Origin of the sequence: Tumebacillus amylolyticus, from assembly GCF_016722965.1 — a bacterium.
Taxonomy (GTDB): Bacteria; Bacillota; Bacilli; order Tumebacillales; family Tumebacillaceae; genus Tumebacillus; species Tumebacillus amylolyticus.
In genome coordinates, this window is sequence record NZ_JAEQNB010000001.1 from 723929 (window position 1) to 839271 (window position 115343).

At 55.0% G+C, this 115343-nt stretch carries 103 protein-coding genes, 3 tRNA genes and 1 riboswitch (1 of these 107 cut by a window edge); of the genes, 74 read left to right on the plus strand and 32 right to left on the minus strand.

Annotated elements, in window-relative coordinates; translation table 11 throughout:
• The 11 genes from JJB07_RS03365 to helD all read left to right on the plus strand — a co-directional run.
• Window positions 1–1605, plus strand: a 1605-nt coding sequence (locus JJB07_RS03365; RefSeq protein ID WP_430727202.1) for an OmpL47-type beta-barrel domain-containing protein, incomplete at its 5' end; no start/stop codon positions are given.
• Between the two features lie 206 nt (window positions 1606–1811).
• The gene (locus JJB07_RS03370) at window positions 1812–3137 is read left to right on the plus strand and encodes an McrB family protein (protein WP_201631105.1); all 1326 of its coding nucleotides are present in this window, start codon (window positions 1812–1814) and stop codon (window positions 3135–3137) included.
• The gene (locus tag JJB07_RS03375) at window positions 3134–4408 is read left to right on the plus strand and encodes an McrC family protein (protein ID WP_201631107.1); all 1275 of its coding nucleotides are present in this window, start codon (window positions 3134–3136) and stop codon (window positions 4406–4408) included. Before JJB07_RS03370 ends, JJB07_RS03375 begins: the two co-directional genes overlap by 4 nt.
• A gap of 157 nt (window positions 4409–4565) precedes the next feature.
• Complete coding sequence (locus JJB07_RS03380; protein ID WP_201631109.1) at window positions 4566–5054, plus strand: hypothetical protein; 489 nt, start codon at window positions 4566–4568, stop codon at window positions 5052–5054.
• A 135-nt stretch (window positions 5055–5189) separates the two neighbouring features.
• Entirely contained in the window at window positions 5190–6053 is an 864-nt protein-coding gene (locus tag JJB07_RS03385; protein WP_201631111.1) for a polysaccharide deacetylase family protein, read from the plus strand.
• A gap of 48 nt (window positions 6054–6101) precedes the next feature.
• The gene (locus JJB07_RS03390; protein WP_201631113.1) at window positions 6102–6392 is read left to right on the plus strand and encodes a hypothetical protein; all 291 of its coding nucleotides are present in this window, start codon (window positions 6102–6104) and stop codon (window positions 6390–6392) included.
• Window positions 6393–6504: 112 nt separating this feature from the next.
• Window positions 6505–7587: a GerAB/ArcD/ProY family transporter gene (locus tag JJB07_RS03395; protein WP_201631115.1), complete on the plus strand. Its 1083-nt coding sequence runs from the start codon at window positions 6505–6507 to the stop codon at window positions 7585–7587.
• Window positions 7588–7592: 5 nt separating this feature from the next.
• Entirely contained in the window at window positions 7593–9041 is a 1449-nt protein-coding gene (locus tag JJB07_RS03400; protein WP_201631117.1) for a spore germination protein, read from the plus strand.
• The gene (locus tag JJB07_RS03405; RefSeq protein ID WP_201631119.1) at window positions 9038–10180 is read left to right on the plus strand and encodes a Ger(x)C family spore germination protein; all 1143 of its coding nucleotides are present in this window, start codon (window positions 9038–9040) and stop codon (window positions 10178–10180) included. Before JJB07_RS03400 ends, JJB07_RS03405 begins: the two co-directional genes overlap by 4 nt.
• A gap of 103 nt (window positions 10181–10283) precedes the next feature.
• Window positions 10284–10853 (plus strand): phosphatase PAP2 family protein, encoded by a 570-nt coding sequence (locus tag JJB07_RS03410; RefSeq protein WP_201631121.1) that lies wholly within the window; start codon window positions 10284–10286, stop codon window positions 10851–10853.
• 128 nt (window positions 10854–10981) lie between these two features.
• A complete protein-coding gene (helD, locus tag JJB07_RS03415) occupies window positions 10982–13228 on the plus strand; it encodes an RNA polymerase recycling motor HelD (protein WP_201631123.1) in 2247 nt (748 codons plus the stop codon).
• Window positions 13229–13341: 113 nt separating this feature from the next.
• Here the strand turns inward: helD and JJB07_RS03420 are convergent, their stop codons facing one another.
• Entirely contained in the window at window positions 13342–14175 is an 834-nt protein-coding gene (locus JJB07_RS03420; RefSeq protein ID WP_201631125.1) for a M15 family metallopeptidase, read from the minus strand.
• Window positions 14176–14274: 99 nt separating this feature from the next.
• Between JJB07_RS03420 and JJB07_RS03425 the strand changes: the two genes are divergently transcribed.
• Both JJB07_RS03425 and JJB07_RS03430 read left to right on the plus strand, forming a co-directional pair.
• Window positions 14275–14703, plus strand: coding sequence for a DUF2935 domain-containing protein (locus JJB07_RS03425; RefSeq protein WP_201631127.1), 429 nt, complete (start codon window positions 14275–14277; stop codon window positions 14701–14703).
• Window positions 14704–14850: 147 nt separating this feature from the next.
• Window positions 14851–15384: a DUF2062 domain-containing protein gene (locus tag JJB07_RS03430; protein ID WP_201631129.1), complete on the plus strand. Its 534-nt coding sequence runs from the start codon at window positions 14851–14853 to the stop codon at window positions 15382–15384.
• A gap of 50 nt (window positions 15385–15434) precedes the next feature.
• On the opposite strand, the gene JJB07_RS03435 is transcribed toward JJB07_RS03430, so the two are convergent.
• The 3 genes from JJB07_RS03435 to JJB07_RS03445 all read right to left on the minus strand — a co-directional run bounded on the left by JJB07_RS03435 (window position 15435) and on the right by JJB07_RS03445 (window position 17251).
• Window positions 15435–16055, minus strand: coding sequence for an SCO family protein (locus tag JJB07_RS03435; protein WP_201631131.1), 621 nt, complete (start codon window positions 16053–16055; stop codon window positions 15435–15437).
• 12 nt (window positions 16056–16067) lie between these two features.
• Complete coding sequence (locus JJB07_RS03440; RefSeq protein ID WP_201631133.1) at window positions 16068–16400, minus strand: c-type cytochrome; 333 nt, start codon at window positions 16398–16400, stop codon at window positions 16068–16070.
• Between the two features lie 77 nt (window positions 16401–16477).
• Window positions 16478–17251, minus strand: a complete 774-nt coding sequence (locus tag JJB07_RS03445) for a dioxygenase family protein (protein WP_201631135.1) — start codon at window positions 17249–17251, stop codon at window positions 16478–16480.
• Window positions 17252–17412: 161 nt separating this feature from the next.
• Between JJB07_RS03445 and JJB07_RS03450 the strand changes: the two genes are divergently transcribed.
• On the plus strand, window positions 17413–18951 hold the full coding sequence (locus tag JJB07_RS03450) for an MDR family MFS transporter (protein WP_201631137.1): 1539 nt from the start codon (window positions 17413–17415) through the stop codon (window positions 18949–18951).
• Window positions 18952–19150: 199 nt separating this feature from the next.
• Here the strand turns inward: JJB07_RS03450 and JJB07_RS03455 are convergent, their stop codons facing one another.
• Together JJB07_RS03455 and JJB07_RS03460 are read right to left on the minus strand one after the other, a co-directional pair.
• Window positions 19151–20065: a pseudouridine-5'-phosphate glycosidase gene (locus tag JJB07_RS03455; RefSeq protein ID WP_201631139.1), complete on the minus strand. Its 915-nt coding sequence runs from the start codon at window positions 20063–20065 to the stop codon at window positions 19151–19153.
• Between the two features lie 17 nt (window positions 20066–20082).
• Window positions 20083–21012, minus strand: coding sequence for a carbohydrate kinase family protein (locus JJB07_RS03460; protein WP_201631141.1), 930 nt, complete (start codon window positions 21010–21012; stop codon window positions 20083–20085).
• Between the two features lie 124 nt (window positions 21013–21136).
• Between JJB07_RS03460 and JJB07_RS03465 the strand changes: the two genes are divergently transcribed.
• The 5 genes from JJB07_RS03465 (at window position 21137) to JJB07_RS03485 (ending at window position 25611) form a co-directional block, all read left to right on the plus strand.
• A complete protein-coding gene (locus tag JJB07_RS03465; protein ID WP_201631143.1) occupies window positions 21137–22108 on the plus strand; it encodes a TIGR03571 family LLM class oxidoreductase in 972 nt (323 codons plus the stop codon).
• Window positions 22105–22845, plus strand: coding sequence for an alpha/beta fold hydrolase (locus tag JJB07_RS03470; RefSeq protein ID WP_201631145.1), 741 nt, complete (start codon window positions 22105–22107; stop codon window positions 22843–22845). The genes JJB07_RS03465 and JJB07_RS03470 overlap by 4 nt, the downstream gene beginning before the upstream one ends.
• An 85-nt stretch (window positions 22846–22930) precedes the next feature.
• Window positions 22931–24175, plus strand: coding sequence for a hypothetical protein (locus JJB07_RS03475; RefSeq protein WP_201631147.1), 1245 nt, complete (start codon window positions 22931–22933; stop codon window positions 24173–24175).
• An 81-nt stretch (window positions 24176–24256) separates the two neighbouring features.
• Window positions 24257–24571 (plus strand): rhodanese-like domain-containing protein, encoded by a 315-nt coding sequence (locus JJB07_RS03480; protein WP_201631149.1) that lies wholly within the window; start codon window positions 24257–24259, stop codon window positions 24569–24571.
• 62 nt (window positions 24572–24633) lie between these two features.
• The gene (locus JJB07_RS03485) at window positions 24634–25611 is read left to right on the plus strand and encodes a phosphotransferase (protein WP_201631151.1); all 978 of its coding nucleotides are present in this window, start codon (window positions 24634–24636) and stop codon (window positions 25609–25611) included.
• Window positions 25612–25648: 37 nt separating this feature from the next.
• On the opposite strand, the gene JJB07_RS03490 is transcribed toward JJB07_RS03485, so the two are convergent.
• A complete protein-coding gene (locus JJB07_RS03490; protein ID WP_201631153.1) occupies window positions 25649–26680 on the minus strand; it encodes a DmpA family aminopeptidase in 1032 nt (343 codons plus the stop codon).
• Window positions 26681–26773: 93 nt separating this feature from the next.
• Here JJB07_RS03490 and JJB07_RS03495 point away from each other — a divergent pair, with 93 nt between their 5' ends.
• Complete coding sequence (locus tag JJB07_RS03495; RefSeq protein ID WP_201631155.1) at window positions 26774–27913, plus strand: MBL fold metallo-hydrolase; 1140 nt, start codon at window positions 26774–26776, stop codon at window positions 27911–27913.
• A 92-nt stretch (window positions 27914–28005) separates the two neighbouring features.
• Here the strand turns inward: JJB07_RS03495 and JJB07_RS03500 are convergent, their stop codons facing one another.
• On the minus strand, window positions 28006–29292 hold the full coding sequence (locus JJB07_RS03500) for a helix-turn-helix domain-containing protein (protein ID WP_201631157.1): 1287 nt from the start codon (window positions 29290–29292) through the stop codon (window positions 28006–28008).
• 386 nt (window positions 29293–29678) lie between these two features.
• Between JJB07_RS03500 and JJB07_RS03505 the strand changes: the two genes are divergently transcribed.
• From JJB07_RS03505 to JJB07_RS03540, 8 genes are all read left to right on the plus strand, one after another.
• The gene (locus tag JJB07_RS03505) at window positions 29679–29819 is read left to right on the plus strand and encodes a hypothetical protein (protein ID WP_201631159.1); all 141 of its coding nucleotides are present in this window, start codon (window positions 29679–29681) and stop codon (window positions 29817–29819) included.
• Window positions 29820–30166: 347 nt separating this feature from the next.
• Window positions 30167–31183, plus strand: a complete 1017-nt coding sequence (locus JJB07_RS03510) for a LacI family DNA-binding transcriptional regulator (protein WP_236587585.1) — start codon at window positions 30167–30169, stop codon at window positions 31181–31183.
• A 129-nt stretch (window positions 31184–31312) separates the two neighbouring features.
• Complete coding sequence (locus tag JJB07_RS03515; protein ID WP_236587587.1) at window positions 31313–32689, plus strand: sugar ABC transporter substrate-binding protein; 1377 nt, start codon at window positions 31313–31315, stop codon at window positions 32687–32689.
• A 19-nt stretch (window positions 32690–32708) separates the two neighbouring features.
• Entirely contained in the window at window positions 32709–33707 is a 999-nt protein-coding gene (locus JJB07_RS03520) for a carbohydrate ABC transporter permease (protein ID WP_201631163.1), read from the plus strand.
• Window positions 33704–34561, plus strand: a complete 858-nt coding sequence (locus JJB07_RS03525) for a carbohydrate ABC transporter permease (protein WP_201631165.1) — start codon at window positions 33704–33706, stop codon at window positions 34559–34561. The genes JJB07_RS03520 and JJB07_RS03525 overlap by 4 nt, the downstream gene beginning before the upstream one ends.
• Before the next feature lie 32 nt (window positions 34562–34593).
• Window positions 34594–35955, plus strand: a complete 1362-nt coding sequence (locus tag JJB07_RS03530) for a GH1 family beta-glucosidase (RefSeq protein WP_201631167.1) — start codon at window positions 34594–34596, stop codon at window positions 35953–35955.
• Window positions 35952–38756, plus strand: coding sequence for a glycosyl hydrolase (locus tag JJB07_RS03535; RefSeq protein WP_201631169.1), 2805 nt, complete (start codon window positions 35952–35954; stop codon window positions 38754–38756). Before JJB07_RS03530 ends, JJB07_RS03535 begins: the two co-directional genes overlap by 4 nt.
• A 102-nt stretch (window positions 38757–38858) precedes the next feature.
• On the plus strand, window positions 38859–40016 hold the full coding sequence (locus JJB07_RS03540; protein ID WP_201631171.1) for an aminotransferase A: 1158 nt from the start codon (window positions 38859–38861) through the stop codon (window positions 40014–40016).
• A 40-nt stretch (window positions 40017–40056) separates the two neighbouring features.
• On the opposite strand, the gene JJB07_RS03545 is transcribed toward JJB07_RS03540, so the two are convergent.
• Entirely contained in the window at window positions 40057–40488 is a 432-nt protein-coding gene (locus JJB07_RS03545; protein ID WP_201631173.1) for a hypothetical protein, read from the minus strand.
• Between the two features lie 167 nt (window positions 40489–40655).
• Here JJB07_RS03545 and JJB07_RS03550 point away from each other — a divergent pair, with 167 nt between their 5' ends.
• From JJB07_RS03550 to JJB07_RS03560, 3 genes are read left to right on the plus strand one after another with little or no spacing between them, the layout of a single operon-like run.
• A complete protein-coding gene (locus JJB07_RS03550) occupies window positions 40656–40940 on the plus strand; it encodes an autorepressor SdpR family transcription factor (protein ID WP_201631175.1) in 285 nt (94 codons plus the stop codon).
• Window positions 40937–41605, plus strand: coding sequence for an SdpI family protein (locus tag JJB07_RS03555; RefSeq protein ID WP_201631177.1), 669 nt, complete (start codon window positions 40937–40939; stop codon window positions 41603–41605). Before JJB07_RS03550 ends, JJB07_RS03555 begins: the two co-directional genes overlap by 4 nt.
• Window positions 41606–41608: 3 nt before the next feature.
• Window positions 41609–41884: a DUF1294 domain-containing protein gene (locus JJB07_RS03560; RefSeq protein WP_201631179.1), complete on the plus strand. Its 276-nt coding sequence runs from the start codon at window positions 41609–41611 to the stop codon at window positions 41882–41884.
• 43 nt (window positions 41885–41927) lie between these two features.
• On the opposite strand, the gene JJB07_RS03565 is transcribed toward JJB07_RS03560, so the two are convergent.
• Together JJB07_RS03565 and JJB07_RS03570 are read right to left on the minus strand one after the other, a co-directional pair.
• On the minus strand, window positions 41928–43094 hold the full coding sequence (locus JJB07_RS03565) for a glycerate kinase (protein WP_201631181.1): 1167 nt from the start codon (window positions 43092–43094) through the stop codon (window positions 41928–41930).
• Window positions 43091–43912 carry an MBL fold metallo-hydrolase gene (locus JJB07_RS03570; protein WP_201631183.1) on the minus strand — a complete coding sequence of 274 codons (822 nt, stop codon included), beginning with the start codon at window positions 43910–43912 and terminating at the stop codon, window positions 43091–43093. The genes JJB07_RS03565 and JJB07_RS03570 overlap by 4 nt, the downstream gene beginning before the upstream one ends.
• Window positions 43913–44106: 194 nt before the next feature.
• On the opposite strand from JJB07_RS03570, the gene JJB07_RS03575 reads away from it, so the two are divergent.
• Entirely contained in the window at window positions 44107–47808 is a 3702-nt protein-coding gene (locus tag JJB07_RS03575) for an S-layer homology domain-containing protein (protein ID WP_201631185.1), read from the plus strand.
• A gap of 51 nt (window positions 47809–47859) precedes the next feature.
• Here the strand turns inward: JJB07_RS03575 and JJB07_RS03580 are convergent, their stop codons facing one another.
• Entirely contained in the window at window positions 47860–48720 is an 861-nt protein-coding gene (locus tag JJB07_RS03580; RefSeq protein ID WP_201631187.1) for an SDR family oxidoreductase, read from the minus strand.
• A gap of 148 nt (window positions 48721–48868) precedes the next feature.
• On the opposite strand from JJB07_RS03580, the gene JJB07_RS03585 reads away from it, so the two are divergent.
• From JJB07_RS03585 to JJB07_RS03600, 4 genes are all read left to right on the plus strand, one after another.
• On the plus strand, window positions 48869–49663 hold the full coding sequence (locus JJB07_RS03585) for a ferric iron reductase (protein ID WP_201631189.1): 795 nt from the start codon (window positions 48869–48871) through the stop codon (window positions 49661–49663).
• A 103-nt stretch (window positions 49664–49766) separates the two neighbouring features.
• The gene (locus JJB07_RS03590; protein ID WP_201631191.1) at window positions 49767–50132 is read left to right on the plus strand and encodes a VOC family protein; all 366 of its coding nucleotides are present in this window, start codon (window positions 49767–49769) and stop codon (window positions 50130–50132) included.
• Window positions 50129–50791 carry an MOSC domain-containing protein gene (locus tag JJB07_RS03595; RefSeq protein ID WP_201631193.1) on the plus strand — a complete coding sequence of 221 codons (663 nt, stop codon included), beginning with the start codon at window positions 50129–50131 and terminating at the stop codon, window positions 50789–50791. The genes JJB07_RS03590 and JJB07_RS03595 overlap by 4 nt, the downstream gene beginning before the upstream one ends.
• A gap of 57 nt (window positions 50792–50848) precedes the next feature.
• Window positions 50849–51181, plus strand: coding sequence for a hypothetical protein (locus tag JJB07_RS03600; RefSeq protein WP_201631195.1), 333 nt, complete (start codon window positions 50849–50851; stop codon window positions 51179–51181).
• 55 nt (window positions 51182–51236) lie between these two features.
• Here JJB07_RS03600 and JJB07_RS03605 read toward each other — a convergent pair whose 3' ends face one another.
• On the minus strand, window positions 51237–52157 hold the full coding sequence (locus JJB07_RS03605) for a WD40/YVTN/BNR-like repeat-containing protein (protein WP_201631197.1): 921 nt from the start codon (window positions 52155–52157) through the stop codon (window positions 51237–51239).
• Window positions 52158–52356: 199 nt separating this feature from the next.
• Between JJB07_RS03605 and JJB07_RS03610 the strand changes: the two genes are divergently transcribed.
• Window positions 52357–54378 (plus strand): glycoside hydrolase family 13 protein, encoded by a 2022-nt coding sequence (locus JJB07_RS03610; RefSeq protein WP_201631199.1) that lies wholly within the window; start codon window positions 52357–52359, stop codon window positions 54376–54378.
• A gap of 46 nt (window positions 54379–54424) precedes the next feature.
• On the opposite strand, the gene JJB07_RS03615 is transcribed toward JJB07_RS03610, so the two are convergent.
• Window positions 54425–56557, minus strand: a complete 2133-nt coding sequence (locus tag JJB07_RS03615) for a HelD family protein (protein WP_201631201.1) — start codon at window positions 56555–56557, stop codon at window positions 54425–54427.
• Between the two features lie 166 nt (window positions 56558–56723).
• On the opposite strand from JJB07_RS03615, the gene JJB07_RS03620 reads away from it, so the two are divergent.
• The 3 genes from JJB07_RS03620 (at window position 56724) to JJB07_RS03630 (ending at window position 61813) form a co-directional block, all read left to right on the plus strand.
• The gene (locus tag JJB07_RS03620; protein ID WP_201631204.1) at window positions 56724–58094 is read left to right on the plus strand and encodes a TerB N-terminal domain-containing protein; all 1371 of its coding nucleotides are present in this window, start codon (window positions 56724–56726) and stop codon (window positions 58092–58094) included.
• A gap of 19 nt (window positions 58095–58113) precedes the next feature.
• Window positions 58114–59451, plus strand: coding sequence for an ATP-binding protein (locus JJB07_RS03625; RefSeq protein ID WP_201631206.1), 1338 nt, complete (start codon window positions 58114–58116; stop codon window positions 59449–59451).
• Window positions 59452–59647: 196 nt separating this feature from the next.
• On the plus strand, window positions 59648–61813 hold the full coding sequence (locus tag JJB07_RS03630; RefSeq protein ID WP_201631208.1) for a DEAD/DEAH box helicase: 2166 nt from the start codon (window positions 59648–59650) through the stop codon (window positions 61811–61813).
• Window positions 61814–61873: 60 nt separating this feature from the next.
• On the opposite strand, the gene JJB07_RS03635 is transcribed toward JJB07_RS03630, so the two are convergent.
• Complete coding sequence (locus JJB07_RS03635) at window positions 61874–62515, minus strand: peroxiredoxin-like family protein (RefSeq protein ID WP_201631210.1); 642 nt, start codon at window positions 62513–62515, stop codon at window positions 61874–61876.
• A gap of 73 nt (window positions 62516–62588) precedes the next feature.
• Window positions 62589–63641: a DUF6687 family protein gene (locus tag JJB07_RS03640; protein WP_201631212.1), complete on the minus strand. Its 1053-nt coding sequence runs from the start codon at window positions 63639–63641 to the stop codon at window positions 62589–62591.
• Between the two features lie 203 nt (window positions 63642–63844).
• Here JJB07_RS03640 and JJB07_RS03645 point away from each other — a divergent pair, with 203 nt between their 5' ends.
• The 6 genes from JJB07_RS03645 to JJB07_RS03670 all read left to right on the plus strand — a co-directional run bounded on the left by JJB07_RS03645 (window position 63845) and on the right by JJB07_RS03670 (window position 69798).
• Entirely contained in the window at window positions 63845–64135 is a 291-nt protein-coding gene (locus JJB07_RS03645; protein ID WP_201631214.1) for a YerC/YecD family TrpR-related protein, read from the plus strand.
• Between the two features lie 101 nt (window positions 64136–64236).
• Entirely contained in the window at window positions 64237–64953 is a 717-nt protein-coding gene (locus JJB07_RS03650) for a geranylgeranylglyceryl/heptaprenylglyceryl phosphate synthase (protein ID WP_347338313.1), read from the plus strand.
• 66 nt (window positions 64954–65019) lie between these two features.
• Window positions 65020–65697, plus strand: coding sequence for a response regulator transcription factor (locus tag JJB07_RS03655; RefSeq protein ID WP_201631218.1), 678 nt, complete (start codon window positions 65020–65022; stop codon window positions 65695–65697).
• Window positions 65694–67073 (plus strand): sensor histidine kinase, encoded by a 1380-nt coding sequence (locus tag JJB07_RS03660; protein WP_201631220.1) that lies wholly within the window; start codon window positions 65694–65696, stop codon window positions 67071–67073. Before JJB07_RS03655 ends, JJB07_RS03660 begins: the two co-directional genes overlap by 4 nt.
• Window positions 67074–67157: 84 nt before the next feature.
• Window positions 67158–69314: an MMPL family transporter gene (locus tag JJB07_RS03665; RefSeq protein WP_236587589.1), complete on the plus strand. Its 2157-nt coding sequence runs from the start codon at window positions 67158–67160 to the stop codon at window positions 69312–69314.
• A 25-nt stretch (window positions 69315–69339) separates the two neighbouring features.
• A complete protein-coding gene (locus tag JJB07_RS03670) occupies window positions 69340–69798 on the plus strand; it encodes a hypothetical protein (protein WP_201631222.1) in 459 nt (152 codons plus the stop codon).
• Between the two features lie 51 nt (window positions 69799–69849).
• Here JJB07_RS03670 and JJB07_RS03675 read toward each other — a convergent pair.
• From JJB07_RS03675 to rseP, 4 genes are all read right to left on the minus strand, one after another.
• A tRNA-Pro gene (locus JJB07_RS03675) sits at window positions 69850–69926 on the minus strand.
• A gap of 23 nt (window positions 69927–69949) precedes the next feature.
• A tRNA-Pro gene (locus tag JJB07_RS03680) sits at window positions 69950–70026 on the minus strand.
• 25 nt (window positions 70027–70051) lie between these two features.
• Window positions 70052–70128 (minus strand) — tRNA-Pro (locus JJB07_RS03685).
• Window positions 70129–70271: 143 nt separating this feature from the next.
• Entirely contained in the window at window positions 70272–71309 is a 1038-nt protein-coding gene (gene rseP / locus JJB07_RS03690) for an RIP metalloprotease RseP (protein WP_201631224.1), read from the minus strand.
• Window positions 71310–71447: 138 nt separating this feature from the next.
• On the opposite strand from rseP, the gene JJB07_RS03695 reads away from it, so the two are divergent.
• From JJB07_RS03695 to JJB07_RS03730, 8 genes are all read left to right on the plus strand, one after another.
• Window positions 71448–72512 carry an AAA family ATPase gene (locus tag JJB07_RS03695; protein WP_201631226.1) on the plus strand — a complete coding sequence of 355 codons (1065 nt, stop codon included), beginning with the start codon at window positions 71448–71450 and terminating at the stop codon, window positions 72510–72512.
• Window positions 72513–72644: 132 nt separating this feature from the next.
• Entirely contained in the window at window positions 72645–74885 is a 2241-nt protein-coding gene (pcrA, locus tag JJB07_RS03700) for a DNA helicase PcrA (RefSeq protein ID WP_201631227.1), read from the plus strand.
• A 15-nt stretch (window positions 74886–74900) separates the two neighbouring features.
• Window positions 74901–76103, plus strand: a complete 1203-nt coding sequence (locus JJB07_RS03705) for a bifunctional 3,4-dihydroxy-2-butanone-4-phosphate synthase/GTP cyclohydrolase II (RefSeq protein ID WP_201631229.1) — start codon at window positions 74901–74903, stop codon at window positions 76101–76103.
• A gap of 34 nt (window positions 76104–76137) precedes the next feature.
• Window positions 76138–78213: an NAD-dependent DNA ligase LigA gene (ligA, locus tag JJB07_RS03710; RefSeq protein ID WP_283809037.1), complete on the plus strand. Its 2076-nt coding sequence runs from the start codon at window positions 76138–76140 to the stop codon at window positions 78211–78213.
• 81 nt (window positions 78214–78294) lie between these two features.
• Window positions 78295–78831 carry a TlpA family protein disulfide reductase gene (locus tag JJB07_RS03715; protein WP_201631230.1) on the plus strand — a complete coding sequence of 179 codons (537 nt, stop codon included), beginning with the start codon at window positions 78295–78297 and terminating at the stop codon, window positions 78829–78831.
• 89 nt (window positions 78832–78920) lie between these two features.
• Window positions 78921–79964 carry a YeiH family protein gene (locus JJB07_RS03720; protein WP_201631231.1) on the plus strand — a complete coding sequence of 348 codons (1044 nt, stop codon included), beginning with the start codon at window positions 78921–78923 and terminating at the stop codon, window positions 79962–79964.
• Between the two features lie 136 nt (window positions 79965–80100).
• Entirely contained in the window at window positions 80101–81372 is a 1272-nt protein-coding gene (murA, locus tag JJB07_RS03725; protein ID WP_201631232.1) for a UDP-N-acetylglucosamine 1-carboxyvinyltransferase, read from the plus strand.
• A gap of 25 nt (window positions 81373–81397) precedes the next feature.
• The gene (locus JJB07_RS03730; protein ID WP_201631233.1) at window positions 81398–81655 is read left to right on the plus strand and encodes an IreB family regulatory phosphoprotein; all 258 of its coding nucleotides are present in this window, start codon (window positions 81398–81400) and stop codon (window positions 81653–81655) included.
• A gap of 59 nt (window positions 81656–81714) precedes the next feature.
• Here the strand turns inward: JJB07_RS03730 and JJB07_RS03735 are convergent, their stop codons facing one another.
• On the minus strand, window positions 81715–82437 hold the full coding sequence (locus JJB07_RS03735; protein WP_201631234.1) for an NlpC/P60 family protein: 723 nt from the start codon (window positions 82435–82437) through the stop codon (window positions 81715–81717).
• A 177-nt stretch (window positions 82438–82614) separates the two neighbouring features.
• Window positions 82615–82755 carry a hypothetical protein gene (locus JJB07_RS03740; RefSeq protein ID WP_201631235.1) on the minus strand — a complete coding sequence of 47 codons (141 nt, stop codon included), beginning with the start codon at window positions 82753–82755 and terminating at the stop codon, window positions 82615–82617.
• A gap of 217 nt (window positions 82756–82972) precedes the next feature.
• Here JJB07_RS03740 and JJB07_RS03745 point away from each other — a divergent pair, with 217 nt between their 5' ends.
• The 3 genes from JJB07_RS03745 to JJB07_RS03755 all read left to right on the plus strand — a co-directional run bounded on the left by JJB07_RS03745 (window position 82973) and on the right by JJB07_RS03755 (window position 86641).
• A complete protein-coding gene (locus tag JJB07_RS03745; protein ID WP_201631237.1) occupies window positions 82973–83962 on the plus strand; it encodes an MraY family glycosyltransferase in 990 nt (329 codons plus the stop codon).
• A gap of 98 nt (window positions 83963–84060) precedes the next feature.
• Window positions 84061–84212, plus strand: a riboswitch (cyclic di-AMP (ydaO/yuaA leader).
• 56 nt (window positions 84213–84268) lie between these two features.
• Window positions 84269–84664: a Na-translocating system protein MpsC family protein gene (locus tag JJB07_RS03750; RefSeq protein ID WP_201631239.1), complete on the plus strand. Its 396-nt coding sequence runs from the start codon at window positions 84269–84271 to the stop codon at window positions 84662–84664.
• 147 nt (window positions 84665–84811) lie between these two features.
• Window positions 84812–86641 carry an APC family permease gene (locus JJB07_RS03755; RefSeq protein ID WP_201631241.1) on the plus strand — a complete coding sequence of 610 codons (1830 nt, stop codon included), beginning with the start codon at window positions 84812–84814 and terminating at the stop codon, window positions 86639–86641.
• Window positions 86642–86694: 53 nt separating this feature from the next.
• On the opposite strand, the gene JJB07_RS03760 is transcribed toward JJB07_RS03755, so the two are convergent.
• Window positions 86695–88215: a methyl-accepting chemotaxis protein gene (locus tag JJB07_RS03760; RefSeq protein ID WP_201631243.1), complete on the minus strand. Its 1521-nt coding sequence runs from the start codon at window positions 88213–88215 to the stop codon at window positions 86695–86697.
• Between the two features lie 239 nt (window positions 88216–88454).
• On the opposite strand from JJB07_RS03760, the gene JJB07_RS03765 reads away from it, so the two are divergent.
• Both JJB07_RS03765 and JJB07_RS03770 read left to right on the plus strand, forming a co-directional pair.
• Complete coding sequence (locus JJB07_RS03765) at window positions 88455–90431, plus strand: putative bifunctional diguanylate cyclase/phosphodiesterase (protein WP_201631245.1); 1977 nt, start codon at window positions 88455–88457, stop codon at window positions 90429–90431.
• Window positions 90432–90562: 131 nt separating this feature from the next.
• The gene (locus tag JJB07_RS03770; RefSeq protein WP_201631247.1) at window positions 90563–91186 is read left to right on the plus strand and encodes a GNAT family N-acetyltransferase; all 624 of its coding nucleotides are present in this window, start codon (window positions 90563–90565) and stop codon (window positions 91184–91186) included.
• Between the two features lie 5 nt (window positions 91187–91191).
• Here the strand turns inward: JJB07_RS03770 and JJB07_RS03775 are convergent, their stop codons facing one another.
• From JJB07_RS03775 to JJB07_RS03785, 3 genes are all read right to left on the minus strand, one after another.
• On the minus strand, window positions 91192–91764 hold the full coding sequence (locus tag JJB07_RS03775; protein WP_201631248.1) for a bifunctional transcriptional activator/DNA repair enzyme AdaA: 573 nt from the start codon (window positions 91762–91764) through the stop codon (window positions 91192–91194).
• Between the two features lie 74 nt (window positions 91765–91838).
• A complete protein-coding gene (locus JJB07_RS03780) occupies window positions 91839–92642 on the minus strand; it encodes a putative protein N(5)-glutamine methyltransferase (RefSeq protein WP_201631249.1) in 804 nt (267 codons plus the stop codon).
• Window positions 92643–92803: 161 nt separating this feature from the next.
• Complete coding sequence (locus JJB07_RS03785; protein WP_430727203.1) at window positions 92804–94273, minus strand: protein adenylyltransferase SelO; 1470 nt, start codon at window positions 94271–94273, stop codon at window positions 92804–92806.
• A 452-nt stretch (window positions 94274–94725) separates the two neighbouring features.
• Here JJB07_RS03785 and JJB07_RS03790 point away from each other — a divergent pair, with 452 nt between their 5' ends.
• The 7 genes from JJB07_RS03790 to JJB07_RS03820 all read left to right on the plus strand — a co-directional run bounded on the left by JJB07_RS03790 (window position 94726) and on the right by JJB07_RS03820 (window position 101494).
• On the plus strand, window positions 94726–96147 hold the full coding sequence (locus tag JJB07_RS03790) for a DNA/RNA non-specific endonuclease (protein ID WP_201631251.1): 1422 nt from the start codon (window positions 94726–94728) through the stop codon (window positions 96145–96147).
• 11 nt (window positions 96148–96158) lie between these two features.
• Window positions 96159–96623: a DUF600 domain-containing protein gene (locus JJB07_RS03795; protein ID WP_201631252.1), complete on the plus strand. Its 465-nt coding sequence runs from the start codon at window positions 96159–96161 to the stop codon at window positions 96621–96623.
• A gap of 471 nt (window positions 96624–97094) precedes the next feature.
• Window positions 97095–98390: a lysine 2,3-aminomutase gene (gene kamA / locus JJB07_RS03800; protein ID WP_201631253.1), complete on the plus strand. Its 1296-nt coding sequence runs from the start codon at window positions 97095–97097 to the stop codon at window positions 98388–98390.
• Window positions 98383–99249: a putative beta-lysine N-acetyltransferase gene (gene ablB / locus JJB07_RS03805; RefSeq protein ID WP_201631255.1), complete on the plus strand. Its 867-nt coding sequence runs from the start codon at window positions 98383–98385 to the stop codon at window positions 99247–99249. The genes kamA and ablB overlap by 8 nt, the downstream gene beginning before the upstream one ends.
• Window positions 99246–100049 (plus strand): ABC transporter substrate-binding protein, encoded by an 804-nt coding sequence (locus tag JJB07_RS03810; protein WP_201631256.1) that lies wholly within the window; start codon window positions 99246–99248, stop codon window positions 100047–100049. Before ablB ends, JJB07_RS03810 begins: the two co-directional genes overlap by 4 nt.
• Window positions 100050–100118: 69 nt before the next feature.
• Window positions 100119–100775 carry an amino acid ABC transporter permease gene (locus JJB07_RS03815; protein WP_201631257.1) on the plus strand — a complete coding sequence of 219 codons (657 nt, stop codon included), beginning with the start codon at window positions 100119–100121 and terminating at the stop codon, window positions 100773–100775.
• Window positions 100772–101494: an amino acid ABC transporter ATP-binding protein gene (locus tag JJB07_RS03820; protein ID WP_201631258.1), complete on the plus strand. Its 723-nt coding sequence runs from the start codon at window positions 100772–100774 to the stop codon at window positions 101492–101494. Before JJB07_RS03815 ends, JJB07_RS03820 begins: the two co-directional genes overlap by 4 nt.
• A gap of 100 nt (window positions 101495–101594) precedes the next feature.
• Here JJB07_RS03820 and JJB07_RS03825 read toward each other — a convergent pair whose 3' ends face one another.
• Complete coding sequence (locus JJB07_RS03825; protein ID WP_201631259.1) at window positions 101595–101984, minus strand: hypothetical protein; 390 nt, start codon at window positions 101982–101984, stop codon at window positions 101595–101597.
• Window positions 101985–102308: 324 nt separating this feature from the next.
• On the opposite strand from JJB07_RS03825, the gene JJB07_RS03830 reads away from it, so the two are divergent.
• A complete protein-coding gene (locus JJB07_RS03830; protein ID WP_201631260.1) occupies window positions 102309–103676 on the plus strand; it encodes a WXG100 family type VII secretion target in 1368 nt (455 codons plus the stop codon).
• Entirely contained in the window at window positions 103676–104140 is a 465-nt protein-coding gene (locus tag JJB07_RS03835; protein ID WP_201631261.1) for a hypothetical protein, read from the plus strand. The genes JJB07_RS03830 and JJB07_RS03835 overlap by 1 nt, the downstream gene beginning before the upstream one ends.
• 196 nt (window positions 104141–104336) lie before the next feature.
• On the opposite strand, the gene JJB07_RS03840 is transcribed toward JJB07_RS03835, so the two are convergent.
• Window positions 104337–104879 (minus strand): DUF1697 domain-containing protein, encoded by a 543-nt coding sequence (locus tag JJB07_RS03840; protein ID WP_201631263.1) that lies wholly within the window; start codon window positions 104877–104879, stop codon window positions 104337–104339.
• A gap of 88 nt (window positions 104880–104967) precedes the next feature.
• Between JJB07_RS03840 and JJB07_RS03845 the strand changes: the two genes are divergently transcribed.
• Both JJB07_RS03845 and JJB07_RS03850 read left to right on the plus strand, forming a co-directional pair.
• A complete protein-coding gene (locus tag JJB07_RS03845; RefSeq protein WP_201631265.1) occupies window positions 104968–105477 on the plus strand; it encodes a hypothetical protein in 510 nt (169 codons plus the stop codon).
• 28 nt (window positions 105478–105505) lie between these two features.
• Window positions 105506–107011, plus strand: a complete 1506-nt coding sequence (locus JJB07_RS03850; RefSeq protein ID WP_201631267.1) for a glycoside hydrolase family 32 protein — start codon at window positions 105506–105508, stop codon at window positions 107009–107011.
• Here the strand turns inward: JJB07_RS03850 and JJB07_RS03855 are convergent.
• The gene (locus JJB07_RS03855) at window positions 107006–107467 is read right to left on the minus strand and encodes a CBO0543 family protein (protein ID WP_201631269.1); all 462 of its coding nucleotides are present in this window, start codon (window positions 107465–107467) and stop codon (window positions 107006–107008) included. The two genes, JJB07_RS03850 and JJB07_RS03855, sit on opposite strands and share 6 nt — an antisense overlap.
• Window positions 107457–107954: a CBO0543 family protein gene (locus tag JJB07_RS03860; RefSeq protein ID WP_236587593.1), complete on the minus strand. Its 498-nt coding sequence runs from the start codon at window positions 107952–107954 to the stop codon at window positions 107457–107459. Before JJB07_RS03860 ends, JJB07_RS03855 begins: the two co-directional genes overlap by 11 nt.
• A gap of 142 nt (window positions 107955–108096) precedes the next feature.
• Between JJB07_RS03860 and JJB07_RS03865 the strand changes: the two genes are divergently transcribed.
• The 4 genes from JJB07_RS03865 (at window position 108097) to msrA (ending at window position 111228) form a co-directional block, all read left to right on the plus strand.
• On the plus strand, window positions 108097–109446 hold the full coding sequence (locus JJB07_RS03865; RefSeq protein ID WP_201631271.1) for an RHS repeat-associated core domain-containing protein: 1350 nt from the start codon (window positions 108097–108099) through the stop codon (window positions 109444–109446).
• Between the two features lie 45 nt (window positions 109447–109491).
• Window positions 109492–109938, plus strand: a complete 447-nt coding sequence (locus JJB07_RS03870) for a YxiF family protein (protein ID WP_430727213.1) — start codon at window positions 109492–109494, stop codon at window positions 109936–109938.
• Between the two features lie 76 nt (window positions 109939–110014).
• On the plus strand, window positions 110015–110182 hold the full coding sequence (locus JJB07_RS24170; RefSeq protein WP_488266381.1) for a bacteriocin immunity protein: 168 nt from the start codon (window positions 110015–110017) through the stop codon (window positions 110180–110182).
• Between the two features lie 95 nt (window positions 110183–110277).
• Window positions 110278–111228 (plus strand): peptide-methionine (S)-S-oxide reductase MsrA, encoded by a 951-nt coding sequence (gene msrA / locus JJB07_RS03875; protein WP_201631275.1) that lies wholly within the window; start codon window positions 110278–110280, stop codon window positions 111226–111228.
• A 45-nt stretch (window positions 111229–111273) separates the two neighbouring features.
• Here the strand turns inward: msrA and JJB07_RS03880 are convergent, their stop codons facing one another.
• Both JJB07_RS03880 and JJB07_RS03885 read right to left on the minus strand, forming a co-directional pair.
• Window positions 111274–113622, minus strand: a complete 2349-nt coding sequence (locus JJB07_RS03880) for a hypothetical protein (RefSeq protein WP_201631277.1) — start codon at window positions 113620–113622, stop codon at window positions 111274–111276.
• A gap of 127 nt (window positions 113623–113749) precedes the next feature.
• On the minus strand, window positions 113750–115343 hold the 3' portion of the coding sequence (locus JJB07_RS03885) for a lamin tail domain-containing protein (protein WP_201631279.1). It continues 290 nt past the right edge of the window; 1594 of the gene's 1884 nt are visible here — the last part of the coding sequence; its start codon lies beyond the right edge, outside the window — the gene reads right to left on this strand; it ends in the stop codon at window positions 113750–113752.

Genomic DNA, 115343 nt, shown 5'->3' on the forward strand with positions numbered 1-115343 from the left:
GTGGACAACGCGGGCAACAAAGAAACGGCGCACTCCTTCGAAGTCAAACTCGACAGAACCGCACCGACCACCACCGCAACTGCTCCGACCGACTGGTCCAAGGATGACGTCACCGTTGCTCTCACGGCAACCGACGCACAATCCGGCGTTGCAAAAACCTACTACTCCGTCAACGGTTCCGACTTTGTAGAAGGAACCTCCGTCGCTCTGACCCAAGAAGGAGTGAACACCATCACCTTCTACTCCGTCGACGTGACGGGCAACACGGAGAAATCGCAAACCCTGCAAGTGAAACTCGACAAAGCAGCACCGACCACGACCGCCGACGCTCCGACCAACTGGTCGAACGCAGATGTCACGGTCAACTTCACCGCAACGGATGCTCAATCCGGCGTGGCGAACACCTACTACTCCGTCAACGGTTCTGATTTCGCAGCAGGCACCTCGGTCACCCTGAGCAACGAAGGCACGAACGTCGTTTCCTTCTACTCGGTTGACAACGCAGGCAACGCGGAGAAATCGCAAACCGTAACGGTCAAACTCGACAAGTCGGCACCGACCACCACGTCCGATGCAGCGACCGCCTGGTCGAACCAAGACGTCACGGTCCACCTGACCGCGTCTGACGCACAAAGCGGCGTTGCCAAAACGTACTACAGCATCAACGGAGGCCCGTCTGTCGAAGGAACTTCCTTCACGCTGACCAAGGAAGGCGAGAACACCGTCACCTTCTACTCCGTTGACCAACTGGGCAACGCAGAAAAGTCCCAAACCATCACCGTCAAGCTTGACAAAACGGCTCCGGTCACCGCGGCATCCAACGTCCCGACCGACTGGACCCAAGACGATGTGACCGTGAACTTCACCGCAACCGATGCAGCTTCCGGAGTGGCGAACACCTACTACTCCATCAACGGCGCACCGTATGTGGCAGGCAACTCCGTCACCGTCACCCAAGACGGCACGATCACGGTCAGCTACTACACCGTTGACACGGCCGGCAACCAAGAAGCTCCGAAGTCTCTGCAGGTCAAGATCGACCACACGCCGCCGACGGTTACGTTCAACCTCAACGACGAATACGCGATCGGTTCCTTCATCAACCTGCGCAACATCGTGACCTTCAACGACCTGCAGTCCAACATCGTCTCGAAGAAAGTCAATATCGACGGGCCGTTCGGCATCCGTACCTTCGAGATTCACGACAACCTGTTCGTTCTGCTCCCGGGCGAGTACAAAGTAACGGTCACGGCGACCGATGCATCCGGTCAATCGATCCATGCAACGAAGTCGTTCACCGCGTACATCCCGGTCACGGTCGAAGTAACGCCGAGCGTCATCAAAGGCAACAAAGGAGAGTTCACCGTCCGCACGGGGCTCCCGAGCGGATTCCTGACCCAAGGCTTTGACCTGAACACCATCACCCTCAACGGCGTGAAGGCGCTCACCAGCAACAACGGCTACTACCAACAAGCGAAAAACGGCCAGTTCAAGTTCGAGCGTTCGAACTTCGACTGGAGCCCGGGCACTCAAACCCTTGAGCTCCGCGGCTACAACAACGGGTTCCTCATCGTTGGGAAAACCACCGTCAAAGTTCAGAAGTAATGCGAAAAACCCCCTGCTGATCCGGCAGGGGGTTTTCATTTAGCGTGTGGCGTCGTCGCGTGAACGTACAATTCTCATTATCTTGTTAGAAAAAGGACAACACCGAGAGGGTGTTATCTTTTTTTGTTCACGAAAGGTACTATCAGCAGGAATCGAAGCAATAAAACTAGAAAAAATTAGCATCACTTAAAAGGGGACTGAACCACATGAGCGACGAAACGCAACAAAACTACTCCGACTCCGAACTCAAACTCTTCCACCGCATCGACAAAGCCCTCCAAAGAAAAGGCCAAGTCATTCTCTACGGACCCCCGGGGACAGGGAAGACGTATATGGCAAAAAAGTTTGTCGATTGGAAATTGAGCAAGACAGTGATAGCTTCCGCAATATTTTACTTAGGAGATAAGGAGGGACATGGAGGTATATTTAATGAGAATGGAATAGGAAAATTCAACCTATTAAATAATTCTCGTTATAACTTCGAGGAAAAACAGCTAGTATTCATAAATGAGTACAATGACGATAGAATTTTATGCGTTGGAATAGGTGAAGTTGATAGTTTGTCACTCGACAAAAATAGATTAACCATATCGCATGTGTTATTTCTTAAAAATAAAGTTGATATCTCCGATGTATACACAGGTAAAAATATTAATTTCGGTACAGTGAAATACTATTCAGGAAAGGTGTCGGATGAGAATTTACAAAAAATCAAAAATAAATTGGATAAAAGTGAAGAATGGGAAGCGATTAGTTTGTTACAACCGTTATGCATATGTACATTTCATCCTTCTTATACTTACGAAGATTTTATCGAAGGGTATAAACCAAAAGAAATGATAACTGAAAGCGAGAACGTTGGTGTTGTTTCATTTCATCTTGAAAGTGGTATATTAAAACGTTTTGTTGATAATATGAAATTTTCGTTTCCTCGTTACTTCATCATTGACGAACTTAATCGTGGTAATGTCCCAAAGATTTTCGGAGAGCTAATAACAATTATGGAAAAGGATAAGCGTGGTGAGGAGGTTCTTCTTCCATATAGTAAAAAAGGGTTCTTCGTACCAAATAATCTTAATATTATCGGCACCATGAATACTTCAGACCGAAGTATCAAGATGATGGATGCTGCTCTTAAACGTCGGTTCGCGTTTATTGAAGTAATGCCTGACTACTCGTTGTTCAAAACAAAAATTGACGAGCTTGATCTAACCCCGGGTCAAATTCTACAAAAACTGAACGTATATTTAATGGAGAAGGGTCTTGGACGGGACAAGCAGATTGGCCAAGCATATTTTATGCAGGACGGAAAACAAGTTACCAGCGTGGAAGAAATCCGAGACATATTCGATATGGATATCATTCCTTTGATCCAAGAATATTGCTACGACGATTATAACGATTTAGCTGATATTGTAGGCGCGGGCTTGGTGAATGCGACAGAAGAAATGATCAACCGAGAGCCATTCGACAACGTTGACCTTACACTGTTCATTAATTCTATTCGCACTCACTTCGGGGACGGTTCATGAAAAAGGAAACTGTTGAATTGAAGGAGTATGAAACCTCACAGGTACTCCCACACAAATTGCTCACCGATGATGACCGTCTCTTTCTAAAGGAACTTACTCGTTACAAGGACAAGCACCGCTTTTACTTTGAAGAACTCAAGCGAGGGTTTCAGATAAGAGCTCAAAGCTGGGTAGGTGTGATCGAACTGTCAAACCTCCGAATCCAAATCACCCCGAAGTTCGACCGTGGCTTCTCTCGTTTGGTTGAAATGCTATGTTTTCTCGATGACATTCCACATCACAATTGGAGAGATACCTCTGGAGAATTGGATAAAAGTGATTTTGTCGAGCTGTTGGCCCGAATGTTTTTGCAGGAATTGAAAAAGGTGATACAGAGCGGGATCGTCAAAGAGTACGTCACCCTAGAAGATAACCTCAACCAAATGCGAGGGCGGCCTGACTTTCTCATAAACATGCGCATGAACTATGCAACGCCAACTCGAATGTACTGTCATTTTGATGAACTGATTACGGATATCCCTGAAAATCAAGTCCTTCGTACAGCTTTAGAAGTTTTACAGCGTCTTCCGATCCAAAGTTCCACAAAGAAAAGAGTTCGCCGCTTACTCGGTGAATTTGAGGACTTTTGCGAGAGCTATTTGGAACTGGGATGGCCACATTTTCAATACAATCGTTTGAACGCGCACTACGAAACTTCACATGATCTTGCCTACTACATCATTCACCAAACATTTCTCAAAGATATGTACAAGGCGAGAGACCAAACATACTTTTCACTCCTCATGGACATGAACGATCTGTTCGAACGTTTTTCAGCCAAACTGTTACAAACGTATCTTCCGAAGCCTACCTATCGAGTCAAACCCGACAAAAGTTTTAGTCATGCCATCCGCTCAGGGGAGGATTGCTATCGTTCAATCAAGCCAGATATCATCGTTCAAAACCGATCAGACCAGACAAATCTCGTACTAGACGTGAAATACAAAAACTACGGTCCTAACCGAATTAATAATGATGACATTTATCAACTCTCTTTCTACGCCCATTCCTTCCACCGCGATACGTCTAAGCCCTGTTCGGTTCACCTGATCTACCCAAAGTACGCCGACGAACAAGCACCTGAGGAGAATCTATCCCTTCTCCCAGGAACACCGCATGCCTTGCACTTGCACACCAAACCGCTCTCCATCGAAACCACCCTCGACCTCATAAAATCCAAACGGACACAGGATCTTACCAATCTTGCCACATCCCTTATTTCAGGTCATTAGTAGGGCATGGTAAAATAACGTAGGTACGAATTTACGTTTCGGAAGGGAACGAGGCATTTTGGCGAAAAACAACAAACCCAATACCAAGAACTCCTCTTCAAGAACCACCAAGAAGAAAAACTCCAACACCCTCACTTGGATTTTCGGAGGAGCGGTCTTGGTTTTGCTCGTAGCGATCATTTGGGGGATGCTGGCGGGCGATACGCAACAGCAGGCGTCGGCCGCTCCGGCGATTGACGACATCTCGTGCCAGAGCATGGAGGGCGCGACGCAGCATGAACACGCGCACTTGGCGATCTACAACAACGGACAGCCTGTCGAAGTTCCGGCGAACATCGGGATCAAGCCGGGCAACAACTGCTTGTACTGGTTGCACACCCATGACGCAACGGGCGAACTGCACATCGAGTCTCCGATTGCGCGCGACTTTACGCTCGGCAATTTCTTCAACATCTGGGGCGAACAACTCGACGCGACCCACGTCATGAGCTACACCAACGGCTCCCCGCTGAAAGTCTATGTCGATGGCAAAGAATTCACCGGCGACCCGCGCACCATCCAATTGAAACGCCACACCCTCGTCACGGTGGAAGTAGGCCCCAACTTCGTGGAACCTGCGAAGTTCGACTTCCCGTCCGGCGACTAACCCTCATACGTGAACGAAAAGAGGACCTGTCAAAACTTGACGGGTCCTTTTTTCATACCATCAGCAGGAGTCTGCAGAAAATTCGAGAAAAAGAGAGGAGAATCGACAAAAAACCAATTTCGAGGGACCCCTTTCATGAAACCATATATCGTACTCGCTGCCGCCGTCGCCCTGGTCCTCACCGGAGTCCTCACAGAACAAGCGCTCCCCCACACGGAGAAAGTCTCTTCTCAGAATACCGCCCAGTCCAAAGCCCCGGTCCAGCGAGAAGTCCAGAAAGTGTCGGACCTTCCCGAAGCAGACCCGAAACCTCAGCACGTCATCTCATCTGTCCCACCTGCACCTCCCACACCACAACCGATCCCCGGCAAAGTCGCCTACTTGACTTTCGACGACGGTCCTTCAGAGAACACCGCCCGCATCCTCGACACGCTGAACAACGAACACATCCACGGCACTTTTTTCGTCATCGGCAACTCCACTCCAAACGGTCAAGACCTCTTGCGACGCATCGTGAACGACGGCAACGCCATCGGCAATCATACCTACTCGCACAACTACACCAAAATCTACAAAAGCCTCCCTGCTTTCCTCGAAGATTTCAACCGCAACGAAGCCCAAATCGAGCAAGCCACCGGCATCCACACCACCCTGATGCGCTTCCCCGGCGGCACCAACAACACCGTCTCCATCCAAGCCGGCGGCAAAGGCATCATGCACAAAATCGCCGGCGAGATGACCAAGGAAGGCTACGTCTACTTCGACTGGAACGTCTCCAGCGGCGATGCATCGGGCAACAACATCCCGGCTGCCACGCTGATCGACAACGTCCTCACCCAATCCAAGGGCAAAGACACCGTCGTCATCCTCCTGCACGACGCACTCGCCAAGAGCACGACCTGCGACGCACTGCCCGCCATCATCCAAGGACTTCGCCAACAAGGCTTCTCCTTTGACAAGCTCAACGCGCAATCGCCAGCGTACCAATTTCGGTCTTAACGCGCCTCGTCTCACATAGCATGGGGAAAAAAGCAAAGAAGGTGCGCGATGTTCCCCCTCCTGATCGGCCGCCGGATTTTGATCATGATGAAAAAATACCAAATCGAGATCCTGCAACACCTCCCCGGACAGATCGAACTCTACTCCCCGCTGTGGAAAAACTCCGACGAGATGACGGAGTTGCTCACCCAATTCGACCACGAACCGGGCATTCACAAAGTGGATTTCTCCAAACGCGATGGCAAATTGCAGATCCACTTCGACGAAACCCTGACTAAAGACTACGCCCGCATCGAAAAATGGATGAACCGTCTCGAACTCTTCGGACGGGGACGATAAAAAAAGCGACAACTCCACACCGGAGTTGTCGCTTTTTTTATACTGGATGTGCGTAGAAAAACTGGAAACGGTCACTCTAACTACAGACAGTTCAAGAGGGAGGGGGAGAGGTATGGAGAAACCCTCGATTTCGACGTTTCATGCCGTAATGCTCTTGGTTGGATCGACCGGACTGTTGAACCATGTGCTCATCATCCCGATGATCTTGCAGGAAGTGGGGCGGGATGCGTGGATTTCCGTACTTGGTACCACCGGCCTTGCGTTGCTTTGGATGCCGTTGTTGTACGTGATCACGAAACGAACTTCCCAACAACATCTCATGAAGTGGTTTCAAACCTCGTACGGCAAATGGCTCGCCAATGTGTTGGGTGTGTGGGTGGCTCTGTATCTTCTGCTCGTGAGCGTGAGTACGTTGAAGGATATGTTGACGTGGACAAAGGTCTCCTATATGACACAGACCCCGACGCTTGCGTTGTTGGTGCTGTTTCTGGCGCTGTGTTTCGTCAATGCGATGGCGGGAATTCAATCGGTTGGTGCGATAGGAGGCATTTTGATTCCGGTTGTGATTGTGTTCGGATTTTTTGTCATGTTTGGCAACATGCATCAAAAAAACTATCACCAGTTGTTGCCGTTTCTTGAACATGGGTGGAGCCCGCTACTCAATGGCGTGCTTTACGCCGGGGCCGGTTTTACAGAATTGATGTATCTGGTGTTGATGCAGCATCACGTGCGCAAACCGATTCGATTCCGCACATTTCTGCTCGTTTGTCTCGCGTTCCTTGGCTTGACATTGGGGCCGTTGATTGGCGCGATTGCGGAGTTTGGAGTGTTTGAAGCGGCAGGGCAGCGGTATCCGGCCTATGAAGAGTGGCGCTTGCTGTACATCGGACGCTATGTGGAGCATGTTGACTTCCTCTCGATCTACCAATGGTTGAGCGGCGCCTTTGTGCGGATTTCCCTCTCGATGTACCTGATCCCCGACGTGCTTCGGGTCAAGGAACGGAAGCAACGGCGCTGGGTGATGCTGGGTGTGTCGGTGTGCATCGGGGCTTTGGTGCTGTGGCCGATCAGCGATATGAAGTTTTTTGACCTGTTGACGCGCTTTGGAGTTCCGATGTTGACGCTCTGGTTGTGGGTGTTCTCGTTGGTGGTCGGGATCTTGGTGTTGGTGCGTAGAAAGCAAAAGGGGGTGTGAGGGAGATGGAATCGAACTTGCGAGCTTGGTTTCAGTCGAGCTCCGACGTGGAGTTTAAAACGATGCGGTTGGGAAGCGTTTTGCGGCAACAATCTCTGTTGCTGGTGTATTGCAACGGGTTGGTGGATGAGCGGCAGATCAACCAAGCCCTCTTGCCCAATTTGCTTGCGGCGTTTCGTGACACACCGCCCCAAACTCCGGAGGAGTTGGAAGTGGGGAAGCCGTTGCTGATGACGAAAGTCCCCGACCCTTCTGCCAAGGACGAGGTGGTTCGTGCCGTTTTCGAAGGCAACTTGCTCTTGGTGTTTCAAGATTTGAATGCCCTGTATACGGTCAACATCGCAAAGCTTCCCTCGCGCAAACCGGACGAGCCCAGCACCGAAATTTCCATCCGGGGAGCTCGTGACGGGTTCGTGGAAGAGATCAACGTGAACGTCGGCCTGATTCGCAAGCGACTGCCTACCAACACGATGTTCTGTGAATCGTTCACCATCGGGACGCGCTCCAAAACCAAAGTCGCCCTGCTGTTTCTGGAAGACGTCGCCAATCCCACGGTTGTCGAACAGATTCGGGAGAAGCTCAAAAACCTACAGATCGACGCCATCCAAACGTCGCAACAATTGGAAGAGTATTTGGCGGAGGGCAAGCGGGCTTTGTTTCCGCTGTTCACGTATACAGGGCGACCCGATTTTGCCTCGATGTCGATTGAAAACGGGAGGGTGGCCCTGTTGGTCGACGGGTCGCCCACCGCCATCATCGCGCCGGTCTCTCTGTTTTTTCTGCTGCAAGGATCGTCCGACTCGACGACGATGTTTCAATTTGTGGGATTTCAGCGCTTCATGCGGGTGGTTGGGCTCTGCATCTCGCTGTTGCTGCCGGCGTTCTGGGTTTCGCTGAACGGCTATCACCAAGACCAACTGCCGTACACGCTGCTGGCGACCATCGTCGTCTCGCGCCAAGGGGTGCCGATGCCGGCCCCGATCGAGGCGTTGCTCGTCATCTTGCTGTTTGAACTGTTTCGGGAAGCCGGGCTTCGTTTGCCCGCGACCGTAGGGCAGACGCTTTCGGTCGTGGGCGGCTTGATCATTGGACAAGCGGCGATCAGTGCCGGATTGACCTCGCCGAGTTTGTTGGTCATTGTCGCCACGTCGTCGGTGGCAAGTTTTATCTTGGGCAATCAGGACTTGTCCGGTACAATTCGTCTGCTCAACATGGCCTTTGTAATGATGTCGTCCGTATTCGGGATGTTCGGGTTCTTCGTGAGCTGGTTCGCGTTGCTTCTGTATCTGGTGAATTTGCGCTCGTTTGGCGTCCCCTATCTCGCTCCGGTGTCTCCCGTCGCGTTCCCCGACTTGCGCCGCATGTTTTGGCCGGCCCCGTTCGGAACTTCGAAGAAACGACCGCAAGTGCTTCACACGCAAAATGAGAAACGCTTGGAGGAGGAACCGGAATGAAAGGGCGGGCCTCGTTGTTTCTCGCTTTGGTGTTGTCCATGTCCTTGCTCACCGGTTGTTGGGACTTTAAAGAGGTCGAGCATGTTATCTATCTGAATGCACTCGGCGTGGATTATGTGAACGGAAAATACATCCTCTACGCGCAAGTCATCGACTTCTCCAATTTGAGCAAACAAGAGATCGGAGGCGGGCGGCACCCCGAAAAGGCTGCGATCGGCAAAGGGATCGGGGATACGTTTGACCAAGCGGCTTTCGACTTGTATCGCACGGAACAAGGACAAATTTCATGGGCTTACATCTCGGGGTTGGTGTTCTCGGAGCGTGCCATCAAATCGAACATCCCCATGCAAGCGATCGATCTGATGCGGCGGTTCCATGAGATGCGGCATACGATCTGGACGTTTGGGACGAAGGAATCGTTAGACCAACTCTTCTCGAGCACGCCGATTATGAACCTCTCGATCCTCTACTCCCGCTTAACGTCGCCGGAGGAACCGTTCCGCCAGAGTTCGGAGATCCAACCGTTGTATCTCAATCAGGTGATCTCCACCATCAACGAGTCTGCAGAGACGACGCTCTTGCCGTTTCTCTCCATCTCAAAAACGCGGTGGAAAATGGGGGATGAGCCTCATCCGAGTATGCAAGTCAAAGGAGTCGGCGTCATCCTCAACGGGAAATATCAAGGGTTCGTGGATCAAAAAGATTTGCAAGGAGTGCGGTGGACCTCTCCGCAGTATAGACGAAGCGCCATTTTTACGCACAGAAAGGGCAAACCGTTTGCTGCGGTGGTGATCCGGAAGCGAAAGTGTATCTACAAGCCGATTCTGGACGGGGACAAGGTGGCGTTCGACCTCGAGATCAACGTGCAGGGAATGATGTTGGAGGTCTGCCAAAAAATTTCGGAAGACACCATTCGGCAAGCGGTTGTTGAACAGATGGAACGAGAAATCCGGGAGAGCTATGAAGTGGGACTTGATCAAAAGTCTGACATCCTCAATCTCGGACTGCAATTGTACCGTCAAAACCCTCAAGCCTGGCACCGCCTGTCCCACAACGCCGCGTTGCCGCTTTCCAAAAAATCCTTGCGAAACATCCGGATCAACGTGAAAATCCAATCATCCGGCAAACTGAAACTCTAGAAAAAAGCGACGTGTGCGAAATCGTACACGTCTTTTTTTCATCCCTTTTTCATGATCTTGTGCTAGACTACTTTCAGTATGGTTAGAAAGGAAGTTGTCTTACGTGAACTATGAATTGTTCCAATGGATCAACAATTTGACCGTGGATGCACCGGCATGGCTGTCCGACTCACTGGTCTTCTTGGCGGACAAAGTCGAATACCTGTACATCGTCCTGCTGCTTCTCCTCTGGTTCCTCGGCACTGGGGCGGCGAAGACGGAAAACCGTCGCACGTCGCTGTATACGTTCTTGGCTGCGATGGGCGGTTTCCTGCTCTCGTACATCATCGCGAAACTGTACACGCACCCGCGCCCGTTCATGGTGCATGACGTGCACCAACTCATCCCGCACGCGCCGGAGAACTCGTTCCCGAGCGACCATGCGACCCTCGCGTTTGTTTTCGCTTGGATGCTCTGGATTCGCAAGCGTTCGTGGGGCTATGTCTTGCTGCCGCTCGCCATCGTCGTCGGATTCGCCCGCGTCTACGGCGGCGTCCACTACCCGATGGACATCGTCGGCGGCGCTGTGGTGGCAGGGGTGGCAACTTGGGTCGTTCTGCGTCTCACCCGTTTGTGGGAACCGCTGATCCAACTCACGACGAAGGTCTCCAAGAACTTCACCTCGCAGGGCTAATCGTCGAAGAAATGAGAACCCACCCTCTCCCGGAGAGGGTGGGTTCCTTTTTATGTATGTATTTTCCAGAGTTTGTGATATACTGATTGGGCACTTTTTTCTGAATGAACGGAAGGGACGGTGACGTGATGACGATTTTGCAACATCCGGATTACGCAAATGAACGGACTCGATTGGAAGCGACGAAGGAATACATCGGGCTGGTTCTGACGGAGAGCGAGCGCAACGAAGATGCGTTTCGCGCCGACATCAAGGACGCGTATGCCCGCTTGAACTCTTTGGACGGTTCGGAGGGATATATCGCCCTGCTGACCTCGGCACGGTTCTTGGACATGACACGGCAAAACTTGCGCCAACTGCAACAAGTGCAGAGCAAGCCGTACTTCTGCCGAATCGATGTGAAGCCGGAGAACTACGACCAGATCCAACCTCTCTACATCGGCAAAGCGTCGCTGTTCCGCCCCGATACCCAAGAGCCGGTCATCGTGGACTGGCGCTCGCCGATTGCCAACGTCTACTACGAGGGACGCATCGGGCCGATTTCCTACGAGACGGAAACGGGTACGGAGCACGGGGAATTGTTCCGCAAGCGGCAGTATACGATCGACGGCGGGGAGTTGCACGACTTCCGCGACCTCGACATCACCACGCGTGACGAACTGCTCCAAGAGTCGCTGGGCGGCAGTGCCGACTCTCGACTGAAAGACATCGTCTCCACCATCCAAGAGGAACAAAACCGCGTCATCCGCGCCGAGATGTACCGCCCGATGATCGTCCAAGGGGCGGCCGGCAGCGGCAAGACGACCATCGCTCTGCACCGCATCGCCTACCTCATCTACACCTACGGGGACAAGTTCAACCCCGACCAATTCATGATCTTGGCACCCCATCAACTGTTCTTGAAATACATCGCCGACGTGCTGCCGGAACTCGGGGTCGAAGCGGTCAAACAGACGACCTACCTCGATTTCGTGTTTGAAGGCATGGGCAAAAAACTCAAACTCACCGATCCCAACGAACGCCTCTACCAGTTTCTCGAAGGAGGCGACAACGTTGACCACCTGCGGTTCGTCTCGCGCTTCAAGGGGTCTCTGGAATACAAGCAGGGAATAGACGCCTACCTCGACGCCCTAACGCTTCGGATGCTCCCCAAGGAAGACTTCAAACTCGCCAAGCACGTCATCTGCAAGTACCAAGAGATCCGCAAGTTCTTCCGCGAAGATTACGTGCGTCTGCCGATCTACAAACGGGTGGAGAAGATCAAGAAGATCTTGCAAGACCGCTTGAAAGCGAAGAAAAAGGAAATCTTCCAACACATCATCGACCACTACGACAACGAGATCGACCAAGCGTTCATCATGTACAAAGACCCGGAGAAGCGCCGCACCAACGTCGTCAAACTGATGGACACCAAGGAAGACCTCCTGAAAAAAGTCGAAGCCCGCTCCAAGACGCTGGTCAAAGACTTCATGGCGAAGTTCCCCAAGCAGACCTTGGTCGCGCACTACCGCGAGTTCCTGCAAGGGCTGCCGGCCTCGGAGGAGATCGGGTTCTTGCAAGCGCACACCTTCGCCCTGCTCGACAAAAAGAAAATGGAGCTCGAAGACACCGCCGCTCTGCTCTACCTGCAACACAAGCTGTTCGGACTGCTCGCCGAGTTCAAGATTCGCAACCTCGTCATTGACGAAGCGCAAGACTACAGCGTGTTCCAACTGCTGGCACTCAAAGAAGTGCTGGGTTCCGACATGTTCACCATCCTCGGCGACCTCTCGCAAGGGATTCACTCCTATCGCGGGGTGGAGAGTTGGGACAAGGTCCTCGACGCCGTGTTCCCGAGCGGGAACTGCAACTACCTCGTGTTGGAGCAGAGTTACCGGACCACCGTGGAGATCATGAACCTCGCCAACCGCGTCATCGTCCATTCGCAAACACCGGGTCTCGTGCTTGCCAAGCCTGTCGTGCGGCATGGAGACGAGCCGCGTCAGGAAGTGTTCACCGAGGAGAGCGACTTGATCGCCCGCGTGCTCTCCGACGTGGAGCAGTTGAAAGCGCAGGGCATGAACTCCATCGCCGTCATCGGCAAGACGATGGCCGAATGCCAACGGATCAAGCAAGGCATCGACAAGCACGGAACCTCGCTGAACGTCCACGTCCTCGACGAAAAAGAAGACTACGGCGGCACCGACCTCGTCATCGTACCTGCCTACGTCGTCAAAGGCTTGGAGTTCGACGCCGTGTTCATCGTGAATCTGCAAGAGGAGTACACCGCAGAGGAACTCGACGTCAAACTCCTCTACGTCGCCATGACCCGCCCGTTGCACCGCATGGCCGTCTATTCGATGGAAGGCAAGACGGGACTGCTGGACATGATTTAAAAAGTACTGCACCCCAAATGGGACCGTACAAAAAAGGCAAAACTAAAAAAGGACTCGGCGCACATGGCGCGAGTCCTTTTTTGGCGAGGCTGTTGGTGCGGTTTTTTTAACGACTACTTCCCGGCGAAGTATTCTTCCATCGTCAGGCCCTTGTCGTTGAGGGTCTTGGCGAGTTCAAGACCGACATAGCGGAGGTGCCACGATTCGTAGGCGTACCCCGTGATGGCTTCCTTGCCTTGCGGGTAGCGGATGATGAACCCGTACTCGTAGGCGTGCTTGGCAAGCCATTTCGCTTCCTGCGTATCGCCGAAGCAATTTTCGGCGGCACACGCTCCGGTGCTGCCGGAAACGTCGATGGCAAGTCCCGTTTGATGCTCACTGTGACCGGGGACGGCGCTGTAGCGGCGGGCTTCTGCCTCGCCTTGCTGTTGAACATAGCCGTCGAAGAGGGATTTTTGCAACTCATAGGAACGGAAGCCGGAGACTCCTGCGAGGAGGATGCCGTCTTTTTTCGCACCTGCGAACAGTTTCTCCAGCGCTTCGGCTGCGGGTTTGCGCATCAGGCGTTTTTCATCGTGCCCGGAGAAGATGAACGGCAGGTTGGGATCGTCATAGAGATCGGCAGGACGATAGCCGTCCGGCAACGCGTTTGATTGTTTGTTCACGAGCACCGTGATGGAGTCCGGCGTCTTGGCCGGATCATGCGGATAGTCGGTGGGGGACTTGTCCGGCTGCGGAGCCGGTTGGGTCGGTTCGGACGACGACGGCGTGGTCCCGCCGCTTTTGTCAGGGGTGCCCCCCGTGTTCGACGTGCTCGGTATGGTGACGCTGGGCTTGTCTGCCGAGCCCTTGATCGGCGTGGAGCATCCGGTCAAACAAACGGTACACAGCCCGGCAAGCAACAACGTGGTGGTGATCATGCGGAGTTTGTTCTGGAAAATGTTCATCGTTGTTCCTCCCTCTCTTCTCCATAGTAGACCTTGAAGCGGACAAGGTCAAACGAAACGCCCATCGCATATGCTGTGGGTGCAAGGAGGGAGCCCATCATGCATCTCACGTACGGAACGAAAATGCCCATGCGGCTTTTGGATGAGGTGGAGTTTTGGAAACGGCAGGAGAATGAACATACGGTGGTCATCGCGACCTTGTCTCCTGATTTGGAACCCCAGTTCAAGGAAGCGTTGAAACACTGGGGCGAAGCGTTCGCGCAAGTCGACGGCTTGGCGACCCGCTATCTGGAAACCATCGTCCGAAGCGGCGACCACGTGTCCGAGTACAACCGCAAATGCGTTATCCATCTGGTCGATTTCGCCCTGCACCAAAGTCAACATTTCATCCAGTTCCTGCATGTTTTGAAATCCACATCCAAAGCCCCGAGTCTCAACAACCCGGTCGTGGTCACCGTCCTCGATCACATCCGCCGCGAGTCGGAGTATTTCATCGGAGCGTCAGAAGGCGTGCTTCACAAAAAGTAAGTCCATCCTCCAAAAAAAGTCGTCGACCCAGCGTCGGCGACTTTTTGTTCACACCTTCCCAGCAACGTGCCCTTATAATTCGACGTTTTTTGTGCTACTCTGATAAGGTGAGATGAGATTTAGTCCGGCTTGGAAGGGTGACCAAGGATGCCTTTACGTGAACGTTTTGCGCGCTTAAAGCGATGGCTGAAATACAAGTACTTGCAACTGCTCCGAGCGAAGGGCGGACCTTCGAAAGTCGCGATGGGGTTCTCCATCGGGCTTGCCATTGAGATGTTCACGTTACCGACGTTCGGACTTGCGGCATTGTTGATTATCCCGGCTGTGTATCTGTTGCGCGGCTCTTTGCCCGCCGCTCTGCTCGGCTTTCTGTTTGGTAAGATCATTTACCTTCCGATGGCGTTCCTCAACCGCAAAATCGGTGCGTTGATCGTCCCGGACAACTTACTCGCAGGGGTGCGATTTCACCACTTACATTGGCTGAACCACTTCATCCACATCATCGACGAAGCGCTCGACCTCATCGTCGGGGGCATGATCGTGGGGGCGGCGCTCGGGTTGATCGCGTACTACCCGGTTCGCAAACTGCTTCAGATCTACATGGAGCGCCGACTTGAGAAACGCAAGCATCGCAAGCGTCCTCATGAGGAAGACAAGGAACACGCCATTTCAAGCGAATAAAAAAGACCAATCCCGTTTGCGGGCTTGGTCTTTTTTTCTGTGTTCAGGCTCTAGGGCTTGAACTTGTCTTGGACGAGGTTCTCGATGTCGTCGAGGACTTTGTCGGTCGGCATCTCGTTGCCCATCAAGTACTGACCCCGCACGTTGTTGTTGCGGTCCATGAGGAACAGCGAGCGGGTGGAGTGCGTGAAGGAGCCGTCTGCGTTTTTCTCAAGCAACAGGCCGTAGTCGTTGGCGACTTTGTTGGTCTGCTCCTCCGTCCCGCGCAAGATCACCCAACCGGACTGGTCGATGCCCATGCGGTCGGCGTATGCGCGCAACACTTCGGGAGAGTCGCGCTCCGGGTCAAACGAGATCGAGACGAACTCGACATCGCTCCCAAACAATCCCTTGGCTTTGAGTTGCTTCTGCAACGTGACCATGTTCGCCGTGGTCAACGGGCAGATGTCCGGGCAGTTCGCATAGAAAAACTCCACGACCCGCACTTTGCCTGCCATGCTGTGCATGGAGACGGGCTTGGCGTCGAGGTTTTGCAACGTGAAGTCCGGCGGCTTGTCGATCACGTCGAGACGGGAATGGCCGTACCAGAACCAATAGCCGATCCCGCCGAGGACGAGGAGCACGAGAAAGGCGGCGACGAAAGTGAACCAGTGTTTCTTGATGGTGTTCATCTGCGGCCCTCCCTATTGTTGCTTCGCCAGCCAAGCGGCGAGTTCGGAGATTTGGGTTTGGTCGAGTTTGTTGGCGAACGCGGGCATGCCGGGACCGCCGTTTTGAATTTGCTTGGTGAGTTTGTCGGCGTCGAGTTTCATGCCGATGTGTTGCAAGTTCGGGCCGGCACGACCTTCCAAGTTCTGACCGTGGCAACCGGCACACGAGTTTTGGAACGTTTTGTATCCATTGGACTCCTTGTCCACGAGCACGACGTCCGTGTCCTTGGTGGCACCGGAACAGCCGACGAGGACGCCTGCCGTCAGCAGGGTCAGCCCGAGCAGGAGAGAGCGAGAGGTGTTCATGTGTAAGGGCTCCTTTCTCTACTCTTTACAGTGTACCCTGCTCAGGGCTCGTGTCAAATAGCCCGACAGAGCTAGAATTAATCGAATTTCCAACAATTGAGGCTGAGGTTCCCCAACTGGTACCCGTCATAGATTCGCGTGCCTTTGCGCGTCTCATCGGCGGCGCCCATCGCATAGAGCAACGGAATGTAATGCTCCGGCGTCGGCGCGGCATAGGCTCCATAGGGATGTTCCGTTCTCGCATTGGCGAGCGACTCGTAGTTCCAGTCCTGAATCTGTCGCGTCACCCATTCGTCAAACGTCACCGCCCACTCATCGGTCGGGCCGCCCCCGAACTTCATCGTGCTGAAATTGTGTACGGTGCCGCCGCTGCCGATGATCAACACGTCTTGCGCACGCAGGGCCGCAAGCGCTTTTCCGATGAGATAGTGTCCGTCTCCCGTGAGACGCGAATTGACCGACATCGCCACGACCGGGATGTCCGCCTCCGGGAACAGGTGTCGCAAAGGAACCCAAGCTCCGTGGTCCAATCCGCGCGTCGGGTTGTGAATCGAGGAAATCCCCGCCTGTTGCAGCAAGTCGGCGATCTCATCGGCCAGCGCGATGTCGCCCGGTGCTTCGTATTTAATTTGATACAACGCATCGGGGAACCCGCCGAAGTCGTAGATCGTGCTGTACCGCTCCAAACGGGAAATCTGCTGGGTCACCGCCTCCCAGTGCGCGGAAAAAAGTACGACAGCCTTCGGGCGGCGTTCCAGGCTAGAAACCAGACGTTGAAGAAACTCTACATAAGGACTCTCTTCGATTGCGATCATCGGAGAGCCGTGTCCGAGAAAGAAGGTTGGCATCATTTGATCGATCACCTCATTTTTACTGTATCATGCCCGAAAAGTGAGCCGCATCACGTTTTTTGGAATCAGTCTCAAGACGGATAGCCAACGCCCTCTGAAATCACTAAAATGGTAAATGATACTCTTGGAATTGATACATAGGAAAGGGTGACCCCCCACACATGAACGCAACCAAACAAAGCAAGCTCGGCTTCGTTGTCGCCGGCCTCTTGCTTGGGATCTTGATGGCTGCGATGGACAACACCATCGTCGCAACCTCCATCGGGACCATCGTTTCAGACCTCGGCGGCCTCGACAAGTTCGTCTGGGTTACCTCGGCGTATATGGTCGCTTCGATGGCCGGCATGCCGATATTCGGTAAATTGTCCGATATGTACGGACGCAAGCGGTTCTTTATCTTTGGCCTGATCGTGTTCCTCGCGGGTTCGATGCTTTGCGGCATCGCCCAAAGCATTGAGCAACTCGCCATCTACCGTGCGATCCAAGGGATCGGCGGCGGTGCGCTGATGCCGATCTCGTTCACGATTATGTTCGACCTGTTCCCGCCGCAAGCTCGCGGCAAGATGTCCGGTCTGTTCGGCGCCGTCTTCGGCACATCCTCCGTATTTGGCCCGCTGCTCGGCGCGTGGATCACGGAGAACATTTCGTGGCACTGGGTCTTTTACATCAACGTTCCGATCGGGATCGTCTCGCTGTTCCTGATTGCGTCCTTCTACAAAGAGTCGATGCAACACACCAAGCAAAGCATCGACTGGATCGGTGCGATTACGCTGGTGGGTGCAGTAGTTTGCCTCATGTTCGGTCTGGAATTCGGCGGCAACCAATACGCGTGGGATTCCGCGCAGATCATCTCTCTGTTTGCCGGGTTTGCCGTTCTGTTCATCGCGTTCCTGTTCGCGGAGACCAAAGCGAAGGAACCGATCATCTCGTTTGCGATGTTCAAACGCCGCACGTTTGCGACGTCGAACGCAGTCGGCTTCTTCTACGGAGCTTCGTTTATCGTGGCGACCGTCTACATCCCGATCTTCGTTCAGGGCGTGCTCGGCGGTTCGGCGACCAACTCCGGTCTGATTCTGTTGCCGATGACCGTCGGGAGCGTCGCCGCCGCGCAAGTGGGCGGTTTCCTCGCTACCAAGTTCCCGTACCGCAACGTCATGACGATTTCGGCGCTGATCATGTTGGCCGGGATCTATCTGCTCGGCACGCTTGCGACCGATACGACTCGCGGCATGCTGACGGTCTACATGATCCTGACCGGCTTTGGCGTCGGCTTCTCGTTCTCGATTCTCAGCATGTCCGCCATCGAGGGCTTCTCGATGCGTGAACGCGGTTCGGCGAGCTCGACCAACACGTTCATGCGGACGCTCGGCATGACGCTTTCTGTCACCGTCTTCGGGATTGTGCAACGCAACCTGTTCTCCGACAAAATGACAGAAGCTTTCGCGGGCATGGGTGCTGCACAGTCCGGCAACTCCTTCGGCAACGACCCGCGCGCGCTGCTCTCTCCGGAATTGCGCTCGCACATCCCGCCGCAAATCCTCGACAAAATCACAGAAGCCCTCTCGTCGTCGATCGCCCACACGTTCCTGTGGACGCTGATCCCGGCTGTATTGGCTCTGGTCTTCGTCCTGATGATGGGCAAAGCCCGTCTCGACCGCGGTCAGGCAGCGGCAACTCCTCAAACCAAACCGCAAGCATAAAAAAAAGCGAACGATACGTGGTGTATCGTTCGCTTTTTTATTTAGTTACCACGACGACGCAGTGCCACCAAAGAGAAGGTGGTCGCAAGCGCACCGACGACGGCTACGGACAGACATACAGCAGTAAAGAATTCCATTTGGTTTTCACCCCCTGCATTCTTAATAGTACACCAAATGACAGGTGGTTGTCTTGGTGTAATTACTTCAAATTTGCGTAGGCGACGGCAATTTGCGCGCCGACGTGGGCGTTATGCTTCACCAGCGCGATGTTGGTGTCCAGAGATTGGCCTCCGGTGATCTCTTTCATCTTCGCGAGCAGGAACGGAGTGGCGTCTTTGCCTTTGATTCCTTGCGCTTTGGCTTCAGCGAGCGCGTTGTCGATATGCGACTCCATCGCTTGTGCGTCGAGGGCGTGTGTTTCCGGCACGGGGTTGGCAACGACTGCGCCGCCCTTGAGTCCGAGCGCCCATTTGGTGTGCAGGAAGCGGGCGATCTCTTCCGGTGCATCGAGTCGGTAGTCGACGCCGTGACCGCTGGAGCGGGTGTAGAACGCCGGGAAGTCGTCGGATTGGTAGCCGATGACCGGGACGCCGTGGGTTTCCAAGTATTCAAGCGTGCGGCCGAGGTCGAGGATCGACTTGGCACCGGCACAGATGACCGCCACGTCGGTTTGGGCGAGTTCGGTCAAGTCGGCCGAGATGTCCATCGTCAGTTCGCCTTCGCGATGCACGCCGCCGATGCCGCCGGTGACGAAGACTTTGATGCCCGCCAGTTGAGCGCAGATCATCGTGGCCGCGACGGTGGTGGCACCGTTTTTCTTTGCAGCGACGACGTAGGGGAGGTCGCGGCGGGAGACTTTATGTACGTTGGACGCTTGACCGAACGATTCGAGTTCTTCGTCGGTCAGCCCGATTTTGATGCGGCCGTCGATGATGCCGATGGTGGCGGGGACGGCGCCTTGCTCGCGGATGATGTTCTCCACCTCGCGTGCGGTTTGCACGTTTTGCGGGTAGGGCATGCCGTGCGAGATGATTGTGGATTCAAGAGCTACAACAGGGCGGCCTGCACGCAGAGCGGCGGCAACGTCGGAGTGGATGTCTAAGAAGTCATGCATGGAAGTAGGGCCCCTTTCTAGTTGGACGTGCGAAGTGAGTCGAGCAAAGCGGGCGAGAGGTCCGGATGGACGGTCTCTGCCGATTGAATGGTGAGCGTGGCCGCGATGATGCCGGTTTCAACCGCATGTTCAAGAGATTGCGTTTGGCCGTAGCTGTAGAGAAATCCGGCGATGAGTGCGTCGCCTGCTCCCGTGACGTCTGCGACAGACGCGGGCAGGGCGGGAAACATCGTGCCTGACGAGAGTTCCTCACCGCTGACGTAGACGCCCGATTCACCGAGGGTGATGAGGACGTTTTTGACGCCGCGTTGGTGGAGGAGGTGGGCGGCTCGGTGCAGGTCTGCTTCTGTGCGAATTTGCAGACCGCTGAGGATCTCCGCTTCGTCTCGGTTGGGAAACAGAAAGTCGATGCCGTTCAGCAGGCCGAGCAGTTTGTGGGCTTTCGGGCAAGAGACGGGGTCCACGAAGATGCGAGTGGAAGCGGAGCGTTTTTCCAAAAGGGCTTGCAAAGTGGCTTGCGGCAAGTTGGTGTCGAGAAACCATAGGGGGCGCTCAAAGAGCGAGTCCGGGATTTCGTCGAGTGCGTCCGGGGTCAACTCGTCGTAGATGTCCATGTCAGCGAGGCCCAGCACCATCTCGCCGTTCGGGTCGAGCAACGCGGTGTACGAAGCGGTCGCCTGTGCGGGGGAGCGGGTGAGCCCTGTCACGTCGAGTCCAAGGTCGGAACTGTGGGCGTGAACCCAATTCCCGGCGGCGTCGTTGCCGATGCGGGAGATGAGCGCCGTCGGGCAATGGAGTCGAACCAAGTTCTCTGCGACATTGCGAGCAACGCCGCCGAGAGTATGGTGCGAAGAGACCGGGATCGACGTTCCCAATTGAATCTCCGCTTTGGCCCCCGCCTTGCGATCCACATGCGCCGCCCCAATGCACAAGATATCCTGCGGCATGGAACTCCCTCCAGTCGTGTGTGCAGTCTATGGTCTAGGATGCAGGTTTTTACGGGGGATTGCAAGAGATTCGCGGGTAGGAAGTCGTTTTTTGGTACAATAATCCTACTAGGAGGGGTTGCGGATGAGCTTGGTTTTTTCGAATGCGGCATATCGGGGGATGTATGGGCGAGATCGGTTGACGTTGGGCGTTTTTTTGACGGCGGAGGCGTTTGACGGGGAGGAAGCGAAGCGGGAGGAGCAGGAGAGAATCGTGAAGTTCGCGGATGAAGCGGGCTTTGCGGCGTTGTGGGTGCAGGATGTGGCGGTGCGCGATCCGGAGTTTGGAGATGTGGGAACGAAGTATGATTCGTTCGTGTACCTCACGTACTTGATGGGCCTCACGAAAAAAATCGGCCTCGCGACCGCTTCCACCGTGCTCACACACCGCCACCCGCTGCGGTTGGCGAAGGAAGTCAACACGCTCGACCAACTCTCGCGCGGACGATTCGTGATGGGCATCTCTTCGGGCGACCGCGTGGTGGACTTTGAGGGATTCGGCGTTTCGTGGGAGGGGCGCGGCGAGCGGTTTCGCGAGGCGTTTCAGGTCTATCGAGACTTGACGACACCACCGCACCCAGGCGTGAACTCCGCGACTTATGGCACCGTCCCCTCCGGAATCATGGTTCCGCAATCTTTGTCCTACGTTCCATGCATCGTCGTCGGCCTCGCGCAGCAATCTATGGAATGGATTGCCGCCCACGGAGACGGGTGGCTGAACTACTCCCGACCGGCGTATATGCAAGAAAATCTCGCCCGTGAATTCCGAACCTATGTCGAGCAGCATCACCCCGGCGCGTTCAAACCGTTTTCGCAACCCTTGTTCGTCAACTTGTTGCAAGACCCCAAAGCCCGGCCGACGTACGTGAAGGGCGGTTTCAGCGCCGGACGTGAATTTTTGCTAGAGTATCTGGAACAATTGCGTCTCTACGGTGTCAACCATGTGCTGTTCGGGCTGCGTCCCGCCGAGGACTCCCGACCTCCACTTGAAGTTTTGCAAGAGATCGGCGAAGAGATTCTCCCGTACTTTCCCACCTTGGAGGTAGATGCACGATGAAGCAAACGCTGGTGTTCCTGCACGGGTATCCGCTGAACCACACGATGTGGAACCCGCAACGAGAAGCTCTGCAATCGAAGTACAACGTCATCACCCCCGACTTCGCCGGATTTGGCAACACGCCGGCGCGCGAAAACTTGAGCATGGAAAGCTACGCCGACGACCTCGCCGCCCAACTTGACGAACAAGGTCTGGAAAAAATCACCCTCATCGGTTTCTCGATGGGCGGCTACGTCGCGTTCGCGTTCCTGCGCAAATACCCTGAAAAAGTGCAAGCGCTCGTCCTCGTCGACACCCAAGCCAAAACCGACACGCTCGAATCGCGAGAAAACCGCCTCAAGCAAGTCACGATCGTGCAGGAACGAGGCGTCGCCCCCATCCGCGACACCATGCTCGACAAACTGTTCTCCAACCACACGAAGCAGCACCATCCTGAGATTGTGCGCATCGTGGACGAGATGATCATGACCGCGACCCCCGAGGGTGTCCAAACCGCGCTGCAAGCGATGGCGAACCGCCCTGACATGGTGGAATTTCTCCCGAGCATTCGCATCCCGACCCTCGTTTTTGTAGGCGAAGACGATGTGATCACACCGCTCGATGCCGCCAAACTGATGGCAGACCGCATCCCGAACGCGCACCTGCACACTATCCCCAATGCGGGACATCTCTCCAACTTCGAACAAACACAAGCGTTCAATTCCGCTCTCGAAAACTTCCTCACTACGGCTCTCTAAAAAAAAGACGGGATTCGCGACTCTGCCGCGAACCCGTCTCTTTTTGATACAATAAAGGAAGCCTATCGCTAAGGGAGGAGCTTGGATGTTTCCAAGAAAGTGTTTCTTCCTGTTCATCATGCTCACGGTTTCGCTCGCTCTCTCCGGGTGCAACATGCCGTGGCTAACGAAAAAGGAATTTCAACCGTACGTCGTCACCAAGGGTGATGACGGCGTAACCGACCTCCAAACGTCCAGGGTCCAGAAGATTCTCGACGAAGATCATCTGTTGCAAACGGTCGGCAACGAGTACGGCTTCCCATACCAAGACACCGTCCATGTACAACTGGCCTCCGGGGACGAGGGCTATCGCAAGTTGCTGACGCGTGTTGGCAAGAGCCAAGACACGCTGGACCGTGAAGTCAAATTCACCGATGCGTCCGTCTACGGCAACAACATCTCGATCAACCTCGACAAGCGCAAGTCCGACACAGACGTCCGCAGTACCCTTGCCCACGAACTGACGCATATCTTGTTCAACCAGAACAACGTCAAGATTCCAAGCTGGGTCAACGAAGGTCTCGCCCAACGATTGGGCATGGCGGAGGAAGTTCGGGACCAACCGCAAGTTGTGCGAGAGGGACAGCCTTTGAAAGTGTTGAGCCATGTCTTGCAGAACAAGCAAGAGCAAGGAAACCTGCAATTGCTCGTGGACAACCTGGAGACGATCCACACGATGAGTTCGACGTTCAACGTGGAGTGGCTCGACTACCTCGCCGTCCGCAACCTCTGGGAACAGCAAGGGGCGGAGAAATTTCGCGACTATTTGCAGAAGTGCGTTCCCTCGCTTAAACTGCAATCCGACCCGTTCAAGTCCGTGTTCGGGATGGAGCAAGACCAGTTCGAGAGCGCGTTCAACGCCCAACTGGACGAAGAGCTGAAACTGCCGGACCACGGGGTGGACCTCGCCTTCAACGTCACGGAGAAAAACGCCGGCAAACTGCTGATCCGAGAAGCGGGGGCGCAGGATTACAATGTCTTCGATCTCGTGCAGGGGGCGAACCAAGTGCGGGTCTTGCCGGACAACACGGTCGAAGGCTTGAAGCTGTTGCGCACCTACACGGGCAAGGCGGAACCGAAGCCGAACGTGCTGTTTCTCATGGTGTATCTCGACAAACCGATGGAAGTGGACGGCAAACTCGTCAAGACGTACGGGTTTGCAATTGCTCGTTATTTTGGGAGATACTACTTTTTGAATTCCTTCCTCAATGTCGAAGGAGAATCCTCGAAAACCGGCCGCGACTTGAAACTGTCGGGCTTGGAATTAACCTCCGTACAAATGGTGAAGTAAAACGTAAGGGCCGTTACTTTCGAAAAGCAACTGACCAACTAAAATAAAGTAATTAGCCGGATCGAAAGGACGGGAACGCCCATGCAACAATCGGTCAGGGACCGTATCGTAGAAGTCACGCCCGCCGAAGTCGCGGCGCGCATGAAGCGCGGCGACCAACCGAAGATTATCGACGTGCGTGAGGACTTTGAAGTGGCCGAAGGGATGATCGAAGGCGCGCTGCATGTACCTATGGCAGACCTTTTGGATACGTACCAAGAGTGGGGACAGGACGAAGAGTTGATTTTCGTCTGCCGCTCCGGTCGGCGCAGTTTTGCGGCCTGTCAGGTGTTGAAGCTCGTCGGCTTTCAGAATGTGAAAAACCTCGCGGGCGGCATGAAACAATGGCAAGCGTGAGGAGCGGGCAATTGCTTGGAGTCTACGAGCAATTGCCTTTTTTCTAGGAAGGGATGAGGACTGTGTTGAAGTTTCGAGAGTTGGAAACGGAACGGTTTTGCTTGCGGGCGTTGCATCTAAGAGGCTGGGAACTCGTGGAGAGCAACCCGATCCGCGGCGGGTATGCAGCGGAGTTGTACCGGCTGACCGTGCGAGACGAGACCGGGCAACTGCGGGAGGTAATTTACAAAAAATTCAGCCCGGAGCGCAACTCGGAGTTGGAGTTGTACCGCACGGTGTTGCCCGAAGTGCCTCATGCAATTCCGACGCTGTACGGTGTAGTAGACGAGGACGGCGAGCAGGGTTTGATCTTGGAAGCGGCAGGGGTTCCGGTGAAGGCCGTCTTCTCTGAACAGGACGCTCAGGGAAAACGAGAGATGCTGCGCGGGCTTCTCGAATTGCTCGCGAACCTCCACACGTCCCTTCAGGAAAAAAGTCAGCACTGGCTTGCGAAAGGGCAAGTCTCGAGCTACCCGTTCGAGTCGTCCGCGCAATGGGCTGAGATCACCGTGCAAGAGCTGGCAGGGCTCACGGAGCACGGGAAGTTCGGGGTCGATACGGAGTTGGTGCGCGAAGTCCGAGGCATGGCAGCGGCATTCTACCCACGCTACCCCGAGTGGGCTGTCGGCGCAACGACCTACACCCACGGCGATCCCCATCTCGAAAACATCCTCATTCAAAACGGTCACACCCGTCTCATCGATTGGGAATGGGCCTGTGTCTCTTTGCCTCAACGGGACCTGTCGATTCTGTTGCAAGATGTCTTGGAGGACGAGTTGCACGAATTTGCGTTGGAGGTCTACCAAGAGCTCGTTCCCATCTCCAACCCATCCCAATTTCGCACCGCCTTCCAAGCCTGCCTCTTCGACAACACGCTGATGATGCTCGGTTGGGAGATTCGGAAATACCTCGACGGGCACCTCACAGACGCCGAACTCGCCCGGATTCTCCCCACCAAACTCCGCTGGCTCCGTACCGCCTACCAGAGCCTGTTTACCTAAAAAGAGACTCGGGACGCACGCGTTCCCGAGTCTTTTTTCACAGATACTCCCGCAAAGACCCTCGGTGGTTGCCATCTCGGCCGGTCACAGGTTCGGCTGCGACCATCGAATTCAAGATGGCTTCCTCTACACACTCGGCTCCCGCGCGGAAGGCGGGGTCGAGGAAGTGGTCTTGGAGATAGGGGAGGGTGAGGATCGGTTCGAGAGATTCGTGCGGAATGCGAGTGGCGGTGGAGAAAGCCAGCACCACATCGCCGCTGCCGTGGCCGATGTACGAGCCCGTTCGCGCCAAGCCCACGCCTGCACGGACGGCGACCCGTTTCAACTGGCGGTCGGAGAGCGGCAAGTCGGTCGCCAAGATCATGATGATCGAGCCGCGCTCTCGCTCAGCCGCACTCTCCATCTGCTCCCGAATTTCTCGCCCCACGGCACGTCCTCCCACTTGCAAATCATCTTGCCGGCCGAAATTCGAGAGCACCAACGCCCCCAGCGTATAGTTCTGCCCGCCAATCTCCATGATTCGCGAGGCAGTCCCGATCCCGCCCTTCAAACCGTAACAGGACATGCCGCGCCCCGCACCCACCGCGCCTTCCTCCACGTCTGCACGCACGTTCTCCAACGCCGCACGCACATGTTCTTCCCGCACATGCAACCCTCGGATGTCATTCAACCAACCGTCATTGCACTCGCACACAACGGGGTTCACCGTCCCTGTCGTCAATCCAATCTCCGGTGTCTGCTCCAACATGTACCGCACCAACGCTTCACTCACCGTGCCCACGCTCAACGTATTCGTCAGCAGAATCGGCGTTTCCAACGTCCCGAGCTCTTCCAGTTGCACCGTCCCGACCGACTTGCCAAACCCGTTGATCACATGCACAGCCGCCGCCACTTTTTCTCGAAACAGGTTGCCCGGATGCGGCACGACAGCGGTTACCCCGGTCTGCACCGCCCCGTCCGACAGCGTCACATGCCCGACTAGCACGCCCGGCACGTCGCTGATCGCATTGCGCACGCCGCGCTCCATCGTGCCGATCTCCACACCAAAGTCTCGAATCCGCTTTTTCATAAGGTTCCCCCCGAAATACTTGAAAATAGGCAAATCTCGCCCTCTGTGAATAGTCTGTCACTACCGATACACGCACAGAGAGGGGTCTGATGCATGACAGTTGGGATCGTTACACCCAAGGAGTTATATGATCGTATTGCACGGCGAGAGGAACTTTTCCTCCTCGATGTCCGCCTCTACGACGATTTTGAGCGCTGGCACGTCGAGGGCGAAAGAGTTACCACCCTCAACATCCCCTATGTGGACTTTCTGGCGGAAGAGGACTTCTCTTGGAAAAAACACCTGCCCACCGACCGCCCCCTCCTCGTCAACTGCGCTCGTGGTCGCAGTGCCAAGATCGTCGCCGAAATTCTCGAGAGGCACGGATATGACGCCGCGTATCTCGAAAACGGCATGATCGGGTGGAGCGAAGTCTACGCCCCTGTGACGGTCGTCGAAGAGGACGAGTGGAAGCTGATCCAACTCAACCGCGTCGGCAAAGGCTGTCTTTCCTACCTGCTCTTCTCCGGCACCACCGCTCTCGTCGTCGATGCAGGCCGCCATGTGGAAGAGTATCTGGAACTCGCTTCCCAACACGGCGCGGCCATCGAACATGTCATCGACACGCACCTGCACGCAGACCACATCTCAGGCGGAGTCGAACTCGCCTCTCGAACGGGGGCTTCCTACTACATCTCCCAATCGGAGCTGCAAGGAGCCTTGATTCCACACACGCCGCTCGAACAACACCGCACCTGGCAATTCGGCGCCATTTCGGTACAAGTGCTGGCAGTCCCCACACCGGGTCATACGCCGGGCAGCGTCTCCCTTTTGCTGAACGACCGCTTTTTGCTCACCGGCGACACCGTTTTCGTCGGTGGAATCGGGCGGCCAGATCTCGGAGGCAAGTCCCGAGAATGGGCACAACTCCTCTACGAAACCGTATTCACCACCATCGCCGCACTTCCCGACGACGTGCTCGTGCTCCCCGCACATTACGCTTCACGTGACGAGTACCACGCCGGAGGGTTCATCGGCGCAACGCTTGGCACGATCCGCGCCACCAACGAAGTTCTCCGTCTCGACTCACGCGAGACGTTCCTCGAGCAGATCGCAGCCGCCGGGGGCTCCACCCCGCCGAACTATCAGGAGATCACCGAAATCAACCGCGGCGTCAAGCAAGTCCCCGTCGCGCGGGCGTTGGAATTGGAGAGCGGCCCGAACCGCTGCGCCGCCAAACACACCCACCTGTAAGCAAAAAGAGACTTCACTCGCCTGGGCGTGTGAAGTCTTTTTTTCGTTCTGACGATGGTGCGACCTACCAAAAAAGGCTCTGTGCGTCATCGCTACAGAGCCTTCGGTTTGTCGTCAAATTTTACTTGACGGTAGTACTCAGCGGCTTTTTGGAAGTCGCCGGTTTCGAAGTAGACATCGGCGGTCAGACGCAGAACGTCGTTGGCCAACATCGGGAAGTCGTGCTTGGTGAACAGGTCGAGCGACTCACGGTAGTTTTCCAAGGCCTTGTCAAAGTTCCGACGGCCGGCTTCAATCTGGCCGAGGATCTTGTAGGCGGTACCCTTGTGCTTGTACTCGTGCTTCGCGGACAGGATCTGGTAGCAATACTTCGAGGCTTGGTCGTAATCTTCATGTGCGAAAAATGCCTGTGCGATCTCCGATTTGGCGTTGACCAATCTCGTCTCCATGTTCAAGCCTTCATAGAGGTGGATCGATGTCAGCAGCGCTTCAATCGCTTTCGGGTAGTCCTTCAACGTGAAGTACAACTTGCCAAGGTTCGTGTAGACACCCGCTTTGTTGTTGTGGTTCTCCGTCGCTTCATGAATCGCCAGCGCGCGGTGGTAGTAGCGCTCTGCTTCATGCAGGTCACCGATTTGGAAGTAGCAGTTCCCCAGACCCATCACGATGTGACCTTGACGGAAGAAAGCACGCATCGAGTGGTTCAGTTCGTTTGCTTCTTGCCAGAAACGAATCGCCGAGTGGTTCTCGCCGAGTTTGCCGTGCGCCATCGCGAAGTTGATCAACAGCGACACTTTGGTCAATCCGCCGATTTGGTGGTGGATCAACGTCTGGTACGCGACATTCAGCGTTTTCAACGCTTCATCGTTTTGGTTCAGTTGCAAATAAATGTAGGCGTGAGAGTCCATCGAGCGGATGCGTTCGCGAACGTAGTTGTTGTTCTCGAAGTGCGCAATCGACTTGGCGAACAACTCAGCCGCTTCCGTGTACTCGCGACGTTGTTCCGCGAGACGGCCGTTGACCCACGCGAGCAAGCCGTGGTCGTATTCGTTGAGCTCTTCCGGGGCATCGATGTTGGCGTTGTCGAGTGTCTTCTTCGCCTGTTCGTAGTTCCCGGATTCCACGTGCTGTTCGGCGAAGCGGATGAATTTCTTCCACTCCGAGACTTGCAACGCTTTGTTCTCCGGTTCCTTGAAGAAATCTTCCACCGTGCATTCGAGCTTTTTGGAGAGTTTCTCCAGAGTATCGTACGAAGGCTGGATCAGACCCTTTTCAATCTGACTGATATAACTTCGGGTGACAACGCCCTCGGCCAGTTCTTGCTGGGTAAGATTTGAGGCCTTCCGTAGTTCTTTGATTCGTTGTCCTACTGCTCCCATTGTCCTTCTCTCCCATGTCTTGACTATCGGATTGTTGCGAATCTTTGGGCACCGTGCAACAGCACGTATGTAGTTGCAGTATACCATAATCCCAACTTATTGAGACAAGCATCTCGCTTAATAGGCGTCTAGTCCTAGAGCCGTTTTCGAAGATGGGAAATTTTACTGTTGAGTAAAGAAAGCGTATCCGATGAAACTTGGATAATTAAGGATGCGGATTTTGAACACTACTAACTAAACTGAACGAAACAAATATATTTCCGATAAAAATGTTCATCCATGTTATTGACGTAGAGAGATTTGTGATTTACCATATGATTAACAAAGGGGAACAAAGTGGTTCCTCTTAGCAAAATGTGCATACATAATTCAGGGGGTAAGAGAAAATGATGAAGAACGCAGTGAAAGCAGTCGTAGGCGGTTTCGTAGGGGCAGCACTGGTAGCGGGCCTGTTTGTATCGGTTGCTCCGGTTAGCAAGCAAAACGCAGATCTCGTGTGGCCGGAAAACTCTCCGATCCTGAACTAGTTCCAACAGGGTCGCTATCATACGTGAACAATGAGGACGGAGGATTTCACTCCGTCCTTTTTTGTATTTGAAGTGAAAAATGTAAGCGGGACTGTAATTGCATGTCGAAACAAAATTGAGTCCAAAGCCTCATAGGAAATGAACGTGCTTTCAACGTCTCGCTGACATGGTAAAATGAGACTAGTGTGTTAAGAAGGAAAGTAGAGGATGAAAGAGGCCGTCGGAGAAAGTTTTGGTTACGACAGTAAGTGTCGAATAATATTTTTACAAAAAATGAAGGAATCGAGATCTACTTCGTCTAATAGACTAAACCAGAAAGCCCGAAACCGCTTTCGGTACTTGAGAGGATGCTGAATTTGATCACCATATATGACATCGCCAAACGTGCCAACGTCTCTCCCGCCACAGTATCCCGTGTACTTAACGGATATCCGGATGTCTCGCAGAAGACTCGCGAGAAAGTCCAGCGCATCACCGCCGAACTCGGTTTCCAACCGAACGCTGCGGCGCGCGGGCTTGCCACCAAGCGTTCTTGGACCATCGGGGTGTTTTTTCAAGACCATGTTAACAGCGGCTTCAAGCATCCTTTTTTGCATGATGTGTTGAGCAGTTTCAAGGATGTCATGGGCGGCAGGGGCTATGACCTGTTGTTTTTTGCCAACCATACGCTGGAAGGCGCGCAAGACAGTTTCGCGGGTCGTGCCCGTCATCGCAACGTAGACGGCGTGCTGCTGCTGGGTGTACCTCGCACCGAACCGACGTTGGACACACTTGTCGGCGCGGGAATTCCTTGCATGTCGGTCGACCTCGATCTGTTCGGCCCGCGTGCCGGGTACATTTGCTCTGACAACAAGGGGGGGGCCAACCTCGCGATGAACTTTCTCGCGGAACGGGGGCACCGCCGGATTGCGTTCATCGGAGACCGCTTTTCGACGAAGCCGGGTCACGACCGGTTGCTTGGCTACCAAGAGTCTTTGCACCGCCACGGTCTGGTCTTTCACAACCAGTGGATCTCCTACGGCGACTTCACCGAAGATGGCGGCAAGTCCGCGATGAAGCAAATGCTTGAACTTGACGAACGTCCGACCGCCGTGTTCTGTGCAGGGGACATGATGGCGATTGGTGCGATGGGCGCCATTCGGGAGTCGGGACTGGAACCGGGCCGTGACATCTCGGTGATCGGGTTTGACGACATCGCCTACGCGAAGTATCTCAACTTGACCACCATCGCCCAACACAAGGAAGAGTTGGGCTCGCAAGCGGCAGTCGCACTTCTGAAACTGATCGAGGACCCGTCGCAATCTCCTCCTGTGCTCACCATCGGAACAGAGCTTGTCGTGCGTGGGACGGTTCAACCTGTCTGACCGTCCTCGCTTGTTTTTTACAGAGTTCCGAAACCGCTTTCGGAAAAATGGATGAAAAGCTAGTAAACAAGCGGATTTTATTGTGAATTACCGAAACCGATTCCGAACTTATCTTAGGGGGTCTCTACGATGTCTTTCACCAAGAAACAAAAACAGATCACGACGACGGCGGCTGTGACGCTCGCCCTGACCACGATGCTGACCGGATGTTCCTCCGACAGCTCTTCGACGAGTGCCACGACCACCGTCGTCACCGACAAACCGGTGGAGTTGACGGCGTGGATCATGCCGAATTCACCGAAGCCTGATGCGGACTTCCTCTCGTTGATGAAACCGTACCTCGACAAACATCCGAACGTGAAAATCAACGTTACCGTCCTCGACTGGGGTTCTGCGTGGACCAAGATCACGACGGCAGCCACCTCGGGCACGGGTCCTGACATCATGCAACTGGGCACCACGTGGGTTCCAGCGATTGCGGCCATGAACGGAATCGACAAGATCACCGACAAAACGGCAGACATCGGTGGCGCAGACGCGTACCTTCCGGCCAGTTGGAAGACCACGATGATCGAAGGCCAGCCGGACGTCTACGCTGTGCCGTGGTTCGTCGACGCACGGGCGGTCTACTACCGCAAGGATGCTTTTGAAAAAGCGGGCGTCGATCCCAAGGATGCGTTCAAAACGTGGGATTCGTTCAAAGCCGCTCTGCAAAAAGTCAACCATGTAAACATCGACGGTCAAGAGATGGCGGCGTTCACAATGCCTGGCAAAAACGACTGGAACGTCGCGCACAACATCTTCCCTTGGGTGTGGGAAGCAGGCGGCGAAGTGCTCGCCAAGGACAACAAAAAATCCACGTTCAACTCTGAAACCGCTCTGAAAGGTCTGATGTTCTACACCGGACTCGCCAAGGACGGCCTCGTGGACAAAAAATCGCTGGAAGAGAACTCCTCGCAAGTGGAAGCGGACTTCGCAGACGGCAAAGCGGCGGCGATCATCGACACACCCGTCCTGATCAAAAGCTTCGCCACCTCCAAAGAAAACGGCGGCTACTCCGACAAGCTCGCAGCGAAAAACTACGCAGTCGCACCGCTTCCGGCAGGTCCGTCCGGTCAAGCGACGTTCTTTGGCGGCAGTGACTTGACGGTGTTCTCCGGTTCGAAAAACAAAGGCAATGCGTGGGATGTCGTGAAGTATCTCGCAAGCGACGATGCCCAATTGCAATACGCGCAACTCTCCGGCATGCTTCCTGCGAAAAATTCGGCGCTCAATTCCTCCTACGTCACGAACGACCCGAACCTGTCCGCCTTCAAAGCGGCGACCCAATTCGGCCGTTCCTACCCGTCAATTCCGCAATGGGGCCCGACGGAGACGGTTCTCGTCAAGCACTTCGGCAACATCTGGGACATCGTCGCGGGCGTCAACGGGACCTACAGCGACGCCGCTGTGAAAAAAGAGCTCGATGCCGCGGCCCAAGAGGTCGACTCGATCTTGAAGCAGTAACCGAAGGGTAGGGATGACGATGCAAGAGCAACCGCAAAGAGCGGCTGCCACGACCCGTTTCTCCGCCGCCTCCCGCCAGACGCGGGGGGGCAGGTTGCGGCGGGCGTGGCGAGAGTACCGATTCGCGTATGCGTTGGTAGTGCCGGCTCTGGTGTTCATGGTGGGAATTCACTTTTTCCCGATGGTGCAAGGGGTTTGGATGTCGTTTTTGAAACTGAACCAGTTTACGCTCGCCCAGTATCTCAAAGCGCCGTGGGTCGGGTTGCAGAACTACACCGACGTGCTGTTCAACCCCGACAATCCGGTGCGTGCGGGGTTGGGGGTAGCGGTGCGCAACACGATTTTGTACAGCATCGCCGTGACAATCGGTACTCTCGTCGTCGGGATGTGCGGGGCGTTGCTGATGAACCGCAAGTTTGCGGGGCGTGGGTTTGCACGCACGACGCTGTTGCTTCCGTGGGTCGTGCCTTCGTATGTCGTCGGCATCCTGTGGGGCTTCATGTGGCAGAAAGACAACGGCGTCATCAATTTTTTGCTGGTCGATGTGTTGCACCTCACGAGCGACAAACCGTTCTGGCTGATCGGGCCGAACACGCTGTGGGCGATCGTGATCCCGACGATTTGGCGCAGTTGGCCGTTCCTGATGGTGGTGTTTCTCGCCGGGCTTCAGACGATTCCGGAGGAGTTGTATGAAGCGGCGAAGATCGACGGTGCGAGCGTTTGGCGCCAATTCCGGCATATCACTCTGCCGCTCTTGCGCCCGATCATCGCGATTCAGTTGCTGTTTCAGATCATCGCCAACGTGTATTCCTACAACATCGTCGCGATGATGTTCGGCAATGGAGCGGGCTACCCCGGCGAGTGGGGAGATCTGTTGATGACAGCATTGGTGCGTCAGTCGTTCGGCTACTGGGCGTTTGGCTCCGGCTCGGCGGCTTCGTTCTTGTTGATGCTGGTCATGCTGATCGTCGTCAGCATTTGGTACCGCACGTTTCGAAAGGAGATGATGATGCAATGAGCACTCTCGTTCGCAAGCGTGCCACGCACAATGTGTTGAACGTGGTCACATGGCTGTTCGTGCTCGCCAACGCGTTTCCGATTCTCTGGATGGTGTGGACGTCTTTGCATTCGAACGATGAGATTCTAAGCGGGGTAAGCGGCATGGCGACCACGCACTTCCAGTGGCGGAACTACGTTCAGCTTTGGCAGACGATTCATTTTTCAGGGTACTTTTTGAACTCGCTGATCATCTGCGGGGTGACGACGATTCTGGCCACGACCTTCGCCGTCATGGCGGGGTATGCGTTGGCTCGGTATAAGTTTCCAGGCTCGGGGCTGTTCTCGATGAGTGTGGTCTCGACGCAGATGATTCCCGGTATTTTGTTTCTGATTCCGATCTACTTGCTGTTCTGGCAAGTGGACAAATCGATCGGGTTGCCGATGATCAACACCTACTGGGGCATGATCTTGATCTACACCGCGTTTTACACGCCGATGAGCATCTGGATTATGCGGAGTTTCTTCGTATCGGTGCCGCGCGACTTGGAGGAGTCGGCGCTGATCGACGGGTGTACGCGTTTCCAAGCGTTTCGCCGTGTGATCTTGCCGCTCTCCGCGCCGGGCATGATCGCCACCGCCGTTTATGTGTTTCTCACGGCGTGGGATGAGTTGATGTTTGCGTGGGTGATGACGACCACGTCGGACGTGCAGACGATTCCGGTGGGCATCCGCTTGTATGTCGGGCAGTATCAAAACCGCTTCGATCTGCTGATGGCAGCCGCTGCGGTTTCGACTCTCCCGGTGTTGGTGACGTTTTTCCTGACACAGAAGTATTTCATTCGCGGCATGACCGCAGGTGCGGTTAAGGGATGAGAAATTGTAAGACTCAAGGAGTGTGAGCGGTTTTGAAAAAGTTTCCGAACGATTTTCTGTGGGGAGTTGCGACGGCGAGTTATCAGATTGAAGGCGCAGCACACGAGGACGGGCGCACGTCGTCGATCTGGGACGACTTCGCCCGCACACCGGGCAGGGTCTACGAAGGTCATACGGGCGACGTGGCGTGTGACCATTACCACCGCTATCCGGAGGACGTCCAACTGATGAAGGAACTCGGCGTGCAGGCTTATCGCTTTTCGATCTCGTGGCCGCGCATCTTTCCGGAGAAGGGGGTGATCAATCCGGAGGGCTTCACGTTCTATCGTCGTCTGATCACCGAATTGAAGGAGCAGGGCATTCAACCGGCGGCGACGATCTACCACTGGGATCTCCCGTCATGGGCACAGGCGGAGGGCGGGTGGACGAACCGAGAGACGGTCGGACACTTTTTGCAATATGCCCAAGCGCTGTTCCAAGAGTTTGGTGACGAAATCCCGGTCTGGATTACACATAACGAGCCTTGGTGCGCCGCGTTTCTCGGCTATGGTGAAGGCGTTCATGCGCCGGGACACCGCAATTGGCGTGAAGCGTTGGCAGCGTCGCATCACTTGCTCCTCTCACATGGGCTGGCTGTGCAAGCGTACCGCGACATGGGGCTGCAAGGGCAAATCGGGATCACGCTGAACTTCACGCCAACCGACGCGGCCACTTCGTCTCCTGAAGATGTCGCGGCGGCGGCACGTTGGGACGGGTACGCGAACCGTTGGTTCGTGGAGCCGCTTTTCAAAGGCGTGTATCCGGCAGACATGGTGGCCTGGTTCGAGGGTCAAGTGGGATCGTTTGACTTCTTGCAACCGGGGGACTTGGCGACGATTGCGGTGCCGATCGATTTTCTCGGTGTGAACTACTACAGCCGCAACGTTTCCAAGCAAGGCACGGAACATGAACTGTTGCAGGTAGACTTCCAAGAGGGCGGCGGGCCGGTAACCGATATGGGCTGGGAAGTGCATCCGCAGTCTCTGTTGCAATTGTTGAGACGGTTGGAAGCGGAGTATGTGGGACGATTGCCGCTCTACATCACGGAGAACGGAGCAGCTTACCCGGACTCGCTCACGGACGGGGCGGTGCATGACGAAGACCGTATCTCGTACTTGCAACAGCATTTGGAAGTCTGCCAGCAATTCGTGGCAGAGGGCGGCAACTTGCAGGGGTACTACGTTTGGTCGTTCCTCGACAATTTCGAGTGGGCGTTCGGGTACTCCAAGCGGTTTGGCATCGTGTATGTGGATTATGAAACGCAAGAACGTTTCCCGAAGGACAGTGCGCGTTGGTTTGCAGAGACTATTGGAAATAACGGTGTGAAGGTTATAAAAAGGGAGGATTTCACATGAGCAAAAAGAAAACCTGGGTGGGCGTCGGCACATCCTTGGTGACGGCGGCGGCGCTGACATGGCCGGGTGCCGGGGTTGGGTTTGCAGGAACGACGGTCGCTGTGGGAGCCGGCAGTTACACCACGGCACTGCCCGCCGGACAGACCGGTGTGCAAGGCGCGATCTACAAAACGGCCAACGTCACCGGCGCCATGCCGACCAACGATTGGTGGAGCTCGGTGGCGTGGGAGCAATACTCGGACGCGATGTTCCCGCATCCGCTCGCCGTTCAAGCGGGGCAGTCCGGCCTCGCCCTCGGCTATCCGACCCAAAGCGCAGCGTCCAATACGATGTACGGCTCGATGCAAAATGACATGACGCTCGGCACGGTGGCGGGCACCTACCCGGATACCAAAGTCGACGGGTACTCGGACTGGACGGTTTCGATGCTCTGGAGCAACGGCGCCAACTCGATGCGCGTGACCAGCGGGCACGGTCTGCCGTTTGTGTACAGCACTTTCGCAGGCACCACGCCGAAGTTGACGTTTGGCAGTACGCCGACCGTTTGGTCCGGCGGCAACGGGTCGAACGTGCTGGGGGTCACCGTAAACGGACGACATTACGCGCTGTTCGGTCCCACCGGCTCCGCTTGGTCGGGTGTGGGAACTTCGACGCTCACCAACAATTTGGGCGGCAAAAACTATCTCTCCATCGCCGTCCTCCCCGACAACTCGGCCGCGACGTTGAACGCGTTCAAAGCCTATGCCTACTCGTTTGTAACCGATACGAAAGTTTCGTGGTCGTACAACGCGTCGACTTCCAAAGTCAGCACCACCTACAATGTGACGACGACACCCAAGGAAGGCACCCAGACCGGCACGATCATGGCGCTGTACCCGCATGAGTGGAAGTCGACGACGACCCCGCTGTCCTCGTACACATACGACAGCATCCGGGGCACGATGAAGACGGTCACAGGCTCGTCCTTCACCACGGCGCTGACGTACCAAGGCATCACCCCGTACCTGCCCCCGGTCGGTGATTATGATGCGGCGACGTTGAACAACTACGTTGAGCAGGTGCGCACCGAAGTGAACAACCACAACTTCGGCACTTCGGCCGACTCCTACTGGGGCGGCAAGTACCTGCAACGCATCTCGAACCTCGTTCCGGTGGCCCAGCAACTCGGAAACACGGCGGCGGTCAACAACTTCGAGTCGTTCTTGGAGAGCAAGTTGAGCGAATATCTCAAAGCGACAGACTCCACGGGCGCTGTCAAAGCGAACAACTTGTTCTACTACGACAACAACTGGGGCACGCTGATCGGCTATCCGGCAAGCTACGGCTCGAACAACGAGCTCAACGACCACCACTTCCATTACGGCTACTGGATTCGCGCCGCTGCCGAAGTGGCGCGCAACAACCCGGCATGGGCACAGAGCGGCAACTGGGGCGGCATGGTCAACACGGTGGTCAAAGACATCGCAAACTGGGACCGTACCGATACGTCGTTCCCGTTCCTGCGCAACTTTGACCCGTACGCGGGGCATTCGTGGGCTTCCGGTCATGCGAAATTCGGGGACGGCAACAACCAAGAGTCCTCTTCGGAAGCGGTCAACGCGTGGGCGGCGCTCATCCTCTGGGGGGAGCAGACCGGCAACACGCAGATTCGCGACCTCGGCATCTACCTGTACACAACGGAGACCCAAGCGGTCAACCAATACTGGTTCAACGTCGACGGCACGAACTTCAAACCGGGCTTCAACCACAACTACTCTTCGATGATCTGGGGCGGCAAGTCCGACTATGCGACTTGGTTCACCGCCGATGTGCAGAAGATTCGCGGCATCAACATCTTGCCGGTCACGGCGGCGTCCAACTACCTCGGGTATTCGCCGACCTACTCCGCAAACTTCCTAAACCAGTTGAAAGCGGAGAACGGCAACTCCAATGCGTGGACGTCTTGGGCCGATATCCTCTGGGAGTACCAAGCGCTCTACGATCCGGCGGGGGCGATTGCGCTGTTCAACGCCAACCCCGGATACACGCCGGAAGAGGGCGAATCCAAAGCGCACACCTACCACTGGCTGCATGAGCTGAACGTGCTCGGCCAACTCGATACCACCGTCACGGCCAACACACCGCTCTATGCCGTTTACAAAAAAGGCACAACCCGCAACTACGTCGCGTACAACGCCTCCTCCACAGCGAAGACGGTCACCTTCTCCGACGGCAAGACCCTGAGCGTCCCGGCGAACTCCATCGCGACGTCAGCCGCTCCGAACAACGGCGGCGGTGGCGGTGGCGGCACCGATCCGACCCCGTCCACAGGCAATCTCTTTTATGTAAAAAGCGGCGGTGCCCTCAGCACGACCGCAGGCACCACAGCTTTGACCGACACGATTGCGTCTGCCGGCGGTGTCAACCACGACGGTACGCCGACCAACCCGTCCGTCTACACGATCAGCAACGTGAGCGGGACCTACGATTCCACGAAAGCCACGGGATTTGACCTGTTCGTTGACGCAGGCGCGAACATTGCGGACGGCGTACAAGCGCAAGTGCAATACGACTTCACGGGGGACGGTACGTGGGATCGCACGGAGACCTACTCGTACTTCCCGACCAACGACGTCGTGGGCTTTGAAGACTACAAGCAAACCCAAGGTCTGCAATCGGCCAGCGGTACGTTCCAAAACCTCAGCAACGGCAAAGTCCGCATCCAAGTCTGGAATGCGATCGGCAACAGCGCAACCACGCTTCGTGTCAACGCCGGAACGTCGGAAGGCTCGCAATCCAAGCTCACCATTCCGTTCAACTAAGGGTAGAAAAAAGGGAAGTCCTCCGCACACGGGGACTTCCTTTTTTATGGTAGGATAGAAAGCAAGAGCGTATCTGACAGCCAGAGAGGGATGAACAGTTCGATGGAACACCTCATCAACCCAAACGTCCGCGAGATTCAAGTCTCCGGCATCCGCAAATTTTCCAATCGCGTGGCGGCCTACCCCAACGCGATTTCCTTGACGCTCGGTCAGCCGGACTTCCCGACACCCGAGCATATCAAAGAAGCGGCCAAGCGCGCACTCGACGCCAACCGCACCGTCTACACGCACAACGCCGGCCTGCTCGAGTTGCGCAAAGCCGCTTGTGATTTCGTTGCCACCCGATACGGCCAACAGTACGACCCGGAAACGGAGGTCATCACCACGACGGGCGCTTCCGAAGCGATCGACATCACGTTGCGCACGATTCTCGTCCCAGGCTCCGAAGTGATTCTGCCGGGACCTGTCTATCCGGGATATGAACCGATCATCAAGCAATGCGGAGCGATCCCGGTCTACGTGGACACTCGCGAGACCGGATTCAAGATGACGCCGGAAGCCATTGAGGCGAAACTCACCGACAAGACTCGCGCCGTCCTCTTGCCATACCCGTCCAATCCGACCGGAGTCGTGCTCTCCCGCGAAGACTTGAAGGGAATCGGAGATCTCTTGCGCGACCGTGAAGTCTTCGTGGTTTCCGATGAGATCTACAGCGAGCTCGTCTACAGCGAAGAGGGCCACCGCTCCATCGTCCACGAGCCGGGCATGCGCGACAAAACCATCGTGATCAACGGCCTGTCCAAGTCGCACTCCATGACCGGCTGGCGAATCGGCTTCACGTTCGCACCGGCCGCCATCTCGCAACACATCTTGAAAGTCCACCAATACAACGTTTCGTGCGCCTCGTCCGTTTCGCAGTACGCCGCACTCGAAGCGTTGACCCACGGCGTCGACGATGCGCTCGCCATGCGCGTTGAATACCGCAAACGTCTCGACTACGTGCATGACCGTTTGGACCTGATGGGTCTGCCGTGCGTGAAACCGGACGGGGCGTTCTATTTGTTCCCGTCGATTCAACACTTCGGGATTCCGTCCTTGGAGTTTTGCGTGCGCCTCTTGGAGCAGGAACAACTCGCCGTCGTGCCGGGGGACGCTTTTTCCGAATATGGGGAAGGGTTCCTGCGCATCTCGTATGCGTATTCGATGGAATCGCTCAAGGAAGCGTTGGATCGCCTGCAACGCTTCGTGACCTCTTTGTAGAAAAAAAACGACCAACCCGCATCCGGGTTCGGTCGTTTTTTTAAGAAGCGGAGCCGCCGCGAAGGTATTGAAAGATTCCCGAAGTGATCGTCGCAAGCAAGATGCATTGCAAGACCGCAACTTCCACGAAAAACTCGTACAACGTCACGCCTGCGAGTGCAAAGGCGACGGCGTACCAATATTTGCGGGAGCGTTGGAACGCACGCTCTGCTGCATGGCGGACGAAGGCATCATAGAGGTCTTGCAGGTTGTATCGGAGGTACGGAGAAAGATAGTCGGCCTTTAACGAATGGCGGGAGATGTCCAGTTTCAGCGCATGGGCCACCTCGTCAAGAATGTCGAGGTTTTGCTTGGCATCCGGGGAGAGATCGTGCAGGAACGTGACTCCTTGCAAGGGAGTCGAGCGCAAGCCGTGCGCGAGGCGGCGTTCTTGGACGGTTTCGAGAAAGAGGTCGAACGAAACTTTTTTCATAAGGAGATCCCTCCGTATTATCAGAAATGTTGTATAATTTGACCCGAACTTGGGCAGAACGTTACAGTGAATAGATTGCAGTTTTGTAACAAAATTGACAAGGGGTTTCGCTGCGCGTATGATTAAATTAGATGATTCTCTAAATATCTAAGGGGGAGGGGGATTTCATGAACGAGTCGTTCAAGGCGTTGTCCGACCCGACACGGCGGCAGATTATCAAGCTGTTGCGCGAGCGTGATCGGACGGCGGGCGAGATCGCCGAGCATTTTTCCATGACGAAGCCGAGCATCTCCCACCATTTGAATTCACTGAAAACTGCAGGGCTTGTCTATGACGAGCGTCATGGGCAGAACATCGTGTATTCGCTGAATACCACGGTGGTGCAGGAAGTCATGAGTTGGTTTTTTGAAGTCCTGGGGATGGATGGAGAAAAAGGAGATGAGGATCGATGAAATCCAAAATCAAATGGGGCTGGCGAGACCTCTTGCTTGCGGTGATCGGCCTGCTCCCGATCGTGTACTTTGCTCTGGTATACGGCTCTCTGCCGGATTCGATGGCGACGCACTTCGGCTTGGGGGGAGACGCGAACGGGTGGGAGAGCAAGGGGACGTTTCTCGGCGTTTCGGTCCTGCTGACTCTCGGGGTGCCCCTGTTCATGAAAGTGACGCGCCGCATCGACCCGCGCTCGGAGAACTACGACAAGTTCGACCATGTGTACGAAATTTTCCGCATGGCGATGACGTTGTTCCTGTCGGCGGTGGTGACGGTGGTGGTATTCTACAACCTCGGGTATGACTTCAACATGCAGATGTTTGCGATGATCGGGCTCGGGTTGTTCCTGATCTTGACCGGCAACTACATGGGGCAAGTGCGCTATAATTACTTCGTCGGGATCAAAACGCCGTGGACGCTCGCCAACGAGGACGTCTGGAAACGCACACACCGCGCCAACGGGCCGTTGATCGTCATCACAGGGCTGGTCGCATTGGTCTGCGCCTTTTTGCCGGGCGATGTGGCGGCGTGGGTGTTCGGCGTGGTCTTTGCCGGTTCGATGTTGGTGTTCCCGTTCTTGTATTCGTATCTGGCGTGGAAGAAGCTGATGACAGAAGGGAAGTAAGGCATGGGCATTCTGATCTTGCTCGCCCTGTTTGCAGGGCTGAACGTGTATGCATATGCGCTGATGGGCTACGACAAACGACAAGCCAAGCGCGGCGGACAGCGAGTGCGGGAGCGGACGCTTTTTCTGCTCTCGTTTGCGGGTGGGTGCATCGGGATTGAGATGGGGATGAAGAAATTCCGGCACAAAACCCAGCACCGTTCGTTCAAAATCTTGGTACCGCTGTCGTTTGTGACGGTGGCGTTGATGTATGGAGCCTTGCTGAAATTGATGCTGTAGGGAAAAGGAAAGCCAAGGGCCGCGGAGCGGACCTTGGCTTTTTTTAGTGGCGAAGCAGGCGAAGAAGTTGTTCGGTGCGGTCGGCCGTCCAAGCGGCGGCATGGAGCAGCGCGTCATCGAGCGAGCAAGGACCGGGCACGAGGGAAAAAGCGGCCTGTAGGCCGAGTTCGTCAAGTTCGACGCCCGTGAGTGCCGTACTGCCGCAGAGGGCGATGACGGGAACCTCATGGAGTCGTGCGAGACGGCAGACGCCGGCAATGGTTTTGCCGGACAGCGTTTGGTCGTCGAGACGGCCTTCGCCCGTGAGGACGAGGTCGGCGTCCCGCAGGTGGTCTTCAAAACGCAAGGTTTCGAGGATGACTTCGATGCCGGGGCGGAGGGTGCAAGGCAAGAACGCGAGCAAACCCGCCGCCGTGCCGCCTGCCGCGCCCCCGCCGGGGAGTGTGAGGAAGTCGGTATCGACTGAAATCGCTGTGTTCATCGGGCCGCCGAGTCGTTGAAGGTGTTGATGAACAACGTCTCCAAATCGCGTCAGAGCGAGGTCGAGTTGGGGAACTTGCTCGGGGGACGCCCCCTTTTGCGGGCCGAAGACCGCAGAGGCTCCCGCTGGGCCGGTAAGTGGGTTTTGGACGTCTGATGCGAGGAGAAAACGGGACTCCTGCAAGCGGGGATCGAGATCGGACGCGTCGATGTCGTGTAGTTGGGCAAGGGCCGACCCGCCACGGGGAAGGTCCTTTTTTTCCGTGTCGAGCAGTTTGAGGCCGAGGGCTTGCAAGAGGCCGGCTCCCGCGTCATTGGTCGCGCTTCCACCAAGTCCGATGAGGAACTGACGATGCCCGGCGTCGAGCGCGTGTTTGAGAAGTTCACCTGTGCCGTACGTTGTGGTACGCAACGGATTGCGCTCGTCGGGGAGAAGCAGGGTGAGGCCGGATGCTTGGGCGAGTTCGATGACCGCTGTGTGATTCGGCAGCACGCCATACGCTGCTTGGACGGGACGGCCGAGCGGGTCGGTGACGTCCACGTGTACCAAGTGACCTCCTGTTGCTTGGACGAGAATTTCCATCGTGCCCTCGCCTCCGTCTGCCAGTGGCAAAGAGAGCACCTCTGCGTGCGGGAAGACCCGTCGAATTCCTTGGGTCATTGCGACGCAGAGGGCGGGGGCGGAGAGAGAGCCTTTGAAGGAGTCGGGGGCGAGGAGGATTTTTTTCATGCTTGGAGTTCGCGGGTGATTCTGTCGATGTTGTCTTGGTGGAAGCGGCGCAGTTGGGGCGCATACTTCCAGGGGTCGATCATCGCGCTCAATTCGGCTTGCTTGTCGTGTTGCACGCAATCGCGAACTTGTGCGATGTACGCAAGTGATTCCTTGGTGCGGCGGCGAATCTCATCTGTGTGTTGAGTCGCGGAGCCGTGTCCGGGGACGAGGAGCGAGATGTTATGAGTTTGCAGGATCTGTTCGACTTTTTGCATCGTAGTGTCGTACTCGGTGCTGCTGTAATAGATGAAGGGAAACTCGGCGTCGGAGAGATAATCTCCGGCGAGGAAGACGCCAAGCGGCTCGACGATGGTGAACAGTCCGTCCCTGGTATGTCCGTGCGCGTGGTAGAACGTGAGCGTCGTGTCCCCGAACGTGAGGAGTTGACCGTCGTGTTCGATGACGAGATCGACGGACGGAAACTCGATCGGGTAGGGACGATCGAGGTAGTAGTTGCCGTCAAAGTTCCGGATGGCATCCAGTTTGCGCTGACGATCAACGTCCGGATAGGTGTGGACGGCTTGAGACGCGATGACGGTTGCGTCCGGGAACGCACGGTAGCCGATGATGTGATCCCAGTCTGCGTGTGTGAACAACAAATAGAGCGGGCGTCCGGCGCGGATGGCTTCGACGTGTTGGCGAATCTCTTCCACTTCGCCCGGCAGCCAGCAGGGGTCGACGACCAAGACGAGGTCCGGCGTTTGGAGAACGGTCGACGTGGTTTGTTGGAGGTGGCTTTGGAAGACAGTGATGTTCTCGTTGCGATAGTGAATCATGGAATGGTTCCTCCTCGGGGTCCAATCAAGTATGTGCTTCCATCGTAGGGGAACCACGTTCTGGGTGCAATACCTTTAATTAGAAAAAAACTTAAAGTTTACGTTTAAATGTCTCTCAACTATAATGGTAGTAGTATCTTTCATAAGCGATTTATACAGAGAAAACAATAGATGACTTCAAGGAGTGACCGCGGGTGAAAAAGCAAGTGGCGAAATGGTTGGTGGCTACGCTGGTTTTGACGACGACGATGAGTCCGTCTGCAGCGATGGCGGCCAACACGCTCTCAACGGGATCGTTTGTCGACCTGGGGGGAGTTCCGGCCCAGACGCAACAAGCAATTGGGGAAGCGGTCCAACAGGGGTTGCTGCACGGAGACCCGAACGGTGCGTTCCGTCCGACTTCCAGTCTTACGCGGGAGGAATTGGCCGTTGTGATCCAAGAGGCGTTGCAACTTCCGCTCTCGAAGGGAAGAACTTCATTCTCGGACGTTGACCCGAACGGGTGGGCCTCTTCTGCAATCGAAGCGGTTCGAAGCGCAGGAATTATGCAAGGCGACGGGAACGGCTTGTTCCGTCCGACCGAGCTCTTGTCGCGTCAGGAGTTGGCGGTGTTGCTCGCGCGCGCTTCGCAGCAACCGCTCGTTCAACCGCGGGACCCGGATGCTCCCGTGTCGGATTGGAGCGGGGTCTCTTCGTGGGCGCAACCGTATGTCCGCACTCTCTTGGCACTTGGCACGATGAAGGCAGAGGGCGGCAAGTTCGCTCCGGCCGCTTCTCTGCAACGACAAGAGGTCGCAGAGATGTTGTTGCAGACTTTTTTCCCGAAGGAGCGTTTGAGTACGCTTGGAGCGGTTGAAGCGGATCGCGTGTGGATCAACGGCGTGCCGTATCAATTGTCAGAGGGCGTCAAGGGTTTGTTGAACCCGCAGAATGCCAAGGTCTTGCAGGGAGCAACTCTCAAGTTTGAGTCGACGGGTCGCAAACTTGACAAGCTCACAGCGCTGGAACTGCATGCGAACGGCGCGGCGGCAGGTTCCGGCCAGCAAGAGTTCAGCGGCAACTTGGTGCTTGACGGACAGGGGGCGACGCTTGACGGCGGTCTCTCGTTGGCGGGAGACTACCTCAGCGTGCAGAATCTCACCGTCAAGGGAGACTTCAAGATCGGATCTCAGCTCGCCAATGACTTCTCCGCTCGCAACCTGAGCGTGGAGGGCACCACGTTTGTCCAAGGCGGCGACCGCAACACGGTCGTGTTTGAAGACTCGCAGTTGGGCAACGTCGATGTCAGCAAACAAAATGTCCGCGTGGAAGCGACGGGCACGACGTCCGTCGACCAAATGACTCTTTCGTCAGACGCTGCAATCGTCGGAAGCGCGACGGCAAACGTCGGTCAAGTTACGCTGGCAGACGGGGCGAGCCAAGTGGAAGTGCAAGGAACTTTGGGGACGCTCGTGATGTCGGGGAGCCAACCTGTCACGTTGACCGGCAATGCGAACATCGGCACCGTTTCTGTACAGACGGCCGCTCCCGTTACGCTGAACAACAGCGGGACGGTCGGCAAACTGCAAGTGCTCGATGCGGGTTCGAAAGTACAAGTCGGGCAAGGTCTGACCGTTTCCAGCGTGGCTTTGGGCGCGGGCGTTTCCGCGAACTCCATCTCGGGATTGTCCACTCCGACCGGATCGGGCACGACCAATACGGCTCCTGTGTTGCTCTCTGCGATACCGGATCAGGTGGTCACGCTTGGCGGTACCAACTTGCCGTTCGATTTGGCTCCCTATTTCCATGATGAGGAGCAGTCTGTCTTGCACTATATCGTGGCATCGACTGGCCCCAGCACTTGCAAAGTCAGCGTGGACGCCAACGGAGTTGTCACGTTTACACCTCTGAAACAAGGCAAAGCCAAGATCACGGTCGCCGTGGATGACTTTAATTCCCAAAAAGTCAACACGAGCTTCTACGTGACGGTCAACCTCCCGCCCACTTCCGCTGCGATTTCAGATCAAACGGCGACCGTGGGCAGCGGGCCTACGACTGTAGACTTGAACGCCTTGTTCAGTGATCCGGACAATGACACATTGACCTACGAAGCGTCGGTGGCAGACACGAGCGTTGCGACATCCGGGCTTGCAAGCGGGCAATTGTCGTTGAACCCAGTTGCGGCGGGAACGACAACCGTGACGGTGAAAGCCAAGGACGGACGCGGTGGGGAGTTGGAGAAAACATTCCAATTGACCGTCAACCCGGCCCCGCCTGCTCCGAACCAAAAACCGGTGGTAAGCAGTGCACCGAGCAACCAGACGGTAACTGTCGGGGCAGCGGACTACACGCTTGATCTGTCCACAATCTTCACCGATCCGGACGGAGATGCCCTGACGTTTACTGCCACCTCGTCAGATGCGAGCGTAGCAACGGTAACGGCCGTCGGTTCGCAACTGACTCTTCATCAATTGGCAGTGGGGACTTCGACAATTACGCTCACCGCAACGGACAGCCACGGAGAAGCGGAGACCGCGACATTTGTCGTGACCGTCAACCCGGCCCCGCCCGCGCCGAATCAAAAACCGATGGTAAGCAGTGCACCGAGCAACCAGACGGTAACCGTCGGAGCGGCGGACTACACGCTTGATCTGTCCACCGTCTTCACCGATCCGGACGGAGATGTTCTGACGTTTGATGCCAGCTCGTCCGATGCGGGCGTTGCAACGGCAACGGCTGTCGGTTCGCAATTGACTCTTCATCCGTTGACTGCAGGGACTGCGACGATTACGCTCACGGCAACGGACAGTCTGGGTGCTGCGGAGTCGACCACGTTCAATGTAACGGTTCTCGCTGCCACACCGAACCCTTCGCAGAATCAAGCGCCGGAAGTGGTGGCAACCATCTATACGCAAGTTCTGACGCCGACCGTGACGAATGACCGTTCGTACGATCTGGCGCAGTTGTTCAGCGACGCAGACGGGGATACACTGACCTTCACCGCTGTCAGCAATTCGGCCCAAGCAGCGACGGCGAGCGTCTCCGGCAACATGCTGACCCTCTCGCCCGGATCAGGGACGGGAAGCACGACGGTCACCGTCACCGCATCAGACGGCAAGGGTGGAACCGCCACCTACGATGTGAATGTCATCACTGCGCCTCTCGTAACCAATGGGCGAGTAACCATTCACACCAAACAAGGGGTCAAAGAAAACATCAACTACGACTTGTCCACGCTCTTCCCCAACCAGACGTCCTTCAAAATTTATGAAGGCACGCCGGATTCCACCTTCACGGGACCGACACCGCTCAATGGAACGGTCTGGACAACACCGGGAACGACTTCTCCTCTGACCACGTGGGTCGTAGCAGCGGACGGTACGGCCGCGGTCTTCAATGTTGTCGCCGACCCGCAAGGCGCATCCGAACTCTACTTCTCTCAATACTTGGATGCGGGAGACGGTCGAATTGCCATCGAGATGTTCTACAACGGAAACGGGAGCCCGGGTGACATGGCCACAGGGTATTCGGTCGATGTGTATCGGTATATGAAGAATACCAATACGATGAGCGTCGTCAACGTTCCGCTCCACGATGCCTATCCGACCATGCCGTACATCCTGATCGACTCGATCTTCTACGATTTCTTCGACATCATCAACGCCTGGTACTACAACGATGAAGTGGATGCCTACAACCCGAACACGTTCAACTTCACAGGTCTCGTTCTGAAACAGGGCACTCGCGTCGTCGACGTCCTCGGCGACCCGAATTCACACAATCAATTCATGCCGAACGGCGGCACGATCATCCGCAAGTCCGGCATCCGGACCGGCTCGCAAAGTTTCTCGCAAGCGGGTGAATACAACACGTTCCCCAAAGGCACGCTCCAATTCTTCGGGCAGCACACCATGTAAGGCAGGCAAGGAAAAAAAGACTCGACCCGTCGCGGGCCGAGTCTTTTTTTTTTATCCGTTCACGATCTCGCCGCCGTTGACGTGCAAGATCTGCCCCGTCACATACGAAGAATCGTCAGACGCCAAGAACACATACGCGGTGGCCACTTCCTCCGGCTGTCCGGCGCGTTTCATCGGAGTCGTCGTCCCGAATGTCGCAACTTGCTCGGAAGTGAACGTCGAAGGAATCAGCGGTGTCCAGATCGGGCCGGGGGCAACCCCGTTCACGCGAACGCCCTGGTCGGCGAGCGTCAACGACAGGGAACGGGTGAACGTGACAATCGCCCCCTTGGTCGCGGAGTAGTCAATCAGCTCCTTGTGCCCGTGATAGGCGGTGACGGAGGCGGTGTTGATGATCGAACTGCCTCCCTTGAGATGAGGCAACGCCGCTTTGCTCAAATGGAATTGCGCCAAGATATTCGTGCGGAACGTGCGCTCCAACTGCTCGGTTGTGATGTCGAGCAGGCTTTTCTGCGGGTGTTGCTCGGCGGCGTTGTTCACCAACACATCCAATTTGCCAAACTCCTGTACGACTTTCGCCACGACATCCCGGCAGAACGCCTCGTCACCGACATCGCCCGGAATCAGCAGACAGCGGCGGCCCTCCGCTTCCACCGCTCGTTTGGTTTCTTCGGCGTCCCCCTGCTCGTTCAGGTACACAATCGCGACATCGGCACCCTCCTTTGCATACAGCACGGCAACGGCCCGCCCGATTCCGCTGTCACCGCCTGTGAGCAAGGCAACTTTGCCCGCCAGTTTGCCGGCCGCTTTGTAACCTTGATTCTCGTACTTCGGGCGCGGGTTCATCTCCGACTCGATGCCCGGTTGCTGGTTTTGGTGCTGCGGGGGAAATGCTTGCTTTTTTTCCGTCATGGTTCAAAAAAACCTCCCTCGTCCGTGGTTCTCCAGTCTTTCTAAACACTTCCCCAAAAGCGGCCCCTTTATCAAAATTGACAAATCCTCCTCGTCCCTTTATCATTGAGAATGAAAATCAATTGAACGGCAGGAGGGACAGCGACCCATGATCACGACCGACCCGTTGACTCGCACACTACACGACTTGAACGCACAAGGCATCGAGCTCTCCTTCACGGTAGACACGCCCCCGGACGGCCCCTACCAAGAAATTCTCCGCGTGCAAGATCTGCTGGAGGGCCCGCGCCTGCGTGAGGTGATCGAGCGTGTGGCACGTCGGATGAACACGGACGACCTCGCCGCCGCTGCGTCGCTTTTTCAAAAAAGGTATTGTGCGCAGTTGCTGATCTCGATCTTGACCCCGCTGACCCGCCTGCGTCTCGGAATTCTCGCCCCCGCCGAATCGGTGGAGATCGTGCTCGTAGACGACCTGCCTGCAAGACTCGTCCTCCACAAGCCGGAAACGCGCACGGCACCTTTTGAGAACTTGGAAAAAGAGGACAGCCTGCGCCGCGCGGTGTTTCGCTCGCTGTTTGACGACAACCTCGGACGGTTGTCGTTGCAAATTGCCACGGAGATCGGACTTTCCCTGCGTGTCATGTGGGGGAACCTCGGCAACTACAGCTGTTGGCTGTACGAAGAGGTGCTGACCCAAGAGCAGACGTTGCAAGACCGCGCCCTGCGGGACTTTGAAGCGCTGATGGCATGCCCTGGCATGACGAAAACTCCGCCGCTCTCCTGTGCGTGCAACAAAGTGTTTCTCGAAGAAGCAGAGCCTCCGCAATGGGTGCGCGTACGTCAGACGTGTTGCCTCGCCTACAAATTTGCAGACCGCCCGCCGTGCTACACCTGCCCGCGACTTTCTTCAGCCGAACGGGCGAAGATGATCCCGAAACACTAGATGAGACCCGCCAACGCGCGGGTCTTTTTTTCATGACAAACGGCAGAGTCAGGGGTACAATGAAGCTATCGAGCATGGAAGATTCTGACTGGAGGGATTGTGGATGAGTTTCAAATACGCAGGGTTGGACCACGTACAGGTGGCGATTCCCAAGGGCGTCGAGGACGAAGTGAGACGCTTTTACGGAGAATTGTTGGGGATGGAGGAGTTGGAGAAGCCGGAGAAGTTGAAAGTTCGCGGCGGCTGCTGGTTCCAGTGCGGGGCTCAGCAATTGCACATCGGGGTCGAAGAACCATTCGCCCCTGCGAAAAAAGCGCATCCGGCCTTCGCCGTACACGCCATCTCCGAACTGCGTGACTTCCTGGTGGAGAAGGGCATCGAAATCAAAGACAACGACGAGATTCCGGGCGTGATCCGATTCTTCGTCAACGATCCGTGGGGCAATCGTTTGGAGTTTACACAAGCATGAGCATTGAGATCGTAGGCTTGTATACAGGGGAGCCGAAGCAGGTGAAGTTCGGCGACGAGGACTCCGTGACCGGCATCTACAAAGCGCCGGTCGACGGCCCGCTCTGGCTGTCCTTCGCGAATTTGCAAGGCAACGATGTGGCGAACACCAAGCACCACGGGGGAGAAGCCCGCACTCTCTGCGTGTATCCGGCCGAGCATTATGCGCATTGGAACGAGCATTTCGGCATCGAACTTCCTCCGGGGGCGTTTGGGGAAAATCTCACGCTTCGGGGGCTGACCGAAGAGCAGGTGTGCATCGGGGACACCTACCAAGTGGGAGAAGCGGTCGTACAAGTGACCCAAGCGCGGATTCCCTGCAAGACGATCGATCTGAAGCTCGACGTGAACGGACTGTTCCAGCAGACGGCGTTGCAGGCGAAGAGCGGGTATTTTTTCCGAACGCTTCAGGAGGGTCACATCGCGAAGGACAGCGATGTTCGGCTGTTGGAGCGCGACCTCCACGGAGTTACCGCTGATTTCTGCATGCACACCGTCTATCATGACAAGAAAAACGCGGACGCTCTCCGCAAGATTCTCGCCGTGCCCGCGTTGGCTGACAACTGGCGGAACATGTTGCAGAATCTGTTGGAAGCGGCGGAGAATCCGACCTCGGGATGACGGACGGCGTCACCGGGCAACCTACGACAAGACCATTGGTCAAAGGGGGCTTGCACAGTGACGAAAGGTGAAAAGCAAAGCTTCAAGGACTTCACGAACCAGAAGCAACTGCGGTTGACGGAAGACCCGAACTACCCCGTGCAGAACCTTTCGGGGGACGAATCCACCGACAACCGTCAATATGTCACCGAACCGATTGAGAACGCTCAAGCGTTGGTTGCCACGCAGGCGAACAGCGGGATGTTCATGCATCCGATGCACGATGTCACCCAGACGGAACAGATCAACGGGGACCAAGTGCTGGAGCAACTCCAAGTGCAACTCGACGAGTTTGAGAAAAACTTCGAGCCGGACGGTCAAGTCGACCCGCGCGAAGAGCAAAACTCCTAAGAGAGTACGCAAAAAAAGACCGGGGCCTGTGCGGGCCCGGTCTTTTTTCTGTTTTCTATGGTTGTAGGAGGGTTCCGTGGTCGATGAGTTTCTTGGGATACGCGCTGGACAGCGGGGAGAAGCGAATCACGTCGCCCTTGTTCGTGGTGATGATGTAGTCGGTTCCTGACGAGGGATTGGCGAGAATGTGCGTGGCTTCGTCGTTCGGGTGCAGGGCGTAGAGTTTCTTGAGCGGTTGATTCCAGAAGCCTGGGCCACCTTTGATCGAAGAGATGTACAATTTCGGGGAAAAAGGGCCAATCGCGATCTGCGGTGTCCCTTTGTACGAAAGACCCATTACGGGAAGGTCCGGGTCGTGCGAGTCAAACAGCAACGCCGTCACCGGGGTGTTGTCGGCCATCACATTCTCCGAATAGCCCACATCAAACGTTTCTCCGCGATCACCGGACATCGCCATGCCCCTCTTGGTTCCTACACCAATCCAGCGGTCGTCTTCGGGATTGGCGGCGAGAGAGAGGATTTCATCGCCTTCAAGACCTTTGGCGGCGACATGCGTCCACGTTTTGCCTTCGTCTTGGGTGTAGGTGAGGCCGTTTTTCAACGAGTAGGCGTAGATCGTGTTGCCGTGCAACGAGGCGGCGAGGAAGTCGAACTTCAGGCCGCTTGCCCCGATTTTTTCAAATGTTTTGCCGCCGTCGGTGCTTTTTTGCAAACCGTCGTTTCCTATGTATAGGGCATCGTGAGCGGCGGTGAAGCCGGAGATTCGCTGTTGCTTCTCAGGCTTGACCCAGCCGGTTTCGTCTGAGTAATGCAGGATTCCCGTATCCGTCGCGAGGTACAACGTCTTGCCGTCCGGTGAATAGGCGAGACCTTGTATAGGATCGATCTTGTTCCCCTCGTTGAGCCCCGAATAGACAACCCCCAACACTCCGAGCCCCAACACTCCGCCCAGTACCCATCTACTCCATCGTTGCATACGACACGCCTCCCTCGATCTACATGTTCTTACTTAGTTGGAACCATTTTACGTTTTTTCGTTACAGGGTATAGAATATTAAAAAATCAGAAATTACCTCTAGGCAAAGTACATCGTAAGGATTATGATTTATAGAAAGCGGTTTCAGTAAATAAAGTGAAACAAGCTTTGCACGCACATACAAAGGGAGGCAAGACTCATGAGCAAAATGCGCAAGAGCAAGTTGTTCAAATCAGTGCAAACGGTTGCGCTGTTTGCGACCGTGGCAATTCCGTATGCGGTGTTCTCGAATCCCGTGTACGCAGCATCCAACGACAACAACGTAGAGTGGAACGGGTTGTTCCACGACCAAGGCCCGGTCTATGACAGTGCGCCAGAGCCGACCTCCACACAGAGCATCACCTTGAAATTCCGCACGTACAAAGGCGACATCACATCGGCTACGATCAAATACTACGACTCGGGAGACAGCGCGTTCCACACCGTCCCCATGAGTTGGTTGCAAAACGACGCAACCGGAATCTATGACATCTGGCAAGGCACGCTCCCGGCGAGTGCTTCGGCGAAATACTATCGCTTCCAGATCACCGACGGCACCAAAACCGCTTGGTACAATGCGGCAGGCATCTCCAGTACGGAGCCGACCTCGGGCGACTTTTACGTACTCCCGGGCTTCAAAACTCCGGATTGGATGAAAAACGGCGTCATGTACCAGGTCTTCCCGGACCGCTTCTACAACGGCGACACGACGAATGACGTACAAACGGGCTCCTACAGCTACAAAGGCACTCCGACGGAGAAAAAAGCGTGGGGCGCTTCGGTCTATGGGGATACAGGCTATGACAACAACCTCGTGTTCTTCGGCGGCGACCTGGCGGGCGTCTCGCAGAAGATGAGTTACATCAAACAAACGCTCGGTGCGAACATCGTCTATCTCAACCCGATCTTCAAAGCACCGTCCGTTCACAAGTACGATACCCAAGATTACATGACGGTCGATCCGGCGTTTGGCTCGAACACCACCTTGCAGAACTTGTCCTCGACGATCCACAGCACGACGAACGGACCGAAGGGATACCTCGTGCTCGACGGCGTGTTCAATCATACGGGAGATGCTCACCAGTGGTTCGACAAGTACAACAATTACACGTCGACCACGGGGGCGTATGAGTCGACGTCGAGCCCGTACTCCAGCTACTACAACTTCTCGGCGTGGCCGAACACGTACGCGAGTTTCATGGGCTTTGATACGCTGCCGAAGCTCAACTTCGGGGCGTCGGGTTCGACGGTGCGCAATGTGATGTATAACAACTCGACCTCGGTGGCCAAGACCTATCTCTCGTCGCCGTATTCGATTGACGGATGGCGTTTGGACGCGGCGCAATATGCTGATGCAAACGGCAACAACGGTTCGGATGCGACGAACCATAACATCTGGACGGAGTTCCGCAACGCCGTGAAGTCCACGAATTCGAACGCGGCGATTTTCGGTGAATTCTGGGGCAATGCGAATCCGTGGACGGCAGACGGCAAGCAGTGGGACGGTGCGACCAACTTCGACGGGTTCACACAGCCGGTTTCAGAGTGGATCACGGGCAAGGATTACAGCAACAACGCGGCCTCGATCACCGCTTCCGGATTTGACTCCTGGTTGAAAGGAACGCGCGCCAACTACCCGACCAATGTCCAGCAAGCGATGTCGAACCACTTGACCAACCATGACATCACTCGATTTGGCACGCGTGCGGGCGGGGATATTTGGAAAACGTATCTGGCGTTGTTCTTCCAGATGACGTATGTGGGAACGCCGACGATCTACTACGGAGACGAGTACGGCATGCAAGGGGGCGCAGACCCGGACAACCGCCGCACGTTCGACTGGGCACAGGGCTCCACCGCGAACTCCGCTGTAGCGTTGACGCAGAAGTTGATCGGGATTCGCAACCAGTACCCGGCTCTGCGCACCGGTTCGTTCATGACGCTGCAAACGGACGACATCAACAAAATTTTCTCCTACGGGCGTTTTGACAACACGAACCGCATCGCCGTGGTTCTGAACAACGACAGCGTCACGCATTCGGTCACCGTTCCGGTGAACCAGATGAGTGTAACCAACGGCTCCACGCTCACAGACAAGATCACCGGCACGACGTACACGGTGTCCAACGGCTCGGTGACGTTGAATGTACAAGGCCACTACGGCGCGATTCTGGTGCAGTAGCGTTCAAAAAAAGCCTTCGTCCTCTCAGGAGGTCGAAGGCTTTTTTCTACGTGATCGGCAGTTCGGGGGTGTAGATGTCGTCGCTGAGGTCCGAGATCAGCGGCGAGACTTCGCCCGTATGCAAGAGCCACAGGTGGTGCAAGGCGCGTGTGCAACCGACGTACAGAAGTTTGGCATCCTGCGGGTTCAATTCATAGCGGGTGGAGTCCACGTCGGTGAGCAGGACGGCGTCGAACTCCAAGCCTTTGGAGAGGTACACAGGCAGAACGGAGAGTCCACCGCGGTACTGACGTTGGCCGGAGTGGATCAGCGTCGTCTCGATGCCCTGCTCGGCGAGGTACTCGTGAATTTCGCGGGCTTCCTCATCCGTGCGGGCGATGACGGCGACGGTGGAGGACTCTCCGCTGCGCAAGTGTTCCAGCGAGCGGCGGATGGTTTCCAGACGGTGGTCGGGAGTCACAGCGTGAACGACCACTTTTTCCCCGGAGCGGAAGACCGGCTTCGCCAGCGTCACAGGCTCGCCGGAGCGCTCCAAGATCACATTGGCAAAGTGAATGATCTCCATCGTGGACCGATAACTGCGGTCCAGTCGGAAAAACGCGCTGTCGTCCTCGCCGAACAGCCCCAGAAACTCTTGCCAGTCGCGGATGCCTTGGTAGGCGTGAATTCCTTGCGAGAGGTCGCCGAGGATCGTGAACGACTTGCCGCGTGTGCGGTCGTTGAGCACAGCAATTTGGAACGGTGAGAAGTCTTGCGCTTCGTCGATGACCGTGTGGTCGAACACGTCGTTGCCGTCGATGCCGTGCAAACGGTCTCGGATGTAGAGCAGCGGGGCGAGGTCTTCGAGTTCGACTTTCTTTTTCTTGAAGCTCTTGGCGGAAGACTTGCGCAGAGCTTCCGGCATCTCTTCCAATTCGGAGACGAAGAGCTTGTACAGGGTGAACGGCGTGTGCGCGGGCCAGAGTTTGAAGTAGGTTTTGAGTTTGGCACTGCCCGACTTTTTGTAGTCTTTCTTGAGATGAACTTCCCAGACTTTGTCGAGCTCCATCTCCATCCAGCGCTTGATGCGGGCGTGGACACGCTCACGGCGTTTGGCGAGCGGGTAGTGTTTGTATTCGGTGTGGAACCACTCGCGGACCGTTCGGTGGCGAAGCGTTGCGCCCTCCCACGGGGTGAAGTCGGCCTCGGGGACGAAGGTCGTTTCGTAAGCTTGCAACTGTTCGTCGAGCAGTTGCTTGAAGTGAAGCGAGCCTTTCCAACGACCGGGTGCTTCGTTCGTGAGCGTCGGGCGGTTCTCGCCGATGGCGAACCATTCGGTGAGACGCTCGGCGGGGTCGGTCATGGAGACTTCTTGGTCGAGCAGGTCCAGCGTCCAATCGGTGAATGTCGTCTGTTGGATGCCGCCGACGCCAAGTTCGGGCAGGACGCTGGAGATGTAGTCGAGGAACATGGAGTTGGGCGCAAAGATAATCATGCGCTCGGCCCGGACGTTTTCGCGGTATTGATAGAGCAAGAACGCCAATCGGTGCAGGGCGACGGTCGTTTTTCCCGAACCGGCGACGCCTTGGATGACGAGGGCGAGGTTTTTGGCGGAACGGATGATTTTGTCCTGCTCTTCTTGGATCGTGGAGACGATGTCGCGGAGTTTGTTGTCCTTGTTCTCTCCGAGGCGGTAGAGCAGGAATTCATCGGCGACGGCGAGGTTTTCGCCGCCTCGTTCGTAGGCGTCGACCACGCGTTGGAGAATTTGCTTGCGGATGACGAGGTTGCGTTTCAGATAGATAAGTCCTTGGATGAGGCCGTCGGGGGAGTCGTAGGTTGCGGGTTCATCCCCGCCTGTGAACGAGTAGAACATCGAAGCCACGGGAGCGCGCCAGTCGATGACGAGCAGTTCGCCCGTTTCGATGTTCTCCACGCCGACTTTGCCGATGTAGAGCGGAACAGGTTGGTCATGACCTTCCTCTTCAAAGTCCAGCCGTCCGAAGTACGGCTCGGGACCTGCGATCGTGAGGGCCTGACGCTGGGATTCGCGGATGTTGTCCAAGGCTTGCTCGGTCAGATCATCTCCGTAATAGCGCGGAATCCCTTCGAGGGTCTGCAATTGGCTTTCAATCTCGGCAGCCGTTTTTTCGAGCCGCTGCAGCTCTGAGTTGTAGGCACTTTGAATCTCAGGTTCCAAGATCAGTTACCTCCATTTGAGAGTATTTCGCCCCACTTGCAGACGAGAGGTTCCCAATATATCACAGGGAAAGGTTGCAGGCAAGGAGCGGAAGGGGTACGATGAAGAGTAGGACACAAGGCAGACGGGAGGTGAAGGGCCTCTGGAACTTGGGGAACTGAAAGCCATGCAATTTCGGGAAGCGGTGCGTCGCTATCGAGATGTACAGGGCACCTCGTCCCCCGAAGTAGAATTTTCGCACAACTGGCCGAAGCATGAACATCTCGACCGGGATCAGTTGCAGTGGTTTTTGTATTGGCGGTCGCTCTGGGAGCGAGGATATGTGCGAAAGACGAGCCTGTCTTACATGAATCTTCATATCTTTGAACTGTTGAGTTTGGAATATAGGCAAGACCCGCAGTTGGCGGTGGAGAGGCTGGTCGAGTTTTACAACGACTTCCACGACATCCAGCCGAGGCTCGATGTCACGGTCGTGCGCTGGATTGGCGACTTCTACCTCAAGATGGGCGAAATCGACAACGCGTTGTATTGGTACACGCACGGCACGGCCGGGGACCTTTTTGAAAAGTTGTCTTGGTACCGCTTCGGGCACCGCGACATCCCGCTTTCGTTTTTGCAAAAAGTGGCGGGGGTGCCGAAGTCGCAGTTCTATCGGGAGCACATGCCGGGAATTGAACCGGAGATCGAGCGGCTGATGCAGGCGGCGTTTCGGAAGTTTTATGAGATCGAAGGGATGCATCCGTTGGATAAGTTTGCTCGGTATACGGATGAGCCGACGATCTATCTGTTTTCGAACACGCCGATTCATGAGAAGTATTACCTCGACGGGTTTCGTCGGTATGAGCAGGCGGGCACGTTCGTGCATTTCGTGAAGCATGCGCTTCGCTATGCCGAGAATTTGTTGCGGCGTGTGGAGAAAAAGCCTCGTTTGAAATGTGACGAGTCGCTGGCGCTGTACTTCCAGGACTTGGAGTCTGACTATCCGGTGCCGGAAGTGCCGGAGAAAAAGAAAGAGCCTCGCGAGGGCAAAGCGTCGGGAGTTGCAACTGAAATTGTGCAACCGACGCTCACGGTCGAACTGCCGGAGGAGCCTGTGGTGCTCGATCTGTCGAGGGTGCAGGCGTTGACGACCGAGACGGAGTGGCTCGTGGACATGATGCAAGAGGAGAATTCCGCCGAGGAGCCGTTGATGCGGGAGGCTCCCGTGGTTTCGGCGGTTTCTACGGTTTCTGTTACGACTCCCTCTCCTGCGCTTTTTTCAGATATAGAAGCGGGAGAATTGGAGGAGTTTTTGGAAAACCTGAATGGTGGAGAGCAGGCGTTTCTGCGACATCTCGTCGAGAGCGGGGAGCGGGAACGCCGCCGCTTGGCCGAATGGTTGAAACTCAAGCGGATGTTCCTCGACGCCACGGTGATGAAGCTCAACGAAAGCGCGATGGACGCCGGGTTCGAGCCGTTGCTGGAAGACGACGAGGACGAGGTCTACATCGCAGAGGAGCACGAAGCGGCCCTGAGAGAGTGGGCGTCGCGTGGATGACAGGAGGAGTGAACGGCAGATGAGTCAGATGGTGAACAGCAAACTCACGCGCAAGGCGGCCAACGCAATCATCCAATCGATGGGCGGCGGGGTCGTCCCGCAAGAAGGCATCGAGCACGTGGTCGTCGGCCGCGTGCGGGAGATTCGGCAGTTGGTGGAGGACTTGAACCTGACTGCCGACGGGTTGTCGTGCATGAAGTTTTTGATCGGCGACTACGGGACGGGGAAAAGTTTCATGGCCACCCTCACCCGCTACATCGCCTACCGTGAGAATTTCGTGGTCGCTTACACCGATCTGACGGCCAATCGCCGCCTCTACGCCCACGACGGCAAAGCGGTCGCGACGTACTCCGACCTGATCCAGAACCTCTCCACGAAATCAAAGCCCAACGGCAATGCCCTGCGTTCGCTCATCGAGCGCTGGCTGTCCGATCTGCAACAGAAAGTTGCGGTGGAGCAAGAATTCGACGGCGTCCCGGATGCAACGGACGCTCGCTTCACCCGCTTGGTCACCGCCGAAGTGCAGAAGGTCATCCATGAAATTCAGGAGTTGTCGGGCGGGTTCGACTTCGCGACGGTGCTCGGGAAGTACTACCAAGGCTATTTGAGCGGGGATGAACAAGCGCAGGAATACTCGATCAAGTGGCTGCGCGGGGAGTATCGAACCAAGACGGAGGCGCGTGCCGACCTTGGCGTTCGCGAGATCATCAACGACGACAATTGGTTTGATTATGTGAAGGTCTTGACGAAGTTCATCACGTCGATCGGGTATCGCGGTTTGCTGGTGCTGTTCGACGAAGCGATCAACTTGTACAAGATCGACCACCCGCAAGCGCGCAGCAAAAACTACGAGCGGGTGTTGGAGTTTTACAATGAATGCACGCAGGGCCGCGCGACGAATCTCATGTTGATGTTCATGGGGACGACCGATTTCTTGGAAGACGAGCGGCGTGGGTTGTTCTCGTACAAAGCGTTGAAGTCGCGGTTGCAGACGAACCAGTACGAAACGGAGCAATTCCGCGATTTGCGGCAGCCGGTGATCAAACTGGCCCCGCTGTCGGCGGAAGAACTCTACGTCCTCTTGCAAAAAATGCGCGATGTCTACGCCGCGCTCTACCAAGTGGACGACATCACCCGGCTCGTCACCGACGACAACATCCTCGAAATCGTGCAAAAAGCCCTCGCGAGACCGGGCGGCGTGCAGTTCATCACCCCGCGCGAGTTGATTCGGGAGTTTATCGGCATCCTCAACCTCCTGCACCAAAACCCCGAGATGGATCGCGGGACGATCTTCCAAGAAAGATTGGAACTGGCGCAGGCGGAGACCCGCAGGTTTACGGGGCGGATGTTGGAGTAGTTCGCGACACGTTGACAGTGTAAATGGTGCATTGTAGGATAAAACGTATACGTTTCGAATGCAAGAGGTTCCTACCTCTGAAGAAAGAGACCCTATCCGCCAGCTCACAGGGTCTCTTTCTTTATTTCCGGGATAAAATGATAGAGAGCATTGTGCTGGTAATTTGCGACTCCATTTAAATTCAGGAGGTCTCCCCATGACCTTTCAACTTCTCAGCCCCACGTTGCAAAAAATCGTCTGGGACATGGAATGGCGCCGGTTCACGCCGATCCAAGAACTCTCCATCCCCGCGATCCTCGACAAAAAACATTGCCTCCTCATGGCGGGCACAGCTTCGGGCAAGACGGAGGCTGCTTTTTTGCCTGTGTTGAGTTTGTTGGAACGCGAGGGCGTGAACGGGTTGAAAGTCCTGTACCTGTCCCCCTTGCGCGCGCTGATCAACGACCAGTTCGAACGCATCGAACGCTTGACGGAGCGCCTCGACATCCCGCTGCTCAAGTGGCACTCGGACGTCTCTCGTTCGAAAAAAATGACGTGGCTCGCCAACCCCGGCGGCATCCTGCAAATTACGCCGGAGTCGCTGGAAGCCCTGCTCGTCAACCAGACCGACCGCATCCCCGACTTGCTGCGCGAAGTCGAGTACATCGTGATCGACGAACTCCACGCCTTCCTCGACGGGGACCGGGGCTTGCAAGTTCAATCTCTGCTCGCCCGCATGCGCCGCTATATGAAACGAACCCCCGTCATGATCGGCTTGTCCGCGACGATTGGGGCACCGGAGGTGGCACAGGCGTTTTTGCATCCGGAGGAACCGGAGGGAGTCGAGGTGATCAATCCGGGGGACGGCAAGCGGCAGATCTTCCTGCAAGTCGAGTTCTTCCCCAAGCAAAACGGAACGTTCCCACCTGCGCTCATCTCCGACCTCTACGACTTGACCAAGGACAAAAAATCAATCCTCTTCGCCAACTCCCGCGGTCAAGTTGAAGAGCTGACCCACCGCCTCAACGAAACGGGCCGCACGCTCGGGGGACCTACGTATGTGCAGAAGTACCACGCGCACCACTCTTCGCTCGACAAGTCGGAGCGCGAATGGGTCGAAGAGCAGATGAAGACCTCCCGCCAACCACTCTCCGTCGTCTCCACGAACACCCTCGAACTCGGGATCGACATCGGCTCGCTCGACCTCGTTGTTCAGGTGGACGCGACGCACTCCGTCTCGTCGCTCAAGCAGCGTCTCGGACGCTCGGGTCGTCGGGAGGGCACCGATTCCTATCTGATGATGTACGCGACGGAGGACGAAGATTTGGTGCAGGCGGTGGCGATCACCGAACTGCTTTTTGAAAAATGGATCGAGCCCGCCGCGCCTCGTCGGATGACGTATGACCTGCTGTTCCACCAAGTTCTCTCGCTGTGTACGGAGCAGCGCGGAGTGTTTCGCGATGACTTGCTGGGCGAGATCGCCGAGAATCCAACGTTCGCGCATCTGCCGACTCCGCGTGTTCGTGAATTGCTGGAATGGATGCTCGCCGAGGACTGGTTGGAGATCGTCGAAGGCAAGTGCATCCCCGGCACCGAGGGGGAGAAGCTCGTGCGCTCGCGGGACTTCTATGCCGTTTTTCAATCGCCCGCTCTGTACAAAGTCTTGCACGGCGCACGGCAAGTCGGCACCATCGAAGCGAATCCGCTGGTGATGGTCGGCGAATCGCTGTTGCTCGGCGGTCAGATGTGGTCGATCACCTCCCTCGATGAAAAAAGGGGCACGGTCTACGTCGAGCCCGCTTATGACGGGAAAAAGCCGATCTGGTTGTCCGGCTCCCGCTACATCCACCCGCAGATTGCCGATCGCATGTACGCGGTCTACACGGCTGCTGAAGATCTGGAATACCTGAGCCCGCGGGCGTGGCACCGTCTCAAAGACGTTCGCAACATCGCGGCGACTTTGGGCTGGACGTCGGAAGCGCGGGTGATTCAAGAAGGGCAGCGAACCCTAACGTTTTACGACTTCGCAGGGACTCGCCGCCAGAACGCGATGGCGACGCTCTTGCGCGGCTGGTTGCGCGAACAGGAGTCCTCGCTCACCGTCAAACAAAGCCCGTTCTCCCTCGCCATCGAAGGCGGCGAAATTGAAAAAGGACTCGCCAAGCGAGCCCTCAACTTCCTCACCGACACCCTCCGCCGAGGCAACGAGGAAAAATACCTGCTCATGGGCCGCGGACTCGAACCGGAGAAAAACCCGCCCACCAAATTCGCGGCGTACCTCCCGCGAAACTTCCAACTCTGGATCGAAGACGAGATCGTCCGCGACCTCGACGGACTTCGCGATTGGCTGTCCGTGCAGAAGTGGAAGATCCACCGCAACTGAGCGTGAAAAAAAGCCCGAACCGCCAAAGCGCGGATCGGGCTTCTTTTTCATGAACTTGGGTTACAGGCTTTGCAGGTGGTACAAAAGTTCGGATGGTTCGAGACGCACGGTGAAGTCCGGATCAACGTGCGAATACCGGATGATGCCGTCCTCGTCAATCATGATCGTCGCGGGAACCGGCAGAATCCAGCGCTCCGAGGCGTTGTACTCGGTGAGGTCGAGCGGGAAGGATTTGTACATGTCAATCAGGTACTCCGGCACGTCATACAGCAAGTTGTACTTGGCTGCGACCAACCCGCGTGTGTCGCTGACGACATGGAAGTTCAGTTCCAACTTCTCCGTTTGAGAGAGTGTGTTGTCCGGGCTCTGCGGCGAGATCGCGATCAATTGAGCGCCCAGTCGCTGGATGTCGGGCAGGATTTTTTGGTAGGACAGCAGTTGGACGTTGCAGTACGGGCACCACGCACCACGGTAGAATTGCAGGATGACCGGGCCTTTTTTCCACTCGTCCGACAAGCGGACCGGTTGCCCCAATGCATCGGTCAGTTGGAAATCGCGCGCCTTGCTCCCGACTTCCAGACCGGTGGCAATGCCGGAGGATTGCAGGTCTTCGATGATCTTAAAGAGAATGCCGTGTACCTCCACAGGGGTTTTTGCAACAAAGTCCGCACGCATCTGTTTCAATTCCAAGTTCAAACTCATCGAGGGTTCTCGCTCCTTGTAAAAGGGAATGAGAATAGTATAACGTTTTAAATGGACGAAGTCTTTCCTTTTGTTAAAATGCCCTCGCCAGCATCTCCGCGACAACTTGCGGAGCCAACGCACTCTGCGTCAAGAACGACAGCACCACGGGGAAATCACGGCCCTTGATGCTCGCGAACGGCGACAGATCCTTCGCCAGCGTCCACGTGCCCTCGGCCGTCTCCATCTCTTGCAACTGCCTCACAATCTCCTCCAGCGGCGGGTGCCCGTAATAATGCCCGTTCGTACTCCCGCTGAATGCAAACCCCGGTGCCCGCCACGCAAACGGCGTCTCCGCCCACATGTAGCCGGGGTACCAGAGATCGTAGTACGTGCCCTGCGGACCTTCGACGGAGACGAGATGTACTTTATCCGGATCGAGCTTGTGGCGAACTTGCGGGAGGAGCAGCGCAGCATCGGTCAGCAACGAATTGAACGCAGGGATGTGCAACGCACGCTCATACTCTCCACGAACCGCATCAGCCGGGATGTGATAAAGCACGAAATGCTTCCCAAAAACTTCACGCCTCACCCGCCCCGACTCCACCAGTTCCAACGACCGATCCACCACCGCATAGACGTCCTGCGCTTTCGGGTCTTGCGCCAAGTCCGACTCCAACAAACGAATCAGCAACTCAAACGCATCCTCGTAAATCTTGCGAATGTCCACTTTGTCCGCCTTCGCTCCAAAAATGAACTTCGTCAACGCCTGGTATGCCACTTGCGCCGGGCGGTCTCCCCAACCCATAAAATCGCCCATCTCGGCAATTTGCACAATGGTTTCTCGATGTTTCAGGGCAAACTCACTATGTACCAACGTGAAGATCGACAGCACACCGTCGCAATCCAAATGGTTGTTGATCGCCAACTCCCAGCCCTCCGTCGAATGGGCCGCGACGAACTTCATGCAGATCTCCGTAGACGTGTTCGCTTTGAATTCCTCAGGCGTCCGATTGGGAATCCAATGGCTCAACTCCATGTCCACGCCCTCGCGGTACGTACTGTCCGCCGACCCGTCGGCGAAAATCGTCTTCGCACTCTGCGGACGAACGTCCGAACTTCCAAGCACAAAAAATTGCGGTATCATCAACCGGGTCCTCCTCTTTTTGTGACTTTCTATACATGTAAGTATAAGATCTTGATTTCCATAACACAACACCTTTTGTTATAATAACCAAGGAATGCCACTGCAGGAATCTCGCGGAGGCTTGCCGAATATATAGCGTTACAGAGCTAAAGTATTGCCTCGCTGACGTATCAGAGTTTGTGAAGCAGACTGGAGGGATAGACGTGCAACTTGACAAGCTTCGAGACAAAACAGTTGACCAGCTTTTCGAAGCGATCCTCCAATTAGAATCGCTGGAAGAAGCGTATCTATTCTTTGATGATCTATGCACAGTCAATGAGGTGCAATCTCTGGCCCAACGCCTGGAAGTTGCCCGCATGTTGCGCAAGGGACATACGTACAATCAAATCGAAGCGGAGACCGGGGCCTCGACGGCGACGATCTCGCGCGTCAAGCGATGCCTGAACTACGGCACCGACGGATACAAGTTGGCGTTGGAACGCTTGAATCGATAGTTTTGACGGCAAACAGACCTTCGCTTTCCTTTGAGCGGAGGTTTTGTTATGTTTAGGAAGTCATGATTAGGTCAGTTTGTAAAAAAAGGGAGGAAGTCCGTGTGACCAAGCCAAATGAGCAGCCGTGGCGCAACTGGCGGCACGTGGTCAAGCTCGACCCCGACCGTCCACTGCCGGAGAATTTGCTGGACGCGCTTCGCGAATCCGGCACCGACGCGGTGTTGCTCGGCGGGACGCAACGGATTACATACGACAACGTGAGCGCCTTGCTCGGTTCCTTGCGTCGTCACGTTCCGGAACTGCCGGTCTGGCAGGAGATTTCGTCCGAAGACGCGGTGGTCGACGGCGTGGACGGTTTTGCCATTCCGGTGGTGCTCAATGCCGGCGACCCGCGCTGGCTGATCGGCGAGCATGTTCGGGCGCTGCTCAAATACCGTCCGTTCATCGACTGGTCGAAGGTGTTGGTCGAGGGCTACCTCGTGCTCAACGAAAACTGCGCCGTCGCCGAGCTGACCGAAGCGCAAACGGAACTCACCCCCGACGAAGCGGCCGCCTATGCGGTGGCCGGGGAAGCGTTGCTGTCGATGCCGGTGATCTACATCGAGTACAGCGGCACGTACGGCGACCCCGCGACCGTGAAGGAAATCGCCCGCGTCGTGCAGAACGCGCACATTTTCTACGGCGGGGGCATCGATTCCTATGAAAAAGCGGCGGAGATGGCGACGCTTGCCGACACGATCATCGTCGGCAATGCCCTGTACCGCGAAAACTGGCGCGAGGTGTTGGAGCAGACGGTACGAGCTGCGAAGAGTACGTAACAAAGGCACAGCCTCGCGGAGAGGATTGTGCCTTTTTTTCAAATGTCTGATTGGTGGAGGTGGCCGATGAGAATCCATGTGTTGATTGCAGACGACGACCCGCACATTCGAACGCTGGTGAAGTTTTATCTGCTCAAAGAGGGCTATGCGGTGCTGGAAGCATCCGACGGGATCGAAGCTTCCGCGATCTTGGAGCGGGAGAAAGTTCACCTCGCCGTCGTCGATGTGATGATGCCGGGCCGGGACGGGTTGGAGTTGTGCCGTGAAATTCGCGACGTGTACGACATCCCCGTCATCCTGTTGACGGCGAAAGGAGAAGTCGAGGACAAGGAACTGGGCTTCCTGTCGGGGACGGACGATTATCTCGTCAAGCCGTTTGAGCCCCGCGAGTTGCTGTTTCGGATGAAGGCGTTGCTTCGGCGCTACCAGATGATGTCGCAGGAGGTCTTGCGTTTCGCCGAGACGTGGATCGACCTCTCCAATTACGAAGTCCACGTGGCGGGCGAACCTCTGCAACTCCCGCGCAAGGAATTTGAATTGCTGGCCTTGCTCGCCGGCAATCCGGGCCGCATCTTGACCCGCGACCAACTGATTCAACGCATCTGGGGCATCGATTACGAAGGAGACTCCCGCACGGTGGACGTGCATATCAAGCGACTGCGGGAACGATTGGCAGACGCCCGCGACGTGTCGATCGTGACCGTGCGGGGGCTTGGTTACAAGTTGGAGGCAGCGGGAGAATGAGGACGTTGTATGTACGCATCGTGGTGCTGACGATTCTCGCTTTGCTGGTGAGCAGCGTGCTGTCGTTCCTGCTCGCGAATCTCTACTACCAGAGTTTCCTCAAATCGTACAACGAAGAAAAATTGATGGGCGTCGCCGAGAGCTTGGTGGCGGAGTACGAAGCCAATCCGACGTTGGAGCTCGACCCGTACTTGCAGACGGCGGCTCATCTCAACTATCAACTGTTCACCATCGACGAGCAGGGTCATCGAACAAGCTACGGAACGGAGTTCAAAGACGATCGATTGGATGATGGGGTCGTGCAGAGGGTGCTTGGCGGCGAGAAGTACCAAGGGATTTTAGAGAACCGGCACGGGCTGTTCGTCACGGGCTTTTTTGAAAATACGTTGCAGAACTCTGTCGGCGTTCCCTTGCATGTTGGAGGGAAGACGTACGCGGTGTTTCTGAGACCCGACATTGAACGGATGTTTGGCGAAGTGCGCGTTCTGCTGGCGTTCTTGCTGGTGGGGACGTTGGTGTTGAGTTTGCTGTTCCTCGTCGTGTTCATGCGTTTCGTGGTCAAACCGATCAACCGCTTGACGGCCGCCACGCAAAAAATCGCCGAGGGCGAGTACGACATCCGTCTGGAATCGTCACGCCGAGATGAGATCGGCGAATTGGCGCGGCAGTTTTCCAAGATGGCGGGCGAGTTGAAACAGGTGGAAGCGATGAGACAGGAGTTCGTCTCCAACGTCTCGCACGAAATTCAATCGCCGCTCACCTCGATCAAGGGCTTCTCGCAAGCCCTGCGCACCGCAGACATGGAAGCGGACGAACGCGACCTCTACTTAGGCATCATCGAAGCGGAAAGCGAGCGCCTCTCGTCGCTAAGCAAGCAATTGCTGACGCTCGCGTCGTTGGAACGAGAATCAGCGGCTCCCGACAAGACTCCCTATCGCCTCGACGAGCAGATTCGCGAGGCCGTCCTCGTCTTGGAGTGGCAATGGCAGGAGAAAAACTTGCACATGGCGCTCGACTTGCCGGAAGTCACCGTGCAAGGAGATCGCCAATTGTTGCATCTCGTCTGGATCAATTTGCTGACGAACGCAATCAAATTCACCCCGGCGGAAGGCTCCGTCGAAGTGGAGTTGATCAACGAAGGGTCCGACTTGTGGATCACGATTCGCGACACGGGCATCGGCATCCCCGCTTCCGAAGTGCCGCGGGTGTTCGAGCGTTTTTACAAAGGGGACAAGTCCCGCAATCGAACGGCCGCCGGCAGCGGGCTGGGGCTTGCCATCGTCTCCAAGATCGTGGCTCTGCACAGAGGCCATATCCACGTCGAGAGTGAGTGGGGCGTGGGGACGGAGGTGCGGGTTCGGTTGCCGAGGCTGTAATCTGAAGTTCATCTTTTGTTCATGTTGGTCTCCTAGAATTCGAGATGTGCTCAAGGAGATACCATCTGAACAGGAGGTTGAATCATGTTCAAAGTCATACAAGCTGTGACCAAGATGGCGAGCGGAAAGCGAGGGGCCAAGATTGTAGTGGGGCTCTGGTTGGCTTTTGCGCTCGTCTTGTCGTTTCTGGCTCCGTCAAGCAAGTTGTTTGCCGTCAACTCGAATTCGTCCGACTTGCCGGCGGGCCTGCCATCGGAAGTGGCAAGCGTCGTGCGGGAGAAGCACTTTCCCACTGAGGACGGCTTGACGGCGTTGCTGGTGTTCCATGAAGAAACTCCGCTCACGGAGGAACAACAGACGCGAGTGGCGGAAGTCAGCCGTTTGCTGTCTGAGGAAAACCTGCAAGGGGTCGCAACTTCAACCCCCTTGTACCAAATGCCGGCTGCGGCGTGGGGGCCTTTTTTCTCCGAGGATCGCACCACGCTGATGCTGCCCGTTTCTTTGAAAAAAGACCTCGATTCGCACGGTGTGCGCGAGGTCGTCCAACAGATCAACGAGCTCGTGCAAACGAAGGTGCTCGGCACGCTGCACGTTTCGATCACGGGACCTGCGGGGATTTCGTCTGACGCAATCGGGGTGTTTCAAAATGCCGATTTCGTGTTGATGCTGACTTCGGTCGTGCTGATTCTGATCCTCTTGATCTTGTTGTACCGCTCTCCGTTGCTGGCTGTTGTTCCGCTTGTGATGGCGGGGATTCTGTACGAAATCGCAGATCGACTGCTTGGGCTTGGAGCCAAAAACGGTATGTTCGTTGTGGAGAGCCAAGCGTTGTCGATCATGATGATCTTGCTGTTTGCCGTGTTGACCGACTACGCTCTGTTCGTGTTCTCGAGGTATCGTGACGAATTGCGCAAAACGTCGTCCCAATATGAGGCGATGCAAGAGGCGATGAAGCACGTCGGGGAGCCGATCTTCTTCAGCGGTTCGATCATTTTGGTCTCGGTGTTGACGTTGTCGGTGGCGCTGTTCAAACCGTACCAACACTTTGCTCCCGTGTTCGGAGTGGCGCTGGTCGTCGTGTTGCTGGGCGGGTTGACGTTGATCCCTGCCGGTTTCGCGCTTCTGGGACGCAAGGCATTCTGGCCGTTCCTGCCGCGCGTTGGCGAAGTTCCCTCTGCGAAACTTGGGCTTTGGGATCGCATGGGCCGCTTGGTCACGAAAAAACCGCGCCTCCTCGCAGGCGGGTTGACGCTGCTGTTGCTGGGCGCGTCGTTGTTCATCGGAAACATCCAGTTCTCATACAATCTCTTGAAGTCGTTTCCGGGCGATACGCCCTCGCGCGTAGGATTCGAAACGTTGCAGCAGCACTTCCCGCCGGGGGCGTTGGCACCCTCCACCGTACTTGTGGAAAGTCGGCAGACGTTGGATGCGGGGAGTCAGACATCGCTTGAAAACTTGCGGTCGAAACTGAGTGAAGTTTCGGGCGTGAAGTCGGTAACGCTTGGAAAAAATGCGCTGTCCTCGGACCTTCATGCGGCACAGCTTCAACTGGTGCTTTCCCATGACCCGTATGACCCCGCCGCGATGCAGACGGTGGTGACCATCCGTGAAGAAGCGCAGCGTTTTTTGCAAGACAGTGGGTTTGATTCGCAACAAGTTTCGTTGCATGTAGCAGGGCAGACGGCGACGCAGTTGGATACGCGAACGGTGAATGATCGGGATACGAAGCTGGTGCTCGTCCTCGTGACGCTGTTGACCACCGTGTTGCTGATCTTCCAATCGCGCTCGCTGATCGCACCGATTTATATGATGGGGACGATTCTCTTGACGTATGCGACGTCCTTGGGGATCACGTGGGTTGTGTTTCACAACCTTCTCGGGTACGAGTCGATCTCCTATCGCATACCGCTGTACTCGTTCGTGTTCTTGGTCGCGTTGGGCGTGGATTACAACATCCTCTTGCTCTCACGCATTCGAGAGGAAGTTCAGCACGCAGACTTGCCAACGGCGATTCGCCGAGCCGTCTCCGTGACGGGCAAGACGATTTCGTCGGCAGGCTTGATCCTCGTCGCGACGTTCTCCGTGCTGATGACACAACCGTTGTTGGAACTCGTGCTGTTCGGATTCGTCGTCGGACTCGGGGTGTTGATCGACACGTTCCTCGTTCGGAGTTTGTTGATGCCGTCGATCATGCTGTTGCTCGGACGCTGGAACTGGTGGCCGGGACGAAAACAAAACTAACTACTAAAAAGGGGACTGGATCAATATGTTGGGATTTCTCTACTTTTTGCATCTGACAGGCTTGACCGCTTGGATCGGTTCGATGGTGTTGCTCGTGATCATGTTGGTGAGTGTGCGCAAGAACTTGGAGGAATGGAACGGCAAACCGCTGTTCCTCCTCGCCACTCGTTTGGTCAAATGGCTGCTTAACGGTGCCGCTCTCGCCGTGCTCATTTCCGGAGTCGGCCTGATTCAAAAGCTCGGTTTCACAGAAGCTTCCAAACCGTTCTACGTCAAATTCATGGAGCAAACCGGCGGACTCACGCTGTTGCTCTTCATCATCTTGATGACTTTGTTCAGCAACCGCGCCACCAAACAACTCAAGCAAGAAAAAAACCTCACCGCCGGTGTGTTTCCCAAGATTCTCATCCGGTACTCGACTGCACTGACCGTCTTCGTCGTCTTGGGCTTGGCTGTCCTCTTCGTCGTCAGCAACAGATACTAAAAAAAGAAAACGCAAAAAAACCACTGATCCAAGATCAGTGGTTTTCTCATATGGTCGGAATGCAGGGATTCGAACCCTGGACCTCACGCTCCCGAAGCGTGCGCGCTACCAAGCTGCGCTACATTCCGATATGGAATTGATAGAGAAGAAATGGTCGGAATGCAGGGATTCGAACCCTGGACCTCACGCTCCCGAAGCGTGCGCGCTACCAAGCTGCGCTACATTCCGATATTGGAATTTGAAAGAGAAGAAATGGTCGGAATGCAGGGATTCGAACCCTGGACCTCACGCTCCCGAAGCGTGCGCGCTACCAAGCTGCGCTACATTCCGACGTATCAAGTTTCGTAAAAAACGTTGTCAGCGTCGCCGACAGAAGATAATATAACATGTTCGAATTGGCGGGTCAAGCAAAATTGCAAAGAAACCTGAAAAGAAAAAATCCCCTCGCGAGGAAGGGATTTTGTGATACGCTTTTATTGGTTGAAGATCTTGAAGACGTCCTTGAACGTTACAACCACCATCAGGGTCAGCAGGAACAGAATCCCGATGAAGTTGATGCTCGCTTCACGCTCCAGCGGAATACGTTTGCCGCGACGGAGCCATTCGATAATCAAGAACACCAGTCGGCCGCCGTCAAGCGCCGGGAACGGCATGATGTTCAGCACGGCGAGGTTGCACGAGAGGAACGCCACGATATACAGGAAGTCAGGCACGCCGGTTTGCGAAGCTTCGCCCGTGATGCGGACGATCTCGACCGGACCGCCGATTTCTTTGAGCGAGACGCCGCCGGTGACGAGCATCTTGAAGCCTTCGAAGACTTTGCTTGTGATCTTGCCGGTGTCGGTGAACGCATCGTTGACGCTCTGCCCGAAACTACCTTGCTTGACCCATTGCGTCGATTGCTTCGGTTGAACCCCGATCATGACCGACGAGTTGACTTTGCGCGGAGTGACGGTGATCGGCATCGTCTGGTCGCCGCGCTTGATCTCCAAGGTCATCGGTTGTCCTTCGTGAGCTTTGACTTTCTCCGAGAAGCTTTCGAACGAAGAGAATTTCTCGCCGTCCACGCTCTGAATCACGTCGCCCGACTTGATGCCGGCTTCAGAAGCCGGAGAAGACGCGCTGACTTGATCGATCACGTTGGACACTTGCGCGGTCGGATGTCCGTAGAGGTTGTACATCAACAAGAGAATCACGAACGCGCCCAGCAAGTTCATGATTACGCCCGCAACGATGACGAGAATCCGCGCTGCGATCGGGCGGTTATTGAAACTGTCAGGTGCATCTGCCGCTTCGGGATTGTCTTCTCCCAACATCTTCACGTAGCCGCCGAGCGGAATCCAGTTCAGGCGGTAGGCGATTCCTTTGCGCTTGTGCTTGATGATCGCCGGGCCAAAGCCGATGGCGAACTCTTCGACGCGAACGCCGACCGCACGTGCAGCCCAGAAGTGTCCCAGCTCGTGGATGAAGATGAGGAACCCAAGTGCGAGTAGGGCCATCACGATATTCATTCGTTGCATCACTCCCGTATCTAATATGTAGGCAGAAGCATCCGATCATACTTATGACACGTAAAAACCTTATATTCTCTATTATAGCATAAAAAATGGTGCATCCTAAGCCTGAAGAACGAAGGAGGGACATCCCCAATGCCCGTGTTGACCTTGTACGTCGGTTTTCCAACGCTTTCCAAGACCCGAGCAGCCCAACAACATGCCGCGAAAACGGGCGCTCTCCTCATCTCGGTCGTTGATGATAAAGTGGAAAAAGTCCCCCGCGACGTCTCGGACGCGGTCAAAACCGGAGGATCGGTGGTCATCGACGCCCCGCACCGTTTGCCGAAACATAGAAAACTCTACCTCGAACTCGCCCGCCGTCACGGCTATCAGACAGAGGCGGTGTACCTCAACATCCCGCTCGAGCAGGCAGAGGCCGACTCTTCGGAGGACCGCCGCATCTTGCAAAAATACCAGCGTCACCTCCAAGTGCCCACCGATGTCGAGGACTTCGACAACCTCGAAGTTCACACGACGGAGGAAGTGCTGGCGGAGGCGCAGGCTTTTTTTCACGAACAGGAGAAGCAATTGCTTCGCGATCCGGTGAAGTTGATTCACAGTCTGGAAGCGGACGGTCGGTTGCAGAAGTGGTTGCCCGAACTTGCGAACGCCATTCCCGTGGATCAGCACAACCCGCACCATCGTTTCACGGTCTACGAGCACATCCTCAAAGCAACCGCCGTCGTCGCGGGCTCCTCGCTCAAGCACGTCTGGACGATGCTCTTGCACGACATCGGCAAAGCGTATCCGGGAATCAAGCAATTCACGGGCTTTTTCAACCAAGATTATGAACGTTTTCGAAAAAAAGACTTCGTCCTCATCGAGAACGGGGCGGACATCCGCGACGGTCGCGATTCCGGGGAGTTCTACGTGGTGAAGGGAGCGAAAGTCCCCAAGGAGTTCATCTCCACCGACTTGAACGGCCACTTCTACCAGCATGAGAACATAGGCGCCCAGATGGCGTTTCGCGTGCTGACCCGCTTCGGCTACCCGCCCGACTTTGCGCGGGAAGTGATGACGCTGATCCAGTTTCACATGACGCTTCCGTTTGAAAAAGACACCTGCGACTTGAACGAACTGCGCAAGTTTTACGACAAAGTCGGACGCTATGCCCCCGATCTGGTGTTGGTTCGCTTGGCAGACGCAAGAGGGAAATAAATAAGCATACGCTCGAAGAGCCCGGAGGTTTCAAAGAACGGGCTCTTTTTTTGTAAGACAGATTCTTTGTCAGAGAACGGATGTTTGCTATACTGGTAGGAGCGACTACGAACTTAACATGAGGTGTTGCACATGTTTTCCATACAGAACGCGGACTCGATCTTGCAAGGATTGAATCCGCAACAGCAGGAAGCGGTCAAGCATTCGGTGGGGCCGCTCTTGATCATCGCAGGGGCGGGCACGGGGAAAACCAGCGTCCTGACCCGGCGCATCGCGTATATGATTTCCGAGCGCCGCATCGCCCCGTGGCACATCCTCGCCATCACGTTCACGAACAAAGCCGCCGCCGAGATGCGCGAGCGTGTCGAGGGACTGATTGGACCGACGGCGCACGATGTGTGGATTTCGACGTTCCACTCCATGTGCGTGCGCGTGCTGCGCCGCGATGCGGTGAAACTGGGCTATTCGAATTCGTTTACCATACTCGATGCGGGCGACCAACTGACCGCCGTCAAGCAAGTGCTCAAGGAACTCAACCTTGACCCGAAAAAGTTCGACCCGCGCGGCTTGCTCGCGATGATCTCGAATGCGAAAAACGAGCTGATGACCCCCGACGCGTTTGCCAAAACGGTGCGGGACGGCGACGTTTTTGGCAAGACGGCGATTGACGTCTACCAAGCGTACCAACGCAAACTGAAAGCAAACAACTCGTTTGACTTCGACGATCTCATTATGAAGACCGTCTACCTGTTCGAGAATCACGACGACGTGCTGACCTACTACCAGAACCGGTTGCACTACTTACACGTCGACGAGTACCAAGACACCAACCGAGCGCAGTACAAACTGGTCCAACTGCTCGCCAAAAAGCAACGCAACATCTGCGTCGTCGGCGACTCCGACCAGTCGATCTACGCCTGGCGCGGTGCGGACATCTCGAACATCTTAAACTTTGAAAAAGACTACCCCGACGCCACCGTCATCAAATTGGAACAGAACTACCGCTCTGTCGGACGCGTCTTGAAAGCGGCCAACGAAGTCATCCGCAACAACATGGAACGCAAGGAGAAAAACCTCTGGTCCACCAAGGATGAAGGCGACGCGATCAAGATGTACAAAGCGTACGACGAGCATACGGAAGCGCATTTCGTCGTCGGACAAGCCATCGAGCACGTGAAGCAGGGCGGGAAGTATTCGGACATCGCCGTGCTCTACCGCACGAACGCCCAGTCCCGTGTCATAGAGGAAGCGATTATCAAATCGGACGAGCATGTCCCGTACCAGATCTTCGGCGGCCTGAAGTTCTACGAGCGCAAGGAGATCAAGGACATCCTCGCCTACCTGCGTCTGATCGCCAACCAGAACGACGACCTCTCGTGGGAGCGGGTCATCAACGTGCCCAAGCGCGGCGTCGGCAACACGTCCGTGGATAAAATTCTCAGCTTCGCCCGCCAGCAGGGCATCTCTGCTTTTGAAGCGTGCAAGGAAATCGACCACATCGGGATCAAAGGCAAGGGCGCCGCTGCGATTCGCGAATTCGTCTCGCTGATCTCGATGTTCGCAGAGCAAGTCAAGTACACCCCGCTCACCGATGTGGCGAACGATGTCATGGACAAGACCCTCTACCGCCAAGAGCTCGAGTTGGAAAAAACGCTCGAAGCCGACGCGCGTCTGGAGAACTTGGACGAATTCCTGTCGGTTACGGCAGAGTTTGACCAGAAGCACGAAGTCACCGAAGAGGACCGTCTGATCGAGTTCTTGGGTGAAGTCGCCTTGCTTGCCGACAGTGAACAAGCGCAAACCAACCTCGAAGACGCGGACGAGAAAGCGTCTCGTGATTCGATCACGATGATGACGCTTCATGCGGCCAAAGGGTTGGAGTTCCCCGTGGTCTTCCTCGTTGGGCTCGAAGAGGGTGTGTTCCCAAGTGCGCGGGCGATGATCGAAGACCCGACCGAAGTCGAAGAGGAACGCCGTTTGATGTACGTCGGGATCACACGGGCAGAGGAGAAACTCTTCATCTCGTACGCGACTTCGCGCATGCAATACGGCCAGATGAAAATGAACCCGCCGTCGCGTTTCTTAAAGGAAATTCCTTCGGAACTCGTCGAGGAATTCGGCATTCGCCGTCAACCGGTCAACCAGAACCGCGAGAAGCCGACGACTAATCTCGGCACGCGCATTCCGGCGAACTTCGGGGCGGACATGAGCCTCACGTGGGAGATCGGCGAGCAGGTGGAGCACCGCAAGTGGGGCACCGGCACGATCGTTGAAACGGAGAAGGGCGGCGATGACTTGGAATTGCACATTCAGTTCCCGGGCCAAGGCGTGAAAAAACTTCTCGCCAAGTTTGCGCCGATTACGAAAGCTTAGAGGAGGCACGGAGAGATGGCGAACTTCAATTCCATCCCAGAAGCACTGGAAGACCTGCGCAAAGGCAAAGTCATCATCGTAGTCGATGATGAAGACCGCGAGAACGAAGGGGATTTCATCGCGCTTGCTGAGCATGCGACGCCCGAAGTGATCAACTTCATGATTACAGAAGGCCGCGGTTTGGTCTGCGTTCCGATTTCGGAGAAGCGTGCCCGCCAACTCGGACTCACCACGATGGTAGAGGAGAACACCGACTCGCACGGCACCGCCTTCACCGTTTCGGTCGATGCGAAGGACGGCACAACCACGGGAATCTCGGCGTATGAGCGCTCTGTAACCGTCCAGCGCTTGATCGACGAATCGGCAGTCGGCACAGATTTCAAAAAACCGGGCCACATCTTCCCGCTGATCGCCAAGGATGGCGGCGTACTGCGCCGCGCCGGGCATACGGAAGCGGCTGTCGACCTCGCAATTCTGTCCGGCTCCTATCCGTCGGGCGTCATCTGCGAAGTTTTGAACGAGGACGGCACGATGGCGCGCGTTCCCGACCTTGAAGTCATCGCCGCCAAACATCATCTGAAAATGATCACCATTGCAGACCTGATCGCGTATCGCAAAAGCACGGAGACGCTGATCAACCGCGTCGTCGATGTCCGCATGCCGACCGAATTCGGCGATTTCCGCATGGTCGCGTATACGAACATCATCGACGACAAAGAACACGTCGCGATGGTCAAAGGCGACATCTCTCCGGATGAAGCGGTGCTCGTTCGCGTACACTCCGAATGTCTGACCGGCGATGTGTTCGGTTCCTGCCGTTGCGATTGCGGTCCGCAAAAGGAAGCCGCCCTGCGTCAAATCAACGAAGCGGGCAAAGGCATCCTGCTCTACATGCGCCAAGAAGGTCGCGGCATCGGGCTGATCAACAAGCTCAAAGCGTACCAACTGCAAGACAAAGGCTATGACACCGTTGAAGCCAACGAACAACTCGGTTTCGCAGCCGATTTGCGCGAATACGGCATCGGGGCGCAGATTCTCCAAGACCTCGGCGTTCGCAAGATTCGTCTGCTCACCAACAACCCGCGCAAAATCGCCGGCATCGAAGGACACGGTCTTCAAGTTGTGGAACGAGTGGCCATCCAGATGGAGCACAACCCGAACAACGAAGACTACCTGAAGACCAAGAAAAGCAAACTTGGACATATGCTGAACATCTAAATCATCAAACAACCAATTTCCCGGAAAAAAGAGCATGCGAGTATCTGCATGCCCTTTTTTCACGTACATACGAGGTGAGACGAACGTGCAGGAGAGAATGCGCGAGTTGATCGCACTGTTGAACGAATATGATTACCACTACTACACGTTGGACAAACCGAAAGTAACCGACTCCGAGTATGACCGTCTCTATGACGAACTTCGTCGTCTCGAAGCAGAAAGCGGCGTCGTACTGCCCGACTCGCCGACCCACCGAGTCGGCGACGTGACGGTCGATACGTTTGTCGAGCACAAGCATTTGGCGCGGTTGTGGAGTTTGGACAAAGCCCAGAGCACGGACGACCTGCGCGAATGGGACAAGCGTGTGCGGAAACTGATCGACGACTTCAACACCAAGAATCCTGACGAAGACCCCTTGCCCGCTCCGACGTACTTATTGGAACAGAAGTTTGACGGGCTGACGATCAATTTAACGTACGACGGCGGTTCTCTCGTGCAAGCGGCGACCCGTGGACGAGGAATCGTCGGGGAGTCTGTGTTGCCGCAAGTCAAGACGATTCGCAGCATTCCGCTCTCGATCGACTACCGAGGTCTGTTCGAAGTGCAGGGCGAAGTGATCATGCCCCTGTCCGAATTGGAACGCTACAACCAAAAAGCGATCGAAGTCGGCGCAGAACTTTTGAAAAACGCCCGCAATGCGGCCGCCGGAGCCATCCGTCAGAAAAGCGTGGAAGTGACGGCGAAGCGCAACCTCGACGCCTACTTTTACGGAATCGGGTATGCGGCGGAGTTGGAGTTCGAGACGCACGAAGAAATGACGGCGTTTTTGCGTGCGAACCGGATCAAAGCGGGCTCGTACAGCAAAGCGTTCACCTCTCTCGACGACTTGGTCGCGGAGATTGAGCGTTTTGACAGAGAGGACCATCCGCAACTCGACTACTTGATCGACGGGATGGTCATCAAGATCAACGACATCCGCACGCGACAAGTCCTCGGCTTCACCGACAAATTCCCGCGTTGGGCGGTTGCTTTTAAATTCGAAGCCGAGGAGTATTCAACGATTCTGCACAGCGTGGTCTGGGACGTCGGACGCACCGGCAAGATTACACCGACGGCGCTCCTGGAGCCTGTCGATATCGGCGGCGTCACCGTGCAACGTGCGACCTTGAACAACTGGGGAGACATTCAACGCAAGGGCGTGGACGTCGGATGCCGTGTGGCCATTCGCCGTTCCAACGATGTCATCCCGGAAGTGTTGTACAAGTTGGACGACGAAACGCTGGAAACCCACCCGATTGAAAAACCGGAGAATTGCCCGAGTTGCGGACATGAACTGGTCGAGAAGGGGGCGCACATCTTCTGCCCGAACGTGACAGGCTGTGCCACGCAGGTCATCGAGCGCGTGTCCCACTTTGCCAGCCGTGGCGGGATGGACATCGAGACTTTTTCCATCAAAACGGCAGAGCAATTGTTCCGAGAGCTCGGCATCAACGACCCCGCCGATCTGTACGACCCGGAGAAGTTGAACCTGGAGAAACTCCTCAGCCTCCCGCGCTTCGGGCAGAAAAAAGCGGAGAACTTATTGAAAGCCCTCGAAAAAAGCAAAGACTGCGACCTCGATGCGTTCCTCAATGGCTTGGGAATTCCGAACACGGGCACTCGGATGTGCCGTGATCTCGCCGAGACGTTCGGGACGCTGGAATCTGTGCGTGCGGCGACCTTTGAACAATTGGTGGCGATCCCCGGATTTGGCGACATCGTGGCGGAGAGCATCGTCGGATTTTTTGCAACGGATCGCGTGAACGAGAGCATCGACCGGATGCTGGCGTCGGGCGTCGCTCCGCACTTTGAAGCCCCGCAGATGGCAGCGTCGGCGGAGGAGAGTCCGTTCTACGGCAAGACGGTCGTTCTGACCGGCACTTTGCCCACGATGGGCCGCAACGAAGCCAAAGTTATGCTCGAATCCCTCGGAGCCAAAGTCACCGGCAGCGTCTCGAAAAAAACCGACTTCGTCCTCGCGGGCGAAGAAGCCGGCTCCAAGCTCGACAAAGCCCAAGAACTCGGCATCACCGTCCTAACCGAAGAGCAATTCCTCGAAATGACCAAGTAAAAACAAAACAGCCCGGTGCATGCCGGGCTGTTTTGTACACCATCATCCGCAAGCCCAATCAAACTTGGAGGTTCCTGCGCTATGCGTTTTCGCGTCTTGCTCCCCTTGCTGCTCTGTCTGTCCCTGCTGGTTGGAATCGTCGGCTGTTCATCCGGTGATTCCGACTCCACACCGCCGAAAAACCCGGTGGCCAAAGCGGGCTCGCCCGCTCCCGACTTCACGCTTGCCACATCCAGCGGTCAATCGTTCACGCTCTCCTCTTTGAAAGGCAAAAAAGTCGTCTTGAACTTCTGGGCTTCTTGGTGCGTTCCTTGCAAAACGGAGATGCCCGACCTGCAAGCGATGTCCCGCAAGTACGAAGGACAAGTCGAACTGATCGGAGTCAACTTGACCTCCGACGACGACCGTGACCACGCGATCCAATTCATGCTGGAAAACAAACTCACCTTCCCCAGCGTCCTCGACGTGGACGGAACGGCGAAAAAATCATACGGCATCATCGGCCTCCCCGTCACATTTACAATCGACAGCACCGGCAAAGTGGTCGAGCGCCGCGACGGCCAACTCACGCACGACAAGATGGAAGCGATGTTCCAACAGCTCCTTCAACAACCATAAGCCTTCCTTATAGACAGAATCAAAAAGCGTCATTTCTCTTCCCCATGTCCCTCGGAGTATGATGGAGTCAGAAACGGGGGAGATCGTGAATGAAAATCAAATCCGTCCACATGTGGCTCGGGGTGGCGTTGACGGCCGGGCTTGCTCTGATCGGCAAAGGTCTGTCCCTGTTGCCGCACTTGTCCATGATCGGCCCGATGGTTCTCGCGATCTTGCTTGGCATGGCCTATGCCACTTGGGGGCAAACCTTCGCTCAGAAAAAAACCTCCGCGAACGTCGCGGACGGCTATACATTTGCTTCGAAATATCTGCTGCGTGCCGGGATCATCCTGCTCGGCGTGCGTCTTGACTTGATTGCGTTAAGCCACGCCGGAGTTCGCGTGCTCGGTACGGAGATCGTGCTCGTCGCGTTGACGCTGCTCGTCGGCTATTGGATTGCTCGTCGCTTTGGCGTTGACGAGAAACTTGCGATGGTCATCGCGGCGGGCACTGCGATCTGCGGAGCGGCGGCGGCGGTCGCCATCGCCGTTCAAGTCAAAGCCCGTTCTGAACAAACGGTGCTCGGCGTGGCTACGGTTGCCGTGCTTGGCACGGTGTTCACCGTACTCTACACGTTGCTGTTTCCTCTGCTGGGTCTGTCGAACGGTGCATTCGGCGCTTTTTCGGGAGCCACGCTTCATGAAATCGCCCACGTCATCGCCGCCGCGACGCCGCACGGCACGGACAGCCTCGACAACGGACTGCTCGTCAAACTCTCCCGCGTTGTCTTGCTCGCTCCCGTCGCCATGTTCATTGGCTGGTGGTCAAATCGCCGAGAACGTCAATACCAAACAGATGCAGCAAAAAACATGTCTCCCAAGCGCCGTCCCGGCAAAGCTCCGATCCCGTACTTTGTCTTCGGTTTCTTGCTTGTCGGAGCGTTGCACACGTGGCAGATTCTGCCCGCTTCCTGGACACAGCCTTTGATCCAAACTTCGCTGTTCCTGCTCACGATGGGCATGGCGGGTCTCGGCCTGCAAGTCAACATCAAAGCTCTGCGCGGCGGGAGTCGTGCGTTCCAAGCGGCTCTCCTCACGTCCGTCCTGCTTGCCATCGTCGGATACGGTGCAACAAAAGTCCTACTCTTCCCGTAAAGAGTAGGACTTTTTTCGTCCACCCCCGCTTGTCAGGGTCCTGTGACGAAACTCTGTAGTTCGCAACGTGTCTTTCTCCACGCCACTGTGGTAAAATGTGTCTTACCAGCCAGTAAGATAAGATGAGGTGTACAACATGGAGCTACTTCGTGTGAAAGGCGGGCAACCGCTTCACGGCGAGATTCAGGCATCGGGGAGTAAAAACTCCGTTCTCGCCATCATGTGCGCCGTCCTGCTTTGCGACGGCGAAACCATCTTGGAAAATGTACCTGAACTCAGCGACGTCAACACGCTGATGCAGATCTTAGAAGAAACCGGCCTCAAGTGCGAATGGATCGCAGCCAACACGGTTCGCATCCAGAACGACGGAATCACCAACAGCGAAGTCTCCGAAGACCTCGTGCGCAAGATGCGCGCGTCGTTCTCCGTTCTCGGCCCGCTGCTTGCCAAGTCCGGCAAAGCGATGATTCCGCTCCCGGGCGGTTGCGTCATCGGCGCACGTCCGGTTGACCAGCACTTGAAAGCGATGCGCTCTCTGGGCGCGACCGTCACGATGACCGAAGGGGCAGTCACCGCAGAATCGACCGGCCGCCTCAAAGGCTCGGCGATGTTCCTCGGCACCCGCTACGGCGCTACCGTCGGCGGAACCAACGCTGCGATTTCGGCAGGTGCTCTTGCAGAAGGCACCACGATGATCTACAACGCAGCTCGCGAACCGGAGATCGTAGACTTGGTGATGTTCTTGAACAAAGCAGGGGCTCGCATCCGCGGCGTCGGCACGGACATCATCACCATCGAGGGAGTCGAAAGCCTCAAGGGCGTTCGCTACTCCGTCATGGGCGACCGCATTGAATCCGGTACATACTTGTGCGCCGGAGCGATCACGCGCGGCCGCGTCACCGTTTCGAACATCGCTCCGCAGACCTTGGCCGGTCTTCCGTCGCTGTTGTTTGACATGGGCTGTGACATCACGATGGAGGGCGACAGCATCACGGTCGATGCCACCAACCGTGAACTGCGTGCCACCAACGTCATCACGTTCGCCTACCCCGGTTTCGCCACCGACTTGCAGCCGGCGATGCTCACGCTGTTGACCACGGCGAAAGGCATCTCGTACGTGAAGGAAACCGTATTCGACGCTCGTTTCGGCTTCACGCAAGAGTTGACCCGCATGGGTGCCGACATCAAGATCAGCGGGGATACCGCGATTGTCAACGGCGTTGAGACGTTGAACGGCGCTCGCGTGCTGGCAAGCGACTTGCGCGCAGCCGGTGCTTTAATCGTGGCGGGTCTGGCCTCTCAAGGTTCGACCACCATCGAAGGACTGCAATACCTCGACCGCGGCTACGAAAGCCCGGTAGAGAAGTTCAAAAGCCTCGGCGCCCAGATCGACCGCGTCCAGTCTTGATTTGAAAAAAAGGAGGGACCCCCACATGTCCAACCTCGACAAGACGATGATTTTCCGCCCTGATGAGCAGAACGACCTCTTGAACGAAATTCTCGCAACGGTCGTACCGGCCCTGCGTGAACAAGGCTACGACCCGGCCCGCCAATTGGCAGGCTTCATCGTAACCGGGGAATCCAACTACATCACGTCCTCCGGCGGTGCCCGAGCGACGATGGCGAAGATGGACCGCCTGCTCGCCGTTGAGCAAATTCTCAACGACTACCTGAAACTCAAAGACCGCTAACAGCGGTCGAACGCAGAACGAAAAAAGACGCGTCCCGTAAGGGATCGCGTCTTTTTTTCTTAGTAATGGCCCGGCCAAGAGGACGGAGCGTAGCCCCAGCCCGTGTAGCGGGAGGTGAAGTACGAGGACGCCGCGATGTTGTCTGCCATCACGGACTGTCTCCCGTTGATCATCGTGTTCTGACCGATGTAGATCCCGACGTGGCCGTAGTAGCCGTTGTCGGCAGCCGGTGCGAAGAACACGAGTGCGCCGATTGGAGCCGAAGCGAGGGAACCGCCGGTGTTCAAGGAGTTCGAAGCGGCAATCGCAGACGCGTACTGTCCGGTGGTGCCGTATGCGTTCTCGACGAACATCTGGCAGTACCCGTTGTAGTCGGTGCGACCCTGTGCATCGATGGCCCACGCGATGGCGCGGTCCTTGGCACGGATGCTGGCTTTCGGCGGAAGACCGTCGACCACAGCCGAAGCGATGTAGCGCTTCTGACCGCCTTCGATGTAGTAGAACCAACGCGGGTCCGGCTTGTTGTACCAAACGTCGTTGACGATCGTGCCGTATTCGAGACCGGAGAATTGCACCGAGACGTTGCCCGCAATGGACGAAACGATCGGGTAGTTCGTCCCCGGACCGGAACGTACGTTGACACCGGCCGAGGCCGTGATGCCGGAGAAGCTTACATTGTAAGGATCAACCGCGTGTGCCTTTTGAATCGTCAGTTCCTGGACGCCAACCATAGCGGTTGCGAGCATGGCAGCCGCCAACAGCGTGGTGGTAAACTTTTTCATGTTCTGATTCACTCCTATTTCTATAGTCTATGAATATTCTCTCTATTATGAATATATCAGCTTCATAAGTAATTTGCAAATTTCATAAGTAAACTTCAAAAAAATTACAAAAAGCCCCGAACCGCAGGGACGGTCGGGGCTTTTTTGGGTCGGGTGTGGAGGGGACGGTTTCGTGAACTACTCGCGGGTGCGCAGGAAGTCTTGCACCGAAGAGCCGCGTTGAGCTTTGACACGGAGAAAGGCAACCTTGTTCGACATGCGTCCGAGCATGAAGACGAGGGGAATGGCGACGACATGGAAGAGTACGATTGTGTTCATGTGGGGAAGTTCCTCCTTTAGGAAACTGGCAAATTTGTTGTGGTTGCTAGATTCTATGAGTTGTCCACCCGTACTAGAACCAAGACTTTCTGCACCGTCATAAAAATGTCCACGCACACGACACCTATGATATAATAGGTACGATTGTTTTCGGAGGAATTGCGCACACTAAGGAAAAGCAACCTATGTGGCGCAGAGGGAGGCGTACGAACTCAACATGCAATCCCTGACACAAGGACTGACCTTGACACTGATCGTCTCGTTTGTGCTGGTGTTTCTTATGATGCCCATCCTGCGCAAAGTGGCGATGAAAACCGGATTCGTCGACATGCCGAATCCGCGCAAGTTGCACAAAGAACCGATTCCGGTGCTGGGCGGAGCGGGGATCTTCATCGGATTCCTGATCACCATGACAGCGGTGGAAACATATTATGGATCATTTGACGGTCGCTACTTCGGGATCGTCATCGGCGGCGGTCTCTTGTTCTTGATCGGGTTGGTGGACGACTACTACAAGACCCAGGGCAAGGACTTCCCGGCGTGGCCGAAGTTTTTGACGCAGATCGTGGCGGCGTGCGTGCTGATCAAGTTCGGCGTCAAAGTTTCTTCGATCACGATCCCGTGGATTGAGCAGCCGTACTACTCGTTTGCCGATCATGGCATGGAGTGGTTGTCGTGGCTCGTGACGATCGTCTGGATCGTCGCGATCACCAACATGCTGAACTTCCTCGACGGCGTGGACGGATTGGCTGCGGGCATCGCCTCGATTTCGGCGACGACGCTCGTCTTCGTCTCGTTGCTGACGTCGAACAACGATGTGGCGTTCTACGCCGTGGCGTTGATCGGAGCCTGCCTGTCGTTCTTGCGCCACAACTTCCATCCGGCGCGGATCTTCATGGGAGACGCCGGCGCGACGTTCCTTGGATTTACGTTGGCGGCCATCGCGGTGGACGGAGCGTTCAAGTCGGCGACGTTCGTTTCGGTGATCGTGCCGGTTTTGGCGCTGGGCGTGCCGATTTTTGACACGGTCTTCGTCATCATCCGCCGCATCAAAGAGAAGCGTCCGATCTACCATGCTGACAAGTCGCACACGTTCCATACGCTGATGAAGAGCGGGATGAGCCAAGTGCAGACCGTGTCGTTCATGTATCTGCTCGGCATCTGCTTCTCGCTGGCGTCGATTGTCGTCTTGCTGGTGAACAAGTAAGCTTTGAAAATGAAACTCCTCACGCTTTCGGCGTGGGGAGTTTTTTTTCTAAAAAACCCTCTTGTCAACGAGAGCCGCGAGGGAGTATGATAGTCACAATTGAATCACGGCCTAAATCCGAGTCATCGGATACGGAGGACCCAATCCAGTGGGGTTAATCCTGCGCGTTTTGCGCGGGAGGGATGAGTGAAGTTACTTCTCTGCCATCCTACCCGTCAGCTAACTTCGTCGGCTAAAGCAGGGAAGGTCAGAGACCTTCTATTTAGATGGTCTTTTTGTGTTTTCTTGTACCTGAGGTGGGTGGATATGGCGCAGAGTTTGAAAGCCAAAATGGAAGCAGATATAAGTGAAGCCTACATCAAGTTCCAGCGTGAGATTCTGGGGAGAGGACCGCAGGAGACCAAGACGTACATCATGCGCGACATGGTGATTCTTCGGCTCAAGGGCGTGCTGACTCACGAGGAGAAAACGCTGGTGCAGTCAGACAAAGGCAAGAAGCTGGTCAAAGAGATGCGCCAGACGATACGCGAGAATTTCAGCGCCGACACCGAAGCGTTGATTTCGCAGATCACCGGGTGCAAAGTCATCGCCAGCCACAGTGACATCTCGACCAAGATCGGCGAGTTTGTCGAGATGTTCATCCTCGACCGCGATCTGGAAAAGTTCATACGCGACCAAGAAGCAACTTCTCTGGGGGACTAAGCACAGGGCTGTCGGGCGACCGAGAGTCGGGTGATTCGTAGACCGGTGTAGACTTCTGTTTTTCGCAGAAACACGCGAAAAGTAGGAGTGTGCATCGGTCTTTTTTCGTACAGCCATGAATCTAATGAAGAAAAAAGGTGGTTTTGCATGTTTCGCGATCTGAAACGGTTTTTGATCGGGCGACCGATGAAGTCTTCGCAATTGGATCATGAACGGCTCCCGAAGTGGAAAGCGTTGCCGATTCTCTCCTCAGATGCGCTGTCGTCCGTGGCCTACGGGACGGAAGCGATCCTCGGCGTCCTCGTCGCCGTCAGTGCCTCGGCGATGTGGTACTCCTTGCCGATCTCGCTGGCGATCGTCTTGCTGTTGACGACGCTGATCCTCTCGTACCGGCAGATTATCTACGCCTACCCGAGCGGCGGCGGTGCGTATGTCGTTTCCAAAGACCAACTGGGCGACAAGTTTGCCCTCGTCGCGGGAGCCTCGCTGCTCATCGACTATATCTTGACCGTAGCGGTTTCGATCACGGCGGGTGTCGCTGCGATTACGTCGGCGTTCCCCTCGTTTCTTGAGCACAAAGTATTGATCTCCGTCCTCATGGTTCTGCTCATCATGGTGCTCAACTTGCGCGGGGTGACCGAATCGGCGACGGTGTTCTCCTACCCGACGTATGCGTTCATCCTCGGCTTGCTCGTGCTGATCGTCGCCGGACTTTTTTCGCTCAAAAACGGACACGTCGACGTCGATCTCTCGCGACCGCATGAAGTGGCGATCAACGGAATTACGTGGTTTGTGATCTTGCAGGCGTTTTCTTCCGGCTGTTCGGCGCTGACGGGGGTGGAAGCGATCTCCAACGCCACCCCGAACTTCCGAAGCCCCGAGGGCAAAAACGCCGCCAACACGCTCGGCGTGCTCGGCATCTTGCTCGCCGTGCTGTTCGCGGGAACTTCATTGCTTGCGTACCTGTATCACGTCGCGCCGCATCCGCATGTCACCGTTCTCTCGCAAGTGGCGGAGGAAGTGTTCGGACGCGGGGGTCTGTACTATTACATCCAAGGCACCACCGCTTTGATTCTCATCTTGGCGGCGAATACGTCGTTTACGGGATTCCCGTTGTTGGCGGCGCTGATGGCGAAGGACGGCTACATGCCGCGCCAGTTCACGTTGCGCGGGGACCGACTGGGGTATTCGATTGGCATCATCGCGCTGTCGCTCGCGGCGATTCTCTTGATCGTCGCGTTCCACGGCGATACCGATCTCTTGATTCCGCTGTATGCGATCGGGGTGTTCCTGTCGTTTACGTTGTCCCAGACGGGGATGGTGCGTCGCTGGTTCCGTCTGCGAGATCGAGGCTGGCAGGGCAAAGCGTTGATCAACGGCATCGGCGCCGTCGTTTCCTTGGCGGTTCTCACGATCTTTGCAGTCACGAAGTTCGAAGAGGGAGCTTGGGTCGTGCTGGTGATTCTGCCGATCATCGTCGTCTGCTTCCTGCGCATTCGCAGTCACTATGATGTCGTCGCTTCGGAATTGCGTCTCGACATTCAAAAGGTACACCCGCAGCAGACTGGCAACTTGGTCATCATCCCGATCTCCAGCATCTCGCAGGTCGTCAACGAATCGATCGCCTACGCGATGTCGCTGACACGGCCGGAGAACATCATTTGCGTGTACATCGGGTTCGACTTCGAGGCCCTTCATGCGATGGAGGAGAAGTGGAGGCAGTGGAACCCGGGCGTCCGACTCGTCACCCTGCGTTCGCAATATCGCTCCATTCTGCGGCCCTTGTTCCGCTTCGTAGACTCCGCCGAAGCGCGGGTTTCGGAGAACGACTTCATCACCCTGCTCGTGCCGGAGTTCGTCACGCGCAAATGGTGGCACCGCATCTTGCACAACCAGACGTCGCTGCTGATCAAAGCGTGGGCTCTGCACAGCAAGGACATCATCGTCATCTCGGTGCCGTACCGATTGAAAAACTAACAGGTCTCGGAAAAAGAGGACGCAACCACCGTGCGGTGGTTGCGTCCTTTTTTCTACTGGTCCTGAAATTGCTGTTGGAGGGAGAGCGAGAGTTGCTTGAGGCGGCGCAGTTCGGTGTTGACGACAATGTTTGCGTGAAGTTGGGTTTCGGTGATGACTTTGGCTTGTTCCATCGAAGCGACGCACTCTTCGGTGACAGAGGCGATGTTGGTCATCTCGCCGGAGATGTGCTTGGAGTTCCGATTGATGTCTTCAATAGAAGAGTTGAGATGGCGGATGGCATCCATCAGCCCTTCGGTGACTTCGGTCATGCGGAACATGCCTTCGATGGAGCTCTCGGCTTGCGATACGGAACGCGACGTGGCAACGCGTCCGATGGCGATCTGTTTCACCGATTTTTCGGAGTCGTCGCTGAGTTTGGTGAGGATGACTTTGATTTCCTCGGTGGCTTGGCGGCTCTGTTCCGCCAGTTTGCGAATCTCGTCCGCAACGACGGCGAATCCGCGACCGTGCTCGCCGGCGCGGGCTGCTTCGATGGAGGCGTTGAGCGCCAGCAAGTTGGTTTGCTCGGCGACTTTTTGGATCGTCAGGATGATGCCGCCGACTTTCTGCGATTCGGTGTTGAGGGCGGAGATGGTCTGCTCGGAGGTCACGTTCGTTTCGGAGACGACCAAGATCTGCTCGTACAGGGCGCGGATGTTGGCAATCGTCGTGGAGATGATCTCGGCGGCGTGTTGGGCTCGGGTGTGCATCGAGTTCGAGGCTTCGGCCGTCGTGCCGATGCGGCCGTTGATGCCCTGCAAGTCGCGCTCGATCTGCGCGATCGAATGGCTGGAAGTTTCCAGTCCATCGGAAATTTGCGACACCGCTTGCAACATCTCTTCGCTGGACTGGATGACGTCGTCCGATTGCAAGGAGACGACGCCAGACATGTGCTCCAAATCGGTGGAGAGTGTGCGGACGCTGCTCCATGCGTTTTGCAGGGTGGCGGCTTGGGCGGCTTTTTCCGCTTCGAGTTGGAGGGTTAGTTTTTGTTTTTGCAAAAGCAGCCAGGAAGTGGCTCCGGAGGTCAGCACGAGAAAGACGGCGTGCGTGCAGAGCATAGTGAACGAATAGGTAGGTACGCCGAAGACCAATTCCGGGACGACGAAGAAGCCGAGCACATGTTGCAGGGCGAACAGGACGGTCATCGCGAGCAGCAGCGGAACGCTTTCGTAAAAGGCGAGGAATGCGATCACCATGAAGATGGAGAAATGAAATTCCACGGTACCGCCGCCGCCGGCGATGATCGAGAAGCTGGCGAAAGTCAGGGTGAGCATGATGAGGAGCGGGAGCAACTTGTGGTCTTGCTGTCTGACAAATGCCACGATGGCGGTGAGCAACAAAAGTACGGGCAAGGCGAGCACTACATTTAATAGGACCTGAGACGGGGCGGCGTGGGAGACCATGTTGTCCATCGAACTCATGGAGTGCGAGAACAAGTGAAGAGAGCGTTGCAGAACATGGACGAGGAACGAAAGCGCGACGGTTCCCGTTGCGAGCCAGAGCATCAGGCGGTTTTTTTGCTGAATCATGATCGGTGGACCCCCTGAAGAAATTTGTTTTTGTTTTGTATAGGTATTGTATACTGAATACTTCTTTTTTGTATACCTGATATTTCATACCCCTATTGAAGAATTTTAGTTGCATCGAAGGAAAGAATTGTTCGCAATAGACAGGAAACGACAAGAATCACGTCGAAAGTAAGTGCAAAAGAATTCGAATGAAAAAGACGCGATTGCGATCGATCATACAAGGGGCGGGGGGTGACTTCATGAGTCTGTATTACATGCTCTCCATATTGATACGAAGTGTGGCGACGGTCTGGACGATTTCCGCCGTGCGCAGGTTCCGAGATTGGCGGTTGGTTACGGTCGCGACTGCGGTGGGCTCGGTGTTGGTCTACCAACTGTACCTGCTGTTCGTTTGGTATTTGGGAGATGCTTGGCGGTGGACGGGGAGCAAGACGGACACGTATTGGTTGATGGACAGTGTCTTCACGACGCTCGCCGTGTTCTATGTCGTGAAGATCATTGGCGAACAACGGGTCACCGAACAGCGACTCAAGGACAAGGAGCAACTCTATCGCTCACTGTTTGAACATAACCAAGACGCCGTCTATACGATGGACATTGACGGCCGCTTCTTGACGTCGAATCCGGCTTGTGAACGCGTGATGGGCTACAGTTTGGAAGCGTTGCAGAGCAAGGGCTATGCGAACATCATCGTGCCGGAAGACATCGAGTTGGTCGTTCAGAATTTCCGAAGTGCGGTTCAGGGCGAAGCGACGGAGTTTGAGTGCCGAACCTTGAAACCCGATGGAGGTTGCAACGACTTTTTAGTCAAGTTCGTTCCGATGTACATCAACGGTGAGATCGTGGGTGTCTACGGGATCGGCAAGGACATTACGAAGCAAAAACTGGCAGATGAACGGGTGCGCAAGATGGCGTTCTACGATGTGTTGACCGACTTGCCGAACCGCGTGTTGTTTGAACAGCGTTTGGATCAGGAGTTGGAGCGGGCGAGAACGCGCGGGCAGATGCTGGCGGTGATGTTTTTTGACCTCGACCGCTTTAAGTTCATCAACGATACGTTCGGGCACGGCATCGGCGACAGGTTGTTGCAGGCGGTTTCGGAACGGTTGATGACGACGGTGGAGGCGGATGCGATTTTTTCCCGCATTTCCGGGGATGAATTCACGGCGTTGCTCCCGAATGTCAAGGATGTCCAAGAGGTGACCGAAGCGGCGCAGCAAGTGATTCAGACGTTGCAACGACCGTTCGTGTTGGATGGCAACGAGATTTTCATCACGTCAAGCATCGGCATCTCGCTCTACCCGAACGACGGGTCCGGGGCGGAGCAGTTGGTGCGCCATGCAGATACGGCGATGTATCGGGCCAAGGAGAACGGGCGGAACAACTACCAACTGTTCCAATCGGCGATGAACAAGCAGGTGACGGAGCGACTGGCGTTGGAGCACGACTTGCGCAAAGCGTTGGAGCGTGAGGAATTCGTCGTCTACTACCAGCCGCAGGTCAACTCGTCCACGGGGATCGTATTCGGGTTGGAAGCGTTGGTTCGCTGGCAACACCCGACGCGGGGGATGGTTTCGCCTGCGGAGTTTATCCCTTTAGCGGAAGAGAGCGGCCTGATCGTCCCGATCGGCGAGTGGGTGTTGCGAAAGTCGTGCGAGCAGGTGAAGAGTTGGCAGCGTGTGTTCCCGAATCTGCGGGCGGCCGTGAACTTGTCCGCTCGGCAGTTTCAGAGCGACGATCTCGTAGAGACGGTGGCACGGGTGTTGCGGGAGACGGAACTCGACGCGCATTGCTTGGATTTGGAGATCACCGAGAGCACGACGATGCACAATGTCGACCGCGCGATTTCGACGATGCACGGGTTGAAGCAGTTGGGCATCCAGATTTCGCTGGACGACTTCGGGACGGGGTATTCGTCGTTGAGCTACCTCAAGCACTTCCCGATCCACATGTTGAAAATCGACCGTTCGTTCGTGCGCGATATCACCACGGACGAGGACGATGCTTCAATCGTGGCCTCGGTCATCGCGATGGCGCACAGTTTGAATCTCCATGTCATCGCGGAGGGTGTCGAGACGGAGGAGCAGTTGGGGTATCTCATGGAGCGCGGCTGTGACCAGATGCAAGGGTATCTGTTCTCTCCCCCGCTTCCGGTTGAGAAGTGTGACGAACTTCTCCATTTTATTAACAAGACACGAGTGGGTAGTACAGGATGATACGAAAAAAACAGCCTGCCGGATCAGTAGGATTCGGGACAGGCTGTTTTTTTTGTAAAAAGACTTTCAGAGGAGTCGTCGGACGTTTGGCGAATAGTTGAGTCAGAAATTGAAGTGTGGAGGATCAGCCATTGACTACAAATAGAGAATCCAATTTGGAAATCTCGGTCGTGCCCGCCAATGATGCGTCCTGGGACGACTTGGACGCCGTGCTCGGCTCGGCTCGGTGCCACGGGGGACGGTGCTATTGCCAGAGGTTCAAAATCCCTGCTTCGAAGTGGCGCGAGGTGGAAGATGACGAGCGTGCCTTCTTGCTTCGCGCAGAGAGCAATTGCGGGGAGCCGGAGTCGAGCACAACCAGCGGACTTGTCGCGTACCTGGACGGTCAACCGGTCGGATGGTGTGCGGTTGAGCCCAGGATCGCCTACCCCAATCTACTGAAGAGCCGAGTTCCGTGGGCGGAACGGGACGAGGACAAGTCCGACAAAGGCGTATGGACCATCACGTGCTTCGTCGTGCGCAAGGGCTATCGTCGGCGCGGGATTACTTACGCCCTCACGCGAGCTGCCGTAGACTTTGCTCAGAAGCAAGGTGCCCGTGCCATTGAAGGGTATCCGATGGTCACCGTGCAGGGAGAAGAAATCACTTGGGGTGAGCTTCATGTCGGGAGTCACAAAGCCTTTGTTGCAGCCGGTTTCCGGGAGGTAACCAGACCCACCACACGCCGAGTCGTGATGCGTCTCGAACTCGTGTAGGATGCTTACCTCTTCGGATTCGTATGGGCCATCAGCCGATATTCACTGGGGGAGCATTGTTTGATTCTACGAAATGCTCGATAAAAATTCGAAGGGCTTTGGAATCCCACTTCGTAGCAAATTTCGAGGTTCGTTTTTTCGGAGTGGGCGAGAAGATGGGCCGCTTTGTCGACTCGGATTTTTTCTAAATATGTACGAGGTGTTTCGGCGGTCATCTGTTTGAACAGTCTTTCCAGATAAAAAGGACTGACACCCGTTTGCTTCGCGATGTCTGGTAAGACCAGCTTTTGTTTGTGATGCTCGACCAAGAATGCCATGACGTTTGTGATCAGGTCCATCTGAGGGGAGCGGTCTCGCTCCGGCTGGCATCTTTTACAAGGTCGGTAACCAGCCGCTTCTACTTCGGGCATGGTGAGATAGAAGGTGACGTTGACTTGTTTGGGCTTTCTGGCTTTGCAGGAAGGGCGACAATAAATTTTTGTCGTTTTTACCGCTGTGTAGAACAAACCATCGTAGGCGCTGTCACACGCGATGATTTTCTCCCACATTTCTTCGAAGGAAAGGTTGATCGTCGCCATGGTGCTACCCCCTCGTGAGTGATAGACCTACTATAGCAAGGGAGAGATTCGAATTCGTCCTGTTTCTTGCTCTTCTAGTTGGTGGGAGTGTCACAGGGCGGTTTGGTTCCGATGACGACGGTTGCGTCCAGTTCATCGGAGGTGATCACTTGCGGGATGAGACCGTTGGTAGCGAAGATTTCGAGAGTTAGCGGTGCTTGCCGCTCACTGGTTTCGACCAGCAAGTGACCGCCCGGTGCCAGCCAGAGTGGTGCGGCGGCGGCTACACGTCGTTGGATGTCAAGTCCGTCTGTGCCTCCGTCGAGAGCTACTCGTGCCTCATAAATGCGCGCCTCCGGAGGCATCAATTCAATCGCCTCGGTGGGAACATAGGGGGCGTTTGCGATCAGTACGTTGACACGGCCTTGCAATGTGGCGGGCAATGGGTCGTAGAGGTCACCTTCGAATACGTGACCATTGGCGTCGATGTTGCGACGGGCACACCGGACCGCAGCCGGGTCGATATCTGCGGCGTACAATTCGACGTTGTTTAGGCTTGCGGCCAGTACCGCTGCCACCGCGCCAGTGCCGCAACAAAGTTCTACGACGACAGGGTTGGCAGTTTGGCGGGAGAGTTGGATCACTTGGCTGGCGAGGAACTCGGTTCGGCGGCGGGGGACGAAGACTCCTGATTCCACAGAGATTCGCAATCCGTAAAAATCCGCCCAACCGACGATGTGTTCAAGGGGCAATCCGGCGACTCGCTTGTCTACCATTTCATCGAGCTCGGTCTGTGTCTGAGCAGTGGAGACGAGCAGTTCAGCCTCCTCCTCGGCAAAGACACAGCCGGCGGAACGAAGTTTTGCGATTAGGGTTGTGGGGATAGAAGATTTAGTCATGTCGAGAGGGTCGTTTTCTGCGTTTTTGGGAGTCAATATTCTATATCTCCTTCATAAAAAGTAGCCGATGGAAACGTTTTGCGATGAGCGTATTATACCATCCGTGTGACCAAACTTTTATAAAAAAAACGCGTCCTCTTGGGCGCGTTTTTTCGTACGTATTAAGTCCCGCAAAATGTTCGGTACGGACGGTCTGACGGCGCAGGCAGTTCGGTGTAATCCGCCTGTTCGGGGGTGTGCGCGAAGGGGGTTGCGAGAACAGCAAGAAGTTTTTCCATCACGCTGTAGTCTCCGTGTTCCGAGGCGCTTGCAAGAGCCGCTTCGACTCGGTGGTTGCGTGGGATGACCGCAGGGTTGCTGTTGCGCATCAACTCTTGGGAATCGGCTTTCGATTCCTGCTGTCTGTCGAGTCGCGCCTGCCATTGCTCATGCCACTGCGTAAATTCCGGGGTTCCAAAAAGGGCGGTGTCCTCCAGCGTACCAAACGTTAAGGCACGGAAGGTATTGGTATAGTCCGCACGGTGCGTCTGCATCATGCTGAGCAGGTTTTCAAAAAGGGACTCATCCTCTTTCTCTTCGGTAAAGAGCCCCAGTTTGGCGCGCATTCCCGCAAACCAATTCCGTTGATACAACTCATTGTACTCGGCAATCGCAGCCTGGGCGATTTGGATCGCTTGCTCCTCCTCGTCATGCAGTAACGGCAAGAGAGTCTCCGCAAAACGCGCCAGATTCCACCCGCCGATATACGGCTGATTGCCATACGCATAGCGGCCTTGCACGTCGATGGAACTGAAGACCGTCGCCGGGTCATAGGCATCCATGAAGGCGCACGGACCGTAATCGATGGTTTCCCCACTGATGGTCATGTTGTCGGTGTTCATCACGCCGTGGATAAAGCCAACCAGTTGCCACTTCGCAATCAGTGCGGCTTGACGCTTGATGACGGCTTGAAGCAAGGCGAGATAGCGGTTCTCAGCATCTGCGGCTTCCGGATAGTGACGTTGAACAGCATAATCCGCAAGGGTCCGGAGCTCCTCGACAGTGCCCCATTTGGCAGCGTATTGGAAGGTTCCGACACGCAGATGGCTCGAAGCAACACGGGTCAGAACGGCACCGGGCAGGTAGGTTTCGCGGATGACTTTCTCACCAGTTGCTACTACTGCGAGACTGCGGGTGGTCGGAATGCCAAGCGCATGCATGGCTTCGCTGATGATGTATTCGCGCAACATCGGCCCAAGTGCCGCTCGACCGTCACCTCCACGCGAGTAGGGCGTCCATCCGCCACCTTTGAGCTGGATGTCAAACCGCTCACCTGCAGGCGTGATCTGTTCGCTGATCAGCAGAGCCCTGCCGTCCCCTAACTTCGTAAAATGACCGAATTGATGCCCCGCATACGCTTGCGCAAGTGGTGCGGAACCTTCGGGAACTCGGTCGCCGGCGAACACGGCGACCCCATCTTCGCTTTGCAGAGCCTGTATGTCTAAACCCAGAGATGTTGCCAATGGATGATTGAGAATGACCAACTTTGGCGCGCGTACAGGGGTTGGGTTGTGGCTGGTAAAAAAGGTTTGCGGAAGTCGTGCATAGCTGTTGTCAAAGTTCCATCCTGTTTTTATACTTTCTTGACCCATTGTCATCGTGTCTCCTCTCTATCTTGCTGTGCTCATTCTGGGTAATTGTACCACGGTTACGTATGAAATATCCCCGCAACAAGTACAGTGGTGAGGATTACGATGTCAAGAATCTAAGAGCAAGGCTTGGTGTCTTGCCTCAAATCATTTTGAAATGAAGGAAGGTTTCTTTTAATGCATCTTGTTTCTCGATCGGACAAGGATGGACCCTTGAACTGGGAGAGATTCTATTCGGTGACAATCTTAGGGGAAGCCCACAAACTTCTTTCATATGAGCAATCCAACACGGTTTTGGAACGTAGCCGTATTTCTGTTTTACAAATGATTGAATTTGCTTATACGTAGCCAGAATCAGCACCTCCGCTTTTTTTGATGATAATTGATTCTATCATTATTATTTTAGTATCAACAAGAATAATGAAATATTTCGACCCGAGTGCTACCTGTGGCAGGTGGAGTATCCATCATCACACCCTTTGCAAGCGCTTCGTCTAGCGGATTCATACAACCTTCGATATTCAGCACACCAATTTATTGCAGGCGCTGATGCAATGAGAGGGCTGGCAAAACGGTATAGCGATTCAGCGCAGAATCTTTTACACTATTGGAAAGGACAGGCTGCTCAAAATTTCAGCCACGTCCATGAACAGATGGCGGTGGATTTGCAAAAATTGGCGGATGCTTTGGAGCGAACGGGAAGTGAACTCCAAACACTAGCCAGCCGGAACGACCATATTCAAGAGTTGAAGAGGCAGGCTCAGCAGGTTGAATGGCAGTTGGAGTATCTCGATTCTTCAGACCCACACTATGGGAGTCAAGCTTCCAGCATACGCCAGCGCGCGCATGACCTTTATTATGCGGCTGAGATGGAAGCCCGTGTGGCGGAAGAGAGAGCAGTGAGTGCATTTCGAGAGATTGAGTCAGTCACGAACTCACTCTTCGTAACGGCTGTTCACTTTCACCAACCAGTCAATTCTGCACTGAAGGAACGTCATTGGTGGGAAAAAGCGATGGACTTCCTGAGCGGTGCTGTATACTCAGTCGCGGCCTCGGAATCGTGGGGGTTGTTGGAGCTCGCAGTCGATGATGATGCCGATCTCCGAAGTGATGAGTATGTAGAAGGCAAGATCTTCGGGGACTATCTTTCAACGGGGCTCGGAGTAGTAACGGCAATAGATGGTTTACTCGTGGCGGCTGGAGGAGCGGTTGGTGGTGCTCTTTTTTCTTGGACAGGCGTAGGTCTTGTCGCTGGAGCCGGAATTTCAGTAGTCGGTGTCGCGGAGTCTGCCTATGGTGCCGGAGTGGCTGTAAAAGGGTACACGAACCTTCAAAATGACAAAGCGATGATGGAGGCTCGTAGGTCTGAATCGAAGCCTTCTTCGACCGGAGATTCGACACCAAAACCAAGCAAGCCAAGTGAGGAAACCTTTGAAGATGTGCCATTTGATGAAAGTGGTAATTTAAAACCGAATATCCAATATCGAGCAGGGGAATATGATTATTTTTATGAGACTGATGAATTGGGAAGGCTCAGTAAGTTTGAGGCTGGCGACTTACAGTTGACCAAAAGAGAAAACCGGCTTGATCATAACCCCAATACACCAGGGAAAAAAGAGGGGGATCATGCAGGACATCTTGCCGGGGATCGATTTGGTGGTTCGCCAGAGTTGGATAATTTAGTTTCTCAATCTAGCAGTGTTAATTTAAGCCAATACAAAAGATTAGAAAATCAGTGGGCAAACGCGATAAAAGATGGGAAACAGGTGAAAGTTAACGTGCTGGTAGAATATACAGAAGATAATGTGAGGCCATCTAGGTTTAAAGTGCAATATGAGATAGATGGGGATTATTTTGAAAAAATGATCATCAATTAGGAGGGAAGTAGATGCAGAAAATTTTCGAGGATACTTTCAGTGAATTACAGGCGGATATGGTTTCGATCTGCTTGGAATACGTTCGTGACCGAGCAGATAAAATTTATATTTATTGCTCGCACGAAGAAGGGATGATTTCGAGTAACTTCTTCTATTGTATTAATGGGCAAATCGTTAAGAAGAATAAGCTTAATGATGCCCTGACTCAAAACGCAAACTTTGCATATGACACATCCGTAGAAAGGCAACGTGGCGTTGTGAGGGTGATCAATGATAATATCTTAGGTTTGATAAATTTGTGCAAGAAATACAGTCGTGAGATGCCAACGGAAATGAAGCTTGTGTATGATGTAGAAAAAAATAAACTGGTGGCAGAGTACAAGTATGATTTAGTTTATACTCCCGACCCTGACAAAACTGCAGACGACATTGTTTCAGAGTGGTTTGAGCAGGTTCGCGCGGACAATGGGAAGTAAAAATGAAAAAAGATGCGCCCGTGAAATGGGGTGCATCTTTTTTGAGTTCTACTTGTTCAAAAACAGGTCTGCTTAAACCCGCTGAACTTATTGCGGTCTCTTCGGTCTTCGAACCAGCTCCCCGTCCCCGTCAGCGGAGGCATGTTGGAGGAACGTGAGTGGTGTGCCTAAGGGGAGCAGTAAGTAGAAAAGTAAGTCGATTCAGATCCCGAAACTGTAGGTAAGCCTCACTTTACTTCATTTCCCCACACGCTAAACAGCTCCGAATCTGTGTCAACCTCTGTACGAATCGGCAGGATATGGGAAGAATTAGCTATAAATCCAAGGTCACTCCCCCTGACCCTGCCTCCTCCCGAGTCAGGGGGACTCACTCTATCTGAGCCACATTGCCCAGACAAGCTAGGTTTCGGTACGATTAAGTAGCAAAGAATTTTGAACTTTATCAAGACGAGATTTATGAGGGAGGTAAGAATGAACAGCAAAGGTATCGTACGAACCCATCCTGTTGTGAACAAACGGCATTATCGTGACATCCCCCTATGGAAAGACGTGACTGACGACGAGTGGAACGATTGGATGTGGCAACTTACCCATACGATCAATACCTTGGAACAGTTGGAACAGGTGATTCCCCTGACTGAAGAAGAACGAGTCGGGATCGCGCACGTCAATGATTCCATCCCCCTACGCATCACCCCCTACTATGCGATGATGATGGACCCGGACGATCCGAATTGTCCGATTCGTCTCCAAGCGGTTCCAATCTCCCACGAGATTGAACGAACGCCTTGGGACATGGCAGACCCCTTGCATGAAGATGAGGATTCTCCAGCTCCCGGTCTGACCCATCGCTACCCCGATCGAGTTCTCTTTTTGATCACCAACCAATGCTCCATGTATTGCAGACACTGTACACGTCGCCGATTCTCCGGGCAAGTCGGGCATTCGGTGCCGAAGCAACAGCTCGACAAAGCAATTGAATATATTCGCAATACACCGAAGATTCGGGATGTTTTGCTCTCCGGTGGGGACGGTCTGCTGGTAAACGACCGCACGTTGGAATACATCATCTCGGAACTGCGAGCCATCCCGCATGTGGAAATCATTCGGATCGGCACACGAGCCCCCGTCGTTTTCCCGCAGCGAATCACCGACGACCTCGTGCAGATGTTGCGGAAGTACCATCCGGTCTGGATCAACACGCATTTCAATCATCCTGCCGAATTCACATCCGAGGCGATTGAAGCGTGTGAAAAAATCGTAGATGCCGGCATACCGCTTGGAAACCAATCGGTGCTGATGCGCGGTGTGAACGACTGTGTGCATGTGATGAAAGACTTGCTACATCGTTGTGTTCGACACCGAGTCCGTCCGTACTACATCTACCAATGCGATCTGTCCGAAGGCATTCAGCATTTCCGTACGACCGTCGCCAAAGGTTTAGAAATTATGGAACAGTTGCGCGGACACACGTCCGGGTACGCCGTCCCTACGTATGTTGTCGATGCACCGGGCGGCGGAGGCAAGATTCCGGTCATGCCGAACTACGTCATCTCGCAAGGGCACGCCAAGATCGTGCTCCGCAATTTCGAAGGCGTGATCAGCACGTATCACGAACCGACTTACGAAGACTCCGGATGTCCGCCGACTTGCACACATGATCATCATGGATCGCAAGAGGAGGAGATCGGAATCGCGGCGTTGCTCAATGACCGTCAACTCGCCTTGGAGCCAATCGGCCTGAAAAGGGGGGAACGACGTGGCTAAACCGGAAAAAGCGTTGCGTCAAATGCCGCTCGTCCAAGAGCCGACCGTAACGGTCGATGCCTTGAACCAGCGAATTTTGATCCGAAACTTTCGCACGGACATGTGGCCGGCACTTAAACGTCGGATGCACAAAGAGATGCAAGCACAACCGTTTCAAAAAGTCGTCCTGCTGTCCAGAGAGCAAGAAGTGCGTTTCCTGATGCAGCAAGGATTTGTCTTGGAAGCGACGGTCGATCAGTATTGGCAAGATGGCCCCGTGTATTATATGAGCCGCTTTTTAACGTCTGAAAGAAGGGAGGCGGCTCATTGGGTCAAGGAAGACTCGTTACTCGAAGACGTACTACGGACAGAGGGGCACTCCCTTCCTCCTCTGAGCGTGCCATTTCAAGTTCGCCAAGCGACGGCACGCGATATTCCTCAACTGGCAGCCCTCTATCGGAAGGTCTTTGCCAGTTATCCAAGCCCTTTGACCGAACCGGCTTACTTGAAAAAGTCGCTGGTGGTCAATCCGTTTTCTGTGATCGAAGTGAACGGCGAGATCGTGTCGGCAGCCGCTGCTGAAATCGACGCGGAGTACCGCAACGCCGAGATGACGAATTGCGCGACAGATGATGCGTATCGTGGACGGGGTCTGATGCGCCACCTCTTGCGCCATTTGGAAGATCGTTTGATCGAGCGCAACATCGTGAACGCGTTCAGCATCGCACGGGCCCGTTCCTTCGGAATGAATGCAGCTCTGCACCAAGAGGGCTATCGATACGGCGGTCGTCTCGTCAACAATTGTCACATCTGTGGCAACTTTGAAGACATGAACGTATGGGGCAAAGTTCTCAAGAAAACAAAGGGGGCTTGGTCATGAAGACTTGGGGGATGGGATCGTTTGGCGCTGCACTTTTGTTGACACTTGTCGTCAGCGGGTGCGGCACCAAAGACACGGCGACCTCCGCCACTGCGGAGCAAGCGGATGAAAAACCGGTGTTTCACTATGCGATGAGCGGGTTGTACAAACCGTTTAATTTCAAAGAAAATGGCAACTTGCAAGGGTTTGACGTCGAGATCGGGCAAGCGCTGGCGGATAAGATGGGCATGAAGCCGGAGCCGGTGACCAACCCCTGGGAAACGTTGATTCAAGGCTTGCAGGCCAAAAAATACGACGCGATCCTCGGCAGTATGACCATCACCAAGGAACGGGAAAAAGCGGTGGACTTCACCGACCCGTATTACCGTTCGGGTGCGCAGATTTTCGTGCGATCCGACAGCAACGATGTACAAACTCCGACCGACCTCCAAGGCAAGCGCATCGGGGTGGTCAAGGCGAGTACGTACAAAACTTTGGCCGAACAGTACAGCGATCACGTGTCCACGTACGACAGCGACCTGACAGCTTTGATGGACTTGCCAACGAAACGATTGGATGTGGTCATCACCGATCAAATGGTTGGTTTCCGCGGGATCAAGGAAGGCGTGTTGAAAATCAAGCCGGTGGGGGAACCGTTGACTCATGATGACCAAGGGATCGCCGTTCGAAAAGGGGACCAAGAACTGCGAGACAAACTGAACAAGGCCCTTCAGGAAATCGAGAAGGACGGGACCTACGAGAAAATAAGCCAGAAATGGTTCGGCCGCAACATCCTCGGCCAAAGCGATACCCAGCACTAATTCCTACTACTGATTGGACGCCGGATCTGGATTTGGCGTCCTACTCTTTTGGAAACGGAGGGATGTTCGTTGTTTGAAATCTTGCAATCATCGTCCGGTTTGTTTTTGCAAGCGATGTTGCTCACGTTGCGCTTGACTGCCATGTCGCTTTTGATCGGATGTGTGATCGGTCTTTTGTTTGCTTTTTTCCGACTTTCTTCTCTGCGCGTGCTGCAAGTTCTCGCCAATGTCTACATTGCGGTGATTCGGGGAACACCGCTGATTGTCCAGATTGCGATCCTGTATTTTGGGATTTCGTCGTTGATTGTCCTCTCCCCGTTTTGGGCAGGAGTATGGGCGCTGGGGATTCACAGCGGTGCGTACATCGCTGAAATTTTTCGCGGTTCGATTCAGTCGATTGATCGCGGACAAATGGAAGCGGCTCGCTCTCTGGGGATGAATACTCCGTTGGCGATGCGTCGCATCGTCTTGCCACAAGCGTTTCGCCGGGCACTTCCGTCTCTTGGTAACCAGTTTATTATCGGGCTCAAGGATTCATCGTTGGTGGCCTACGTCGGTATGTCCGACTTGTGGGGGACTGCGCTGAGCGAAGCAGCTTCGAACTTCAGGCAATTGGATACGTATATGGCGGTCGGTTTGTATTATCTGGTGCTTGTGCTGGCAATCTCCTACTTGGTCCATCGGATGGAACGAAAATTGGATGTACGAGGGGGAAGCGTGTCATGATCCGGGTGCGTAATTTGCATAAGAAATTCGGGGACGTGAACGTATTGCGCGGGATCGACCTGCATGTCAAAAAAAATGAAGTGGTGGTCTTGATCGGACCCTCCGGCTCTGGAAAAAGCACGCTGTTGCGTTGCTTGAATTTTTTAGAAGAGGTGCAAGAGGGGGAAATCTGGTTAAACGATGGACTTGTGAACCCTCGCAAAGACAATTTGAATGAGGTCAGGCAACATCTGGGCATGGTCTTCCAACAGTTCCACTTGTTCCCGCACAAAACGGCACTGGAGAACATTATGGAAGCTCCTGTATATGTCAAAAAACAAGCGCGGCAAGAGGCGGAGCAATGGGCCCGCGAATTGCTTGATCAGGTCGGGTTGTCCGACAAAGCGAACGCCTATCCGAGTCAATTGTCCGGAGGGCAGAAGCAGCGCGTGGCGATTGCCCGCGCACTTGCGATGAAGCCCGATGCTCTGTTGTTCGATGAGCCAACCTCTGCGCTCGACCCCGAGTTGGTGAACGAAGTTTTGCAAGTGATGAAAGAGTTAGCCGATCAAGGCATGACGATGATCGTCGTGACACATGAAATGGGGTTCGCCCGTGAAGTGGCCGACAAAGTGGTGGTGATGGACCATGGTCGTCTCGTCGAACAAGGCACGCCCGAACAGGTATTCAACTCGCCGCGGAAGGAGCGGACGAAAAAGTTTTTGCAACAAGTCCTGTAGCAGTACTACGGGCCATGTAAACCAAGCAAGCCAAGCTCGGTGATGTAGAACAAAGCCCTCTATGTCCAATGACACGAGGGCTTTTTCGTTCTATGTTCTCTCAATGAATGGAGAGCAGCAAACAAGACACAAACGCAACTCCCGTCAGCGGGGTCATGATGATCTTCTCATACTTACTTTTCGACGCGAGATTCCCTAGGGTGTTTAACGCCATGAACCCTGTGATCACCCAGAGCAAGAGATGAGGCGGCCGGAACCCTACAGAAATCACGTCTGTATCCCCGAGCACCACCAATGCCATACAAACAAGCAACACCGCCCCAACCAGACTCGCGAATCGGAGATTTGCAGGTAAAACGCCCTTGTGCTTCCCGCCCCAACTGGCCTCGCCGAGGGGAGCACCGAAGGTGAGTAACAGTTGAAAAATTGCGACCACTAGAAAAATGACAACGCTGATAATTGCCGGGATCTCGACATTGATTCCTGACATTCTCTTGGCCTCCTCATCTATTCATTTACTAAAAATTCCAATTCCACCACAAGTATAGCATAAAAAACTTCCCCACCTCACACAAACTTCCGCGTATCATTGTTCCGGCTGAACCGATACGTCTCCGCCAGCGCAAACGCGTCAGGATGATCTTCATGCCTTCCCGAGTGAAGGAGTTGTCGTCCGCGATGAGCACTATTATTTTCAAGGGGAGATTCCCTCCTGTGTAAATGGGTCTGTGTACCGTCATCGTACCATGTGAATCGTCTACTGTGCATGTATTTTCCAATTTGGTATGATGAGAGAAAAAGGGTGTACGTACTCGTGTTTCATGCGGATTCTTATAACCTACGATATGCGGCACACCAGTTTGGTGCATGTGCCAACGAGATGAGAGGGCAGGCCAAGCGATACAGCAATTCTGCGCAACATCTCTTGCAGTACTGGAAAGGGGACGCGGCGCAGAGCTTTTGCTATGTTCACGAGCAGATGGCGCAGGACATGCAGCAGTTGGCAGGTGCTCTGGAGCGAACGGCGAGCGAGCTTCAAACGCTGGCGAACCGGAACGACCACGTGCAAGAACTCAAGCGTCAAGCCCAGCAGGTCGAGTGGCAGTTGCAAAGTCTCAACTCCTCAGACCCGAATTACGAGAGTGAAGCCCATTACTACCGCCAGCGTGCGCATGATTTGTATTACGCGGCGGAGATGGAGGCTCGTGCGGACGACGAGCGGGCCGCATCTGCGTTTCGAGAGATCGAGTCGGTGATGAACTCGCTGTTTTTACATGCCGTGCAGAATCATTCGTCTGCTAGTGCAAGTTCTACACCGAAAGTGCATCCTTGGTGGGAAAAAGCGATGGATTTCGTCAGCGGTGCCGTGTACTCGATTGCCTCTTCGAGTTCGTGGGGGCTGTTGGAATGGGCGGTCGATGATGAGGCGGACCTGCGAAGCGATGAGTATATGGAAGGAAAAATCTTCGGGGACTACCTCTCGACAGGAATCGGCGTGGTCACCGCCCTTGACGGCCTCCTCGTAGCAGCCGGAGGAGCGGCCGGCGGAGTCCTCCTCTCCTGGACAGGCGTCGGTGCCGTCGCCGGAGCCGGAGTAGCAGTCGCTGGTGTCGCCGAAGCCGGTTATGGAGCGGGGATTGCGTATAAGGGGTATAGCAATCTGAAGCAAGACCAAGCCTTGATGGAGGCGAGGAAGTCTCAGTCCGAGTCTGTGGGACCGGGAGAATCATCCTCTACGAAGAACAGTGAAAGTACTGCCTCGGCAAAGAAACCTCTCCCTGACTGGTTAAAGAAACAATGGGATGCTGGAAATACTTTTAATAAGGAAAATCGACCGCGCTATCCGTATAATGAAGTAGAAGTAGTAGTTGACGGGCAAAAATATGTCGTGGATTCCTATGTTCCAGGAAAGGAAATTGTCTCTAGGAAATATACTCAACTTGCAGAAATCCAAGAAAAAACAGCGTTCAGTTACTTGTCTGAGTTTACGAAAAAGTATTCTTCCGGTGCAAAAATAACGGATGGAAGATTCAATCCAAACGCACTCAAAGGTGGTCGCTTAGAGGGTGAATTGGTGTTAGAAGTCCCAATACAATTCCAAGCAATACCTCAAAAAATACTAGATGAAGCAACCAAAAGGTTTATCATAATACGTGATATTAATGGGAAGGTGTACAACTGATGAAACTCTTTTACTGCGACAAATGGTCAAGCATAAGAAAGAAGCCTTGGAACATCCTCGACGAAAGTAGCGCGAAATTGCATCATAGTAAGCGGGAATCGTATACCGCTGTGTATTGTGAAGGTGATAAGCCCAAGTATATCGTGAACTTGACGGATAGTTGGGTATCGGTGAGTTTTTTAGATGAACTTCTCCGTAAGTACCTACATTATGATTTTGAAGTGCAGGCTGGCGATGATCTATTTTTGAAGACGGTGATGTTCTGGGAGTATGAAGGCGAAACGGACGTAGAAACAGACACTTTGATTTTGGGGTACCAAAGCAATGGACATATCGTTATGGAAAAAAGGAATCTCAAAACTGGAGAAGTTGAAGAACGTGAAGCAGTAGATGATGTTGCGAAGAATTGGGAGAAGTACCCTGATTTTGGGGATTATATGTCCCTTTGTAAAGAAGAAAGATAGAATAACTCTACGAAAACGCGATGTCGCAAATTCGGAGGCGGGTCATGATCGAACGCCTTTTAAGCGGTTGGAAAAAGCACTCCGGTGCTCAATTGGGCTTGTACCCATGCAAATCGACATGACAACAACTTTCGGTGCAACGTACGCAGCACCAAAAAAGAATGTCTTGGATCACCACGATCCAAGACATTCTTTTTTAGACCTCCATCGCTTGCATCATCTCCGCCAGTTTCGTCACCGTGTTCCAGTTGCGGGAGGACGCGGGTACTTTGAGTTTTTGCAGTTGATTCGTGAGTTTGGAGTCGAGAATTCGTTGGCGGTACCAGATGTGGATCTCGCGGCCGAGAATCTGGTATTCGTCGAATTCATTGGCCCCCGCAGACAGTTTTTCCAAGTCCTTCTCCGAGGGCTCCTCCCCCAAAAAAGTAACGTGGATGGAGTCTCCCTCCGCCAAGGAATCCGGAGAGTACGGACAATCCGCAATCACGCGTTTCAATTCATCCGCAGTTCGCAAAATCACAGCGACGGAGAAGCCGAACGCATTTTTGATCTCCGTTTCGATTTTCGTCTGGAGAGCCAGCGGGTCTTCCTCCGATTCGAACAGAACGTTGCCGCTTTGGATATACGTCTGTACACGTCCAAGCCCGTTGGTTTCCAGCAGTTGTTTCAGCTCGGCCATCTTGATCTTTTTATTCCCGCCTACATTAATCCCTCGTAACAACGCCAGATAGTGCATCACCTGTTTGCCCTCACTCTCCTATGTACCTGCTCCTCCCATCTTACCACACAGGCAATCATTGACAGCAGACGTTTCAGGTCGATACGATATGCATATGAAAAAATCGATCGCCATGCTCGCAATCCTGTCCATGCTAGTAGTAGGCTGCACCCAAGAACAGAACTACCTGCCAATTGCGCAGAACATCATTTCCGAAGAAGTAGGAAACTTGGACCCATACGGCTCTTTTTATATCGACAACAAGGAGGGGACGAAGTTCGTCTTGGCGCTCTCCACAACAGACGCCAAAACGGACCGTCTGACAAAAAGGCTGCAAAAAGCGCTGCCCTCGAACTCCTTGCTGATCAAAACCGACTACAAGTACCCGGTCGCCGAGCTGAAAAAAGTACAATCCCAACTCTCGCAAGACCTCCCGAAGTTGCTCACCAAAGGCAACGACGTGGTTGCCCTGTCCATCGACGAACCCGCAGACAAAGTCATCGTCGACGCCACGTCCTTGACGGATGAGACGAAGGCAAACTTGATAAACCAATACGGGGATAAAATCGGCTTCCAAACAGACCCAAGCCTCACCCACCCAACGCCCATCGCGAACTAAAGGAAATCAGGAAGAGAGGAATCCCACCATGTCACGTCAGGAAAGTCAGGATCGTCACGAACGCCATCAAGACCTAGCAAGAGACGCAGAACGCCGAGTCACCCAAGCCGCGCAAAAAACACTCGGCTCGCACCGTCTGGCCTACCACATCATGGCCCCTGCCAATTGGATCAACGACCCCAACGGATTGATTCAATACAAAGGGGAGTACCACGTCTTCTACCAGCATCACCCCGACTCCCCGAAGTGGGGCCCGATGCATTGGGGGCATGTGAGAAGCAAGGACTTGGTTCATTGGGAGCGACTGCCGATCGCGTTGGCACCCAGCGAAGAGTACGACCGAGACGGATGTTTTTCCGGATGTGCGGTGGTGAACGACGCGGGCGAGTTGACCCTGATCTACACCGGAAATGTTTGGACCAACGAGCAAGAAACCGAACTTCGGCAACAGCAGTGCTTGGCAACCTCCCGTGACGGGGTGACGTTTACCAAAGACGCAGAGCAGTTGCAAGTCCCCGACGTCCCGTTCGATTGTCAGGGCCATCTGCGCGACCCGAAAGTTTGGAAGGAGGGCGATCTCTGGTACATGATCTTGGGCACCCGGGAAGACAACGACGGAAAAGTCGTGCTCTACCGCTCGCAGAATTTGCGGGACTGGTCGTACATGGGCGTGGCAGCAGAGAGCGACGGAACGCTTGGGTACATGTGGGAGTGTCCCGATCTTTTTTCTCTGAACGGCAAAGAAGTCTTGGTGTTCTCCCCGCAAGGCATGGAGCCGCAGGGAGACCTCTACCAAAACTTGCACCAAACCGGGTATCTCGTCGGCCATTTGGACTACGAGACGGGGCGTTTGGAGCACGGGGCTTTCACCGAACTCGACAAGGGCTTTGACTTCTACGCGGCACAGACCTTCCTCGATGAACAGGGTCGGCGAATTCTGATCGGGTGGATGGACATGTGGGAATCGGCGATGCCGACTCAGGAGTACGGTTGGGCCGGTGCGCTCACGATTCCGCGACTTTTGGAGTTGACGGATGAGGACCGACTGCTTATGAAGCCGGTGCCGGAGTTGGAAGCACTGCGGGGAGAAGGTTTTCACGCGCAAGATGTGGAGGTCTCGTCAGGCACGCAGGTTTTGCAAAGCGTGAAAGGCGATGCCTTCGAGGTCCTGGCCGAGTTCGACCTGACCACCTGTGAAGCCGAAACGTTTGGGATCAAAGTCCGTTGTTCTGAGGAGGGAGCGGAGGAGACGGTCGTTTCATTCTCCAGGCAAACTTCAACCCTGACCTTCGACCGCAATCGCTCGGGAGCCGGTGTTGCAGGCGTGCGACGGGCACAACTCCACGGACGAGATCAGCAAACCTTGCGTCTCCACCTGTTCGTCGACCGCTCGTCACTTGAAGTTTTCGCCAACGACGGCGTGATCGTGCTGACAGGTCGAATCTATCCAAACGAAGCAAGCCAAGGCGTGCACCTGTTTGCAGAGGGCGGCTCGGTGAAACTCCTCTCTTTGGACGTATGGAAGCTGTCATGACACGAGCCCTTTTTGAAACCATCTTGTGAACCAAAACGTGGCGTAGATTTTCAACGAAAACGTCAGAAATGAACAGTACCAAGCCCAGTGTCGATACGCACTCAAATTCGTGTACGTTCTCAGAAGTTCCGCAAACAACGTCAACCCCAACGCGCACAGGAGGAAATGCCCCGCCTGTCTCCTCGGAGAGCGAGGTGCATACAAAACGAAAAGCATAATCAGCGTGGGGTAGAAGAGGGTGAACAACGAAAAATTAAACCGAGTGGCATGCGGAAATTCACGGACGGGGTATTCCACCCATCTCATTTGCACGACGGTCAGATCGATCGCCCACCCGAGCATCTGACAAAACAGCGCGGCAATCAAGGCGTGGTGGATTTTCTGTTTGGGCACCATCATCCAGAGCAAGGGGAGCATGATCCAAGACAGACTCAAGACCATGAATTCAACCGACATGAGCATCCTCCGTACTCGTGGTGAGACTCTTGCGATACCAGAAATAGAAGCGATGAATGAGGTAGAATGTCAGCAGGATCGACAGGAACGTCCAATACCACTCCCATTTCACGTAGGTGATGAGATTGGTGTACTTCTCCAAGATTTTCTCCACTCCGGTAATCGCAGACGTGTACAGCACATAATGAAGCAATTCCCGCCAGAAGCCTTTGCCCTCGGGATAATGCAAGTTGAACAACACGCAAAGTGCCGGATACACGTAAAACTCAAACGTGATACTCGTGCGGTTGGCGTAGCTGAGCAGTCGAACGGGGTATTCAATCCACCTCATCTCCACAACGAACAACCCCCCGCTGCAAGTCACGACCTGCTTGGACAAAAAAATCAGCCACGCATCCCGCAGTTTATCCTGGGGCACGTACATCCAGAGCAAAACGCCCGTTGCAATCCAAGAACCAACGAGAATCAAGACTTCAAGGGAGACCAAGACACATAGCCCCTTCCCCAGTATTGGAAAATCGTCATCGATGCAATGTTTTCCACATATAGGGGAGATTATCCCTGCTGTAAAAGGAATTCTGTCTCTGCGACAGGGTTCTTTTTTTATGTAGGCGGGCGATGCTCCGGACGTGGCACCGCTGACTCCGTTGGTGGATGCGACGATGACGTACACGTCGGACAACCGACTTGTGACGTTTAACGGACTTCCTGTAAACTACGATGCAGATGGGAATTTGCTCACCGTTCCGATGAACGGCATGTTGCAAGATTTTCAGTATGACGCTCGCAACCGTTTGATTTCAGCGGGTGGATACACCTATACGTACAACGCGGAGAACATCCGCACGGCTGTCAGCGGCAATGGCAAGACGACGAACTTCGTGGTCAACCCTCAATCGCTGTATTCGCAAGTGTTGATGGAAACCGATGAGCAAGGCAACATCATCTCACGCTACGTCTACGGCCTTGGATTGGTGGGACGTGAAGCGGTGGACGGCTCGTACAGCGTCTATCATTATGACCGTCGAGGCAGCACGACGTCGCTGACCGATGCGAGCGGTGAACTGACCGACACCTACATGTACGGTCCGTATGGGGAATTGATGGATCACCAAGGTACGACGGAAAACCATTTCCTGTACAATGGACGTTATGGAGTTGTGACGGATCCAAATGGTCTGTACTACATGCGTGCTCGTTATTACAGCCCGGAAATCAAGCGATTTGTAAACCGGGACGTAGTAAATGGCAATGTGGTAGACGGCCAATCGATGAACCACTTCGCCTTTGTCAACGGCAACCCGATCACGGGCGTTGATCCGTTCGGACTCAGCCGCGACGGCGACGACTCGACGCTTTCCAAAGCAGGCGACACCGTGCTCGACTTCATCCCGTGGGTCGGCACGATCAAAGGCTTCCAACAAGCTTTCAACGGCACCAACTATGTCACTGGCCAAACACTCTCCACCGGCGACCGCTGGGCGGAAGGGATTGGTTCTGTAACAGGCTTGATTCCGATTCCTGGCGCCAAGATTGGCGGTAAGTACCTTGCCAAAGGTGCATTCGCCCTGTTCGGCGGCTTTGTGAAGCAGGAAGCCAAAGAAGAAGCGAAACAAGAAGTAAAGCGCGGAATCACACTGAATCTGCAGTTGTTTGCAGCGAATAAAGCAGCAGATGAGGTCGTGCAGCAAGTCACCCGTCGACAAGCGTTCCGTGAGGCGAAGCGTGCAGCTGGTATCCCAGTTTCTGCACAATTTCTCAAACATGGATACGTCTACGATGGAACCTCGGAAAACCGTACCGTCTACGAGTTCCTTGTGGATGGGAAAAGTAAATATATCATTCTGCATGAAGAAGATAAAATGGGTCGTGGACCGCATTTCCACGGTGCAGATGATTCAAAAGGGAATCCGTTCGATAAAGGTCGTTATCAACAATATGAAGGACATTTTCCGGAAGACTTTGGCGGTTTCATCTAAAACAGAAGCGGAGGTGAGTTTATGAGTCAGGACAGGCAAGAAAAGATGCGTCAGTTAAAGCTCAAAGCCAAACGTAAAGAATTGGCAGGGCAACTGACGTGCCTTTCTCCGTCAGTGACATACGATTCCTTTCTCAGTGTCGACGAGACGATAACGTTGAGCAAGACCTTGTATCAATTGCTCTCCACCTTGCCAGTGACTCGTCAACTTGGCAAAGGTCACGACGAGGCTTACCAAGCCCTTGTACAAGTGAACTCTCAATTGGGGAAAGTTTCGGACGAACACGTCGTGTTGCTTCACCTTCAAGATCGAGACTCCGGGGCTGTGGTAATCAAAGTTTCTGATTACTTGGAACACCTCCAAATGTTGATGGACTTCGCAGGCTTTTTCATCGGACGTCGAGATTTCGTTCTCGTGCATCCGGAATTGGACTTTGGGATTTGTATTGAGCGTTTCGAGTATCACAACAATCTAGTTGTCTGGGGATTGTAATTCCCAGTATATTGCGCCCCTTAAAGTAGACTACTTTAACGGGCGGGGAGGTACACCATGGCAATGGATCGGGATCATGAAGGCTGAAGGGTCTGAAGAAGAGATTCATAACATGATCGAACTGCTTGAACGTAATGTACTGCATCCAGAGGTTAGTGATTTGATCTTTTGGGATAAACGGGAACTTAAAGCAGAAGAGATCGTCGATGAGGCTCTTGCTTACAAGCCAATTATTTTACCGTAGTACAAAGCCTGTCACACTCGTTGTGACAGGCTTCTTTTTCTGATACATGCACAGGACCAACAATGCTACAATAATAGGAAAAGGGGGTTGTTTCGATGGAAAAAGCGACGTTTGCCGGAGGGTGCTTCTGGTGCATGGTGACACCGTTTGAGGAGATGCCGGGGATTCACGGGATCGTGTCCGGCTACACGGGGGGACACACCGAAAACCCAACCTACGAAGAAGTCTGCTCGGAGACGACCGGACATGCGGAAGCGGTGCAGATTACGTTCGATCCGGAAGTGTTCCCGTATCAAAAACTGCTCGATCTCTTCTGGCGTCAGATCGACCCGACCGATGCGGGCGGGCAGTTTTATGATCGTGGGGAGTCGTACCGCACGGCGATTTTTACCCACAACGAAGAACAGAAGCGACTGGCGGAGGAGTCGAAGCGCGAACTCGCGGAGAGTGGGCGTTTTGACAAGCCGATTGCGACCCAGATCGTGCCCGCGGGCGTCTTCTACCCCGCCGAGGAATACCACCAAGGCTACCACAAGAAAAACCCGACCCACTACAAACGCTACCGTACCGGCTCGGGACGAGACGCTTTTATCGACCGTCATTGGTCGATGCGCAAAGACCAAGGGGAACTGCGTGAGCGCTTGACCCCGATCCAATACGCCGTCACGCAAGAGAACGGCACCGAACCGCCGTTTCGCAACGAGTTCTGGAATCACAAGGGCGAGGGTATCTACGTGGACATCGTCTCGGGCGAGCCGCTGTTTTCCTCGCTGGACAAGTTCGACTCCGATTGCGGTTGGCCGAGCTTCACCAAGCCGCTGAACATGAACAACGTCAAAGGACAGATGGACACAACGCATGGCATGGTGCGCATGGAAGTTCGCTCCCAACAGGCAGACTCTCACCTCGGCCATGTCTTTGACGACGGTCCGGGTCCGGACGGGCTGCGGTTCTGCATCAACTCGGCATCTCTTCGCTTCATCCCCAAGCAGGACTTGGAGAAGGAAGGTTATGGCGAGTACATACAACTGTTTCCCCAAGCATGAGGAAAAAAAGCTCCCTGCCACGAGGTTGGCAGGGAGCTTTTTTTCTTAGGCGGACGCGAACCAAGCTTCGATGTTTTTGAAACCGGACTTGTCTTGGACCGACTGCGGGAATTCATTTTGTAGAGCTTTGGTGTCGATCGCTTTTTCATACGATGCCATGACGTTTGGGAACGTATCTTTGAGGGATTGAAACCAATGGTGATAGGCTGCCTTCGCATTGCGAACATCGAGCGAGGGTTCCGGGTGGATGTCGAGCAGTTTGGAGGCAGACTCTGCAATTTTGTCTTCGGAGAAAGCGGGGGCTTCCTTGTTGAGAAGGCTTTTTTCGACGGTGCGCAACAACGCCATGTGGGAGGATTCTCCGTGACCTTCCGCTTTGCCAAACGTCGTCGAGTCGGCATACGTGGTGCTGGTGGCCGCTTGGTAGATCACCGCGTACCGGCGCAAGAGATCGCTCGCAAACACTTGCCATTCGTTGACCGGCCATTGAGATTTGCTTGACGCGATCAACTGTTTAAACGAGTCAACCAGCAGGGAAAAGGCGCCTTTTTCGCCGTCTGTGCTGAACGCGGCGAGTTTTTCCATCTCGTCTCCCAGAAATTGCAGGAGGGTCGCAAGATTTTTGCGCTGATAGGAGAGAATGCGGGCACGTAACAAGGTCCACGCAACCGTATGGGACATTTGGGTGGGGAATCGAGTCTCGGGACGGTCCAGGTCGGAGATTTGCAAGCTCATGATCCCTAAGCTTTTGGCATGATAGGACGGAACTTTTGTTTCTCTGTCTTCGGTTGCATCGTTCTGGGCAAAACGGGCTTTCACGCTTCCTGTACCATCTGGGTCCTCCGTGAGCGGGATCAGTGCGACATTGGCAGTGAAATCGGTGCCCAAAGCGCCAGGGGGGTCTTGGCGCAGGGTGGACGTCTCGCTCGCGATGAGACGCGGATTGCTTTGCATCTTGGTGATGTCTTCGGTGTTTTTCTTCGTGGCGTCCGAGACATCAATGCCCTCCAGAATTTTGTCTTTGCACTTCGACATGACGGTCGGGAACGACAGGTAGAGAGCTTCAATCCAATGCCCGACCGCAAATTTGTACGCTTCGTCGGGGAGCGAGAGGTTGTGTTTGACATCGAGCAAAGTTTTCGCCGCATTGGCGATCTCGGTCTCGATTTTCTGCAAACGGGCCGGTGCGGAGTCAGTGGGATCGTAGTTCTTCGGGTTGATGAAGTCCTTTTGATCCCCCAGCAGGGAATTTTCATGTGCGCGCAAGAGCTCGCGCGCCGAGTATTCGCCGTGGCCGATCGCACGACCGGCGCTGTAGGTCGCGGCTTTGCTGAGTTGGTAGGCTTGCACGTACACTTTGATCAGCTGTGAGACGCGCAACGACCAGTCGTAGATCGTCGTGGCGTGGTCCGCTTGGTCAAGACCTGTGTAGGTCTCCGGCGAACTTAATTCGAGCGAGAGTTTCTCGATTTCCTTTTTCTCCATGAGCTCGACTTTTTGTTTGCCGGATAACTTGGATTCGTCGCGGGTGGTCTTCATGTTGTCCGCCAGTTTGTGCAGTTCTCGCTGGCGGTGGACGAGGAAGGTGAGGACGTCGTGGAGGTTGAGCGACTTCAAGGATTTGAGTTCCTCGCGCACGAGCGTCCACGCGACGGTGTGTGACTTTTGAGTATCAAAGCGGGTGTCCGGTCGGTCGCTGTCCCCGATGCGGAGGTCTTCGACCCAGAGTTGGTTGGATTTGTAGAGCGGCTCCTTGGAGGCGGATGTATCACCTTCCGAATTGGGCAGGAGGCTGACTTGGGTGGTGAAGTTCGTTTTTCGTTTGCGGTTGACACGGTTTTTGACGTCTTCGGCATTGAGGTCGGCTTTGGCTTTTTTCTTCGAGGGAGCATCGAGCTCCATTCCGTTGAGGTTGGAGAGGTCTTTGATCTCCGGATACACAAAGTCGTCCGGGTCATCGTCGTGGTCGTCGGATGAGGCGTCGTCGTCCTTGTTCAGACGAAGTCTTTGTTGGGCGTCATCTTCCGGTACGACCTCGCCGGAGTCGTAGACATAGACGTACAAGTCGTCTTTGATGCGGCGCAGTCCGTAGGTGATGATTTTGGTGATGGGGTGTTGATGTGGTTGATCGAATTCGTATAGGTCATTCGTTTCTTCATCTTGGTACAGTTCGTCGGGTAGTTTGGCGAACTTCCCTTGGACCGGCGTCTGCATGGCGGTCGTGCGCTGCAACCATTGCGAGACGGCGCGGTTGCCGTGGAGACGTTGCAACTGCAAGATCGTACCTTGCGAGAGACGTGAAGGTTGAAGGTGTGCGGGAGAAGTGGGGACGTTGACGGTGGGTTCTTGTTTTTTCTGTACCCCGATTTGTGGAACGAGGTTTTGAAACGGCATGATTTCAACGCCACCTTTTATCTAAATAAACTCTATTTATTATGACACAACTTCGCAAATTCTGTATAGAAAAAAAGACCCGCCTCCTGCTGTCGGAGGACGGGTCTTTTTTTGAATGGACAGGGTCTTAGAGGCCGGTGACGTTGACTTTGTAGATGTTGTCAATCGGATACTTCCCGCCCGACGTGTAGGAGCTCGCTCCCGATTCGAACAGCACGTAGAGAGAGCCGCTCATGTTGGCGAGCCCTTCGGTCATCGGCGGAGCGGTCAGGGCGGTGGTGCAAGAATTGTGGTCGAGGAAGTAGGACGGGACGGAGGTGCCGTTGACCGTCGAGTAGTAGTGGGGCGACTGGCTCAGCACGTTTTGATAGACATAGAGGTCCGAGTCGTTCGTTCTGCCGTAGGAAGTGCTCAAGATGAAACGTCCGTCCGACATCACCGTCGCGCCTTGGATATCATCCGCAATCGAGAGGATGTAGTCAGGCGTAACCGGAGTGGAACCTCCGCTGTATTTGCCCGCCGGGAGTTTGCCCGTGGTCGGGTCGAGTTTGTAGCCCGCCATCCAAGCATGGTGCGCCGTGCCGGTGCGCGTGGTTTTGTAATGCGTCGTGTCGGTCAGATAGTCCGGGTCTTCGTAGAACTCCCCGACCCAGAGGATGTTGTTCGCCGCCGTGGAAAAAGAGGCTTTGGTGACACTCGGGAATTTGTCTGCGATGTAGACGCGGTCACGGTTGGCGACGTTTACGATGTCTGTGAGCGGAATGCGTGCCATCGAAGAGCCGACCGTCACCCAGACGTCGGTTGCCGTTGCCGAGATGCCGCCGACATGTCCGGTGCTCGGGGTTTTGTCTGCGTTGTAGAGGGTCATCGATTTGAGAAGTTTGTTCGTGCTTGCGTCAATGACGGAGATCATCGAGGAGCCGCCGTCTTCGCGATAGTGGGAGACGAGGAACCAGTTTTTCGACGCGACGTAGGTCATCCCTTGCGGAGTCAAGTCTTGGGCGAGCGCCGGAATGATCGGGCCTGCCGTCGCTTTGCTGAAGAACGTCGTGTACTCCGGGAAACTGCCGGAGGGTGTGCCGACGACCGATTGTTGCGTGATGGCGATCGACAGCGCAGCGGAGTTGATCGCTTTTTTCAAGGATGCGTTGTTGGAGGTGTCAACGGCGGTGACTTCGAAGGTGTGGTCTTCCTCGGGATTCAGGCCGGTGATGACGGCGGATCGCGTTTCTTTGCGGTAGGTATGGTAGTGAACGCCGTCCACGTACACGCGGTAGAACGCGAGGTCCGATTCGGTGTTGGCATTCCAAGACAGAGTGACTTGCCCGCTGCCCGGTTTCGCGGTCACTCCTGTCGGCGTCGCGGGGTCGACATCGTCCCACGCAGACGGCGGAACTTGGCCCGCGAAGACGGAGCCGGGGGACGCTTTGCTTGCATCGGTCGAGAGCAGGCGCATCGTGTTGGTGCCGTCGGTCGGGTAGAGGTACGGGATGCCGATGTTTTCGGCGACGTTCTCGGGATCGTAGGAGGCCGTGGAGATTTTGACGTTGTCGGACGCGGCGATGGAGAGCGTGCGCGAAGCGGTGTTCGCCATGCCGGCCGCCGAGACTTCGAAGACTTGGCTGGACGTCAAACTCGTCCCGTAGTTGGCGTTGAAATCGGCGAGCGTCGCGCTGGAATCCGATTTGATCCAGACGATGAACGTGCTTTTGGGCGCGATG

Coding starts and splice junctions, on each gene's coding strand:
- JJB07_RS03445 (WP_201631135.1), bottom strand. CDS start 17,251: ATGATGCCAACCTTCTTTCTCGGACACGGCTCTCCGATGATCGCAATC.
- JJB07_RS03395 (WP_201631115.1), top strand. CDS start 6,505: ATGGAGAAACCCTCGATTTCGACGTTTCATGCCGTAATGCTCTTGGTT.
- JJB07_RS03545 (WP_201631173.1), bottom strand. CDS start 40,488: ATGAAAAAAGTTTCGTTCGACCTCTTTCTCGAAACCGTCCAAGAACGC.
- ligA (WP_283809037.1), top strand. CDS start 76,138: ATGCGAGTATCTGCATGCCCTTTTTTCACGTACATACGAGGTGAGACG.
- JJB07_RS03855 (WP_201631269.1), bottom strand. CDS start 107,467: ATGTCGGTTGAATTCATGGTCTTGAGTCTGTCTTGGATCATGCTCCCC.
- JJB07_RS03540 (WP_201631171.1), top strand. CDS start 38,859: ATGGAACACCTCATCAACCCAAACGTCCGCGAGATTCAAGTCTCCGGC.
- JJB07_RS03425 (WP_201631127.1), top strand. CDS start 14,275: ATGCATCTCACGTACGGAACGAAAATGCCCATGCGGCTTTTGGATGAG.
- kamA (WP_201631253.1), top strand. CDS start 97,095: ATGAACAGCAAAGGTATCGTACGAACCCATCCTGTTGTGAACAAACGG.
- JJB07_RS03715 (WP_201631230.1), top strand. CDS start 78,295: ATGCGTTTTCGCGTCTTGCTCCCCTTGCTGCTCTGTCTGTCCCTGCTG.
- JJB07_RS03750 (WP_201631239.1), top strand. CDS start 84,269: ATGGCGCAGAGTTTGAAAGCCAAAATGGAAGCAGATATAAGTGAAGCC.
- JJB07_RS03475 (WP_201631147.1), top strand. CDS start 22,931: ATGTTTCCAAGAAAGTGTTTCTTCCTGTTCATCATGCTCACGGTTTCG.
- JJB07_RS03495 (WP_201631155.1), top strand. CDS start 26,774: ATGACAGTTGGGATCGTTACACCCAAGGAGTTATATGATCGTATTGCA.
- JJB07_RS03740 (WP_201631235.1), bottom strand. CDS start 82,755: ATGAACACAATCGTACTCTTCCATGTCGTCGCCATTCCCCTCGTCTTC.
- JJB07_RS03845 (WP_201631265.1), top strand. CDS start 104,968: ATGCATATGAAAAAATCGATCGCCATGCTCGCAATCCTGTCCATGCTA.
- JJB07_RS03625 (WP_201631206.1), top strand. CDS start 58,114: ATGAGTCAGATGGTGAACAGCAAACTCACGCGCAAGGCGGCCAACGCA.
- JJB07_RS03705 (WP_201631229.1), top strand. CDS start 74,901: ATGGCGAACTTCAATTCCATCCCAGAAGCACTGGAAGACCTGCGCAAA.
- JJB07_RS03735 (WP_201631234.1), bottom strand. CDS start 82,437: ATGAAAAAGTTTACCACCACGCTGTTGGCGGCTGCCATGCTCGCAACC.
- JJB07_RS03560 (WP_201631179.1), top strand. CDS start 41,609: ATGGGCATTCTGATCTTGCTCGCCCTGTTTGCAGGGCTGAACGTGTAT.
- JJB07_RS03450 (WP_201631137.1), top strand. CDS start 17,413: ATGAACGCAACCAAACAAAGCAAGCTCGGCTTCGTTGTCGCCGGCCTC.
- JJB07_RS03555 (WP_201631177.1), top strand. CDS start 40,937: ATGAAATCCAAAATCAAATGGGGCTGGCGAGACCTCTTGCTTGCGGTG.
- JJB07_RS03660 (WP_201631220.1), top strand. CDS start 65,694: ATGAGGACGTTGTATGTACGCATCGTGGTGCTGACGATTCTCGCTTTG.
- JJB07_RS03490 (WP_201631153.1), bottom strand. CDS start 26,680: ATGAAAAAGCGGATTCGAGACTTTGGTGTGGAGATCGGCACGATGGAG.
- JJB07_RS03515 (WP_236587587.1), top strand. CDS start 31,313: ATGTCTTTCACCAAGAAACAAAAACAGATCACGACGACGGCGGCTGTG.
- JJB07_RS03580 (WP_201631187.1), bottom strand. CDS start 48,720: ATGACGGAAAAAAAGCAAGCATTTCCCCCGCAGCACCAAAACCAGCAA.
- JJB07_RS03610 (WP_201631199.1), top strand. CDS start 52,357: ATGAGCAAAATGCGCAAGAGCAAGTTGTTCAAATCAGTGCAAACGGTT.
- JJB07_RS03850 (WP_201631267.1), top strand. CDS start 105,506: ATGTCACGTCAGGAAAGTCAGGATCGTCACGAACGCCATCAAGACCTA.
- JJB07_RS03810 (WP_201631256.1), top strand. CDS start 99,246: ATGAAGACTTGGGGGATGGGATCGTTTGGCGCTGCACTTTTGTTGACA.
- JJB07_RS03870 (WP_430727213.1), top strand. CDS start 109,492: ATGCGTCAGTTAAAGCTCAAAGCCAAACGTAAAGAATTGGCAGGGCAA.
- JJB07_RS03590 (WP_201631191.1), top strand. CDS start 49,767: ATGAGTTTCAAATACGCAGGGTTGGACCACGTACAGGTGGCGATTCCC.
- rseP (WP_201631224.1), bottom strand. CDS start 71,309: ATGAATATCGTGATGGCCCTACTCGCACTTGGGTTCCTCATCTTCATC.
- JJB07_RS03775 (WP_201631248.1), bottom strand. CDS start 91,764: ATGGCGACGATCAACCTTTCCTTCGAAGAAATGTGGGAGAAAATCATC.
- JJB07_RS03535 (WP_201631169.1), top strand. CDS start 35,952: ATGAGCAAAAAGAAAACCTGGGTGGGCGTCGGCACATCCTTGGTGACG.
- JJB07_RS03755 (WP_201631241.1), top strand. CDS start 84,812: ATGTTTCGCGATCTGAAACGGTTTTTGATCGGGCGACCGATGAAGTCT.
- JJB07_RS03595 (WP_201631193.1), top strand. CDS start 50,129: ATGAGCATTGAGATCGTAGGCTTGTATACAGGGGAGCCGAAGCAGGTG.
- helD (WP_201631123.1), top strand. CDS start 10,982: ATGACGATTTTGCAACATCCGGATTACGCAAATGAACGGACTCGATTG.
- JJB07_RS03635 (WP_201631210.1), bottom strand. CDS start 62,515: ATGAGTTTGAACTTGGAATTGAAACAGATGCGTGCGGACTTTGTTGCA.
- JJB07_RS03655 (WP_201631218.1), top strand. CDS start 65,020: ATGAGAATCCATGTGTTGATTGCAGACGACGACCCGCACATTCGAACG.
- JJB07_RS03405 (WP_201631119.1), top strand. CDS start 9,038: ATGAAAGGGCGGGCCTCGTTGTTTCTCGCTTTGGTGTTGTCCATGTCC.
- JJB07_RS03570 (WP_201631183.1), bottom strand. CDS start 43,912: ATGATTCACTATCGCAACGAGAACATCACTGTCTTCCAAAGCCACCTC.
- JJB07_RS03400 (WP_201631117.1), top strand. CDS start 7,593: ATGGAATCGAACTTGCGAGCTTGGTTTCAGTCGAGCTCCGACGTGGAG.
- JJB07_RS03760 (WP_201631243.1), bottom strand. CDS start 88,215: ATGATTCAGCAAAAAAACCGCCTGATGCTCTGGCTCGCAACGGGAACC.
- JJB07_RS03780 (WP_201631249.1), bottom strand. CDS start 92,642: ATGACTAAATCTTCTATCCCCACAACCCTAATCGCAAAACTTCGTTCC.
- JJB07_RS03525 (WP_201631165.1), top strand. CDS start 33,704: ATGAGCACTCTCGTTCGCAAGCGTGCCACGCACAATGTGTTGAACGTG.
- JJB07_RS03765 (WP_201631245.1), top strand. CDS start 88,455: ATGAGTCTGTATTACATGCTCTCCATATTGATACGAAGTGTGGCGACG.
- JJB07_RS03510 (WP_236587585.1), top strand. CDS start 30,167: ATGCTGAATTTGATCACCATATATGACATCGCCAAACGTGCCAACGTC.
- JJB07_RS03370 (WP_201631105.1), top strand. CDS start 1,812: ATGAGCGACGAAACGCAACAAAACTACTCCGACTCCGAACTCAAACTC.
- JJB07_RS03745 (WP_201631237.1), top strand. CDS start 82,973: ATGCAATCCCTGACACAAGGACTGACCTTGACACTGATCGTCTCGTTT.
- JJB07_RS03785 (WP_430727203.1), bottom strand. CDS start 94,273: ATGGGTCAAGAAAGTATAAAAACAGGATGGAACTTTGACAACAGCTAT.
- JJB07_RS03435 (WP_201631131.1), bottom strand. CDS start 16,055: ATGAACACCATCAAGAAACACTGGTTCACTTTCGTCGCCGCCTTTCTC.
- JJB07_RS03505 (WP_201631159.1), top strand. CDS start 29,679: ATGATGAAGAACGCAGTGAAAGCAGTCGTAGGCGGTTTCGTAGGGGCA.
- JJB07_RS03665 (WP_236587589.1), top strand. CDS start 67,158: ATGTTCAAAGTCATACAAGCTGTGACCAAGATGGCGAGCGGAAAGCGA.
- JJB07_RS03390 (WP_201631113.1), top strand. CDS start 6,102: ATGTTCCCCCTCCTGATCGGCCGCCGGATTTTGATCATGATGAAAAAA.
- JJB07_RS03620 (WP_201631204.1), top strand. CDS start 56,724: ATGCAATTTCGGGAAGCGGTGCGTCGCTATCGAGATGTACAGGGCACC.
- JJB07_RS03565 (WP_201631181.1), bottom strand. CDS start 43,094: ATGAAAAAAATCCTCCTCGCCCCCGACTCCTTCAAAGGCTCTCTCTCC.
- JJB07_RS24170 (WP_488266381.1), top strand. CDS start 110,015: ATGAAGGCTGAAGGGTCTGAAGAAGAGATTCATAACATGATCGAACTG.
- JJB07_RS03730 (WP_201631233.1), top strand. CDS start 81,398: ATGTCCAACCTCGACAAGACGATGATTTTCCGCCCTGATGAGCAGAAC.
- JJB07_RS03480 (WP_201631149.1), top strand. CDS start 24,257: ATGCAACAATCGGTCAGGGACCGTATCGTAGAAGTCACGCCCGCCGAA.
- JJB07_RS03430 (WP_201631129.1), top strand. CDS start 14,851: ATGCCTTTACGTGAACGTTTTGCGCGCTTAAAGCGATGGCTGAAATAC.
- JJB07_RS03630 (WP_201631208.1), top strand. CDS start 59,648: ATGACCTTTCAACTTCTCAGCCCCACGTTGCAAAAAATCGTCTGGGAC.
- JJB07_RS03520 (WP_201631163.1), top strand. CDS start 32,709: ATGCAAGAGCAACCGCAAAGAGCGGCTGCCACGACCCGTTTCTCCGCC.
- JJB07_RS03455 (WP_201631139.1), bottom strand. CDS start 20,065: ATGCATGACTTCTTAGACATCCACTCCGACGTTGCCGCCGCTCTGCGT.
- JJB07_RS03470 (WP_201631145.1), top strand. CDS start 22,105: ATGAAGCAAACGCTGGTGTTCCTGCACGGGTATCCGCTGAACCACACG.
- JJB07_RS03550 (WP_201631175.1), top strand. CDS start 40,656: ATGAACGAGTCGTTCAAGGCGTTGTCCGACCCGACACGGCGGCAGATT.
- JJB07_RS03440 (WP_201631133.1), bottom strand. CDS start 16,400: ATGAACACCTCTCGCTCTCTCCTGCTCGGGCTGACCCTGCTGACGGCA.
- JJB07_RS03420 (WP_201631125.1), bottom strand. CDS start 14,175: ATGAACATTTTCCAGAACAAACTCCGCATGATCACCACCACGTTGTTG.
- murA (WP_201631232.1), top strand. CDS start 80,101: ATGGAGCTACTTCGTGTGAAAGGCGGGCAACCGCTTCACGGCGAGATT.
- JJB07_RS03585 (WP_201631189.1), top strand. CDS start 48,869: ATGATCACGACCGACCCGTTGACTCGCACACTACACGACTTGAACGCA.
- JJB07_RS03695 (WP_201631226.1), top strand. CDS start 71,448: ATGCCCGTGTTGACCTTGTACGTCGGTTTTCCAACGCTTTCCAAGACC.
- JJB07_RS03720 (WP_201631231.1), top strand. CDS start 78,921: ATGAAAATCAAATCCGTCCACATGTGGCTCGGGGTGGCGTTGACGGCC.
- msrA (WP_201631275.1), top strand. CDS start 110,278: ATGGAAAAAGCGACGTTTGCCGGAGGGTGCTTCTGGTGCATGGTGACA.
- JJB07_RS03825 (WP_201631259.1), bottom strand. CDS start 101,984: ATGTCAGGAATCAATGTCGAGATCCCGGCAATTATCAGCGTTGTCATT.
- JJB07_RS03640 (WP_201631212.1), bottom strand. CDS start 63,641: ATGATACCGCAATTTTTTGTGCTTGGAAGTTCGGACGTTCGTCCGCAG.
- JJB07_RS03820 (WP_201631258.1), top strand. CDS start 100,772: ATGATCCGGGTGCGTAATTTGCATAAGAAATTCGGGGACGTGAACGTA.
- JJB07_RS03375 (WP_201631107.1), top strand. CDS start 3,134: ATGAAAAAGGAAACTGTTGAATTGAAGGAGTATGAAACCTCACAGGTA.
- pcrA (WP_201631227.1), top strand. CDS start 72,645: ATGTTTTCCATACAGAACGCGGACTCGATCTTGCAAGGATTGAATCCG.
- JJB07_RS03835 (WP_201631261.1), top strand. CDS start 103,676: ATGAAACTCTTTTACTGCGACAAATGGTCAAGCATAAGAAAGAAGCCT.
- JJB07_RS03385 (WP_201631111.1), top strand. CDS start 5,190: ATGAAACCATATATCGTACTCGCTGCCGCCGTCGCCCTGGTCCTCACC.
- JJB07_RS03460 (WP_201631141.1), bottom strand. CDS start 21,012: ATGCCGCAGGATATCTTGTGCATTGGGGCGGCGCATGTGGATCGCAAG.
- JJB07_RS03670 (WP_201631222.1), top strand. CDS start 69,340: ATGTTGGGATTTCTCTACTTTTTGCATCTGACAGGCTTGACCGCTTGG.
- JJB07_RS03465 (WP_201631143.1), top strand. CDS start 21,137: ATGAGCTTGGTTTTTTCGAATGCGGCATATCGGGGGATGTATGGGCGA.
- JJB07_RS03880 (WP_201631277.1), bottom strand. CDS start 113,622: ATGCCGTTTCAAAACCTCGTTCCACAAATCGGGGTACAGAAAAAACAA.
- JJB07_RS03605 (WP_201631197.1), bottom strand. CDS start 52,157: ATGCAACGATGGAGTAGATGGGTACTGGGCGGAGTGTTGGGGCTCGGA.
- JJB07_RS03500 (WP_201631157.1), bottom strand. CDS start 29,292: ATGGGAGCAGTAGGACAACGAATCAAAGAACTACGGAAGGCCTCAAAT.
- JJB07_RS03795 (WP_201631252.1), top strand. CDS start 96,159: ATGCAGAAAATTTTCGAGGATACTTTCAGTGAATTACAGGCGGATATG.